The organism is Providencia sp. PROV223, from assembly GCF_028479245.1.
Classification (GTDB): Bacteria; Pseudomonadota; Gammaproteobacteria; order Enterobacterales; family Enterobacteriaceae; genus Providencia; species Providencia rettgeri.
On sequence record NZ_JAMPNG010000010.1, the window covers coordinates 1 to 115,343 of the forward strand.

At 42.1% G+C, this 115,343-nt stretch carries 106 protein-coding genes, 1 tRNA gene and 1 riboswitch; of the genes, 50 read left to right on the forward strand and 57 right to left on the reverse strand.

The window, feature by feature from the left end:
• Positions 1-218 precede the first annotated feature (218 nt).
• Positions 219-1,034, reverse strand: coding sequence for a co-chaperone DjlA (djlA, locus tag PR767_RS12320; protein ID WP_004908636.1), 816 nt, complete (start codon positions 1,032-1,034; stop codon positions 219-221).
• Between the two features lie 178 nt (positions 1,035-1,212).
• On the opposite strand from djlA, the gene lptD reads away from it, so the two are divergent.
• From lptD to apaH, 6 genes are all read left to right on the forward strand, one after another.
• Positions 1,213-3,588, forward strand: coding sequence for an LPS assembly protein LptD (lptD, locus tag PR767_RS12325; protein ID WP_272520394.1), 2,376 nt, complete (start codon positions 1,213-1,215; stop codon positions 3,586-3,588).
• Between the two features lie 319 nt (positions 3,589-3,907).
• Entirely contained in the window at positions 3,908-5,227 is a 1,320-nt protein-coding gene (surA, locus tag PR767_RS12330) for a peptidylprolyl isomerase SurA (protein ID WP_042851532.1), read from the forward strand.
• Positions 5,211-6,203 (forward strand): 4-hydroxythreonine-4-phosphate dehydrogenase PdxA, encoded by a 993-nt coding sequence (gene pdxA, locus PR767_RS12335; protein WP_272520416.1) that lies wholly within the window; start codon positions 5,211-5,213, stop codon positions 6,201-6,203. The genes surA and pdxA overlap by 17 nt, the downstream gene beginning before the upstream one ends.
• Entirely contained in the window at positions 6,200-7,009 is an 810-nt protein-coding gene (gene rsmA, locus PR767_RS12340; RefSeq protein ID WP_109911779.1) for a 16S rRNA (adenine(1518)-N(6)/adenine(1519)-N(6))-dimethyltransferase RsmA, read from the forward strand. The genes pdxA and rsmA overlap by 4 nt, the downstream gene beginning before the upstream one ends.
• An 18-nt stretch (positions 7,010-7,027) precedes the next feature.
• On the forward strand, positions 7,028-7,405 hold the full coding sequence (apaG, locus tag PR767_RS12345) for a Co2+/Mg2+ efflux protein ApaG (RefSeq protein WP_004908625.1): 378 nt from the start codon (positions 7,028-7,030) through the stop codon (positions 7,403-7,405).
• Between the two features lie 2 nt (positions 7,406-7,407).
• Positions 7,408-8,235: a bis(5'-nucleosyl)-tetraphosphatase (symmetrical) ApaH gene (apaH, locus tag PR767_RS12350; protein WP_004908624.1), complete on the forward strand. Its 828-nt coding sequence runs from the start codon at positions 7,408-7,410 to the stop codon at positions 8,233-8,235.
• 72 nt (positions 8,236-8,307) lie between these two features.
• Here apaH and folA read toward each other — a convergent pair whose 3' ends face one another.
• Entirely contained in the window at positions 8,308-8,802 is a 495-nt protein-coding gene (folA, locus tag PR767_RS12355) for a type 3 dihydrofolate reductase (protein WP_004908621.1), read from the reverse strand.
• A gap of 235 nt (positions 8,803-9,037) precedes the next feature.
• Here folA and PR767_RS12360 point away from each other — a divergent pair, with 235 nt between their 5' ends.
• Positions 9,038-9,652 (forward strand): LysE family transporter, encoded by a 615-nt coding sequence (locus PR767_RS12360; RefSeq protein ID WP_004908618.1) that lies wholly within the window; start codon positions 9,038-9,040, stop codon positions 9,650-9,652.
• A gap of 72 nt (positions 9,653-9,724) precedes the next feature.
• On the opposite strand, the gene ftsP is transcribed toward PR767_RS12360, so the two are convergent.
• The 7 genes from ftsP to nudF form a co-directional block, all read right to left on the reverse strand.
• Positions 9,725-11,140 carry a cell division protein FtsP gene (ftsP, locus tag PR767_RS12365; protein ID WP_109911778.1) on the reverse strand — a complete coding sequence of 472 codons (1,416 nt, stop codon included), beginning with the start codon at positions 11,138-11,140 and terminating at the stop codon, positions 9,725-9,727.
• A 352-nt stretch (positions 11,141-11,492) separates the two neighbouring features.
• Positions 11,493-12,227 (reverse strand): 1-acylglycerol-3-phosphate O-acyltransferase, encoded by a 735-nt coding sequence (locus PR767_RS12370; RefSeq protein ID WP_004908611.1) that lies wholly within the window; start codon positions 12,225-12,227, stop codon positions 11,493-11,495.
• Between the two features lie 108 nt (positions 12,228-12,335).
• Entirely contained in the window at positions 12,336-14,591 is a 2,256-nt protein-coding gene (parC, locus tag PR767_RS12375) for a DNA topoisomerase IV subunit A (protein WP_004908608.1), read from the reverse strand.
• A gap of 33 nt (positions 14,592-14,624) precedes the next feature.
• The gene (parE, locus tag PR767_RS12380; protein WP_004908605.1) at positions 14,625-16,520 is read right to left on the reverse strand and encodes a DNA topoisomerase IV subunit B; all 1,896 of its coding nucleotides are present in this window, start codon (positions 16,518-16,520) and stop codon (positions 14,625-14,627) included.
• An 87-nt stretch (positions 16,521-16,607) separates the two neighbouring features.
• The gene (gene yqiA, locus PR767_RS12385) at positions 16,608-17,189 is read right to left on the reverse strand and encodes an esterase YqiA (RefSeq protein ID WP_004908603.1); all 582 of its coding nucleotides are present in this window, start codon (positions 17,187-17,189) and stop codon (positions 16,608-16,610) included.
• Between the two features lie 7 nt (positions 17,190-17,196).
• Positions 17,197-18,036, reverse strand: coding sequence for a 3',5'-cyclic-AMP phosphodiesterase (gene cpdA / locus PR767_RS12390; protein ID WP_109911776.1), 840 nt, complete (start codon positions 18,034-18,036; stop codon positions 17,197-17,199).
• A gap of 143 nt (positions 18,037-18,179) precedes the next feature.
• Complete coding sequence (gene nudF, locus PR767_RS12395; RefSeq protein WP_004908597.1) at positions 18,180-18,818, reverse strand: ADP-ribose diphosphatase; 639 nt, start codon at positions 18,816-18,818, stop codon at positions 18,180-18,182.
• A 305-nt stretch (positions 18,819-19,123) separates the two neighbouring features.
• On the opposite strand from nudF, the gene tolC reads away from it, so the two are divergent.
• The 3 genes from tolC to PR767_RS12410 all read left to right on the forward strand — a co-directional run bounded on the left by tolC (position 19,124) and on the right by PR767_RS12410 (position 22,785).
• Positions 19,124-20,512: an outer membrane channel protein TolC gene (gene tolC, locus PR767_RS12400; protein ID WP_042851530.1), complete on the forward strand. Its 1,389-nt coding sequence runs from the start codon at positions 19,124-19,126 to the stop codon at positions 20,510-20,512.
• Between the two features lie 398 nt (positions 20,513-20,910).
• Positions 20,911-21,615: a DUF1190 family protein gene (locus tag PR767_RS12405; RefSeq protein ID WP_042851529.1), complete on the forward strand. Its 705-nt coding sequence runs from the start codon at positions 20,911-20,913 to the stop codon at positions 21,613-21,615.
• Positions 21,616-21,621: 6 nt separating this feature from the next.
• Positions 21,622-22,785, forward strand: a complete 1,164-nt coding sequence (locus PR767_RS12410) for a glutathionylspermidine synthase family protein (protein ID WP_004908587.1) — start codon at positions 21,622-21,624, stop codon at positions 22,783-22,785.
• A gap of 82 nt (positions 22,786-22,867) precedes the next feature.
• Here PR767_RS12410 and ygiD read toward each other — a convergent pair whose 3' ends face one another.
• Together ygiD and ribB are read right to left on the reverse strand one after the other, a co-directional pair.
• Positions 22,868-23,671, reverse strand: a complete 804-nt coding sequence (gene ygiD, locus PR767_RS12415) for a 4,5-DOPA dioxygenase extradiol (RefSeq protein WP_004908585.1) — start codon at positions 23,669-23,671, stop codon at positions 22,868-22,870.
• A 255-nt stretch (positions 23,672-23,926) separates the two neighbouring features.
• Positions 23,927-24,580 (reverse strand): 3,4-dihydroxy-2-butanone-4-phosphate synthase, encoded by a 654-nt coding sequence (ribB, locus tag PR767_RS12420; RefSeq protein ID WP_004908582.1) that lies wholly within the window; start codon positions 24,578-24,580, stop codon positions 23,927-23,929.
• A gap of 158 nt (positions 24,581-24,738) precedes the next feature.
• A riboswitch (FMN riboswitch) is annotated at positions 24,739-24,890 on the reverse strand.
• A 258-nt stretch (positions 24,891-25,148) separates the two neighbouring features.
• Between ribB and ubiK the strand changes: the two genes are divergently transcribed.
• Positions 25,149-25,415 (forward strand): ubiquinone biosynthesis accessory factor UbiK, encoded by a 267-nt coding sequence (gene ubiK / locus PR767_RS12425; protein ID WP_004257742.1) that lies wholly within the window; start codon positions 25,149-25,151, stop codon positions 25,413-25,415.
• Positions 25,416-25,521: 106 nt separating this feature from the next.
• On the opposite strand, the gene hldE is transcribed toward ubiK, so the two are convergent.
• The 3 genes from hldE to PR767_RS12440 all read right to left on the reverse strand — a co-directional run bounded on the left by hldE (position 25,522) and on the right by PR767_RS12440 (position 30,863).
• Positions 25,522-26,949: a bifunctional D-glycero-beta-D-manno-heptose-7-phosphate kinase/D-glycero-beta-D-manno-heptose 1-phosphate adenylyltransferase HldE gene (hldE, locus tag PR767_RS12430; RefSeq protein WP_272520395.1), complete on the reverse strand. Its 1,428-nt coding sequence runs from the start codon at positions 26,947-26,949 to the stop codon at positions 25,522-25,524.
• A gap of 92 nt (positions 26,950-27,041) precedes the next feature.
• On the reverse strand, positions 27,042-29,888 hold the full coding sequence (glnE, locus tag PR767_RS12435; RefSeq protein WP_117162529.1) for a bifunctional [glutamate--ammonia ligase]-adenylyl-L-tyrosine phosphorylase/[glutamate--ammonia-ligase] adenylyltransferase: 2,847 nt from the start codon (positions 29,886-29,888) through the stop codon (positions 27,042-27,044).
• Between the two features lie 12 nt (positions 29,889-29,900).
• Positions 29,901-30,863: a CYTH domain-containing protein gene (locus tag PR767_RS12440; RefSeq protein WP_117162530.1), complete on the reverse strand. Its 963-nt coding sequence runs from the start codon at positions 30,861-30,863 to the stop codon at positions 29,901-29,903.
• Positions 30,864-31,143: 280 nt separating this feature from the next.
• Here PR767_RS12440 and PR767_RS12445 point away from each other — a divergent pair, with 280 nt between their 5' ends.
• The gene (locus tag PR767_RS12445) at positions 31,144-31,758 is read left to right on the forward strand and encodes a TIGR04211 family SH3 domain-containing protein (RefSeq protein ID WP_036958005.1); all 615 of its coding nucleotides are present in this window, start codon (positions 31,144-31,146) and stop codon (positions 31,756-31,758) included.
• 14 nt (positions 31,759-31,772) lie between these two features.
• Complete coding sequence (locus PR767_RS12450; RefSeq protein ID WP_004908571.1) at positions 31,773-33,017, forward strand: multifunctional CCA addition/repair protein; 1,245 nt, start codon at positions 31,773-31,775, stop codon at positions 33,015-33,017.
• A gap of 39 nt (positions 33,018-33,056) precedes the next feature.
• On the opposite strand, the gene folB is transcribed toward PR767_RS12450, so the two are convergent.
• Positions 33,057-33,416 (reverse strand): bifunctional dihydroneopterin aldolase/7,8-dihydroneopterin epimerase, encoded by a 360-nt coding sequence (gene folB, locus PR767_RS12455; protein ID WP_004908569.1) that lies wholly within the window; start codon positions 33,414-33,416, stop codon positions 33,057-33,059.
• Between the two features lie 108 nt (positions 33,417-33,524).
• On the opposite strand from folB, the gene plsY reads away from it, so the two are divergent.
• Both plsY and PR767_RS12465 read left to right on the forward strand, forming a co-directional pair.
• On the forward strand, positions 33,525-34,181 hold the full coding sequence (plsY, locus tag PR767_RS12460) for a glycerol-3-phosphate 1-O-acyltransferase PlsY (RefSeq protein ID WP_004908566.1): 657 nt from the start codon (positions 33,525-33,527) through the stop codon (positions 34,179-34,181).
• A gap of 276 nt (positions 34,182-34,457) precedes the next feature.
• Positions 34,458-35,990: a methyl-accepting chemotaxis protein gene (locus PR767_RS12465; RefSeq protein ID WP_272520396.1), complete on the forward strand. Its 1,533-nt coding sequence runs from the start codon at positions 34,458-34,460 to the stop codon at positions 35,988-35,990.
• A 68-nt stretch (positions 35,991-36,058) separates the two neighbouring features.
• On the opposite strand, the gene tsaD is transcribed toward PR767_RS12465, so the two are convergent.
• Positions 36,059-37,078 (reverse strand): tRNA (adenosine(37)-N6)-threonylcarbamoyltransferase complex transferase subunit TsaD, encoded by a 1,020-nt coding sequence (gene tsaD / locus PR767_RS12470; RefSeq protein ID WP_004908561.1) that lies wholly within the window; start codon positions 37,076-37,078, stop codon positions 36,059-36,061.
• A gap of 329 nt (positions 37,079-37,407) precedes the next feature.
• On the opposite strand from tsaD, the gene rpsU reads away from it, so the two are divergent.
• The 3 genes from rpsU to rpoD all read left to right on the forward strand — a co-directional run bounded on the left by rpsU (position 37,408) and on the right by rpoD (position 41,583).
• Positions 37,408-37,623, forward strand: coding sequence for a 30S ribosomal protein S21 (gene rpsU / locus PR767_RS12475; protein WP_001144069.1), 216 nt, complete (start codon positions 37,408-37,410; stop codon positions 37,621-37,623).
• 171 nt (positions 37,624-37,794) lie between these two features.
• Entirely contained in the window at positions 37,795-39,540 is a 1,746-nt protein-coding gene (gene dnaG, locus PR767_RS12480) for a DNA primase (protein WP_004908557.1), read from the forward strand.
• Positions 39,541-39,642: 102 nt separating this feature from the next.
• Positions 39,643-41,583: an RNA polymerase sigma factor RpoD gene (gene rpoD, locus PR767_RS12485; protein ID WP_109911769.1), complete on the forward strand. Its 1,941-nt coding sequence runs from the start codon at positions 39,643-39,645 to the stop codon at positions 41,581-41,583.
• 68 nt (positions 41,584-41,651) lie between these two features.
• On the opposite strand, the gene PR767_RS12490 is transcribed toward rpoD, so the two are convergent.
• From PR767_RS12490 to PR767_RS12500, 3 genes are all read right to left on the reverse strand, one after another.
• A complete protein-coding gene (locus tag PR767_RS12490; protein ID WP_272520397.1) occupies positions 41,652-43,112 on the reverse strand; it encodes an MFS transporter in 1,461 nt (486 codons plus the stop codon).
• 140 nt (positions 43,113-43,252) lie between these two features.
• Entirely contained in the window at positions 43,253-43,660 is a 408-nt protein-coding gene (locus PR767_RS12495; RefSeq protein WP_109911767.1) for a hypothetical protein, read from the reverse strand.
• Positions 43,661-44,992 (reverse strand): MFS transporter, encoded by a 1,332-nt coding sequence (locus tag PR767_RS12500; RefSeq protein ID WP_117162532.1) that lies wholly within the window; start codon positions 44,990-44,992, stop codon positions 43,661-43,663.
• Positions 44,993-45,091: 99 nt separating this feature from the next.
• Between PR767_RS12500 and PR767_RS12505 the strand changes: the two genes are divergently transcribed.
• Positions 45,092-45,991, forward strand: a complete 900-nt coding sequence (locus tag PR767_RS12505; protein WP_272520398.1) for a LysR family transcriptional regulator — start codon at positions 45,092-45,094, stop codon at positions 45,989-45,991.
• Positions 45,992-46,103: 112 nt separating this feature from the next.
• Here PR767_RS12505 and PR767_RS12510 read toward each other — a convergent pair whose 3' ends face one another.
• The 13 genes from PR767_RS12510 to PR767_RS12570 all read right to left on the reverse strand — a co-directional run bounded on the left by PR767_RS12510 (position 46,104) and on the right by PR767_RS12570 (position 59,306).
• Positions 46,104-46,403 carry an HdeA/HdeB family chaperone gene (locus tag PR767_RS12510; RefSeq protein ID WP_004908543.1) on the reverse strand — a complete coding sequence of 100 codons (300 nt, stop codon included), beginning with the start codon at positions 46,401-46,403 and terminating at the stop codon, positions 46,104-46,106.
• Positions 46,404-46,636: 233 nt separating this feature from the next.
• The gene (locus tag PR767_RS12515) at positions 46,637-47,932 is read right to left on the reverse strand and encodes an MFS transporter (protein WP_115167817.1); all 1,296 of its coding nucleotides are present in this window, start codon (positions 47,930-47,932) and stop codon (positions 46,637-46,639) included.
• A gap of 93 nt (positions 47,933-48,025) precedes the next feature.
• Positions 48,026-48,487 carry a RidA family protein gene (locus PR767_RS12520; RefSeq protein ID WP_272520399.1) on the reverse strand — a complete coding sequence of 154 codons (462 nt, stop codon included), beginning with the start codon at positions 48,485-48,487 and terminating at the stop codon, positions 48,026-48,028.
• 9 nt (positions 48,488-48,496) lie between these two features.
• Positions 48,497-49,657 carry a M20 family metallopeptidase gene (locus PR767_RS12525; RefSeq protein ID WP_109911764.1) on the reverse strand — a complete coding sequence of 387 codons (1,161 nt, stop codon included), beginning with the start codon at positions 49,655-49,657 and terminating at the stop codon, positions 48,497-48,499.
• Positions 49,658-49,672: 15 nt separating this feature from the next.
• The gene (locus tag PR767_RS12530) at positions 49,673-50,740 is read right to left on the reverse strand and encodes an alanine racemase (protein ID WP_109911763.1); all 1,068 of its coding nucleotides are present in this window, start codon (positions 50,738-50,740) and stop codon (positions 49,673-49,675) included.
• Between the two features lie 11 nt (positions 50,741-50,751).
• A complete protein-coding gene (locus PR767_RS12535) occupies positions 50,752-51,411 on the reverse strand; it encodes a helix-turn-helix transcriptional regulator (RefSeq protein WP_109911762.1) in 660 nt (219 codons plus the stop codon).
• A 284-nt stretch (positions 51,412-51,695) separates the two neighbouring features.
• Positions 51,696-52,796: an ABC transporter substrate-binding protein gene (locus PR767_RS12540; RefSeq protein WP_004908526.1), complete on the reverse strand. Its 1,101-nt coding sequence runs from the start codon at positions 52,794-52,796 to the stop codon at positions 51,696-51,698.
• 78 nt (positions 52,797-52,874) lie between these two features.
• Entirely contained in the window at positions 52,875-55,076 is a 2,202-nt protein-coding gene (locus PR767_RS12545) for a TonB-dependent siderophore receptor (protein ID WP_109911761.1), read from the reverse strand.
• Between the two features lie 222 nt (positions 55,077-55,298).
• Positions 55,299-56,069 (reverse strand): class I SAM-dependent methyltransferase, encoded by a 771-nt coding sequence (locus tag PR767_RS12550; RefSeq protein ID WP_109911760.1) that lies wholly within the window; start codon positions 56,067-56,069, stop codon positions 55,299-55,301.
• Positions 56,070-56,082: 13 nt separating this feature from the next.
• Positions 56,083-56,433 (reverse strand): cupin domain-containing protein, encoded by a 351-nt coding sequence (locus PR767_RS12555; protein WP_004908515.1) that lies wholly within the window; start codon positions 56,431-56,433, stop codon positions 56,083-56,085.
• 35 nt (positions 56,434-56,468) lie between these two features.
• Positions 56,469-57,209 (reverse strand): ABC transporter ATP-binding protein, encoded by a 741-nt coding sequence (locus PR767_RS12560; protein ID WP_272520400.1) that lies wholly within the window; start codon positions 57,207-57,209, stop codon positions 56,469-56,471.
• A complete protein-coding gene (locus PR767_RS12565) occupies positions 57,206-58,225 on the reverse strand; it encodes a FecCD family ABC transporter permease (RefSeq protein ID WP_109911758.1) in 1,020 nt (339 codons plus the stop codon). The genes PR767_RS12560 and PR767_RS12565 overlap by 4 nt, the downstream gene beginning before the upstream one ends.
• Positions 58,218-59,306 (reverse strand): ABC transporter substrate-binding protein, encoded by a 1,089-nt coding sequence (locus PR767_RS12570; protein WP_109911757.1) that lies wholly within the window; start codon positions 59,304-59,306, stop codon positions 58,218-58,220. The genes PR767_RS12565 and PR767_RS12570 overlap by 8 nt, the downstream gene beginning before the upstream one ends.
• A gap of 95 nt (positions 59,307-59,401) precedes the next feature.
• Between PR767_RS12570 and PR767_RS12575 the strand changes: the two genes are divergently transcribed.
• Positions 59,402-60,118 carry a Crp/Fnr family transcriptional regulator gene (locus tag PR767_RS12575; RefSeq protein ID WP_272520401.1) on the forward strand — a complete coding sequence of 239 codons (717 nt, stop codon included), beginning with the start codon at positions 59,402-59,404 and terminating at the stop codon, positions 60,116-60,118.
• Positions 60,119-60,157: 39 nt separating this feature from the next.
• Here the strand turns inward: PR767_RS12575 and PR767_RS12580 are convergent, their stop codons facing one another.
• Positions 60,158-62,215: a TonB-dependent receptor family protein gene (locus PR767_RS12580; protein WP_272520402.1), complete on the reverse strand. Its 2,058-nt coding sequence runs from the start codon at positions 62,213-62,215 to the stop codon at positions 60,158-60,160.
• 258 nt (positions 62,216-62,473) lie between these two features.
• On the opposite strand from PR767_RS12580, the gene PR767_RS12585 reads away from it, so the two are divergent.
• Positions 62,474-64,018: a S8 family serine peptidase gene (locus PR767_RS12585; RefSeq protein ID WP_272520403.1), complete on the forward strand. Its 1,545-nt coding sequence runs from the start codon at positions 62,474-62,476 to the stop codon at positions 64,016-64,018.
• Between the two features lie 46 nt (positions 64,019-64,064).
• On the opposite strand, the gene PR767_RS12590 is transcribed toward PR767_RS12585, so the two are convergent.
• The 6 genes from PR767_RS12590 to PR767_RS12615 all read right to left on the reverse strand — a co-directional run bounded on the left by PR767_RS12590 (position 64,065) and on the right by PR767_RS12615 (position 69,871).
• On the reverse strand, positions 64,065-64,658 hold the full coding sequence (locus PR767_RS12590; RefSeq protein WP_272520417.1) for an ATP-binding cassette domain-containing protein: 594 nt from the start codon (positions 64,656-64,658) through the stop codon (positions 64,065-64,067).
• 14 nt (positions 64,659-64,672) lie between these two features.
• Complete coding sequence (locus tag PR767_RS12595; protein WP_272520404.1) at positions 64,673-65,449, reverse strand: ATP-binding cassette domain-containing protein; 777 nt, start codon at positions 65,447-65,449, stop codon at positions 64,673-64,675.
• Entirely contained in the window at positions 65,443-66,255 is an 813-nt protein-coding gene (locus PR767_RS12600) for an ABC transporter permease (RefSeq protein WP_272520405.1), read from the reverse strand. Before PR767_RS12600 ends, PR767_RS12595 begins: the two co-directional genes overlap by 7 nt.
• Positions 66,252-67,220, reverse strand: a complete 969-nt coding sequence (locus PR767_RS12605; protein WP_272520406.1) for an ABC transporter permease — start codon at positions 67,218-67,220, stop codon at positions 66,252-66,254. The genes PR767_RS12600 and PR767_RS12605 overlap by 4 nt, the downstream gene beginning before the upstream one ends.
• A complete protein-coding gene (locus PR767_RS12610) occupies positions 67,220-68,773 on the reverse strand; it encodes an ABC transporter substrate-binding protein (protein WP_272520418.1) in 1,554 nt (517 codons plus the stop codon). Before PR767_RS12610 ends, PR767_RS12605 begins: the two co-directional genes overlap by 1 nt.
• A gap of 240 nt (positions 68,774-69,013) precedes the next feature.
• Entirely contained in the window at positions 69,014-69,871 is an 858-nt protein-coding gene (locus PR767_RS12615; RefSeq protein ID WP_272520407.1) for an AraC family transcriptional regulator, read from the reverse strand.
• A gap of 447 nt (positions 69,872-70,318) precedes the next feature.
• Here PR767_RS12615 and PR767_RS12620 point away from each other — a divergent pair, with 447 nt between their 5' ends.
• The 7 genes from PR767_RS12620 to ureG are packed head-to-tail and all read left to right on the forward strand — an operon-like array spanning position 70,319 to position 75,331.
• Positions 70,319-71,155 (forward strand): urease accessory protein UreD, encoded by an 837-nt coding sequence (locus PR767_RS12620; RefSeq protein WP_117162538.1) that lies wholly within the window; start codon positions 70,319-70,321, stop codon positions 71,153-71,155.
• A gap of 20 nt (positions 71,156-71,175) precedes the next feature.
• Positions 71,176-71,478, forward strand: coding sequence for an urease subunit gamma (locus PR767_RS12625; RefSeq protein WP_004908484.1), 303 nt, complete (start codon positions 71,176-71,178; stop codon positions 71,476-71,478).
• 8 nt (positions 71,479-71,486) lie between these two features.
• Entirely contained in the window at positions 71,487-71,810 is a 324-nt protein-coding gene (locus tag PR767_RS12630) for an urease subunit beta (protein ID WP_004908481.1), read from the forward strand.
• Positions 71,811-71,812: 2 nt separating this feature from the next.
• A complete protein-coding gene (gene ureC / locus PR767_RS12635; RefSeq protein ID WP_117162539.1) occupies positions 71,813-73,516 on the forward strand; it encodes an urease subunit alpha in 1,704 nt (567 codons plus the stop codon).
• 23 nt (positions 73,517-73,539) lie between these two features.
• A complete protein-coding gene (gene ureE / locus PR767_RS12640) occupies positions 73,540-74,016 on the forward strand; it encodes an urease accessory protein UreE (protein WP_109911748.1) in 477 nt (158 codons plus the stop codon).
• Between the two features lie 21 nt (positions 74,017-74,037).
• A complete protein-coding gene (locus tag PR767_RS12645; protein ID WP_109911747.1) occupies positions 74,038-74,703 on the forward strand; it encodes an urease accessory protein UreF in 666 nt (221 codons plus the stop codon).
• Positions 74,704-74,713: 10 nt separating this feature from the next.
• Complete coding sequence (gene ureG, locus PR767_RS12650; protein ID WP_004908472.1) at positions 74,714-75,331, forward strand: urease accessory protein UreG; 618 nt, start codon at positions 74,714-74,716, stop codon at positions 75,329-75,331.
• 44 nt (positions 75,332-75,375) lie between these two features.
• Here the strand turns inward: ureG and hypE are convergent, their stop codons facing one another.
• The 12 genes from hypE to hypF all read right to left on the reverse strand — a co-directional run bounded on the left by hypE (position 75,376) and on the right by hypF (position 88,075).
• Positions 75,376-76,401 carry a hydrogenase expression/formation protein HypE gene (gene hypE / locus PR767_RS12655; RefSeq protein ID WP_071524532.1) on the reverse strand — a complete coding sequence of 342 codons (1,026 nt, stop codon included), beginning with the start codon at positions 76,399-76,401 and terminating at the stop codon, positions 75,376-75,378.
• Complete coding sequence (gene hypD, locus PR767_RS12660) at positions 76,402-77,514, reverse strand: hydrogenase formation protein HypD (protein ID WP_004908463.1); 1,113 nt, start codon at positions 77,512-77,514, stop codon at positions 76,402-76,404. It lies immediately after the preceding gene.
• Complete coding sequence (gene hybG / locus PR767_RS12665; RefSeq protein WP_109911746.1) at positions 77,498-77,794, reverse strand: hydrogenase maturation factor HybG; 297 nt, start codon at positions 77,792-77,794, stop codon at positions 77,498-77,500. Before hybG ends, hypD begins: the two co-directional genes overlap by 17 nt.
• Complete coding sequence (hypB, locus tag PR767_RS12670) at positions 77,785-78,807, reverse strand: hydrogenase nickel incorporation protein HypB (protein ID WP_267747789.1); 1,023 nt, start codon at positions 78,805-78,807, stop codon at positions 77,785-77,787. The genes hybG and hypB overlap by 10 nt, the downstream gene beginning before the upstream one ends.
• A 90-nt stretch (positions 78,808-78,897) precedes the next feature.
• The gene (gene hypA / locus PR767_RS12675; RefSeq protein WP_004908455.1) at positions 78,898-79,239 is read right to left on the reverse strand and encodes a hydrogenase maturation nickel metallochaperone HypA; all 342 of its coding nucleotides are present in this window, start codon (positions 79,237-79,239) and stop codon (positions 78,898-78,900) included.
• On the reverse strand, positions 79,232-79,723 hold the full coding sequence (gene hybE / locus PR767_RS12680) for a hydrogenase-2 assembly chaperone (protein WP_004908451.1): 492 nt from the start codon (positions 79,721-79,723) through the stop codon (positions 79,232-79,234). Before hybE ends, hypA begins: the two co-directional genes overlap by 8 nt.
• Positions 79,713-80,210 (reverse strand): HyaD/HybD family hydrogenase maturation endopeptidase, encoded by a 498-nt coding sequence (locus PR767_RS12685; RefSeq protein WP_004908450.1) that lies wholly within the window; start codon positions 80,208-80,210, stop codon positions 79,713-79,715. The genes hybE and PR767_RS12685 overlap by 11 nt, the downstream gene beginning before the upstream one ends.
• Positions 80,210-81,913: a hydrogenase 2 large subunit gene (gene hybC, locus PR767_RS12690; protein ID WP_109911743.1), complete on the reverse strand. Its 1,704-nt coding sequence runs from the start codon at positions 81,911-81,913 to the stop codon at positions 80,210-80,212. The genes PR767_RS12685 and hybC overlap by 1 nt, the downstream gene beginning before the upstream one ends.
• Entirely contained in the window at positions 81,910-83,097 is a 1,188-nt protein-coding gene (hybB, locus tag PR767_RS12695; RefSeq protein ID WP_109911742.1) for a Ni/Fe-hydrogenase cytochrome b subunit, read from the reverse strand. Before hybB ends, hybC begins: the two co-directional genes overlap by 4 nt.
• Entirely contained in the window at positions 83,081-84,067 is a 987-nt protein-coding gene (gene hybA, locus PR767_RS12700; protein ID WP_110731714.1) for a hydrogenase 2 operon protein HybA, read from the reverse strand. Before hybA ends, hybB begins: the two co-directional genes overlap by 17 nt.
• A 2-nt stretch (positions 84,068-84,069) precedes the next feature.
• Positions 84,070-85,188 (reverse strand): hydrogenase 2 small subunit, encoded by a 1,119-nt coding sequence (hybO, locus tag PR767_RS12705; protein ID WP_004908437.1) that lies wholly within the window; start codon positions 85,186-85,188, stop codon positions 84,070-84,072.
• 592 nt (positions 85,189-85,780) lie between these two features.
• A complete protein-coding gene (hypF, locus tag PR767_RS12710; RefSeq protein ID WP_109911740.1) occupies positions 85,781-88,075 on the reverse strand; it encodes a carbamoyltransferase HypF in 2,295 nt (764 codons plus the stop codon).
• A gap of 485 nt (positions 88,076-88,560) precedes the next feature.
• Between hypF and PR767_RS12715 the strand changes: the two genes are divergently transcribed.
• From PR767_RS12715 to PR767_RS12785, 15 genes are all read left to right on the forward strand, one after another.
• Positions 88,561-89,490, forward strand: coding sequence for an MBL fold metallo-hydrolase (locus tag PR767_RS12715; protein ID WP_109911739.1), 930 nt, complete (start codon positions 88,561-88,563; stop codon positions 89,488-89,490).
• Positions 89,491-89,844: 354 nt separating this feature from the next.
• The gene (nirD, locus tag PR767_RS12720) at positions 89,845-90,159 is read left to right on the forward strand and encodes a nitrite reductase small subunit NirD (RefSeq protein WP_004908430.1); all 315 of its coding nucleotides are present in this window, start codon (positions 89,845-89,847) and stop codon (positions 90,157-90,159) included.
• Between the two features lie 2 nt (positions 90,160-90,161).
• A complete protein-coding gene (locus PR767_RS12725) occupies positions 90,162-90,470 on the forward strand; it encodes a recombinase-like helix-turn-helix domain-containing protein (RefSeq protein WP_004908428.1) in 309 nt (102 codons plus the stop codon).
• Positions 90,471-90,527: 57 nt separating this feature from the next.
• Complete coding sequence (locus PR767_RS12730) at positions 90,528-91,568, forward strand: aromatic ring-hydroxylating oxygenase subunit alpha (protein WP_004908426.1); 1,041 nt, start codon at positions 90,528-90,530, stop codon at positions 91,566-91,568.
• Complete coding sequence (locus tag PR767_RS12735; RefSeq protein ID WP_117162546.1) at positions 91,561-92,316, forward strand: SDR family oxidoreductase; 756 nt, start codon at positions 91,561-91,563, stop codon at positions 92,314-92,316. The genes PR767_RS12730 and PR767_RS12735 overlap by 8 nt, the downstream gene beginning before the upstream one ends.
• Before the next feature lie 33 nt (positions 92,317-92,349).
• A complete protein-coding gene (locus PR767_RS12740) occupies positions 92,350-93,126 on the forward strand; it encodes an IclR family transcriptional regulator (RefSeq protein WP_004908423.1) in 777 nt (258 codons plus the stop codon).
• Between the two features lie 109 nt (positions 93,127-93,235).
• The gene (locus PR767_RS12745; protein WP_109911737.1) at positions 93,236-94,153 is read left to right on the forward strand and encodes a VOC family protein; all 918 of its coding nucleotides are present in this window, start codon (positions 93,236-93,238) and stop codon (positions 94,151-94,153) included.
• A gap of 4 nt (positions 94,154-94,157) precedes the next feature.
• The gene (locus tag PR767_RS12750; RefSeq protein ID WP_109911736.1) at positions 94,158-95,375 is read left to right on the forward strand and encodes an NAD(P)/FAD-dependent oxidoreductase; all 1,218 of its coding nucleotides are present in this window, start codon (positions 94,158-94,160) and stop codon (positions 95,373-95,375) included.
• A gap of 20 nt (positions 95,376-95,395) precedes the next feature.
• Positions 95,396-96,676, forward strand: a complete 1,281-nt coding sequence (locus PR767_RS12755; RefSeq protein ID WP_004908419.1) for an MFS transporter — start codon at positions 95,396-95,398, stop codon at positions 96,674-96,676.
• 25 nt (positions 96,677-96,701) lie between these two features.
• Entirely contained in the window at positions 96,702-97,214 is a 513-nt protein-coding gene (locus tag PR767_RS12760) for a cupin domain-containing protein (protein WP_442959519.1), read from the forward strand.
• A gap of 15 nt (positions 97,215-97,229) precedes the next feature.
• Positions 97,230-98,069 (forward strand): alpha/beta fold hydrolase, encoded by an 840-nt coding sequence (locus tag PR767_RS12765; protein WP_272520420.1) that lies wholly within the window; start codon positions 97,230-97,232, stop codon positions 98,067-98,069.
• A gap of 10 nt (positions 98,070-98,079) precedes the next feature.
• Entirely contained in the window at positions 98,080-98,874 is a 795-nt protein-coding gene (locus PR767_RS12770; RefSeq protein ID WP_004908414.1) for an SDR family oxidoreductase, read from the forward strand.
• Between the two features lie 11 nt (positions 98,875-98,885).
• Positions 98,886-99,677 carry an aspartate dehydrogenase gene (locus PR767_RS12775; protein WP_004908411.1) on the forward strand — a complete coding sequence of 264 codons (792 nt, stop codon included), beginning with the start codon at positions 98,886-98,888 and terminating at the stop codon, positions 99,675-99,677.
• 13 nt (positions 99,678-99,690) lie between these two features.
• A complete protein-coding gene (locus tag PR767_RS12780) occupies positions 99,691-101,160 on the forward strand; it encodes an aldehyde dehydrogenase (protein WP_272520408.1) in 1,470 nt (489 codons plus the stop codon).
• Positions 101,161-101,201: 41 nt separating this feature from the next.
• On the forward strand, positions 101,202-102,845 hold the full coding sequence (locus PR767_RS12785; protein WP_110731711.1) for a thiamine pyrophosphate-binding protein: 1,644 nt from the start codon (positions 101,202-101,204) through the stop codon (positions 102,843-102,845).
• A gap of 124 nt (positions 102,846-102,969) precedes the next feature.
• Here PR767_RS12785 and PR767_RS12790 read toward each other — a convergent pair whose 3' ends face one another.
• From PR767_RS12790 to PR767_RS12800, 3 genes are all read right to left on the reverse strand, one after another.
• On the reverse strand, positions 102,970-103,464 hold the full coding sequence (locus PR767_RS12790; protein WP_109911730.1) for a nucleoside deaminase: 495 nt from the start codon (positions 103,462-103,464) through the stop codon (positions 102,970-102,972).
• A 408-nt stretch (positions 103,465-103,872) separates the two neighbouring features.
• A tRNA-Ile gene (locus PR767_RS12795) sits at positions 103,873-103,949 on the reverse strand.
• 619 nt (positions 103,950-104,568) lie between these two features.
• Complete coding sequence (locus PR767_RS12800; protein ID WP_109911818.1) at positions 104,569-105,165, reverse strand: GNAT family N-acetyltransferase; 597 nt, start codon at positions 105,163-105,165, stop codon at positions 104,569-104,571.
• A 223-nt stretch (positions 105,166-105,388) separates the two neighbouring features.
• On the opposite strand from PR767_RS12800, the gene PR767_RS12805 reads away from it, so the two are divergent.
• Positions 105,389-107,410: an NADPH-dependent 2,4-dienoyl-CoA reductase gene (locus tag PR767_RS12805; RefSeq protein ID WP_272520409.1), complete on the forward strand. Its 2,022-nt coding sequence runs from the start codon at positions 105,389-105,391 to the stop codon at positions 107,408-107,410.
• Between the two features lie 109 nt (positions 107,411-107,519).
• On the opposite strand, the gene sstT is transcribed toward PR767_RS12805, so the two are convergent.
• Together sstT and PR767_RS12815 are read right to left on the reverse strand one after the other, a co-directional pair.
• Positions 107,520-108,773 (reverse strand): serine/threonine transporter SstT, encoded by a 1,254-nt coding sequence (gene sstT, locus PR767_RS12810; RefSeq protein WP_004908393.1) that lies wholly within the window; start codon positions 108,771-108,773, stop codon positions 107,520-107,522.
• Between the two features lie 263 nt (positions 108,774-109,036).
• A complete protein-coding gene (locus PR767_RS12815) occupies positions 109,037-109,996 on the reverse strand; it encodes a TerC family protein (protein ID WP_109911701.1) in 960 nt (319 codons plus the stop codon).
• A 613-nt stretch (positions 109,997-110,609) separates the two neighbouring features.
• Between PR767_RS12815 and PR767_RS12820 the strand changes: the two genes are divergently transcribed.
• From PR767_RS12820 to PR767_RS12840, 5 genes are all read left to right on the forward strand, one after another.
• Positions 110,610-111,278, forward strand: a complete 669-nt coding sequence (locus tag PR767_RS12820) for a DedA family protein (protein WP_004908389.1) — start codon at positions 110,610-110,612, stop codon at positions 111,276-111,278.
• Positions 111,279-111,515: 237 nt separating this feature from the next.
• Positions 111,516-111,821, forward strand: a complete 306-nt coding sequence (locus PR767_RS12825) for a DUF883 family protein (protein WP_109911700.1) — start codon at positions 111,516-111,518, stop codon at positions 111,819-111,821.
• Positions 111,822-111,827: 6 nt separating this feature from the next.
• Complete coding sequence (locus PR767_RS12830; RefSeq protein WP_004908385.1) at positions 111,828-112,235, forward strand: phage holin family protein; 408 nt, start codon at positions 111,828-111,830, stop codon at positions 112,233-112,235.
• Positions 112,222-112,521 carry a YqjK-like family protein gene (locus PR767_RS12835; protein WP_004908381.1) on the forward strand — a complete coding sequence of 100 codons (300 nt, stop codon included), beginning with the start codon at positions 112,222-112,224 and terminating at the stop codon, positions 112,519-112,521. Before PR767_RS12830 ends, PR767_RS12835 begins: the two co-directional genes overlap by 14 nt.
• Before the next feature lie 237 nt (positions 112,522-112,758).
• Positions 112,759-113,154, forward strand: coding sequence for a DoxX family protein (locus tag PR767_RS12840; RefSeq protein WP_004908378.1), 396 nt, complete (start codon positions 112,759-112,761; stop codon positions 113,152-113,154).
• 392 nt (positions 113,155-113,546) lie between these two features.
• On the opposite strand, the gene PR767_RS12845 is transcribed toward PR767_RS12840, so the two are convergent.
• On the reverse strand, positions 113,547-114,440 hold the full coding sequence (locus PR767_RS12845; RefSeq protein ID WP_117162551.1) for a LysR family transcriptional regulator: 894 nt from the start codon (positions 114,438-114,440) through the stop codon (positions 113,547-113,549).
• 123 nt (positions 114,441-114,563) lie between these two features.
• Between PR767_RS12845 and PR767_RS12850 the strand changes: the two genes are divergently transcribed.
• On the forward strand, positions 114,564-115,271 hold the full coding sequence (locus tag PR767_RS12850; RefSeq protein ID WP_109911697.1) for a pirin family protein: 708 nt from the start codon (positions 114,564-114,566) through the stop codon (positions 115,269-115,271).
• The last annotated feature ends 72 nt before the right edge of the window (positions 115,272-115,343 follow it).

Here is a 115,343-nt window from a genome sequence, read left to right on the forward strand (position 1 = left end):
GAATCCTTAGGAGCGTAGATAACTACGTGACTAGGGTTCATGAATGAAGACAACAAAGCGAGATTTTTTGGTTTTTCTTCGTTAGCCTGATTTCCCCTAAATAGTTCGTGTTGCAGCTAGGCGGCAAGAGAGCAAATCCCTAGGAGCATACAGTAGTATGTGACTAGGGTGCGCGAGCGCAGCCAACAACGCTGCGGCGCGAAATATGACGGGGAAATTTATTTGAAGCCGAGCTCCTTCTTAACTAAGTCATAAGCTGCTTGGATAGACTGCGCCTTTTGCTTCGCAATTTCCATCATCTCTGGCGGCAAACCTTTCGCAACCAGTTTATCGGGGTGATGCTCGCTCATCAGTTTACGATAGGCTCGCTTAATTTTTGTTGGGTCATCACTAGGAGACACACCAAGCACTTTACAAGCATCTTCAAGGGTTGGGCCATTTGATTGCTGATAATACCCTCCTGATTGCTGCTGAGAGTATCCTTGGCCAAATTGGCGACCACTTTGGATCATATCCAAGAACTGTTCAAACTGAACCTTAGAAATACCGAGCTCTTCGGCAATAATAAACAACACTTTTCGTTCGTTCGGGTGTAATTGCCCATCAGCAAAAGCAGCTTGTAATTGAATTTCCAGAAACATCTGAATCAAGTCAAAACGGCCATAACAGGCCATACGTAATTGCTTTAATACATCACGCAATGGAAAGTTAGGGGATTTGCCTTCTCTAAATGCTTGTTGAGCCGCTTTTCGTGTTTCTCCATGTAATTGCATTCTGTCCATTAAATTGGTCGCAAGCTGAATATCTGTCTCGGTTACACGGCCTTTGGACTTCGTTAAATGCCCCAAAATTTGGAAGGTACTCGCAAAGAAAATGATTTGGCGATCTCGCTTATTCATTCTCCCTGCAAATTTACGTTGAATCGATGCTTTATCAAAACCATGCCCAATAATTAACCCAACTAGCGCTCCCCAAAAGCCCAATCCAGAGACGATTGCGAGTATAACGCCAATAATTTTGCCCCAATAGTGCATATATCCCTCAATTCTTCAATGCTCAAAATGCAATTTTGCATTATCATACTATTCATTCAGCTCTATGCATAACTACCCGCGCGTAAAGTTTCTTACATTATACTGGCGCAAAGTGGTTGGCTAAGTTAGTCTTTGAGCGTTTGCTGGCGATGCCAATGATGACGGAACCCCATATTTAATGATGAAAAAAAGCTATCCAACACTACTCGCCACCATGGTATGGGCGGCAATTTATAGTCAGCAAGCGCATGCTGACCTTGCACAGCAGTGTATGCTGGGTGTCCCTGTTTACACCAAACCGATTGTAAAAGGTGACCCTAATAACCTGCCGATTCACATTACCGCTGAAGATGTCCGTGGTGAATACCCTAATTTTGTTGAATATGAAGGTAATGTCGATATTCAACAAGGGAACCAAACATTAACCGCTGATAACGTTAAACTCACCCAAACAGAAACAGCGGGTGAACTCCCTGTGCGTGAAGTAACAGCCACTGGTAATGTGCACTACGATGACCCACAAATTATCTTAAAAGGCCCTTCTGCGTGGTCTAACTTAGATAATAAAAACACTGATGTGAATGACGGTAACTACATGATGGTAGGCCGTCAGGGGCGTGGTGATGCGACGAAAATGAAAATGCGTGGTGAAAACCGTTACTCTATTATGGAAAACGGTACATTCACAACCTGTTTACCCGGTAATAATAGCTGGAGCGTCGCGGGCTCTGAAGTCATTATCGACCGCGAAGAAGAAGTCGCTGAAATTTGGCATGCGCGCTTTAAAGTGGGTGACGTGCCTATTTTCTATAGCCCATATATGCAATTACCGATTGGCAATAAGCGCCGTTCAGGTTTTTTAATTCCGACGGGAAGTTATTCAAGTAACGATGGGCTAGAGTTCTCATTACCCTATTATTGGAATATTGCACCAAACTACGATGCCACAATTACACCGCAATTTATGACCCACCGTGGTGTAAAATTAAATAATGAATTCCGCTACCTTATTGCTCCAGGTACAGGCACCGTGGCCTTTGATTTTCTAAATCATGACCGTGCTTATATCAAAGACAAAGAACGTGGTAAGCGTGAAGATCGTGATAGCGATGACCGTTGGTTATTCTACTGGCGCCATTCTGGGACTTACGCGGGGCATTGGAACTTCAGCTCTGACTATACCAAAGTGAGCGACCCTAGCTATTTTACTGACTTTAGTTCCCAGTACGGTAGCACCACTGATGGCTACGCTACGCAAAAATTCAGTGCAGGTTATTCAGATACAAACTGGAATGCGAAAGTCACTCACAAGCAATTCCAAATTTTTGCGGATAACCCCAACAAGCGCGCTTATAAAGCAGAGCCACAAGTGGACTTCAATTATTATAAAAATAATTTAGGTGCCTTTGACGTGCATACTTACGCACAAGCTGCTCGTTTTACGAGTGTGGGTAAAAATAACCCAGACGCAACTCGCTTACACATTGAGCCAGAAGTAAACCTGCCATTGTCTAATGGTTGGGCAAATATGAATAACAGCATCAAATTGTATGCGACTCATTACGACCAAGATATTCCTCGCTCGAATACGGATACTAGCTTAGAAAAAAATGTTACGCGTGTTCTACCCATGTTTAAAAGCGATGCAAAAGTTGTCTTCGAACGAGACCTTTTCCAAGGCAGCGATTTCGTTCAAACATTAGAACCACGTGTCCAATATTTGTATATTCCGTATAAAGATCAAGATAATATCAATAACTTTGACTCTTCATTGCTGCAGTCAGACTATAGCGGTTTATTCCGTGACCGGATTTACAGTGGCCTTGACCGTATCGCCTCTGCAAACCAGTTCACCACAGGTGTCACAACACGTGTTTATGACGATACTTTAGCTGAGCGCTTTAACTTCTCTGTGGGGCAAATTTATTACTTTGAACGCCCACGTGCTGGTGATTCAAATCGCCCAATAGATGATAAAAGCAACACAGGTTCATTATTGTGGGCCACTGACTCTATGTGGCGAATTGATAATAACTGGGGCTTGCGTGGTGGGTTACAATATGACCGCCGTCTCGGTAATGTCACAATGGGGAATGCGGTTGCAGAATACCGTTTAGATGCCGATCGTTTAGTTCAGTTGAACTACCGTTTCGTTGACCGCGATTATATTCAAGCAACCTTCCGTCGTGAAGATACTGCGAATGGTGGCTATACCTATACACTGCCTGAATACCAACGCGGCATTTCACAAGTGGGTGCTGTCATGAGTTGGCCATTAAGCGAGCGTTGGGGCTTTGTAGGTTCATATTATTATGATACCAAACAACAGCAACCTGCGAGCCAACTGGTTGGTTTGCAATACAATACTTGTTGCTGGGCAGTCAATCTTGGCTATGAACGTAAGATAGTTGGTTGGCAAAAAGAGAAGTTTAGCAGTGAATATGACAATAAATGGTCAATCAATGTGGAACTTAGAGGCCTAAATAACAATCATAGTTTAGGTAGTCAGAAAATGTTAGAAAGTGGCATTATGCCTTATCAACGTGCTTTCTGATAAAAATAACATAAATTTACTCTAAATAATTCGAGTTGCAGTTAGGCGACAAGCAAGTGAGTCGCTAGGAGCATACATGAGTATGTGACTAGTGCGAACGAACGCAGTCAACAATACTGCAACTTAAGGTATAACGAGTATTTACTCTAAATAATTCGAGTTGCAGTTAGGCGACAAGCAAGTGAGTCGCTAGGAGCATACATGAGTATGTGACTAGTGCGAATGAACGCAGTCAACAATACTGCAACTTGAAGTATGACGAGTAAAAAAGAGATTAGCCCGCTTTTGCGGAATCAAAGTCAATATTTATAGGACCATTATGAAGAATTGGAGAACGCTTATTCTGGGACTGATGTTCGCAAGCTCCACTGCTTTGGCTGCGCCTCAGCAAATGGATAAAGTCGCTGCGGTCGTCAATAACGGTGTTGTGCTGGAAAGTGACGTCCAGAATATGATCAACACAGTAAAACTGAACGCTCAGAACGCACGTCAACAAGTGCCTGATGATCAAACTCTGCGTCATCAGATCCTCGAGCGTCTCGTTATGGATAACATCATTTTGCAAATGGCTAGCCAAATGCAAATCAATATTCCAGATGAAGCCGTGGATGCAACTATTACGGATATCGCTCGTCAAAACGGTTTAACACTGCAGCAAATGCAACAACGCTTAACCGCAGATGGCATCAATATGAATCAATATCGTAGCGAAATTCGTAAAGAGATGCTGATCGCTGAAGTGCGTAACAATGAAGTTCGCCGCCGCGTTACCATTTTACCTCAAGAGGTTGATTCTCTTGCAGAGCAAATGAGCTCACAAGCCAATTATGAAATGGGCGTTAATCTAAGCCATATCTTGATCCCGTTGGCAGAAAACCCAACGCAAGAACAACTAAAAAACGCTGAAGCATTAGTGAATAAAATTTTAGCTGAACTGAAAAAAGGCGGAGATTTTGGTAAGTTAGCTATCGCTTATTCAGCAGACCCTCAAGCGCTGAAAGGCGGTAATATGGGTTGGTCACGCCTACAAGAATTGCCTGTTGTCTTTGCTGAGCAGCTGAAAAATGCGAAAAAAGGCGATATTGCTGGCCCAATTCGTTCCGGTGTCGGCTACCATATTTTACGCGTAAATGATGTAAGTGGTGGCAGCCAACCGATTTCTGTCACAGAAGTGAAAGCACGTCACATCTTAATTAAGTCATCACCAATTATGGATGATGCACAGGCAAGACAAAAATTAACCAAAATTGCTCAGGAAATTCGTTCAGGCAAAGTTTCATTTGAAGATGCAGCAAAAGAGAATTCTGAGGATCCAGGTAGCGCATTAAAAGGTGGTGAATTAGGTTGGAATATGCCTGATGTCTACGACCCGGCTTTCCGTGATGCATTAATGAGACTGAATAAAGGCGAATTAAGCCAACCTGTTCAATCAAATTTTGGTTGGCACTTAATCCAATTAGAAGACACTCGTAACGTTGATAAAACAGATGCGGCACAAAAAGACCAAGCGTACCGCCTGCTATTCAACCGTAAATTTAATGAAGAAGCACAGAGCTGGATGCAAGAACAACGTGCTTCCGCTTATGTGAAAATGGTTGATGGCCGTGACAGCCAGTCTACAGATGAAAAATCAAATTAAGCCTATTGTCATCACTCCCGGCGAACCTGCCGGGATTGGTCCTGACCTACTGATTCAGCTTGCTCAACAGCAATGGCCTGTTGAGCTGGTTGCCTGTGTTGATCCTGAATTGTTACGCCAGCGTGCCAAAGCGCTGAATTTGCCACTGACATTAACCGAATATATCCCCAATACCGTCACTAAAGTACAACCTGCGGGTAGTTTATCCGTTCTACCTGTTCATTTAGCAACGGCTGCAAAGGCAGGTGTACTTAACGTTGATAATGGCCAATATGTCGTAGAAAGCTTAGCAAAAGCCTGTGACGGCTGTTTAAAGGGTGAATTCTCAGCCATAGTCACAGGGCCTGTACATAAAGGCATCATTAATGATGCTGGCGTACCATTTAGCGGCCACACTGAATTCTTTGCAGGAAGAAGTGGCTGTGAACGCGTTGTTATGATGCTAGCTACCGAAGAACTGCGTGTTGCATTAGCCACAACGCATTTGCCACTCAAGGACGTGTCAGCTGCCATCACTCAACAAAGCCTGAATGAAGTCATCACGATTTTACACCATGATTTACAAACAAAATTTGGTATTGAAAAACCAGCCATCTATGTTTGTGGTTTAAATCCACATGCAGGAGAAGGCGGGCACATGGGTACCGAAGAAATTGATACGATAGAGCCCGCGCTCGAAAACCTGCGCACAAAAGGGATTAATTTGATTGGGCCATTGCCTGCAGATACCCTATTTCAAGCTAAGTATTTAGACCATGCAGACGCAGTGTTAGCAATGTATCACGATCAGGGCCTTCCTGTGTTAAAATACCAAGGTTTTGGCAGAGCAGTAAATATTACTCTCGGCCTGCCTTTTATCCGTACCTCTGTCGACCATGGCACAGCCCTTGAACTCGCTGGTACGGGTCATGCTGATGTGGGAAGTTTTATCACCGCATTAAAGTTAGCTATCCAAATGACATCTAAGAATACATGAATAATCGAGTCCATCAGGGGCACTTTGCCCGCAAACGCTTCGGGCAGAACTTTTTAACTGACCAATTTATTATCGACAGCATCGTGGATGCCATGAACCCGCTGCCGGGTCAGTCCATTGTAGAAATTGGTCCCGGCTTAGGTGCCTTAACCGAACCTGTCGGTAGCCGAATCGATAAAATGACTGTAGTTGAACTTGACCGTGACCTTGCAGCACGCTTACACGTTCACCCTCAGCTAAAAGATAAATTAACTATCATTCAGCAAGATGCAATGACAGTAGATTTTGGTGAATTAGCCGAACAAGCAGGTCAACCCCTGCGCGTTTTTGGTAACTTGCCTTACAATATCTCTACACCATTAATGTTCCATCTATTCACATTCACCAACTCCATTGCTGACATGAACTTCATGCTGCAAAAAGAAGTGGTGAATCGTCTGGTCGCAGGCCCTGGCAGCAAAGCCTTTGGCCGCTTGAGTGTCATGGCACAATATTACTGTAATGTGGTGCCTGTGTTAGAAGTACCGCCGACTGCATTTACACCCGCACCAAAAGTAGATTCTGCCATTGTTAGGTTGATTCCTCATCGTGAAAACCCATATCCGGTAAAAGACATTAAATTTTTAAGTCGCATTACCACACAAGCTTTCAATCAACGCCGTAAAACTGTTCGTAACAGTCTTGGGGATTTATTCAGCGTTGAAGAGTTAACAGAGCTGGGTATTGATTTAAGCACTCGAGCAGAAAATATTTCTGTTGAACAATATTGTAAAATGGCAAACTATCTCTCTAACCGTTCAGAATAGTCTGTTGAAGGAGGCACTATGCTTAATGAGCCGAATGTTAGCATCCAAGTTCAGAGTGTCTATATAGAAAGCCAATCTCAACCCGATATTGCGAGATATGTGTTTGCTTACACAATCTGCATTCGTAATTTAGGGCGGGAACCTATCCAATTAATGAGCCGTTATTGGCTCATTACTAACAGTGATGGCCATAAAACCGAAGTTCAAGGTGAAGGAGTAGTGGGTGAACAACCCCTTATTCAGCCAGGAAAAGAATATCGTTATACCAGTGGCGCAATCCTTGAAACACCAATGGGTACGATGGAAGGTTATTATGTGATGATAAGTACGCAAGGGGACAGTTTCCACGTTGATATCCCTGCTTTTCGTCTTGCCATCCCAACACTGATTAATTAATTATGTCGACATATTTAGTAGGTGATATTCACGGTTGCTATCGTGAACTCCGTGACTTGATGGAAAGTGTTCATTTTGATCCAACCAAAGACACATTATGGTTAACAGGCGATCTCGTTGCTCGCGGAGCTGAATCACTGCAAGTTTTACGCTATGTAAAAAGCCTTGGCTCAGCCGTACGTCTAGTGCTTGGTAACCATGATCTCCATCTGTTGGGAATTTACTGTAAGATCAGTCGCAATAAACCCAAAGATCACCTCGATGAGTTATTACATGCCCCTGATCTTGACGAACTGATCAATTGGTTACGTCGCCAACCTTTATTACAAATTGATGAAGAAAAAAAGATCTTGATGACCCATGCCGGTATGACTCCGCAATGGGATATCAAAACAGCACGCATGTGTGCAAGAGAAGTTGAAGCAGTGCTTTCCAGTGATGCATATCCACTATTTATCGACTCCATGTATGGTGATATGCCAAATAACTGGTCTGAAAGCCTAATGGGGCTAGCACGCTTGCGTTTTAGTACCAATGCCTTAACACGTCTGCGCTACTGTTTTCCGAACGGGCAATTAGATATGATTTGCAAGGAAAACCCCAAAAAGGCACCTGCCCCACTAAAACCGTGGTTCGATCTACCAAGCCAAATTCCTGATGATTACTCGGTATTTTTTGGTCACTGGGCATCGCTCGAAGGAAAATGTACCCCCGATAACGTCTATGCTTTAGATACTGGGTGCTGCTGGGGAGGAGACTTGACGCTATTCCATTGGGAAACCAAGCAGTATCACCGCCAAAAGTCATATCAAAAACGCCGCAAAGAATAACTTTTTATATGATCAACTGTAAGTTATAGCAAAATGGCGCAATTAAGCGCCATTTTGTGATCAAACCAAAAATTAAGCTCTTTTGGTTAGGATCTCAAAACAATAACCATGGGTATTGTTTTCATCAGCTTCATGGTATTCCGTAAAAATAGAATCCCATTCATCAGGCTCATAAGTTGGAAAATGGGTATCACCAATAACTTCGGCATCAACATGAGTCAAATAGAGTTTATTCGCTAATGGTAAAAATTGTTGATAAACTTTACCACCGCCAATCACCATCACTTCATCAACATTTTCAATTGCTTGTGCCGCGGCTAACGCTTCTTCAATTGACGTTACCCAAATCACATCAGAATCAGTGCCAGGAACACTGCTTAATACAATATTTACACGTTGTGGTAATGGGCGCCCAATAGATTCATAGGTCACACGCCCCATGATAACCGGTTTATTTAACGTATTTCGTTTGAACCACGCTAGATCCCCCGGCAAATTCCAAGGCATCGCTTTTTCCATGCCGATAACCTGATCGATCGCCATTGCTGCGATTAAGCTAATATTCATCTATTCACCTTAGAAACAAGATATAAAAATTGAGCACACTATACGGAAAGAGAATTGTTTCGTCGACTAAATTTAAGCTTCCTTAAACAGGTTTGAATCACTTATACTCAAATTGATAAACTTACGACTAAAAATAACATGAAAAAACAAAATGAACCCTCTGATATCAGCCTAAATACGAGTATTTAGTCGGTCATTTTTATTTACCAACATTGAACGGGAAAAGAGATCAAAAATGTACGAAACGAGTATTATGGTTGCGACCATCGCGGCACTCGGTATGCTTTCTCCAGGGCCTGACTTCTTTTTAATTGTCAAAAACTCAGCTCGCTATCAACGCTCTGCGGCATTAATGTCTGCATGTGGTGTGATAGTCGCTATCGCGTTGCATATGTCCTACTGCGTTGCGGGCCTAGCTGTTTTAATTACCACCACACCTTGGCTGTTTAATATCTTAAAATACGCAGGTGCGGCCTATTTAATTTGGATCGGTGTCAAAAGCTTACTTCCGCAATCCGGCCATAGCGTTGATCTTACGACCAGTAAACACGAAATTGTTTCATTCAAGAAAGCCTTTATGCAAGGTTTCCTCTGCAATGTATTAAACCCAAAAGCCACGCTATTCTTTTTAGCCGTCTTCACTCAAGTATTAGATGTTAATTCTACCGTCGGTGAAAAATTATGGTTTGCCTTTATTATTTGGGGCTTAGCTGTCATTTATTGGCCAATATTAGTCTTTTTGATCCAAAGTGCCCCTGTCAGAAAAGGCCTAGCAAAAGTACAAACCTATGTTGATAAGGTTCTCGGAGTGGTATTAATCGCCTTTGGTGTTCGAGTGGCGCTAAGCTAGCCTTATTAGCTCCCATCAAAAAAGCAGGCTAAATGCCTGCTTTTTAAATATTCAATATTGTTGTAATACGAATTATTGCATTGTGTCTTGCGGTGCAACAACCAACTGCCCCACTGAACCTAAATCCGCTTTTTCCAAGTTTTGACTATAGAATAAAAAAGGAAAGTGGTTATAGGATGGCTGCATCATTTCCACTAATAATTCAACGCGACCATCAACCCATACCGTATCTTTCCAGCCATAGTCTTCTGGTGGAGTTGGTTTACCATTACGGTTTAAAACCTTAAAACGCACACCTTCAATATGAAACGCTTGCGGTTCATTCGTCGTCACAACCCAACGCTCCCAATTACCTTGGAGACTTGAGAAATCGACCCTATTTGTATCAATGGTCGCATTGTTAATACCAAAACCATCATTAAGGTGAATATTGCGTTGTGTAATACTGGATGTGACTTGCGTTTTATCTTCAACTAATTGTGTCGGTAAGCCGTCTGTTACTAATGACATTAACCCTGTCGCTTTGATAGTTAGCACATTAGTTGAAATTAAATTATTCGATGGCTCGAATAACCCCTTTAAGCGGTCCATAAAGGTCGCCGACTCACCTGCCGTGATAGTTAACTCTTGCGTTTTAGCCATATCAATCAAGACTTCGCGTCGTTCACCCGGCGCTAACGGTAGTTCTTGAACACTCACAGGGACAGTTAGTAAACCTTGGTCAGATGCAATCAACGAAAATGGGCGGCCATCACTGATTTTCATTACATAATTACGGGAGTTCGACGCATTTAATAACCGTAAGCGCACCCATCCTCGAGAAACTTCAATGTATGGATTTTGCACGCCGTTAACCAGTAATGTATCGCCTAAAAAACCATTTTCATCCGCTTTGTATTCTGGAACGCCAAAATTATCTAAGCGCTTATCTTGAATAATGACCGGAAAATCATCAACACCATAGTGTTTCGGTAAACGCAGGTTTTTCGTCACATCATCTTCAATGATCCACATCCCTAATAAACCATTGTAGACTTGTTCGCCCATTTTCCCTTGAGTATTCGCATGATACCAGAGCGTAGCTGCATTTTGGCGTATCGGGATCACCGGAGACCAGTCCGCATTAGGTGAAATTAACCGTGCGGCTCCACCTATTTGTGTTCCTGGTATTTGCAAGCCACTGATAGTCATCGAAACGGCTTCAGGTAAGCGATTACTATAAATAAGCTTAATATCATCGCCATTTTTTACTTTGACAGTCGGGCCAGGAGAAGAACCATTAACTCCCCAAATATCGGCTGAATATTTTCCATCAAAAGACCAATGAATTTTTTGTAATGTTAAAAATAATGGCTGTCCAGACCGTGATTCTAATAACGGTGGTACAGGTAAAGCTGTTGCCCCTTCTGCATTTGCATAAATAGGCGCATAGGACAAACATAGAGCCATCCCTGCCGCTATTAGGGTTTGGCATCGATTGAATGACATAAATTCTCCGCTAAACAAAATTCCAGCGCATTTTATTATTTGATATTATAAATATTCAGCCAATGATATGGCTAATTTTAGGTTGGCGCTAGCAATATAACTACTTAGATACAACAATTTAAGACCGCAATAATTTGTGAGCCATGATATCGCGAAAAAAGGCTAAATTCTAAAAATATCTATCCAATACATTAAAATTTAATTAATAAGATTATAAATAGTAAGGGTAAGTAATTAGAAAAGGAAAGTCAGGCAGTCGATAACAATAAAGACAGTTTATGCTATGTTCAATCTAAAATAATAGGCAATATTCACATATTGCCTATTATTAAAATAAATTCAATCGGTTAGGCTATTTACCCTGTTTTGCCATCTCTTCAACCTCAAGATCGAGTTCTTTAATTTTTGCTTCCATTAAAGCATGGCAATGTTCCGATAATTCCCTCACTTGCTCACGGGTATAAAGTGATGTATCAATAGGGTCTAACATTTCAATAATTACGCTACCGTTATTCCAACGGTTTAGCTTAATTTTACCTTGTGTGCTCGAAACGCAAACAGGCACAATAGGTACCCCTGCTGCAATAGCCGCATGAAATGCCCCTGTTTTAAATGGCAATAAACCACGACCGCGACTACGCGTTCCTTCAGGGAACATCCATACGGATATTTTACGTTTTTTGATCTGGTCTGCGACTTGCGTGATCGTATTATGCGCCTTAGAACGATTCGCACGGTCAATCAAAATATTACCGGTGATCCAATACAAAAAACCAAAAAATGGAATGTAAACCAAGCTTTTTTTACCGACTGTAACTGTTCTCGGTAATACCCCATTTGACATAGTCACCATGTCGTAATTGTTTTGGTGATTCCCTATATAAATACTTGGGCCATAACTTTTGGCTTTCTCAGGTACACGATTAATAACCTTAATCCCAAACACGACGGATAACCGCCCAAACATATGGCCAAATGTCATTACGTGTTTTGGGTTGCGTGGGCTAAACAAGCAGTAAATACCGCCGCCTATGCACACAAAAATAGTGTAGATAATGACAATGATCGCTCTAATCAGCGCTAACATACTAACCCCAAATTGTAAGGGGCTTCGCAGCCCCATGATGAATATTGTCTGCTTATAAACCTTTTGAACTTCATACTCAACAAGATTTATAAGGTTTGTTTTTGTTAATTATTCAGTATCTACTGGCTCAATATCAATACGCTCAATATTGTGCATTCCACGCGGTAATGACGTCCCTTTACGGCCACGTTCTGAACGGTATTTTTGCAAATCTTCTGCTTTAAATTTCAGTTTCCGCTTACCAAAATGCAAGGTCATTGATGCCCCCACAGGCAAGATCATCAACCAAGTCAATAAATCATCACCCGTTGCCGCTTGCGCGCCAGCAATATTGATAATTTTATTACCTTTACCTTTTGAAAGTTGAGGTAAATCCGCTACAGGGAATATCAGCATACGCCCTGCCTTGGTAATTGCCAATAGCAAATCTTCCTGTTCATTATGCAGTTCAATTGGTGCTAATACTTTGGCGTTTTCAGGTAAGGAGATTAAGGCCTTACCTGTTTTATTTTTAGTGACTAAATCATTAAAGGTACAAATAAAACCGTAACCTGCATCAGAAGCCATTAAATATTTCTGTTCGTCAGGCGCCATTAATACATGCTCAATGGTCGCACCTGGAGGCAGAGTTAATTTACCCGTTAGAGGCTCACCTTGACTACGCGCTGAAGGTAATTCCAGTGGGTCCACAGAATAGCTGCGCCCTGTCGTATCAAGGAACACCGCCGCTTGGTTTGACTTGCCTCGTGCTGCTCCTTTAAAACCATCTCCTGCTTTATAATTTAGGTTAGTCGGTTCGATATCATGCCCTTTAGCACTACGCACCCATCCCATATCAGAAAGCACAACGGTAATCGGTTCTGACGGTAAAATTTCATGCTCGCTCATTGCTTTCGCTTCTTCCCGCTCATGCAACGGGGAGCGACGGTCATCACCGTAATCTTTGGCGTCAGATTGAATCTCTTTTTTAATCAACGTATTTAAACGTCTTTCAGACCCGAGAATCGCTTGTAAATCATCGCGTTCTTTAGCCAACTCATCTTGCTCGCCACGAATCTTCATTTCTTCAAGCTTGGCTAAATGGCGTAATTTTAGCTCTAAAATAGCTTCAGCTTGGGTATCACTGATATTAAAACGTGACATTAAAACCGCTTTCGGTTCATCTTCTGTACGAATAATTTCAATGACTTCATCAATATTCAGATAGGCAATTAATAAACCATCTAAAATATGTAAACGTCTTAATACTTTTTCTAACCGATGATTTAAGCGATTACGTACGGTTTGACGACGGTAAGCAATCCACTCATTTAAGATCTCAACAAGCCCTTTTACCGCTGGTCGGTTATCTAAACCAATCATATTTAGGTTAACACGGTAACTACGCTCTAAATCTGTTGTCGCAAATAAGTGTGTCATGACTTGTTCAAGATCAACACGATTACTGCGCGGAACAATCACTAAACGAGTTGGGTTTTCGTGGTTTGATTCATCACGTAAATCTTCAACCATCGGCAATTTTTTTGCACGCATTTGGCTGGCAATTTGTTCTAAGACTTTCGCCCCAGAAACTTGATGAGGTAGAGCCGTGATAACCGCATTACCATCTTCTTTTTCCCACACAGCACGCATGCGTACAGAACCGCGCCCATTTTGATAAATTTTACGGATATCATCACGGGAAGAAATAATTTCTGCTTCAGTTGGATAATCAGGCCCCGGTACAAATGCCATGATGTCATCAAGATTTAGTGTCGGTTTATCCAGTAAAGCAACCAACGCTTGAGCCACTTCTCGGGCGTTATGGGGTGGAATATCTGTCGCCATCCCAACCGCAATTCCCGTTGTACCGTTTAGCAGAATATTCGGTAAACGTGCCGGCAACATTTTTGGCTCGTTTAGCGTACCATCAAAGTTTGGTACCCAATCAACTGTGCCATGGCCAAGTTCGCTGAGTAAAATTTCAGCATATTTTGATAAACGTGATTCTGTATAACGCATTGCTGCGAATGATTTAGGGTCATCGGGTGCCCCCCAGTTCCCTTGGCCATCCACCAGCGGGTAGCGGTAAGAAAATGGCTGCGCCATCAACACCATCGCTTCATAACAAGCGCTATCACCATGTGGGTGATATTTACCGAGAACATCGCCCACCGTTCTGGCGGACTTTTTGTATTTCGCAGTGTTGCTTAAGCCAAGTTCTGACATCGCATACACAATACGGCGCTGAACAGGTTTAAGCCCATCGCCAATAAATGGTAATGCCCTATCCATGATGACGTACATCGAATAGTTCAGATAGGCATTTTCAGTGAAGGCATGCAGCGGTAAACGCTCTACACCATCATGAGTAATTTCACTCATTCAATTCGTTCCTTTCTCATCGCAATTCGAATATTAGACATCAATTTCAGCCATATCGCCTTTTTCTTGCAGCCAATTACGGCGATCTTCAGAGCGTTTTTTAGCAAGAAGCATATCCATGACAGCAAGTGTTTCTTGGTAGTTTTCATCATCGATAATTAGCTGTACAAGACGACGAGTATTTGGATCTAATGTCGTTTCACGTAATTGCAGTGGGTTCATTTCACCCAACCCTTTAAAACGTTGAACATTGGGTTTACCGCGCTTGCGGCTAAGACGTTCAAGCACAGCATTTTTTTCGCTTTCATCAAGGGCGTAAAACGTTTCTTTACCTAAATCGATACGATATAACGGTGGCATTGCCATATAGACATGCCCTGCTTTTACTAATGTTGGGAAATGACGGACAAATAATGCACATAGCAGTGTAGCAATGTGCAAGCCATCGGAGTCCGCATCCGCAAGGATACAAATTTTCCCATAGCGCAATTGGCTAAGGTCTTCGCTATCGGGGTCTATCCCAATAGCAACAGAGATGTCATGTACCTCTTGGGAAGCTAAAACTTCATCAGAAGACACTTCCCATGTATTGAGGATTTTACCGCGCAACGGCATGATAGCTTGATATTCGCGGTCACGAGCTTGTTTTGCAGACCCTCCCGCGGAGTCCCCTTCTACAAGGAACAATTCCGTCATACTCAGGTCTTGGGAGCTACAATCGGCTAATTTACCCGGTAATGCAGGGCCACTGGTGAGTTTTTTACGCACCACTTTTTTCGCTGCACGCATTCGACGTTGCGCGCTAGAAATTGCCATTTCTGCGAGTTGTTCAGCCACTTGCACGTTCTGGTTAAGCCATAAACTGAAAGCATCTTTTACCACACCCGAAACAAACGCAGCACATTGACGCGAAGACAGACGTTCTTTCGTTTGCCCTGCAAATTGTGGGTCTTGCATTTTAACGGAAAGCACATAAGTGCAGCGCTCCCAAATGTCATCAGCGGAGAGCTTAACACCACGAGGCAATATATTACGGAATTCACAAAACTCACGCATTGCATCAAGCAACCCTTGGCGTAAACCATTAACATGGGTCCCACCTAGCGCTGTTGGGATAAGGTTGACATAACTTTCTGTTAGTAATTCACCACCTTCAGGCAACCAGAGCAACGCCCATTGCGCCGCTTCAGTTTCCCCAGAAAATTCGCCTGTAAACGGTTTTGGCGGCAACGCTTCAAGGCCGTCAATTGACTCCATTAGGTAATCGGTCAACCCGTCACTGTAGCACCAGCTTTGCTCTGTATTATTGAGCTTATCCTTAAACGTGATTTTCACGCCAGGGCATAAAACGGCTTTAGCTTTTAAGTTATGAGTTAAACGAGTTACTGAAAACTTTGGACTATCAAAATAGCTGCCATCTGGCCAAAAATGCACGCTAGTACCTGTGTTACGTTTGCCACAAGTCCCTATTACATGCAAATCTTCAACCTTGTCGCCGTTCTCAAAAGCAATTTGATACACTTGGCTATCACGACGAACAGTAACTTCAATACGTTTTGATAACGCATTGACGACAGAAATCCCGACACCATGCAAACCACCTGAGAATTGATAGTTTTTATTGGAGAATTTTCCCCCTGCATGTAATTGCCCTAGAATCAGCTCAACAGCTGACACTTTCATTTCAGGGTGGATATCGACAGGCATACCGCGCCCATCGTCGATTACTTCAAGGGATTGATCGGCATGTAAAATAACTTCGATGTGGCTCGCGTGCCCCGCAAGCGCTTCATCGACGCTATTATCAATTACTTCTTGAGCCAGATGGTTCGGTCGACTGGTGTCGGTATACATCCCCGGACGACGGCGAACAGGCTCTAAACCACTGAGGACTTCAATGGCCTCTGCGTTATAACTAGATTGAGTCATGTTGTCATTCTGCGGTAATAGGTGATTAATTGAACTATTCAATCAGTGAGTTACTGTTGATAATAACAGTGTTCATACGTTTTGACACTATTTCTCTGCCAATTGAAGGAAATCAACAATTTGAGAAAAGTAAGCTTCAAAACCAATAAAGGCATGATTACCGTCAGGTTCCACAGTTTGTTTGCACTTTGAAAGATAGGCAACTGCCTCTCGATAATCAAGTACTTCATCGCCCATTTGCTGTAGTAGCCAGATAAGATGAGGAGATGCGAGTCTTTCAATGTATAAGGATTTTAGCTCATGGATATGCTTTTCTTCCAACACATATTGTTCATGAGTATATGGGTTTGTATTGTCGCCTAAGTAGTCTTGCAGTAAATCAAAAGGACGCACTGCAGGGTTTACAACGACAGCTGGGAGCTGATAACGCTCTGAAAACCAAATCGAAAAATAACCGCCTAGTGAAGACCCAACTAGCCCCATTTTTTCATGCTGGTGCTGTTGGATAATATCATCCAACATCGCTTGAGCTTGCTGAGGGTAGTTCGGCAATTGCGGTACAAGCATATTAATATGTGGATAATTCTCGTCAATCCATTGCTTTAAGTTATTAGCTTTAGCGGATTGAGGTGAGCTATTAAAACCATGAATATAAAGTAGAGTAGACATAAGCGAATTAATAACCGTCAGAGTCAAGGTCAGGGCTAAACTCTCTTGTGTCTAAACGGTGAACGTGGGTTGTAATATGCCTTTGACTTTGCTCATTAATGCTTAATTCTAAATATCGCCAACCCGGCGCGACAGTATCAAGGGCAAAATTAGTACAGTGAGGTTTAAATTGTACGCAAGTAGAAGGCGTAGCTAATAACCGAATCCCGTGCCAGTTTTCATCCATTTCTTGGTGAATATGGCCACATAGCATCGCTTTAACATTTGGGTAGTTTTTTAAGTAGTCAGCTAAAATATGTGAATTTCTCAAACTGTGCTGATCAAGCCAAGTACAACCCGAAGCTAGAGGATGGTGATGCAGCATAATCAATGTGGTACGTTCAGGTTCAGCATCTAAGCTGGCTTTCATCCATTCCAATTGTTGTTCAGAAAGCTCACCATGAGGTACATCTTGAAGTTGGCTATCAAGCATCAGAATTTGCCATTCATCGCCAATTAAAATTTGTTTAGCACTTGAAATCCCAGCAACTCGCAGTGTTTCTACCATAGCAGGTGGGTAATCATGATTACCAGGAAGCCATACACAAGGGGCAGGAATACGCGCAATACCATCCGCAAAATGCTGATAAGCTTGTGGTGATTGGTCTTGAACCAGATCCCCTGTCGCAACAATTAAATCAATTGGAAGATTTTGCTCTGTGATAGCATCAAGTACCGCCTGATAGCTACGGTAAGTATTTACCCCTAAAAGCGTATTTTCTGTATTAGCAAAAAGATGCGTATCAGTAACCTGTAAAATTCTCACAATTTTAGAGTTCTTCGCAGTCACTTCAAGCTGGCTGTCCAAAAGTATTCCTTTCCTTAAATATTATTTAGTACCTAATCTATTCATTAAAACTATATAAAAGCTAAACACACTTATAACTATCTTAAAACTTTACTTTCTAACTTTCTGATAATCAGCACACACTTCACCAGATTAATCGTTATTTAAAACTGTTTCATCCACTTTTCATAAAGTTTTTGCTGGTTGAGCTGTAACCACTGAATAGCAATAACGGTTGCTGCATTATCAATTGTGCCATCTTCGACCCATTGATAAGCTTGTTCTCGGCTAACCACATGCACACAAATATCTTCATTTTCTGACGCTAGCCCATGCACCCCTTTCGCTTGGCTGCTATCGACTTCACCGATAAATACATGCATACGTTCAGTCGTACCACCCGGGCTAGAAAGATAACTTACTGCTTTTTCAGTACGACCAATAATAAGCCCAGCTTCCTCAACGGCTTCACGACGAATAACCTCTTCGGGCGATTCGTTTGGCTCAATCATTCCAGCAACCGCTTCAAGCAGCCAAGGTGTTTCGCTAGTTTCGATCGCAGGTAACCGAATTTGTTCAATTAAAACAACACTATTCGTTTTCGGGTCATAGGGTAAAACCACACCTGCGTGACCACGTTCAAAAACTTCACGGCGAATTTCTTTACTCCATCCGCCCGCGAAAAGACGATGTCGAAATTGATATTCAACCATTTGAAAAAAACCGTTAAATAATTTACGCTTGGATATAATTTCAACATCATTCTTGCCATATTTAATTGGCTGCTTTATTTGTTTTGTCATTGCATTCTCCAAACCCAATTATTCCATCTTAAGGAAATAATTGTGGATTAAAACAGTTTTTAAGGTTTTTTAACCTCAGATGAGGTAATGTTTAATAAATTGAGACAAAATGGCACAAAAGGCTACCGTTAATAGAAGTGATACTCTGTTACAATAAGCGCCATTATTCAAATCTAAGAGCAACGTAGTGTCTGTTTTTAATAACTGTCTCTAAAACGGATAATTTAATATCTATCGCCTAGTTAGGCATGGTACGTTTTAGGCAACAGACTCAACTTAATTTGCTGTTTAATCAAGGAATCAAAATGAAGAAACTGCTTCCCCTTTTAATTTCGATGAGTTTTGTGGGTCTCAGTACCAATAGCTACGCAGAAGATTTACTACAGGTTTACCAAAAATCCAAAGAAAGTAACCCTGAGTTAAGAAAATCATTAGCAGAACGTAATCAAGCTTTTGAAAAAATTAATGAATCTCGTAGCCCATTATTGCCACAATTAGGTTTAGGTGCAGGAGCTAGCTACGGAAGCGGTTACCGTGATGCAAGAAACACTGAAAGCACAGGTTTAAATGCTTCACTGAAACTAACCCAAGTTGTGTTTGATATGTCTAAATGGCGTCAATTAACTATCCAAGAAAAAACAGCGGGTATTTCTGATGTCACTTACCAAACAAGTCAGCAGCAATTAATTTTAGATACTGCAATTGCGTATTTTAACGTATTAAAAGCGATTGACGCGTTATCTTATATTGAAGCGAATAAAGAAGCTGTTTATCGCCAATTAGACCAAGTGACACAACGCTTTAACGTTGGTCTTGTTGCTATTACTGACGTGCAAAACGCCCGTGCAAACTATGATAGCGTTATAGCACAAGAAGTTGCAGGCCGTAACGAGTTAGAAAATGCGATTGAAAAATTGCGTCAAGTCAGCGGCGTGTACTATAACCAACTTGCCTCTTTAAATATCGACCGTTTTAAAACCAATGAACTGGGCGATATCAACGCTATCTTAAAAGAAGCGGAAGAGCGTAACCTCAGCCTGTTAAGCGCACGTTTAGCACAAGACGTTTCTCGTGAAAACATCCGTTTAGCGGAAACAGGTCACATGCCAACGGTTAGCCTTGATGCCTCAACATCAGTCACAAATAGTTACCAACACGGCAGTGGTTATAATACTCCATATGGCGGTAGTGCGAGCAATAGCTACAACGGCCAAAATAGCATTGGCTTAAATTTAAGCATTCCACTGTATAGTGGTGGTGCAGTAAGTTCTCAGGTCGAACAAGCACAATATGGTTTCCAAGGTGCTAGTGAGCAACTAGAAAGCGTTTATCGCAATGTGGTTCAGTTAGTTCGCTCATCATTTAATAACGTAGCATCGTCAATCAGTAGTATTAATGCTTACAAACAAGTTGTTGTTTCCGCACAAAGCTCATTAGATGCGATGGAAGCAGGCTACCAAGTAGGAACACGTACCATTGTTGACGTATTGACAGCAACAACAGCGCTATACCAAGCGAAGCAGAATCTGTCTAATGCGCGTTATGACTACATGATTAACCAACTGAATATCGAATTTGCTCGCGGCACATTGAACGAAGACGATATTGCACGCCTGAATGCGAATTTAGGTAAAGAGATTTCAACCTCTGCAAGTAGTATTATCCGTAATACCAATGCGCCAAAAATGAACTAAAATATTTAGCTCATGTGAAAATGACATAATGACCCGCTTACATAGCGGGTTATTTTTTGAGGGTAATCCTGCAAACAACTTAGAATTGCTAATTTGTACTAATTAAACCGTTTATAACGCCTTTTCATTAGCCACGGGCACAAATTCAGTGAATTCTCACTCTTATTACTACGCATTAGAGCAAAAAACAACCTACATCTAATATATTGATATAAAATAAAAATATTATTTTCTCTTCAAGAAACGCCATGCTAATTAGGGAAAAATAGCAGAAAGTTATCAAAATGATAAATTCAGCTCATTTCTCCTATATTTCTGCTTTAATTTTCAGCGTTTATCCCCTATCCTAGAGCTAACATCTAAAAACATCTTACTTAATTTAATTCAGGGTAATTACCATGACCATGAAGCGTACCAAAAATATTAACCAGAGCGCCTTCCGTAAGTCTTGGCGTTCATACCGTTTAGCACCTGTGGCTGTTGCGGTCAGTGCTGTATTTATGCTTTCCGCTTGTGAAGAAAGCGATGAAACCGTATCACTGTACACCAATGCGCAAGATTGTAGCCAAGCGAACCCATCGCAAGCAGAACAGTGCACCATCGCCTACAATAATGCTCTACAAGAAGCGGCTAAAACTGCACCTAAATATGAAACTCAAGCTGACTGCATTGCTGAGTTTGGTGAATCAATGTGTACTCAAGCTCCAGCTCAAGCAGGTCTTGCAGGCACTAGTTCAACCAATGGTGAACAAACGGCCCAAGCACAAAGCAGCGGTGGTAGCATGTGGATGCCATTAATGATGGGTTATATGATGGGCCGTATGATGGGCGGTAGCGCTGCATCACAACCATTATTCAGCTCAAAAAACCCAGCTAGCCCAGCCAACGGTAAGTTTGTGGATGCATCAGGTAAAAGCTATGGCCCTGCAGTTGCAGGTGGTCGTTCAATGAGCGTACCGAAAACAGCCATGGCACCTAAACCACCAACAACTTCAACCGTTACCCGTGGTGGTTTTGGTGACACCGTAAATAAACAAGCGATGGCACAACGTTCATCTTCTTCTGCAAAATCAACCTCTTCTTCCCGTTCGATGGGTGGTTGATAAGTAATGAAACGAGTTCCTATAGTAGAGCGCCCAAACTGGCGCGAAAAAGCCTCTGAATTTGGCTTTGAATTTCATACTATGTATGGTGAGCCTTACTGGTCAGAAGATGCGTATTACCAATTCACTATGGCACAGATTGAAGAAATCGAAGATGCAACCGAGCAGTTGCATCAAATGTGCCTAAAAGTGGTTGAACGTGTTGTTGAAAGCGATGAGCTAATGGCACGTTTTCAGATCCCTAAGCATTGCTGGGAATTTGTTCGCAGTTCATGGAAAAGCGAACAACCTTCTTTATATTCCAGGCTTGACCTCGCTTACGATGGTATTAACCCACCTAAGCTATTGGAAAACAATGCGGATACTCCAACCTCATTATATGAGTCTGCATTTTTCCAATGGATCTGGCTAGAAGATCAAATTGAAGCAGGAAAACTCCCTGAAAACGCCGATCAATTTAATAGCATTCAAGAGCAATTAATCGAGCGCTTTACGCAATTAAAAGATCAGTATGGTTTCCGTTTGTTGCATATGTCTTGTTGCCGTGACACAGAAGAAGATCGCGGTACCGTTCAATATTTACAAGACTGTGCAAATGAAGCTGGTATTGCCACTGAATTCTTATATATCGATGAAATTGGTCTGGGTGAAAAAGGTGAATTTTCGGATACACAAGATCAGGTGATTAGTAACCTGTTCAAGCTATATCCATGGGAATTTATGCTAAGAGAAATTTTCTCGACTAAATTGCAAGACGCTGGTGTACGCTGGTTAGAACCTGCATGGAAGAGCATCATTTCTAATAAAGCTTTATTGCCAATGTTATGGGAAATGTTCCCAGATCACCCAAATTTACTGCCTGCTTATTTTGCGGATGGCAAAACCCAACCAGAACTCGAAAAATACGTTATTAAACCACTATTCTCTCGTGAAGGTGCTAATATCCGTATTATCGAAAACGGTAAAGAAATTGCAGCCGCGGATGGTCCTTACGGCGAAGAAGGCATGATTATTCAACAGTTCCATCCACTTCCACAATTTGAAGGTAACTACACCTTAGTCGGAAGCTGGTTGGTGAATGATCAACCTGCGGGGATCTGTATTCGTGAAGATAAAGAATTGATCACTCAAGATTTATCACGTTTTTACCCACATACGATCATCGACTAATCATACTTAAAGCTAAAAATGAAGCCCAAACATAGCAATATGATTTGGGCTTTTTTATGAAACAAAGCTATAGCAGAAAAATTTATCCTACCTGAATAGACAACATACTTAACGATGCTGACACAATTCCTTCAATCGGTGTACTAATCTCTTCTTGACCATCCCAAGTGCCTAAAATAGGTAAAATAGGCAAGTAATGTTCTGGTGATGGGTTCGACAATTTGCCATCCTCCCGTTCCAATCCGCTAGCTAGTGGATGTGGCGTTTCATGGCTTTTCAGATTGTCATACACAAATTTCTCAAAAGATATTGCCCACGGGTATGGCTCAGCATGGGAATTTTGCCAATTCATCGCTCGTAAATTGTGTACAACATTGCCACTCCCCATAATCAATACACCTTCATCCCTTAGAACGGATAGTTTTTTTCCAAGGTCATAGTGCCAAATAGCAGGCTTGCTACCATCGATACTCAATTGGATTACGGGGATATCGGCTTCTGGATACATACGTACCAAAATTTCCCACGTGCCATGGTCTAATCCCCACTCTTGTTCATCAAGGTAAATTGGCTCAGGGGCTAATAATGAGGCAACTTGCTGAGCTAATTCAGGAGAACCAGGGGCAGGATATTCGATTTGGTACAAGGCTTCAGGGAACCCACCAAAATCATGAATCGTTTTCGGTTTTAACATCGAAGTAACTGCGGTTCCACGCGTATACCAGTGGGCTGAAATCACTAAAATTGCACTTGGCCGAGGTAAAGCTTTACCGAGTTTCTCCCACGTTTGAGTATAAGGATTATCCTCAATCGCGTTCATGGGGCTACCATGACCAATAAAAATGGCAGGGATCTTATTTTTTACCACTGAAGTATTTAGCGACATGATGATTTCAACTCCAACTCAATTAGTTTCTTCCTACAGCATACGCTTTCCTGTCAAAAACACAGTGGGCTAATTATGAGTATGATCATCAAAAAAATTGAAAAGGCCACGAGGTGTGCAACTCAGTGGCCTTAATAACATTCTATATGCTTAACGTACTATCAATAATTTAAATAAATTAGCTTATTTTAGCCTATTAATATTTAAACTTATCAAAATCTCTATCTAGAGCTCTTCCTCAAAATATTATGAGGATCAGCTCGCTTTCTTCTCGACCTGAAGACGGTACTGCACTAAATCTTCAATTGTCACAACCGTCAAACCATGCTGCTTACCAAATGCTGCCACTTCTGGGGTGCGAGCCATAGAACCATCATCATTAGTCAACTCACACAGCACACCAGCAGGTTTGAAACCCGCTAGAGTTGCAAGGTCGATAGATGCTTCAGTGTGTCCACGACGCGCTAATACCCCACCATCACGTCCACGCAATGGGAAAACGTGGCCAGGGTGATTTAGGTCAGCAGGAACTGCATTATCAGCAATAGCAGCACGAATAGTGGTGATACGATCCGCCGCAGAAACCCCCGTAGTCACGCCTTTTGCCGCTTCGATGGTTACCGTAAAGCCAGTTTGGTTTTGGCTGGTGTTATTTTCCACCATCATTGGTAATTCGAGCTGCTTGCGACGTTCTTCAGTGATACAAAGACATACGATCCCACTGCTATAACGAATGGTAAATGCCATTTGTTCCGCAGTCATGGTTTCTGCAGCAAAAATTAAATCGCCTTCGTTCTCACGATCTTCATCATCAAGAACAAGAACACCCTTACCTTGGCGTAAAGCCTCGATAGCATTTTCAACACGCTCGATAGGATTACCGAATACAGAAAGTAGCGAATGATCCATGGTAAAAAACCTCTTAAATAGTTATTAACTAGTTACCAGAATCAAGGCAGTCTTAGGAATACGAGAAATGGTGAATATATAAATAGCCAACAACAGGCATTTACCTATTCAGGTATGCAGAACACTATTGTGCGTAACAGCACAAACATGCAGATACTGTTAATTCTCTCCCATCCGGACTATAACCGTCGGCCCCAGATTCACACTGGGTCTGCTGACCTTTACCACAAAATGGTAAAGCGCTCGCGGGCTTCATGCGTGATGCATGTTTACCGCCGGTGGGGACTTTCACCCCGCCCTGAGATATACGCAATTAATATAACGCCAATAATTCAAGTTCGCAACGATGATAATCAAAATTGGCGAATGACTCACACTTTTAGTCAAAAAACATGAATAAAAACTTAGAGTTATCACGGTTAATTTCACTATCTTAGACGAATAGCAAGCTGCTCTCGTCACAGATAATACAACGAGGCCTTTTTGCTAACTAATTCGAGCTAGCACAAGGCGAAAAGAGGTATTACACTACGCTTAATAATATCTTGATTAACTGAAGGACCCGCGAATGCTCGATCCGAAAAAAATTGAACAAGTTGCCCGCCAAATTCAAGGCGCTTTACCGCAAGGCGTACGTGATTTAGGTGAAGATTTTGATAAAAAACTGCGTTCACTGTTACAATCACAGCTCGGTAAATTAGACTTAGTCAGCCGTGAAGAATTTGATATTCAAACTCAAGTTTTGTTACGCACCCGCGAAAAATTAGCGAAAATGGAACAACGCGTTAGCGCACTTGAAGCCCATTTAAATGTAGAAGAAAAGACGGCTGAGTAATTAAATTGAAAAAGTGACCCCACTTTAATTTTAGATAAATAAAAACCTCACGGCGTTTTTTACATATCCACGTGAGGTTTTTAACTAACTAATTAATAATGATAAATTAACTCGTTTTCATAATATTTTTAATGATATTCGTTGTGGAAATACCATCTTCAAAGTTAAGGACTTTGACCTCGCCTCCCGCGGCCCACACTTCCGCACTGCCCGCTATCTCTTCAGGGTGGTAATCCCCCCCTTTAACTAAGATGTCTGGCAGCACTTCTGCGATTAAGCGTTGCGGAGTGTCTTCTTCAAAAGCCACAACCCAATCCACTGCCCCCAAAGCACCTAAAACGGTCATGCGTTGTTCTAATGGGTTGACTGGGCGTGTTTCACCTTTTAAGCGGCGTGTCGATGCATCGCTATTTACAGCTACAATCAGACGGTCTCCCAATTTACGTGCATTGGCTAAATACGACACATGCCCTGCATGAAGAATATCAAAACAACCATTCGTCATCACCACACGCTCACCGCGCTGTCTTGCATTCGCAACGGCTTGTTTCAATTCACTTTCGCTCATCACACCAAACCCGGTGTCAGCACGGCCACGAATGGCATTTTCCAATTCAATTGGCGAAACCGTGGAGGTTCCTAATTTACCCACGACCACGCCTGCTGCGGCATTAGCCAATGCGCAAGATTCATGTAATGGGCGGCCAGATGCAATAGACGCTGCAAGTACGCCGATTACGGTGTCCCCGGCTCCTGTTACGTCAAACACTTCTTGCGCCTGAGTCGGTAAATGCAATGGTGCTTCATCGCGACGAATTAAGCTCATACCTTGTTCTGAGCGCGTAATTAACAGTGCTTTAAGCTCCAATGACTGAAGCAGCTTCATGCCTTTTTCTTCAACGTCTTGATTGTTTTTACATGGCCCAACAATCGCTTCAAACTCAGACATGTTTGGCGTTAGTAATGTTGCCCCGCGGTAACGTTCGAAATTGTTGCCTTTCGGGTCAATCAAGACGGGAACATTGGCCTTGTTGGCAAGCGCTATCATCTTCTCGACATGAGTTAACGCCCCTTTCGCGTAATCAGATAACACCAGAGCACCAATATGAGGTAACGCCTGTTCAATGCGTTCCAACACAGGTGCGACATCAACATTGTCAAAACCTTCTTCAAAATCAAGACGGATAAGTTGCTGATTACGTGAAAGTACACGTAATTTAGTAATCGTTGGATGGGTTGGAATAGCGACAAAATCACAACGCACCTGCACCGCATTTAAGTTTTCAGTCAGTGCTTTTGCCGCGTCATCAATCCCTGTTAACCCGACAAGACGTGAATTTGCCCCTAACGAGGCAATGTTCATCGCGACGTTAGCCGCACCACCGGGACGCTCTTCTACCATCGTGACTTTAACGACCGGAACAGGGGCCTCTGGCGAAATACGGTTTGCAGGACCATGCCAATAACGGTCTAACATAACATCACCAACCACCAGCACACCGGCTTGTTTATAATCCGGAAGAGTTACTTTCATCCTGCACTCCAGTTTTAAAAAGGAAATCTGATAATAATTAGCAACAATACTAGCATATTGCGCTATTTAGCTAAATAAAATGCGTTTATTCCTTATTCCTCAAGCCATTTTTGCCAACTCGCTAAAACTTGTTCACGTTGTTGAGTAAATTGGGTCATTTCAACACGGCTTGGCAATGATTGTAATGCTAAGTGATGAAGTTCATTACGCATCGTAACATACGCTTGAGTTAAGGCATTTGCTTCATCTTCTGGCATAAAGCCATATTGCGCCATCAGCTCGAAAATACGCACATTATCGGACCAACGCGTTAACACATTATTTTCTGTGGCAAAACGCAAAACTAAGTATTGTGCGATAAATTCAATATCAGTGATCCCACCGGGATCGGCTTTTAAATCGAACTCATTGGCTTGATGGCTTCCTAAGTGCTGATGCATTTTCAAGCGCATATCACGCACTTGCTGCTGCAAGGTGTGAGGGTCTCTTGGCATACACAGAGTTTCGTGGCGAGTCTGTATAAATTGCCGTTGTAAATCCTCATCACCAAATACCATTCGGGCTCGTATGAGCGCTTGATGCTCCCATGTCCAAGCATCATTTTTTTGGTAATCATCAAATGATTGTATCGTACTGACTAACATTCCTGACTCACCGGAAGGCCTGAGCCGCGCATCAACTTCATACAACACGCCTGAAGGTGTTCGAGTACTAAACAAATGGATAATACGCTGAGCAACACGTAAGTAAAATTGGCGTGCATCAATGGAGCGTTCGCCATTGGTAACCACATCTAAAGGGCAATCGAAAAGAAAAACGAGATCTAAGTCAGAGCCATAACCCAATTCCCAGCCGCCTAGCTTTCCATAACCTAATACCGCAAACCCATATTGTTTTTTGTCACTTTGCGCTAGATGTGCTGGCTCACCATAACGTTTTACCATTTTTTGCCATGCTTGGTGTACCACCGCATCAATAATCGCCTCTGCAAGGTAAGTCAGATGATCACTAACTTTCATTACGGGTAAAACACCTGAAATATCTTCAGCAGCGATACGCAATAACTGGGCTTGTTTGAATTGACGTAATGCTTCCAGTTGTTGTTCTTCGTCATCTTCAGGAACGCGCATTAAATATTGGCGCAATTCATCACGGTAAGCGGTTAGTGGTAGAGGTTGGTATAACGATTGAGGGTCGAGCAACTCATCAAGTAACAATGGGTGACGGGCTAACTGCTCTGCTATCATTGGTGAAGCCGCACATAGGCGAATAACGTGCGTCAAAACCTCGTCAAATTCAAGCATTAACTCGAGGTAAGTTGTGCGGCTAACAATGCTCAATAACAGTGGTGTGATACGTTCAATGACTTGCCCTGCATCATCGCGCTCACCGACTTTTGCCAATAATTTAGGCATTAATTCATCAAGTACATCCCGTCCACGAGGGCCAATTGTGCGTTTATTGAGGTCATGACGGAACATCACTATGCCGTGGATAATACGTTGTGCAATCTCTTCATTTTTAGACGGCAAATAGGTGGCTAATTCTTCTTTTGACAATTCACTTTGCCATAATGTGATGTAGATTTCATCAAATGCATCAGTGTTCTCGGTGTCATCTTCCTGGCCTATTTGCTCAGTAAATATTTGATGCACTGCCGACATTTTCTGATTCAAAACCTGATAAAATGCAGGCCAATCAGCAAAACCCATTCCCCACGCTAAACGCGCTTGGTTTAAAGCCTCTTCAGGGAGCGTTTGTGTCTGTTGGTCATCAATACTTTGCAGTAAATTTTCGGCTCTACGCAAGAAAAGGTAGCTATTTTGCAGAATATTAACTTGATCTTCGGTTAATAATGCGAGTTCTCGGATACCTTGTAGCGTTGAAAATAAGGATTGTGACTGTAAAACAGGTTCCCGTCCCCCTCTAATTAACTGGAAAACCTGTGAAACAAATTCAACTTCACGAATACCTCCAGCCCCTAATTTGATGTTATTGACCAAACCACGGCGCCGAACCTCCCGCTCAATCATATTTTTCATATTGCGTAAGGATTGGATCACGCTAAAGTCAATATAGCGGCGATAAACGAAAGGACGCAAAAGTTTTCGTAAACACTCCTCATAATGGAGGCTATCAGCGCCCATAATACGAGCTTTAACCATCGCATAGCGTTCCCAATCACGCCCTTGTTCTTGGTAATAATCCTCAAGCGCGGAAAAGCTAAAAACCAGCGGCCCGCTATCACCAAATGGCCGCAAACGCATATCGACCCGATAGACAAAACCATACTCAGTCACTTGGTCGAGTACGCGAATTAATTTTTGCCCTAAACGGGTAAAAAATTGCGCGTTATCTAACTCTTTTCTGCCACCTTGAGTAACTCCATTTTCTGGGTATGCAAAAATCAGATCAATATCTGAAGAAAAATTGAGCTCTCTGCCTCCTAATTTCCCCATTCCTAAAATCAATAGCGGCTGAGGCTTGCCTTCTGCATTACAAGGCGTTCCCCATGACTGACGATATTCTTGATACAACCAGTCTCGCGCCGCAACAACCAAGGTTTCTGCCAATACACTGAGCTGATAAATCGTTTCTTTTTGCGTGCTTATTTCCAGTACTTGCATCCAGGCGCAGCGCACTAACATATGATGACGAAATGAGCGTAACACTTGCATCAAGTGATCTTCGTTGCTAACAGATAACAAGTCTTGAGCTAACCATGACGCATAACTTTTCCATTCATCGGCTTTGGGTGGTTGAGCGCGAATTTCAAGTAAAAACCGTGAATGTGCCAATACCTGCTTTAACACAAAATCACTAAAGGTAAGCACTTGAATTTCTTGTTCATTTAACGGTAATAATTCATTCGCTTGTTCTGCTAATTGTCTTAAAACGCGTTCACCTTGGCTTTGCAATAATTCAGGAAAAGCATGCATGTTATCAGTACCTTAATGGGCTTCTTGATAGGTTAAAGCACTTAACCATTGGATAAAGGCTAATTTACATTTTAACCACTGGCTGCTATAGCAAAAATCCTCAGCACTAACCGCTTCATTGGCAATATCCGAACGTAATTGCTCTAGCGGAGTGTCATGAATAAAGTGAGGCGCTGAATTTTGGTAATGGACTAAAAATGCCTGAACAAAGCGTAAAAATTCACTAAAGCCTTGGCGTGCATTGCTGCCATTGGCTAACCAATAAGCTTCATGCTGCTGGCAAAGTAATTGCATATGAGTTAATGACTTTTCGAGAGGTTGCTCTTCATAGTCAAACAACGAATCTGGGCGAGTTAATGGTTCTTTTAGCGGCGATAACAATGAATATCCGCGCGCAGCTTTGCTAAGTGATGACAAATGCAGACCATCGATATCTGCAAATTTCTTTGCTAAATTAAGTACATCAGCAATAAAGCCTTTTTTAAGCTCTAATTCAAACTCTTGAATAGGCAAATCCTTTGCGCCTGAGGAAATTTCGCCTTGGTCAAAAACTACTTCTATTTCGCTATCTTCAAAAGTCACTAACCATTTTTCACGGGTAAAATTGGTGCTAAAGAGGATATTTAATTCAGACTGAAGCTGAGAAATATCAGTTCCTTCGGGCCAAATTTCAGCGGGTAATGCCGCTAAATCAAGTTCTGGCGAATCAATGTCAACATTATATTCAGGCCGTTGGTGTAAACCACCAATCGCCTGCCCAGCTGTTTTCATGGTCATTTCATAACGCCCATCACAACCTCGGATGCGTAAGCCCATATCCCACTGACGTAACTGCTTGTTTGCCGTATCAAAGTAGATATTAGTTAACTTTGTCGGCTCACTGTATTGGTGAGACAATGTCGATAAACACTGTCGTACAGCCTCTATTGCGGAACTCTTAGCAGCAAGTTTGAGTTCAACCTCTACGTGGCTCATACATATCCTTATTTAATTATTTCACTTCACTCATATTACCCCAATCGAGCTAAGCTGAGAAAAGAAACTGTATGGTAATCAAAAATTCTACCTGTCATATTTCTTTCAGTGAGTTATATTGAAAATAGAGTAAAAATAAGGGTAATTTAGACAGTTAGGATAGTTCTCATTCTCCTTTAGAGTGTAGAGACATCTGCGTTTAGGGTTTGCACCCATACACTTTACTCATTAATATTCAAATAATATAAAACTCACTCACCATCAAAAGACTGTAAATACCATGCGAAAAATTCCATTATTATTAATTTCAATCATGGGGCTAGGCCTTTCCTTAAATTCACACGCAGCAGAAAAACGTTATGTGTCAGATGATTTATCCACATACGTTCATAGTGGACCTGGCACAAAATATCGTATTGTAGGTACGCTCAATGCAGGGGAAGCGGTTGAATTGCTCTCCACAGATAACAAGTTCGCACAAGTCCGTGATGAAAAAGGCAGAACGGTCTGGTTACCTGTTGACCAACTCAGCAATACGCCAAGTATGAAAACCCGAATTCCAGAACTTGAAGCTGAGAACCAAAAATTACGCCAACAGCTCGACAATATTGACAGCACGTGGAATACACGAACGGCTGATATGCAGCAAAAAGTCGCTGATAATGACAATATCGTCAGCCAACTGAAGGCTGAAAATGAAAAATTAAAAAACGAGTTGATCAAGTCAGGTAAAAAACTCGAAATTGCAGAAGTTAACTTAGACGATCGCCGTCGCGAATTGATCTTACAATGGTTTATGTATGGTGGTGGTGTTGCTGGTGTTGGCTTAATTTTAGGCCTAATTTTACCGCACATTATTCCACGTCGTAAAAAACGTAATGACGGCTGGATGTAATTGAGGCCATTCGAATGAAAGTATATCTCGTGGGTGGAGCAGTACGTGACCAACTGCTTGGGCTGCCTATTTCAGACAGAGACTACGTGGTGGTTGGCGCAACCCCCGAGGCAATGCTATCGCAAGGTTTTCAACAAGTCGGAAAAGATTTTCCTGTTTTCTTGCACCCAAAAACCCATGAAGAATACGCTTTAGCCCGAACAGAACGTAAAATTGGTGCAGGCTATACCGGTTTTAGCTGCTATAGCGCACCGGATGTCACTATCGAAGATGACTTACTGCGTCGTGATTTGACGATTAATGCGATAGCTCAAGATGAGTCAGGTGAAATTATTGACCCATTCCACGGTGTCATTGATCTCGATAAGCGTATTTTACGCCATGTTTCCGATGCATTTTCTGAAGACCCTTTACGGGTTTTACGGGTTGCTCGTTTTGCCGCTCGCTACTTTGAGCATGGTTTTACTATCGCACCAGAAACACTCGCCTTGATGCAAACGATGGCCGCTACAGGGGAATTATCTCATCTCACCGCCGAGCGAGTTTGGACCGAAACAGAAAAAGCGCTGAAATCAAATTCCCCACAGGTGTATTTTGATGTCTTACGCCAATGCGGTGCTTTAGCTGTACTTTTTCCTGAAATTGATGCGCTATTTGGCGTTCCTGCCCCTGAAAAATGGCACCCTGAAATTGATACAGGTATCCACACTCTAATGGTAATGAAAGTGATTTCCCGCTTATCTAAGGATGTGGATATTCGCTTTGCCGCATTGTGCCATGATTTAGGCAAGGCTCTAACACCACCCGATATTTGGCCAAGCCATCCAAACCATGGTGAAGCAGGTATTCCATTAATAGAAACACTCTGTGTAAGATTAAAAGTACCAACCACGGCTCGTGACTTAGCTCGTCTAGCGGCACGATATCATGATAAAATCCATGTTATCAATAAATTACATGCTAATGATCTAATTGCGATTTTTGATGGACTTGATAGTTGGCGTAAACCAGAACGTGTTGAACAACTAAGTTTAATCAGTGAAGCGGATGCCAGAGGTCGGTTAGGTCTTGAACAACAGCCGTACCCACAAGGGGTATATTTCAGGCAAGCTTTTGCTATTGCGCAAGCTGTTGAAGTCAAACCTATTGTTGAGCAAGGGTTTAAAGGCCCTGAAATTCGTCAAGAACTCACTCGACAACGTATAGAAGCGGTCGGCAATTGGCAACAGCGACAAAAAATCATAGTTGTCGTTGCCTAATAGATACAAAACTGGCGGTTAAACACCGCCAGACAACATTTAAGCGGTTTTCGTGCCTCTTTCGATAACAACCCCAACTTGTTTAGCGCGTGCTACTGCCCCCGGTTTAGCCACTTTAATGCGAACCCATGGACTATCAAACTGTGTTAGCAATAATTGTGCAACTTCTTCGGCAACACGTTCAACTAAACCAAATTTATTATTCCCAACATGAGCAAGGATAGCTTGGCTAACTTTGGCATAATCTAAGCAATGTTCAACATTATCGCTCATAGACGCGCGTTTGTTATCCCATCCCATTTCGATATCGAGCACCAATTTCTGTTCAATATCTTGTTCCCAGTCATATACACCAATCGTGGTGATGACTGATAATTGCTCAATAAATACGATATCCATCACGTCATTTTCTCATTTATGTACTGAATTGATACCACTTCAGCAAAAATATGCGTATTATCCAAGACTGAAGTGAATTTATGGCCTTAACCGTTTTTGGAGCTAGCTATGAGTGCAACCGCGCTTGGCATGATAATCTTCGCCTATCTTTGCGGCTCAGTTTCGAGTGCGATACTGATCTGCCGTTTGGCGAGACTACCCGACCCCCGTCAACACGGCTCTGGTAACCCTGGTGCAACTAACGTATTACGTGTAGGCGGTAAAGCAGCCGCTGCCGGAGTACTCATTTGTGACGTATTAAAAGGGATGATCCCAGTTTGGCTTGCTTATTATTTAAATGTGCAACCATTCTATCTTGGCTTTGTTGCAATTGCAGCTTGTCTTGGGCACATATATCCCATTTTCTTTCGTTTCAAAGGCGGAAAAGGGGTAGCAACCGCATTTGGTTCAATTGCCGCTATTGGTTGGGATCTTTCTGGTTTAGTCGCAGGAACATGGTTACTGACGGTGTTACTTAGTGGTTATTCGTCACTAGGAGCGATTGTCAGCGCCTTACTTGCTCCCTTTTATGTTTGGTGGTTTAAACCTGAATTCACCTTTCCGGTCGCTATGCTATCTTGTTTAGTGTTAGTTCGCCATCACGGTAATATACAACGCCTTTGGCGTGGTCAAGAAAGTCGTATTTGGCAAAAGCTGAAAAATAAAAAACGAAAAACCAATAAAGAAATAGCCCAAGAAGCTAAAGAACAAGAACTCGATGACTAATGGTGACATTTGATTTTCTCTAAGAAGAGCTGATTTCAGCTCTTCTTTTATGTTACTTGCCTTGTTTAAAATTTCCCAAAAATCCTCATTGATAACAACAGCGTGATATCCCTCCTTAAAACTGTACTAGTAGTAATTTGTGCTACGTTACATTTTTGCCATAACTAGCGCACACTTTTAAAAAAAAGTTAAATTATTGCAAATTTATTACTAAGGAATATTTAAAAGCTGTCGACTATATAAAAGGAAAATTAAACTATAATAATGGTATTTATAATGAGCAGAACCCCTTATATCACTCAAAATGAATATGTGTTAGATGAAAACATCACATTAATGACAACCAGCGATCTACAAGGAAACATTGTTCACGCTAATGATTTCTTTGTGCAGGTTAGTGGTTATGAATTAGATGAATTATTAACACATCCACACAATATTATCCGCCATCCAGATATGCCCAAAGAAGCTTTTGCCGACATGTGGGCAACACTTAAAAAAGGAGAACCCTGGACTGGCATTGTGAAAAATCGTCGGAAAAATGGTGACCACTACTGGGTTCGAGCTAATATTGTCCCAGTGGAACGCAAAGGCGTTATTACAGGCTATATGTCCATTCGTACTCGAGCAACACGCCAAGAAATTGCAACGGTAGAACCACTCTATGCAGCAATGAATGAAAATAAAAGCCAACAAAAAATTTTCAAGGGGATTGTGCTTTCTAAAAAATTACCATTTCACTTCTCAACATATTCAACACGTTCACGTATCCGACTCATCATGAGTCTGTTATTTATCCTTTGGCTCATTACGGCTAGCTTTATTTTGCAGCCAAGCGTGCCTCTACTGCTGATGAGTGCCTGTACATTTATCATACTATTGGTCGGTGATGTGATACTTGAAAAAATGCTAGCAACTCCACTGGAAAACATGACCAAACAGGCACTTGGTATTGCACGAGGAAATCGACATAGCGTTAACCATATGCAGCGCACAGATGAAATTGGCTTAATATTACGTTCTATCGGGCAACTTGGGCTAATCTGCCGTTGGTTAATAAAAGATGTCTCCGAACAAGTTGATAACGTTCGCAAAGGCAGTGAATCTTTAGTCTCCGATTGTCATGAATTAGACACTCACACTCAACAAACCGTCGGCTATATGCAACAAACCGTTGCAACAATGAACCAAATGGCCGTTTCCGTAAAAATGAATGCTGATAACACGATTCAAGTTGACCAACTTTCGAATACAACGAGCAAAACAGCAGTGAATGGGGGCGCCATGATGGAAGCCGTTGTGGATACCATGGATGAAATTGTCAGTAGCACCAGCAAAATTAACTCCATCACTGACGTGATTAAAGACATCGCATTTCAAACCAATATACTCGCGTTAAATGCCGCGGTAGAAGCCGCACGTGCAGGTGAACAAGGCAAAGGCTTTGCCGTTGTCGCAAATGAGGTTCGTAGCCTAGCAAGCCGTAGTGCAAGTGCAGTAAATGATATTCGTGAATTAATTAATGATTGTGAAAAGAAAGTCAATTCAGGGAAAAATCAAGTCCATACGGCAGGGGATACCATGAAGGAGATTGTTGACCAAATACAAAACGTCACGCAATTGATCACCCATATTAGCCAAGCAACCTCTGAACAAGCGGCAGGGATAGCCGATATTACCCAAGCAGTCAGTGAGCTCGAAACCATCACACAACAAAGCACATTACTGGTAGAACAAAGCACAGAGACATCGAAAATGGTAAAAGAACGGTCAAGCCGGCTGGAAGATGCGGTCGTTATTTTACATTAGTACTTAACTGAATAACAAAAGGGCTGTCATCCCAGCCCTTTTACAAAAATAGAGATACACCAACAACACTATTTTTCTAGCGGGGGCAATTCTGCCAAAGGCCAACGTGGGCGAACCGTCACCCCAAGCCCTGTAGTGGTTCCACCTTTAAGGCGAATAAGCCCCGCCAGCGCGATCATTGCGCCGTTATCCGTACAAAATTCAGGGCGAGCATAAAAAACTTCACCGCCACGCTGCTTGAGAACATCTTCCATTTTAGCTCTAAGTGCGCGATTAGCACTAACCCCCCCCGCCATCACCAAACGTTTAAAACCTGTTTGTTCTAAAGCGCGTTTGCATTTAATTGCCAGAGTATCGACCACGGCATCCTCAAAGGCTCTCGCAATATCCGCACGAGTTTGGTCGTCATCCGCATTTTCACGGATGGTATTGGCTGCAAAGGTTTTTAGCCCAGAGAAGCTGAAATCCAGCCCTGGTCTGTCGGTCATTGGGCGAGGAAACACAAAACGACCCGCAGTACCCTGCTCCGCCATGCGAGATAACACTGGGCCACCTGGGTAGTCTAAACCTAATAGTTTTGCTGTTTTATCAAACGCTTCGCCTGCTGCGTCATCGATGGATTCGCCTAGCAGCTCATACTCACCAATTCCGGTCACACTGATAAGCTGAGTATGCCCACCAGAAACCAGTAACGCGACAAAAGGAAATTCAGGGCTTTTCTCTTCTAACATCGGTGCCAATAAATGGCCTTCCATATGGTGAACGGCCACGGCGGGAACGTTCCAGGCAAAAGCTAATGAACGCCCTACTGTTGCACCAACCATTAAAGCCCCAACCAAACCTGGCCCTGCAGTATAGGCTACAGCGTCGATGTCTTGACTTGTTAAATTGGCTTCTTTCAACGCTGCTTGAATTAACGGCACTGTTTTACGAATATGATCGCGTGAAGCCAATTCAGGCACGACACCACCGTAGTCTGCATGAACTTTAATTTGGCTGTATAATTGATTGGCTAATAAGCCATGCTCATCATCATAGATTGCGATACCAGTTTCATCGCAAGAGGTTTCGATACCTAAAACACGCATTGCACTACCCTTGTTTATTGCATAACCGCAAGTCTATCACTATTTTCGTTCAATCGCGTAATTAATGTTGTCAAAAGGCTGACTTTCCTGACTGTATAGTCTATAATCAGTCCCCTGTAATAAAAATTTCGTGTGGCTAATTCTCATTATTATCTGGTTTTGTTTGCTTTTTCATCAAATGAACTGCAAATCAGGTAATCTTGTGTGATTCAATTTTATACGGCACTTTACAAACCCGTACTCATTGAAGTAAAATTCCGCACCATTTTAAATGAAGGCTGGTGAATCAGTACCAGCAACAAACCGATTTCTATTGAGGTGAGAGGCACATGCCGGTAATTAAAGTACGTGAAAACGAGCCATTCGACGTTGCACTGCGTCGTTTCAAACGTTCCTGTGAGAAAGCAGGTGTTTTAGCTGAAGTTCGTCGTCGTGAATTCTATGAAAAACCAACGACTGAACGTAAACGCGCTAAAGCATCAGCTGTAAAGCGTCACGCTAAGAAACTGGCTCGCGAAAACGCACGCCGTACTCGTCTGTATTAATTGTTTGCGGTGAAAGCCGCATTCATTGTAGACGATAGCTAATACAAAACTTTAGTTTCTCTTGTAGTCACTCCAGTTTTTGTAGTAGTACATAGCTAAGCAGTTAAAGGCCGTGCTTTCCTAAAGGAAGCGCGGCTTATTATCGTTCATCAACAGGCGAAAAAGAGGCTTATGGCTGGACGAATTCCGCGTTCATTTATCAATGACTTGTTAGCAAGAACCGACATCATTGATTTAGTCGATGCAAAAGTCCCGTTAAAAAAACAGGGTAAAAACCATCACGCTTGTTGTCCGTTCCATAATGAAAAAACACCTTCTTTTACCGTAAATGGTGAAAGACAATTTTATTACTGTTTTGGTTGTGGTGCTCATGGCAACGCTATCGATTTTTTAATGAACTATGACAAACTCGATTTTGTTGAAGCCATTGAAGAATTATCTGCACTACATGGCCTTGATGTTCCTTACGAAAAAGGAACGGGTTCAAGCCAAATAGAACTTCATCAACGACAAAATTTATATCAGTTGATGGAAAAAATTAATCAATTTTACTGTGCTGCCTTAAGTCATTCTTCAGCTAATAAAGCGAAAGATTATTTAAGCCAACGTGGTTTAAGTGCCGAAATTATTGAGCATTTTTCAATTGGTTTCGCCCCTGCGGGCTGGGACAATTTGCTCAAAAAATTCGCTGTAAACCCAGAAAGTCGCAAACAGCTTGATGATGCAGGCATGTTAGTGACAAATGATAATGGCCGAGTCTATGACCGCTTTAGAGAGCGTGTCATGTTCCCAATTCGGGATAGGCGCGGTCGTGTGATTGCCTTCGGTGGGCGCGTATTAGGAGATGCTCTCCCTAAATACTTAAACTCCCCCGAAACAGATATTTTCCATAAAGGCCGTCAGTTATTTGGCCTCTATGAAGCAACACAAAACAGTAATGAATTATCAAAATTACTGGTAGTTGAAGGCTATATGGACGTTGTTGCACTTGCTCAGTACGATATCCGCTATGCGGTTGCTTCACTTGGCACATCAACAACCTCAGAACATATTCAGTTACTTTATCGTTCAACAGATACGGTTATTTGCTGTTATGATGGAGACCGCGCTGGCCGAGAAGCGGCATGGCGAGCACTTGAAACAGCACTGCCTTATCTGACTGACGGCCGTCAATTGCGTTTTATGTTTTTACCCGACGGTGAAGACCCAGATTCATTAGTACGAAAAGAAGGCAAAGACGCTTTTGAGCAACGTATGAAAGATGCTCAAACCCTTTCTGCTTTTTTATTTGATTCACTTGTGCCACAGGTGGATTTAAAAACACAAGAAGGGAAAGCAAAATTTAGTAAACTGGCTATCCCTTTGATTAAACAAATACCTGGTGAAACACTGCGCCTTTATATGGCACAAGAGCTAGGAAATTTTATTGGTATACCGGATATTTCTCAAGTTCTTGCTATGATTGATAGAGAGAGCACAGAACAAGTTAACTATCAGGCGCCCAAATTAAAACCAACCACAATGCGAATACTTATCGCGCTGTTGGTACAGAATCCGAACTTTTCGGAACTTGTTCCCTCATTAGAGGGAATTGCCCATATTCAAATGCCGGGGCTTTCTCTATTTCAGGAATTGGTCGATGTCTGCCGTTCCACCCCCGGAATGTCAACTGGGCAGTTGCTAGAGCGTTATCGTGATAATAAATTTGCGAAACAGCTTGAAAAACTCGCAACGTGGAACGATATAGAAATAGAGGAGATAGCGGAAAATACTTTTATAGATGCCTTAAACCATCTATTTAACAGCGCACTCGACGAACGTTTTGACTACTTAATAGCAAAAGAACGAACTGAAGGGCTGACCCCAGAAGAGCGCGAAGAAGTCCGCTTAATCACTCTTTCTAGAGTGAAAACATAGTATCAACCCAAAACAGAATTAGTATTTTAAACGGCTTAAGTGCCGATAAACACAAGGCAGATGCCTGTAAAATGCTACGAAAAATAAAGGGCGTAGCAAATAATAAATGTTCCCTTTGTATGTTCTTGTTGGCCGAATGTTTCGCCGACCGACACCAATCTAAATACTCAGAAGTGTGGATACCGTCTTATGGAGCAAAACCCGCAGTCGCAGCTTAAGCTACTCGTAACCAAGGGTAAAGAGCAAGGTTACTTAACCTATGCTGAGGTCAACGACCATCTGCCGGAAGATATCGTCGATTCAGATCAAATCGAAGATATCATTCAGATGATTAATGACATGGGCATCCAGGTCATGGAAGAAGCACCTGATGCCGATGATTTAATTTTGGCTGAAAATACTTCCGATACTGATGAAGATGCAGCTGAAGCCGCTGCACAAGTGCTGTCCAGTGTTGAAAGTGAAATCGGCCGTACAACCGACCCTGTCCGCATGTATATGCGCGAAATGGGAACCGTCGAGCTTCTCACTCGAGAAGGCGAAATCGACATTGCAAAACGTATCGAGGATGGGATAAATCAGGTTCAGTGCTCTGTAGCTGAATACCCTGAGGCTATCACCTATCTTCTTGAGCAGTATGACCGTGTTGAAGCAGGAGAAAGCCGTTTATCTGATTTAATCACCGGCTTTGTTGACCCTAACGCGGAAGAAGATCTCGCACCAACAGCGACTCACGTTGGCTCTGAATTACCACAAGAAGAGCTTGATAAAGACGATGACGAAGACGAAGAAGATGAAGACGGCGATGACAGCGATAGCGATGACGATAACAGCATCGATCCTGAATTAGCGCGTCAAAAATTCTCTGATCTTCGTGAGCAATATGAAAAAACGCGTCAACATATTAAACAATATGGTCGTAGTGACGCGAAAACGGCTGCCGCTATCGAGCAGCTTTCCGAAGTATTTAAAGAGTTCCGTTTAGTTCCTAAGCAATTTGACTATTTGGTCAATAACATGCGTGAAATGATGGACCGAGTTCGCTTACAAGAGCGTACCATCATGAAACTGTGTGTTGAACAATGTAAAATGCCGAAGAAAAACTTCATTACTTTATTTAGTGGTAATGAGACCAGTGAAACTTGGTTAACTGCTGCAAAAGCAATGAACAAGCCTTGGTCAGAAAAATTACTTGAAGTTGAAGAAGAAATTCTGCGTTGCCTACAAAGACTGCGCCAAATTGAAGAAGAAACGGGTCTGACAATCGAACAAGTTAAAGATATCAACCGTCGTATGTCTATCGGTGAAGCGAAAGCACGCCGTGCGAAAAAAGAGATGGTTGAAGCAAACTTACGTCTGGTAATTTCTATTGCTAAGAAATATACCAACCGTGGCTTGCAGTTCCTTGACCTGATTCAAGAAGGTAACATCGGTCTGATGAAAGCCGTTGATAAGTTTGAATATCGCCGTGGCTATAAGTTCTCAACTTATGCGACTTGGTGGATCCGTCAGGCTATCACGCGTTCAATCGCTGACCAAGCACGTACTATTCGTATCCCGGTTCACATGATTGAAACTATCAACAAGCTGAACCGTATCTCTCGTCAAATGCTGCAAGAAATGGGCCGTGAGCCATCGCCAGAAGAACTGGCAGAACGCATGCTAATGCCGGAAGATAAAATTCGTAAAGTACTGAAGATTGCTAAAGAACCGATTTCAATGGAAACCCCTATTGGTGATGATGAAGATTCACATTTAGGTGATTTTATTGAAGATACCACTTTAGAACTGCCTTTAGACTCTGCAACATCAGAAAGCTTACGCTCTGCAACTCACGAAGTGTTAGCAGGCTTAACCGCTCGTGAAGCAAAAGTACTGCGTATGCGTTTTGGTATCGACATGAATACTGACCACACCCTTGAGGAAGTTGGTAAACAGTTTGATGTTACCCGTGAACGTATCCGTCAGATTGAAGCGAAAGCGTTACGTAAATTACGTCACCCAAGCCGCTCAGAAGTGCTACGCAGCTTCCTTGACGAATAATTGATTCATTTATATCTAAAAACACCTGCTCCGGCAGGTGTTTTTTTATGCTTACTACCCAATATTCGCTAATTCTCTGATTTATTCCTTGCCATCAGACATAACGTTATCAATATCGCTATCGCGCCACCTAACATGGCAAGATTGAAACCGGAAACAAAAGCAGAACGAGTCACCTGCTCAATAAATGTTGATGGCAACGCTGAAGAAGTTTGAATCAAACGTTCGATTTCTTGTGTCGATAGCATCGTGGCTAGCTTGTCGTCCTGTAATAGCCGCTCTACAGCGCGATGTGTCATCAATGTCCCTAAAAGAGCAATACCAAGAGTCATACCTGTTTGCCTTAATGCGTTCATGACCGCAGAAGCAATACCAGAATAGGCCTTATCAACACTCGCCATAACCAGTGCCCCAATTGCTGGGGTAGACATCCCCATTCCAGCCCCCAAAATAAATAAGGTTATCGCAATAGGAATATAAGGTGTTTCAGTATTCACACGAGTTAATAATAATGAAGCCAATGCAATTAAAATAAAACCCAAAATCATGAGGTTTCGCACGCTTAAACGGCGAGACAGTTTACCAAAAGAAAATGAAAAAATAGCCATGGCAATAAACTCAGGAGCCATGCGGATCCCGGCTTCAAATGCCCCCCACCCTTGGCCTTTTTGCAAAAATAGTGCGATGAAGAATACATTACTGTAAGTTGCAAAACCCAAAGCAAAAGACGCCATATTATATTGAAAGAAAAAAGGATTTTTTTTGAATAAAAAAAGCGGTAATAATGGCCGAGTTACGTGAAGTTCAACCCAAATAAACCCTAAGCATGCAAAAATCGCAATGATTAACCCACTCAATGTGAGGTAACTGCCCCAACCGTGTTCTCCAGCTTCGATTAAAGCAAAAGTTAACCCACCTAACGCAATGATACTTAAAACTTGTCCCATTGGATCTAATGCGGCTTTATCTGGATCTGCACTTTCTTGTATACCTAACCAGCCTAACAGTAATGTCAGTAGTCCAATCGGGATATTAATTAAAAATATCGTTGTCCAATCGAAGCTATCGACTAAAAAGCCCCCTAAAATAGGACCGATAATTAACGAAAGTGCACTCACTGCTGACCAAATACCAATAATTCTGATGCGCTCGATATCATTCGAGAAAGCTTGCGTAATAATAGAAAGTGCCCCTGGAATTAAAGCAGCAGCAGCGACTCCTTGGATAACCCGCCCCGCTATCAACATGTGTGGCGACGCAGAAAATGCACAAATTGCAGATCCTAGAGTAAAGATAACAATCCCTGTTAACCAAATTTTTTTACGCCCATAACGGTCGCTTATCGGGCCAACAGATAGGATCAACGCTGACAGACATAACGCATAGGCGTCAATAATCCATTGTAGCATTGACATATGAGCCTTGAGGTCACGCCCAATAGCAGGTAGTGCAACATTTACAATACTGATATCTAACGTTGCCATAAAGGTACCCAAGCAAACTGCTAGGATCAAAAAAAGCCGTCTCATTTTTTATACCTCATCATCGATCATAGCAATATGATAATATTCGACCGACCGACGGTCAATAAAAATGAGAATAGATATCATTTATCACTTATATTTTTTTACTCTTTGAAAAAACGGCCTTTAGCCGTTTTATTCTTATTTTAATCCGTTTGAGTTGAAAGTACCGGAGTTTCATGTAGATAAACCCAATAACATTTCTCCGCTTCCACTCTAATGCAAACAACGGAAGTTCGTAATGTTTCTATATCACTAATTTGCTGTTTCTCTTGATATTGAATCCAGCAATAGCCATTATCCTCTCTTAATGGAACCAGATTAGTACATCTTGTCGTAAATGATGCTCGAGTCCCAATATTTTGGCTAAATAACGTGGTGACGTCATTTAAACCAATGCAATAGCCTTGTATTGTGACCATTTTGAAGTTGTCATCAAAACTGCTTAATAAAAGAGATAAGCTTTTATCGCTATTTCGTCCCTTAAATACATCTTCAATTAAAACATGTAAATCCACTACGCTTTGCAGCGCTCTTTTCATTGTTTCACTCATTTATTTTTCCTTGATCACTGAAATTAATGAAAGTAACCCGAGTATTGATGCGATAAAAAACGTATATTGATAACGTATTAAATCATTCGAGAAAGTCGTTAAGCTAAATATAGAAATAAATACGACTGCACCAACACTAAATGCGACTTGTCGATTAATATTCCACAATACGCTACCTTGAAGTAAATCTTTGTCTTTAAAATCCATTAACGAGCTAATTTGTGCAGTATTGGCGCTCAATCCCCCCCCCATCCCCATCAATAAATAAGCGATTATTAATAAACTGAGCTGGTTTGAAGATGAAACCCAATAAAGCAGAAAAATACCAAAGCTATGCAGTGTAATACCAATAATAAATAATCGCTTTTTTCCTATCTGCAAATAAAGGCGTCCACCGGTTAGCATTGATATTACTGCCCCCAATGCATATAGCACCATAAATAGCCCGGTTTGTGCCGCACTGAACCCCATATTTTCTTGTAGATTAAAAATATTGAGTAAATTAACTCCCGTAAAAATACCGGGAACAGCATAGTAAACAATAAAAGCGTTGCGTAGGTTGGAATTCTTTAATAACTGAAAATTTAAAATAGGTTCTCGGCATTTTTTAGCGTATTTAAGGTAAACAATAAATACGAGGGCTGAAGTAAAAAAACTCACCAAAGCCAATAATAAATTGTGATAATCATTATAAAAAGAGAATGATAATAATAGGCTTAACAAACTTAAACTCACCATTATTAATCCCAAAATATCTGGTTTTTCTCTTATTTTTACTCCTTCATTTTTTATCCAACTCCAGGCTAGTACTGCAGTTAGTAATGAGAAAGGCAAATTAGAATAAAACACCCAATGCCAAGACAGAGAATCAATAATTAGGCCGCCAATTGCAGGCGAAAATGCGGGAGCAATTAACGCTACAGTCATAATCAATGTTGATATACGCTGGCGATCATTATTGGGAAATAATGCGAAAACTAACGCCTGACCTACCGGAATTAATAACCCTCCTGCTGCACCTTGGATAAAGCGCCAAAAAATTAAGCTATAAATTGAACCACTGCTTCCACTAAACCAAGCAGCAACAGAAAAAAGTAACATGGAATAACACAGTAATTTTTGATTGCCTAACCTACCTGCTAGCCATAAGCTGATTGGCATCACTAAAACTAGACCTAAAATATAGGCATTGGCAACCCATGCAACTTGAGATTGGCTTACTGAAAAGGACGATGCAATATCAGGTAATGCTATCGCTGACATAAAAATGTTAATACAATCAATAAAGAAACCAAGTAAAAATACTGTGGCAATTTTGTATCGATAAGTCATGGACTTCCTCCGGTGGCAAAGAATAAGTTTTAGTCCTTTCTTTGTCGATACAAGGGAGGTAACATGATTGTTTAATAAATAAGAACAATCATTGTTATTATGCAAAAAAATCTCAAAAAGATTATCAGTTTTCTACAAGTTGTTGATTCGGGCTCATTCACTAAAGCCGCAGATATTTTAGGGCTAAGCCGTTCTATGGTGAGTGTCGATATCAAACAATTAGAAGCTCAGCTTAATGTAAGCTTGCTAACACGAAATACGCGAAATATTGCATTAACAGAGGTGGGAAAACATTTTTATGACGACTTTAAACGTATTCAAAGTCAAATAGATGAAGCTTTCGAAAAAAGCCAAAATTTAGGAACTAATATTGTAGGTTTGCTGCGCTTTTCATCAACAAGTGAATTTGGCCAACGTTTTATTTTGCCACTACTACCTGAATTTTGCCGCCTTTATCCTAAGCTAAGGTTACAGTATTCATTTAACTCATCCTTAGATGACCTTATCACAGAGAAACTCGATTTATCTATTCGGTTAGGTAATTTAAAAAATTCATCCCATAAAATGAAAAAACTGGGTGAATATGAAATTTACTTAGTTGCCACCCCTGAATTTCTAAAAAAACACCCAATCAAACAACTCACTGATTTAGCAAATGTTCCATGGATTAACCATGCGCTATTAAACTGGCAAGATCCTCAATATTTTTTACAGAATTCAAAAAATGAAAAATATTACTTACCTTTAATTAAAAACCAATATGAGTCTAATTCTGCCGCCGTTATTCACCATATGGTGTTAGCCTCATTAGGTATTGCAATATGCCCAGCTTGGATGGTTGATGATGACTTGCGGTATGAACGCTTAGTTCATGTATTACCTGAATACCGTTTGCCGAAACAAAATATTCAATTACTTTACCCAAATACTTTTGTTTTACCGGCTAAGACACGTACATTTATCGATTTCTTAACCGATAAATTAGCGGCAAAGAAATAAAGATAGGTCGGTTCAATGTTTCTAAAATAGAGATTTCTAATCTACCACAGTAGAATAGCCATTTTCCTAATCGGAAATGGCTATTATGCCCTCCATGGCATAATAGTTTGCTTTATTTCTTAGATGCTAAATAATCTTGTAGAGTGCCTTCCGGCTTTTTCTTACAAAACTCAACAATCTGAGGGACTTCGGCAACACTTTGCTCTGTTAGCGCAACATAATCTCCACCTTTAAATTGCGTTTCTTGATTTGTTACCCATAACGCAATAGGTGCCCAGCTCTGAGGGTCTAAATTAATAAATTGCTGGCAAGTCATATTTTCAGGTGTAACCGTATTTTTGTCTGCCGCCATTGAGTTAAATGAAATTGTAGATACAGCAAGTAATACGCTAGATATAATAACCTTTCTCATTTTGAACTCCTTTGAAAATTAAAAACACAGAATCATGTGCCGGAATATTATTAGCATATTATTTATGGAACTTACATATTCTAATTTTGATGATTAAATTTATACCGAGTCAAAAATTCGAATAATAAATAATAAAAACAAATAACTATGAACAATTACTTAATTAGACCATCAATATACGATATATTTTTTTATAAAAAAGCCACTTATACAAAGTGGCTATGATTATTTAATTAGACTGTTTTTACTTCCATCTCAGCAGGATCTTTAATTGGTTCATTAACAAAGAAGAAATAAACCAATGATGCTAGGAATGCGACAGTTGCACAAACCACAAGGGCTAAGGTAAATGAATGTGTTTGGTCAATAATAATACCGGTAATAATCGGAGCAAACGACCCTCCAATAAAACCACCGAAATTTTGAATGCCACTCACAGAAGTGATTAAGCGAGAAGGCACTGATACTAAAATCAATCCCCAAGCAGAAGTCCCCGCAAAGTGAATAGAAAATAGTGCCATACTAATACACGCAACGGCTGAAAAGGTACTGTCAGTATAAGCGGCCGGCAATGTAAACATCGCAGCGAATAACAAGCCTAAGCAAATCATCCACTTACGGCTTTTCATTTTGTCAGCACCGCGTTTCGCCACATAGTCTGCAACAACACCATTTACCAGCATTCCCAGCGCACCAAATAAAAAAGGTATTGCTGCAACCCAGCCGGTTTTTTCTAGACTTAAACCTCTGGAGTTTTCAAGATAAGCAGGCAACCATGTGAGGTATAACCAAACCATATAGCCCACACCATTAAACCCAATGATCATTCCCCATAAAGAACGTTGTTTAAATAATGACGCCCATTCCTTGAAAGAAACTTTATTCGTTGAAGATGGTGGAGCACCGTCATTTAAATAGTTTAATTCATCATCTGTTAATTCTAATTGTTCGCGATTACGATAGAAAATAAACCAAAGTATAGACAGAATAATCCCACTAATACCGATAATAATAAACATTGTACGCCAGCCAAAAGCTAACATTAATGCGATGAGCAAAGGTGGCGCTAATGCTTGAGCTAGCGTAGAGGACATATTTACAATCCCCATTGGCAGACCACGCTCACGGATATTATACCAATCATTAACGACTTTAACGCCTGTCGGTAAATGCGGTGCTTCACCAATACCTAAAATAACCCGTGCAATAATTAAATGGGTAAATGAAGATAATAGCCCTGTCACGGTTTGTGCTAATGACCATAAGAATAAACCGAAGCCATAGATCTTTTTAACCCCAAAGCGTTCCATTACCATACCTATAGGTAGTTGGCATAACGCATAGCCAAATGAAAATACCGATAACAATAATCCCATTTGGGTTGCACTAAATCCTAATTCTTTACTTATTGTAGAGTTAGCAATAGAGAGTGATGCTCTATCTAAAAAATTAATGATACCTGCTATCAACAAAAATGTAAGCGCAATAAGCTGCCAGCGCTTTAGCCTTTTACTCGCATGTAGTGACATAATTAAGTACCTTTAAGACGTAACAGGACCCTGCGGAATAATATTTACTCCGCAGATTTATTTTATTAATAATCTTTATTTTTTATCTATTATTTACGACTTTAACTTTAATATTAATTCTATTTCCACTGGCGTATCAAAAGGTAATGTATTCGTACCGATTGCTGAACGTGCATGCTTACCTTTATCACCGAGTATTTCAATTAAAAAATCTGAAGCTCCATTCATGACTTGTGGTTGGTTTTTAAAATCATTAGCACTTTGTACAAAACCTAATAATTTTATACATTCATCAATTCTATCTAAATCTCCTAAATATGCTTTCAACGAGGAAAATATATTAACAATGCACTGTTTTGCTGCTTCTTGGCCTTGCTCAACTGTTAATTCTTTACCTAATGTACCGCTATAAATTAAGACGCCATCTTTTTGGCAATCGTGGCCTGATGTATATAATAAATCCCCATACTGCTTAATGGATACATATGAAAATTTTGGCGTCCCTGGTGTGGCAATTTTAATCCCTTTATCTTCTAATTTTTTTTCAATATTCATTCAATTTTCCTATTTATTGAGCAAGATATTAGCCATGTCATAATAAATTTCCGCAGCAAGGTATAATTCTTTTATTTCAACAAACTCATCTTTAACATGAGCTTGAGCTAATCCCCCTGGTCCCATAATAAGTGTAGGGATCTCACTGGTAACCGAGAAAAAAGGCGCCTCACATGTCGCTTCAAATATTTCTGGTTGCGCTGTTTTTTCTGTAAAACGGCTCACTGTATCTAATGCAACTTTAGTTAATTCGTGATCTGCTGGGATATCTGAAGCGGGAATAAATAAGTAATTATCTAAGTGATAATCTATCTCTTCACCTTTATTATATTGCGCAATAGCTTGATGCAATCTCGCCTCTATTTCTTGCTTTTCTTCCCCTGGAACGAGTCTTCTATCTATTTCAATATCACAATGCTGCGGAACGATATTCGGAGCTGTACCACCATTTATGGTGGTAATAATCATTGAAGCATTTCCTAATAGTGGGTGACTAATTTCCTCAACAGAAGTGCGATGTTGCTCTATCGCAGGTAGTATTTTGGCCATCTTAGAAATGGCACTATCAGGATAACGAGTTTTTGCTGCATGACCCGCGGTGCCTTTAGTACTTAAGTTATAACGGCTAACGCCTTTATGTGCGATACAAACACCAAGAGACGTTGGTTCACCAATAATGGCATAATCTGCAGAAATTCCATCTTTAATGTAATGCAGCATGCCAAGATTAATTCTCTCCTCATCCACATTAAATACTAATGTTAAATTACCTGAAAATGCATCTTGATTACGCTTTAATAATGTTGCCGCATACATCATTGCAGCAACACCAGACTTCATATCTGCGGCTCCTCGCCCAAAAACTTTGCCATCTTTAATCACTGGGTCGAATGGCTCGGTGCTCCAACCACAACCACAAGGCACAACATCTATATGACCGTTGAATAATAAATGTTTACCTTTTCCTGAACCTTTTAAATGTGCAATAACATTTGGACGTCCAGGAGCAACCTCTTGCATTTCAACATCAATATTTTCTTGTTTAAAGTAGTGATATATAAATTCAGCAACTTGTTGTTCTTCCCCTGGTGGGTTTTCAGATTTATGCCGAATTAAGGCACAAAGAAGCTCTAGCAACTCATGTTGTTGCTGTTCATTTAATTTATACATTTTATTCTCCGATATTTAATATCGTGCGTCTGGTATAATAATATGGTCTATTTCATTATTATTTAATGCATATATTTTGTTTGTTAAGTTAGGAATAACACAACTGTGATTCGGTATAATATTTAATACATCACCAATATTTAATTTAATTTGTTTTGGGTCATAGCGAAGATAGCCATGCTCTTCATTTAATTTAACTAGTTTTATATTTGGGTCTTCCACTATATAACCAAACCCTGGTTCTGCGGATTGATCAGAAGTTAATGTTTTTGTCCCTGCATCTACTGTTGCATACCCCTCAATAGGAATACTCACAACCGTTGTTCTTATTGTTAAAGCGCAATCTTCAGGCGTATAAATACCACCATAGATAGCATTCATATCGCCAAAAATAAAGTTCCCAGCCCGTGACTCTGTAATCCCTTTTAATTCATCAGCATAGAATGAAGATAATGTTGAGCCGCCAGATGTCCGAGGCGCTTCGATACCCAATTTCTCTAACCGTTTTTGGCAAGATAATAAAAGCTCTGCTTCTGCTTTTGCCGCTTTACGTATTTCAGGCTCTGTACGGTATTGGTATATTGTTCCTGCATAAGTAAATACACCAATAATTTTCAAATTAGGTAATTTTTGTATTGCCAGTGCAAATGGCTCTAAGTCATCTAATTGAATTCCTTCTCGGTGAGCACCATAATCAACAGCAATATAGACCTCAATAATTTGGTTTTCTTGCTTTGCTGCTGCTGATAATTGTTCAGCACCTTGTAGGCTATCAATAATTGTTCTTAATCTGATTTTTTTAGCTAACTCAATAAATTGCTTGCACTTTTGTTCACCGATCATTGGGTAAGCAAGTAGAATATGATCAATTCCGCCTTCCGCCATAACTGTCGCTTCTTGCAATGTGGCACACGTAATTCCTTTTGCACCACAGGCAATCTCAAATTTTGCTAATTCTACTGATTTATGCGTTTTTATATGTGGCCAGTGTTCAATATCTTGCTGTGTTAGCTTGCCTATCATGCCTCTGACATTTTTTTCAAGTTGCTGTAAATCTAAAGCAACATAAGGCGTTATTGGCATAAAAACCTCTCTTATTCTTCATTATTGTCTTCCCCTTTTAATTCCGCTAAATAGGTATAAAGGGTATATTTGGAAATATTTAAAAATTCACAGATTTTCTCACCTGCTTTTTTGATTAAGAACGCACCTCTATCATCAAAGAATTTAATTGCATCCATTTTTTCTTTTTTTCCCATATTGATGACGGGGACTTTAATAACCTGCATACATTCTTGAATAAGGTGATCTAATATTTCATTAACGTCCGTGACAAAAACTTCCTTAACCGTATCCTGCTCAATGCTATTGCGCTGTGTAATGCCTTGAATAGCTTTTTCTGCAGCAATAAATTCTGAAATATCTTGATTAATACAAAGTGCCCCAGAAACTTTGCCAGTTTCATCACGTAAATAGATTGAAGTTGAACGCAACATTTTCCCATCTTTGGTTTGGGTAAAATAATTGTATTTGTCGCCATCAACATCAGTGCCGCGCAATACCTCAAGCCCTAAATTACTACTTGGGTCTCCCACCTTTCGCTTCGTTACATGACCATTAATAATTGCAACAATACTGCTTTCTAGCCCTTTACTATGGTCATGTAATACCACTTCACAAGTGTCGCCAAATTGGCCCGCAATCCCTTTCATAACTGCCAATAACATTTCAAAGTTGTCTTGGATAATTTTCATTTTCTACCAAACTTATTTTAAGCCTAACTAAATATTAGTTAGATCATAATGGAGACTCAATCAAGATTTGAGCAATTTGTGATCTATATCTTGATTCTAGCTAACAAATTTTTAGTTGCCATGACTAACATAGCAATAATCCCAGTTTATAAAAAAACTGGGAGATAAGATAGAACAAGGGATTTCAGAGAGTTTGTTAATGAATGGAAAGCTATATAGAGATAAACTAGCCGCCTAACTTTTTGTTAGTTTCTATTCCCGACAAAAAGTTAGCGATCCTATTTTTATAGATTCACCCAGAACACCCCCGTTTCTCGGATCTCTGTAAACTGCTTTTGAAAGTCAATTAAGTTTTGTTCTGGATTTAATGCGCTAAATCGCTCTGGATGCATAAATTTAGCCATAGCTTCAATGGCAAATATGTTCATCGGATTGTTGTAAAAATTATGGTAAATCGCCATAACGCGCTTTTCTTTAACTGCCGTTAATGATGAAATCCCTTGCCTATCCATTAATACCGATAACTGCTTCTGCACGTTAGCTTTATCTGCATTATATCCTAAGCTTACTGCGAGCGAGCGACGATTAAAATTGTGCCAATCAGCGCCAGTCAATAAATAGAATTCTGGGTTTAATGTAATAATATTCTCAATGGAGCTTTCAGCCCCTTTTGCAGGAAAGCTATCTGCAACAAGATTATTTCCACCTGCCAAGGATGCTAAAACACCATAACCTGAACGCCCATAAAGCTGACAGCAACTATCCGCAAATAGCCCGGCATTTGCTTCAATCAAAACAGTTGGAAATGGCTGAGATAGTTGGCTTTCAATGGCCTCTAATTTCTCTTGATACAGCGTTGCAAACTGCCCCGCTCTTTCTTGTGTTCCTAATAATTCTCCTAATAATAAAATGCTTTTCGGCGTATTTTTCGCAATATCCATTCGAAAATCAATAAAAATGACTTGGATACCTGCAGCTTCGAGTTGCGGTAAAATTTGACTATCACGCATCGCACCATAATTAGCCTTATGCATAACTACCACATCAGGCATTAACTCGATCAATTTTTCAACTTGGAGACCGGCTTCACGTGTTTTCTTTAACGTGGGTATTTTGCCTAATTCAGGCAACACACTGAAATAAGCTTGTTTTAAATCTGGTGCGTATTGCGTAAGCGAATCACTCCAACCCGCAATGCGTGATATCCCTTCTTTACCAGCAGCAATATCCACTGGCAAAATATCACGGCTATCCACCAAAAATAATTTTTCGACGGGAAGATTAACAGTAACTTCACGACCTTGTAAGTCAGTGATCACCGTTGATGTTTTTGCCTGCGACCAAAAACTGAGCAAGCAAAATAACCCTATAAGAAATGATTTCATGGAATATCTCATTACTTTTTATTGCTAATAATCTGCTAGAAATAAGTCACTAATACATAGTGACTTATTTTCAATTAATTAAAATGTCACACTGTAATTAAGGGCAAAGGTTCGACCACGGCCTTTATAATCGTACAGGTTTGCAGCTCCGTATTTCGGGCTATATAAACTTTGTGCCCGCTGCCCCCAAATTGTGGAGTAATTTTTATCTAGTAGGTTTTCCACTGCAAAGCTGACTTTACCCACTGGCAGCATATAACTTCCTAATAAATCAACGGTATTATAACCATCAAGTTTCTTACCTGCCGCATCCGTTAAATTGAATGTTTGTTGGCTTTGTAAGCGTAGTGCCCAATCATTCGGTTCCCAACCAATATAAGCATTCACTTTTGACGGGCTCGCGAAGTCAACGCTCCATTTTTCCCAGCTACCATCCACTTTAGTTTCTGATTTTTGTAGATTGAAATTACTTCCTACGCTCCAATCTGAATCAGCAAAGAAGTAATCCACCGCGCCTTCAACCCCATAAATACGGCGTTTATCGGTTTTCATATAGATGGTCATATCATCTTTATTAATGCCATAACTTCTATCAGACAACGAATAATAGGTGGCAACTTGTGTGCGCAGGTTTTCCCCTGTGTAACGCCATCCTAACTCAAACGAGTTAACCTTAATTCCTTTTACCTTGGTATCATTAATGTTAACACTTTTATTGAGATGGTAGTGACCATTGGCATCTGGGGTCTTCGCATAGTCACCTGTTCCGTAATACTTAGCAATATCAGGAATTTCAAAGCCTTGAGAGAAATTAAACCATGTTTGTTGCTCTTCAGTTAGGTTAACCAGCAGCCCTGCATTAAACAGTAAGTTGTTGTAATCCGTTTTCCCACCCGGTACTGCATCCGCTGATTTACCTTTACCATTAGCAATCGCTTCTTGCTGCGCATAACCAATAAAATCATCCACTTTATTTTCAGTATATTGGTAACGCACACCACCGCTTAACGTGAACATCGGCGTAATGTCATAACTGCTTTGTAAAAATGTCGCCATATTGGTGGTGGTATAACTTGGATAGCGGCCGATTTGGAAAGCTTTAGTTAAATCCATTCCTCCTGATTCTTTCGCTTTATCTAAATCAAAAAACATTTGATTCGCACGAAATTGCTCATGCTCTGCATCCACACCATAAGTTAACGTTAATTCATCGATAGGTTGGCTATTGAATGTCAGCTTGGTTCCATAAAAATTGGTTTTTTGATCCGATGAGCTGATACTTGTAACATCCTTGCCAGTCAAGGTTGGGAAGGGATAAAACTTTTGTGATTCATCACGATAATAAACTTGAGCAACAAAATCTTGCCCAAACACATCTGCATTTGAATACTGTAAATTGAGCAAATTGCGCTCAGTTCCTGGCAAACGATCAGAGCTTAATTTACTGCTGTTATAAGCTTCACCTTGTCCTTTAACCGCGGAAAAGTCTTTTCCTAAATAGAGGCCGTGTTTACCATCAGACTCACTTTTATAATGCTGATAAACGGCTTGAAGCTGTTGTTTTTCATCGATTTTGATAGTACCTGATGCCATCACGTCAAGACGATCAGAAAATTGCAGCCCTGTTTGGGTATTATCAATATTAATCGCATTACCTTTGCCATCATACCAACCGCCATAGCGTTGATAAGCAACAGAAATTCGTCCGTGAGCGTTCTCATTACCACCACTTACTGCTGCGGCAACATTTTCATCGTGATCTTTACCATTGTTAAAGCCTGTTTTTCCACCTAATTGCAGAGAAACCTGTTTTTCTTCTTGGCCTTTTTTCGTCACGATATTAATCAAGCCACCACTACTGCCACCGCCGTACATCGCCGTTGCACCTGAAATAACCTCGATATGATTGATATTAAAAGGATCGATGGAATCTAATTGGCGACTATCACTACGAGAAGAGTTAAGGCGTACCCCGTCCACCATCACAATCATTGAACGGCCACGCATATTCATGCCATAGTTTGTCCGCCCTTGGCCACTGACACTCATTCCTGGAATAAGCTGCGCTAAAATATCTTTTAACTCTTTTCCACCTTCAGCTTGCTGTTCAATTTCAGCATTATCAATCACCCATGTGGTTTGCGCCATTTCTGAAACGGTTTTATAACCACGTGTAGCGGATACGGTTATGGATTCTTCTTTTTTATCAGCGGCAAATACGGAGGGGGAAATAAAAGGGAAAAAGCAAGGAGAGATAATAAAAAAATGCTTTATTTTCATTAAATTAAACCTTTACATTATTAGAATTGCTGTTATTGAATCTAAAAAATAAATCACAATGCATGATTAAATTACTATTTATTATTTTATCAAATAATTATTATCAACAGTAACTAAGAATCAAGATAAATATAAGAATTATTATTATTAGCAATATAAAATATAAGGTTATTCAACATAAAAATACAAATCACGCATCCCTGCGTAAGATCTTCCTATAGGTTACTTCACGCTAACGACTGCAATATAATTCAATTTTCCACGATTTTGCCGAAAATGACGGAACATACGCAAAAATTGAGGACGGTTTTCTTTCTTCAATGCATTGCGGATAATCTTTAGCGCACCGAATACACCTTCATCGTAAATTAACCCTTTTGGCGATAATAGCGTCATTGGGCCAGTATGGGATACCACTTGCTGAAAGCCCACTTGTTGGAATAATTCCACCCACTGTGTTTCCGGTAATGGTTGCGCTTTGACATTAATCGCTTGTTGCATTTGAGAAACGACATTTTGGACAGCTTGGGCATCCTTAAATGCAATATCATGGGTTAATAAACATCCGCCTGGCTTTAGTACTCGATAGTACTCCTGCAATAGCTTTGCTTTCGCTTTATCAGCGTACATGGTTAGCATGGCTTCATTAATGACCACATCAAAACTGTTATCCTCAAACGGTAATTTCGATGCATCTGCCATTTGAATTGTCACTAATTCTGTTAACCCTTTATTCGCAACGTTTTTTTGTGCTTGTGCAAGCGCCTGTTTGTCCATATCAATACCTGTAATATGGCAATGAAATTGAGAGGCAATTTCAATAGCTGTGGTTCCCATATTACACGCAACTTCAAGAACTTGGCTGTTCTTATGTAATCCTGATTGGCTAAGTAACCACTCGGTTGCTTCTTTCCCTCCTGGGCGTAGGCGTTTTTTCCCCAAACGAGCTAGAAATTTGTGCCCTGCTTCATGGGCAGTAAATGATTGGTCCATTTGCACCTCCAAGTTAGTGTGTACAAGCCATTTCAGGCTCACGTAACATAACTAACAGCATTTTTGCGGGTTCAAGTGCATCTACCGCATGAGGGATATTAGCCGGCATTCTGACAATTTCCCCAGGTTTAGCCGTCACTGGCTTACCTTCGATGGTGAGTTGTAAACTCCCTTCAACAACCATCACAATGGCGTCAAAAGGGGCGCTGTGTTCAGAGAGCGCTTGGCCTTTATCAAAAGCAAATAAGGTGATATTCCCCCCACCATTTTTCGCTAATACACGGCTTGCAATACCTTGTTCGGTATAATTAATTAACTGATTGATAATCAGCGCTTCTGCGGGTGTTATTGTGTTATTGCTCATCGTTTATATTCCTTAATTTAATCATTTTCATTCAGTTATCTAAATAGCGGAATGACCCCTTGGGTCTGCCGGCCTTGATAGTCTATTGGCGTAATTGCAACAGGTAATTGGTACAGTTGTGTCAGGTTTTCTTCCGTTAAAATTTGTTCAGTTTCACCAAATAAACAGCCGCTACTGTTAAACAGCAATAATGAATAGTCAGCGATATGCAGCGCATGCTGTGGATAATGACTCGTAAATAAGATGGTCATTCCGCGATGTATGGCTAAATCACGTAAAACGCTGAGCACACTGTCTTGGTTGGCAAGATCCAACGCGGATGTCGGTTCATCCAGAATCAAAATTTTTGGTTCACAGGCTAATGCTCTCGCAATCATAACCATTTGTTTTTCCCCTCCACTGAGACAGTTAAAGGGTTGGTCCGCAAAATTACTTATGCCTAAGTACGCTAAACACCGCTCTACAATTTGGTTATCTTTTTCATTGGGTGAGGCATACCACGGCAAGTGACGAATACGCCCGAGACTCACCATGGTGCGAACAGAATAATGAAATAGTGAACCACTAAGCTGTGGAACATAAGCGACGGGGGCATTTAGTGAAATATTGCCTGTTGATCCTTTTTGTAAACCGAGCAAGAGTTTTAATAAGGTGGTTTTTCCACGGCCATTCGGCCCTAAAATCGCGCCAATGCTGCCTTTGGGCTGCTGAAAAGTTAAATTCGTAAATAACTGGCGCTGTGCAATTTTGAAATTAAGGTGTTCAACTTGGATCATAAATCGGCCACCTTTTTATTTAATGTATGGATCAGTAGTGCAAAAATGGGGGCACCGATTAGTGCGGTGATCACACTTAATGGAATTTCCGCATTCGTCATACTGCGGGCAAAGGTGTCGACAGCTACCATATAAATCCCACCAATAACTGCACTAGCGGGCAGTAATATCCGGTGATCATGTCCTACCACTAGCCGTGCAATATGCGGAACAATCAGTCCTACCCAGCCGATGGTGCCGGATACCGCCACTGTCGCACTAGTGATCAAGGTCACGCTGAGTAACACGGCCCAACGGGTTCTATTAATTTTCATCCCTAAGGCTTGTGCATTTTCTTCCCCTAAGGAGAGCACATTGATACGAAAACGCAGTGCAAAAATGACTAAAACACAGACCATAACAACAGGAAAAACAATATTAAGTTTAAGATAAGACGCACTGGCAAAGCTGCCCATAAGCCAAAAAACAATGGTTTGCAAAGTATTATTAGGGTCTGCAAAATAGGTAATTAACGAAATTAATGCAGCAAAAAAAGCATTAATAATCACCCCCGCAAGGATTAACATTAATAGCTGGCTGCCTTGGCGATTCAAGCCGAGTAAAAAAACTAGCACGATAGCTAACAACCCACCGACAAAAGCCAATGAAATGGTGATCAACAAAGAAGAAAATAACAAAATAGCTAGCGCGCCACCCAATGCGGCTCCAGATGAGACGCCAATAATTTGCGGCCCAACTAATGGGTTACGGAAAATGCCTTGCAAAGCCGCCCCCGCAACCGCCAACCCAGCCCCTGCTGTACCTGCTATCAGAACTCGTGGTAAGCGCACATTTAACACGACATTTTGTTCCGTACGACTATAGTTCCCCATCATCTCGTTACCCAAAATGGTGTCATAGAGAATATGCCAAACCGCAGAAAACGAAACCGGGTAGCGGCCACAACTTAGTGCCAAAACAAACGTCAACAATAGGCAAATGGCGAAAACGAGCCAAAGATATTGGGGCTTACGCATGCGGTTTCCCCATTAAAGAGATGTAGTGCTGGCTATTTTTGTTCATCTCCATTTGCAAAATGCCGTCAATTTGCTCATCAGACACGTCATAGCCATAAAGTTGCTGATATCTCAGGCGAATTTCCTCACGCAATGGCATTTTCATCGTTTCTGGATGAAAAATCATTGATAACCATTGCCAATACAGCGGTGTTTCTTGGTTTGGTGCATCCCAGATAAAACCACCAATAGGAAGTTTATATACGCGCTGGTTTTTCACTGCAGTGACTTCGCTTAACATGGGATTGCGATAAACGTCAGCTGGCGATAACCCCTCTTCGAAATTACCCAATAGAATAATGTCAGGGTCCCAAACAAGAATTTGCTCAATATTGAGCGTTCTTGGCCCAGTGAGGTCGCGGTTTAAACTCACTCCACCCGCCAATGCAAAATCCGCGTTGTTGTGTGATGTTGAGCCAAATGTTTGAATACTCTGGTTAAAATGGGAGAGATACAGAACACGAGGCTGCTGCGCTTCTGGTATTTCAGCGGTAGTTGCTGAGAGTGTATCGACAACTTCTTGGCGCCACTGGATCATCTTCTGTGCTTTATCATTGTGGCCAAGTGTTTGTCCCATTAGGCGAACCCACTCTTGCGTATAGCGTTCTTGCCCATAATCTAACGTAGCAACAGTCAGCCCTGCATCACGCATAGGGGAAATAATATCATCCCCTCGATGACCCCATTGCCATACCAGATCGGGCTCCACATTAAGCAATGCTTCAATATTTGGTGTAAAGTTGTTACCTACGACATTTGAATTCACCTGTAAAACAGAAGAAAACATTTGGCTTAACATGCCATCTCGCGCAGCAACCTTTGCAAAAGGATGCATTCCAACTAATTTTTCACTGCTTTCATCCATACCAACTAACATCGAAGCGGCAGGGATTGGGATCACGACAATACGTTTTGCAGGGGCTGACAAATGAATTTTATCCCCTGACATATCTGTGAAATCAACGGCTTGTGATGCATATACGTTGCCCATCCCCCACAAGGTCAGAAAAACGGCGATGAGTCTAAAAGCATTATTTATCATAGGGTTATTCAGCTCTCTGCTAAGATCTCAATTGATAATGTGTATGATTATCATTTATACTTATGCCATTCTAAGACGGCGTAAGAGGATGACCTATGACATTTGTCAAAAACGTTTTCCCCCATACACAATCACTCAATGCCATAAAATCGTGCTTACTGTTTAATGGGATAGAAGATGAAAAACTGGCATTACTGCTGGAAAATTGTGGCCATATTCGCTTTAAAAGTGGTGAAATCCTGAACCATGAAGGAGAACCATTTAAGCATTGCCCTTTGATGATAAGCGGGCAAATCGAGGTGTATCGCCACACTTATTTGGGCGAGGAAAAAATTTTTGGTTTATTTTGCACAGGGGAAATTGTTGCCATCGCAGCCGTTTTTATGCCACATAACCGCTATCCTATGAGTTTACGGGCAAAAACCGACGGTGAAGCCTTGCTACTCGATAAACGTGATATTTTACGGCTTTGCCATGCCTGCCCACAAATTATGGAAAAGCTACTCATGCGTTTTAGTAGCAAACTGTATGAAAACATTAACCATATTGATTGGCTAACTTCAAGTTCTGCTGAACAACGCTTGGCTGCTTATATTCTTGAATTAAAACATAAACAACTAACTTCAGATATTGTTTTACCTTTATCACGGGGCCAGCTCGCGGCTAAATTAGGCATACGCTACGAAACACTCAGTCGGTTGGTTTCTGGATGGCGGCAAAAAGGGTTTATTGATATAGAGAAAGACACTGTGCATATCCATAATGAAAACTACTTAACGCAATTATCTATTTCTGCACAGCGCCCATTTTAACAACCACGCATTAACCAATATTAATGCGTTTATTTATTATTAGAAATTATAGGTTACGCCACCATTCACATTAAACCCCATACCGGGGAATAAAGTGCTGTCTTTTGCTGTGACGGTTTGGTTGGCAACCGATGTTGTTGCATAGCGCTCATCGGTTAAATTATCCATCGATAAATACACAGACCACTGCTCTGTAGGCTTATAACTACCTTTCAGCCCCAGTACGGCATAATGTTTACGTTTTTGAATATCAAGGTTGTTTTGGTGGTCAACTGCCATATCCGTAGGTGCCCAATGAATATTAGGCCCAACACTCCAATCCCCAATTTCATATAACACCTCGGCAGCAACAATATTACGTGGAATACCCGCGATATAGTTGCCATTATATTCACCGCCCATGAAACGGAAATCATTATAAGTCCAAGAAACTCGGTAATTGATATCCCCCGGACCTGCGCCAACACGTCCTGTAAGCCCAGCTTCTAAGCCTTGATGGCGAGTTTTCGCGGCATAATTAAACACACCAACGACAGTTCCTGCACTGTCATAAGTGGTAATATACTCATCTTTAATTTGGCTACGGTACAGCGCAAGGCTCCATTTCAACCCATCGGTGACATCGCCTTCTCCCCCAATTTCATAAGTAATGGCTTTTTGTGGTGAGAGTTTCGTCAATTTTCCATTGCTGGAGTTAATAATTTCCCAAAATGTTGCAGGTTCTTCACTCGCACTGATATTGGCAAAGTAGCGCTGGCTTTCTGTTGGCCGCCAAATCACTCCCGCTTTTGGTGTCCAAAATGTCCAACTTTGGTCTAACGACAAATGACTCTGTCGTTTTTCTACATCACGGCGCGCATGTGTGCCTTTCACATCTAAATTAACGGTCACTGTTGGCGTAATATGTAAGTCTACCCCAACACTGCCGTAGAGGTTTTCAGCTCGGCCATCATATTTACCTATTTTTGTTTTGTCTGCAGGTGTCCCTTTACGATTTTGCATTAATTCAGTCTGCAAGGTCATTTGGTCCCATGCAAGAGCTGTACGATATGTCACGGGCTCAGTTTCAATATTATAGGTAAATTGCAGCCCTTCACTGTGGCTGCGGCTAAACCGGTAGTAAGCGGGAGTAGTAAAATTATCATGAGTACGAATGTGCCAAACTCCTGCACCAATTGCTTGGTTATCCACTTGCCAGTCAGAGCGGTTAGCCACTCGGAATTGCTCAACATTACGGTGAGGATCACGCAACCAAACCATTGGGTACACCTCTGTTGGGTTATTATTTAATACCTCTTCAGAAACTGGCCCCGCAACGTCAAAGCGCAAATCTGTCCAACTCAGCCAAGTTCGGTTTTCAAAGTTATCAGTCACATAACCAAAGTTGCTACGTAACGTTTTACGTTGAGAAGCAGAGTGTTTGCGATAACCATCAAAATGGTCATAAGTGAAATTAATACGCCCATCAAATAACCCATCATCAGAAACACCACCGAAGGCGGTTTGTAGCCCTTCGCGCCCATGGGAACCGTACTCATAACGTAGGCGCCCTTGCTCACTTCGGCCAGTGTAAGAGAGCACATCCAATTCACCGCCCAAGCTGTTACTTTGTGGGTTAAGGCTATTTGCGCCACGGCGTACGCTCACCATCCGCGCATCACGCATTTCTAAGGTACTGATGTGAAAACTGCCGTCTGCATCTGTTGCGGGTAAGCCATCTTGCAGCAGCAATACGCCACGAGCAAGCGGTGCACTTTGCACGCCAGAGCCGCGAATATTTAAACGCGGCTGGTCAATCCCCCCAAAGAAATTTTGGATAACCAACCCAGGCTGGTAATCCAAGGCGTCTTGTAAGGTAGCAAGGCGAGTTTCTTTTTCGATAACAACTAAATTTGTTCCGCCAGCCACTTTTTCAAGTTTATCTTTTTCTTGCTGTTCACTCGGTGACAAACGGCTTTGGCCTGTTGAAGACGTGACGACCAGTTTGTCTGGTGTGCCTGCTGGTGCAGCGAACCCAATTGGTGTCGCCAAAGTACCTATGCCTAAAGTGAGTGCAATACAATGCGCCAATTGGTGCCGTTTTAAACGATAAGACATATATTCACCCCAATAATAGTAATGGTTATCATTTTCATTTGAGGGATTTAAAATAGAGGATGGGTATAGATATCCCTATGACATTTGTCAAAACCAAAATAAATTAATTTATTATTTATATTAAAATTATAGTTTCCATTAAATTCTATTAAATTATCAATCTTGTCGTAAATACAATTTCCCTTTTAAATAACATACCCAACTTAATGCTTAAATAATTAAAAGCATATCAATATATGTTATATAAAAAGAGAATATATGAATATAAAAACCTTTAAATTTATCGATAAATATTCAAATGGCATTGTCGTTAACTTTGATAATAGAAACAAAAAAACAGTCACCATTAGCTTATTTTTAGATAATGAAAATATAGAAACCATATCAACTAATAATGACCATTATCTTTTCAAGGTAGATAAATCGGGGAACTACCACGTAACCATTTCATTTATAGATAGCAATAAAAACATTCACCACCTAATTGATAGCCCTGCTAGCTATTACTTCACCCAACAGAAAACCAAGCAAAATATTAAAAAAGAATCCAAATCAAAAACAATAAATCATAAAATAGATGGAATTAATAAATATTTTTTAGAAATTAAATCTGAAATAAAAAGTTCGCATTTGATTATGGATATATTACCAAATGAACTAATGAATTCAAAATTAATATTAATCAAATCAAATATTGAATCCTCTGTTAAACAATATGAATACCTAAACCTTTATGGAGAAGATAATTTTGATCGTTTACTTGAACTATCACAAAAGATTGAACAATTAGATTATGTCAGCTATTGCTGTATTTGTCCTGACACGACCGGCTATCTTCCGCCAAAACTCCCTTTAAATAGTCAAGTTCTAGAAGAAGACACCAGTAGCAATGAGATAACCCCTAATTTCACTTATTTACAAAAATATTTAGATGCACCAATGGGTATGAATGTGAGAAACGCATGGGAAAAAAACATTGATGGTTCGCAAGCCGTAGTACGCCATTTAGACTTTGGTGTTTACAAAAACCATGAAGATCTCAAAAATTCAAATCTGATCGTCGTTAGTAGCCGCCCTGAAACCCAAGATTGTAATCATGGTACCGCATCAACAGGCTGTATTATTGCCACTAAAAATGCATTTGGTGTAACTGGCATTGCACACAATTGTCAATTTTATTTCTATGATACTGGCGATCTCGATCAACTTACTAATGATGCCCAGCCTGGTGATATTGTAAGCTTAGACATTCAATTTTCTTTTGGCGAAAAATTACTTCCTGCCACAGCTGTGCGTAATTGGTGGGAAAGAATCAAAATTATGGTCGACAAAGGTGCAACGGTTATATTGGCAGCCGGTAATGGTGGGTTAGATTTAAGTGAACCCGGAGTTATGACTGATTTCGGTGATAATGGCAGTATGTTAGTTGGCGCGTGTAATAATCAGACTGGAAGTCGTGCTTATTTTTCTAATTACAATCAAAAAAGTTCATTAATTAATTCATGGGGAGATTGGAGTGTTACAACCACAGGGTATGGCTCACTACAAAAATACCCCGGTAATGAACGCAATTACACAAAAGATTACTCAGGTACATCTAGTGCGACTCCTTTGTGTGCAGGCGCATTAGCATTACTTCAAGGCTATGCTAAACAACATCAAATTATTTTATCTGCTTGGGGAATGCGCGAACTGATAAGAAAATCGACCTATACGGAAGGTGTTAACGATGGGATTGGCTATCGCCCGAATGTCAATGATTTATTAAAAGAAATTGATAAACTGGCCCAAATTACTGAATAATTGAATTATAGTTATGCCGTCATAACCGATGGCATAACATAACCTTTTATTTATCTGGGCTAAAAACACGACTACACACTTTCTCTAATAACGCTTTATTATGGCTAAAAATAATCATCGCCAATGGGCGCTCTTCCGATAATCTCACTAACAACTGCCAAATCTCTTTTTGCAAATTGGCGTCTAACTGTGCGGTGATTTCATCAGCAATCAAAATTTTCGTTCGCGGGTCAAGGGCTCGCAATAAGGCGATACGAGCAAGCTCACCACCGGATAACTCACTGGGAAGCCTTTCTAGCCATGCAGGTTTAATCGAAAAATACGCTAACCAGTGAGAGTCTGGCTGCCAAGCATCAAATACACTCGCACCGACCTTACGGTATGGGTTAAAACTTTTCTCTGGATGCTGAGGGACTAATTGAACCGGACAATAACCATGTCGAGGCAATGGTTGGCCGTCAAATAGAATGGTTCCTTGGGATGCTTTTTGCCACTGAGCTAATACTCGGCCTAACGTAGTTTTACCAAAACCACTGGGCGCAGATATTCCAAGGCGTTCACCTCTAGCCAGTGACAAACTAAAGTCATCCCACAGCCGTTGCCCACCTTGATCAATACATAAATTATTTACTTGTAAAATAGGTTCAGTAATACTCATTTACTTGCCATAAATTGATGTTCAGGTAACGCATTCCACAACGATTGTAGCCATTTTCCACCACCGCCTTGTTGCAGTTGTTGGCTGCTTAGCACTTCTTCCAACTCTCCGTTACGTAATAAGGCGATGCGGTCAGCAAAACGCACAGCCATGGATAAATCATGGGTGATCCATAAAACACCTCGGCCAACGTGACACAGTGATTTTATATTTTCGAGCAGTTGCATCGCATGGTCGTCATCCAACCATGATGAGATTTCATCCGCTAAAATATATTGTGCGTGGGAAAGTGTCGCACTGCTGGCGAGTACCCGTTTTGCCATTCCACCGGATAACTGGTTTGGGTAGCTATCCACTAGTGAGCTTTGCAAATTATATTGCTGTAAGTGCCGTGCAACATCGTGCATTTTAATATGCTGCCCACTTAACACTGCGGCACGTTCTAATTGTGGGCCGATACGAATTAGCGGATTAAGCGCGCTAACCCCTTGAGGAATATAGCATAATGCATTACCACGGTGCTGAGCTTTGTTTTGTTCCGTCAGCCTTTTACCATTAAGGTGAATACCACCACGACAGCGCATATTATGGGGAAGTAACCCCAAAACACTCTGTAATAACAAGCTCTTACCTTCCCCGCTCCCACCCACCAGTGCAACCATCTCACCGGGCTGAATATCTAAGGAAATTCCTTGTAGTAACGGAGCCCAACGTTTACGTCCTAACCAACGAAACTGCGCGACATCCACGGTGAGATTATCAAGACTCAACATACGGCCCCCTTCAACCATAGCTGCTGCAAGGCTTTGGCAAATTGGTCAAATAATAACACTAGTCCGACTAATGCAACGCCTGGGAAAACCACCAGCCACCAAGCTCCTGTGCTGAGGTAGCGCAATGCATCAGATAATAAAATACCTAGTGAGGGTTCATGAGGCGACAAACCAAAACCTAAGAAACTTAATGCCGCACTGTGTAAAACCGCATGGGGAAACATTAACAATGTTCCTACCATCCATTGCGGCAAAATCATGGGTAAATAATGATAACGCCAACGATAAAACGCACTGTTACCAATACGTTGAGATAACATAATGTAATCTGACTGGCTAACTCGTTGTAACTCCGAACGTAAAATTAAGGCTAATTTTGGCCAATGTGTCAGTGCAACGGCCCAAATCACCCCCATTTTTCCACCACCCAGCGTAAAACAAATCAATACCAGTAATAAAAGATGCGGCAATGCCAACATAGCATCAATAATGCCACGCACCACATAGTCCATAACTTTGCTTATTGAAGATAACCCCGCCATGACAAGTGCAATGAAACCACTGGTAATGGCAGCCATAAGGCCAATTTGCAAACTTGTTGCCACACCATGAAAGGTTCTGGCAAATAAATCACGCCCTAAATTATCTGTACCAAATAGATGCGCCCACGAAGGTGGCAAACGCCTATCGAGTAAATTCATTTCAATATCATTAAGGGAGAGGCCAAACGCATAAATACTAACGATGACCAATAAAAGTAATGAGAAAGCTAACTTAAATAAGGCGCGATTAGGGTTATAGGTCATGATCCTCTCATCACTCCCTTATTCACTTTTTTTAGCAGGCTGTCTGCTACCGTATTGCTTAAAAATATTAGCGTAGCGCATAACATGACGATCCCCATCAACAAGGGAATATCTCCACGTAGCCCCGCATCTATCGTTGCCTGACCTAAGCCTGGATAGGCAAATACTTTTTCAGCTAGCAATGCCCCACTCAATAATTCACCTACAGAAGCAAACTGCAAACAAATTGCGGGGGTGATGGCATGTTTCAACACGTGGAACCCCATCATTGACCAGCCATTATCCCCTTGAGCCCGTGCGTAATGAATAAATTCACTGCTCATCACCTCAACAACTTTGGCTCGTGTATGCAATGCGATATTACCCACGCCTAGCATACCCAACGCAATTACAGGCAAAATTAGGTGATGAAGTTTCTGTGAAAAAGTTGCCGTTTGCTCATCCAAGCCTATCGGCCAAGCGCAGCATATTGGAGCCCATTGTAATGTCACCGCGAACAAAGACAGCAACAGCAAACCGACCCAAAAAACAGGAATTGAAGCAAGTAAATAGCATAATGTTGAGATAAGTTTGTCTGGCCAGCGGTTTAAATAACGCCCAGCGACTAACCCTAGCGCAAAACCCACAATACCAGAAAACAACCAAGCACAAATAAGCAATGCTAAAGAAGGCACAAGGCGGTCAGCAATCACTTGAATTACAGGGGTATTATAGAGCATGGAATAGCCCAAATCCCCCTGTAATACTTGTGAAAACCAACGCCAGAACTGTACCCATAAAGGCTGATCAAGCCCCCATCGCGCAGCAATTAGCGCATATTGCTCAGGAGGCACATGCAGTAAGTCATTGCCAATATAGGCTTTTATTGGGTCGATAGGCGAGTAACTCAGCAGGATAAAAATCCCCGCTGCCGTTACGGTTAATAAACAAATAAATCGCAATAAAAGCCCAAGTGCAGTTCGCATTACTGACAGGTCCACGCCCATTCATCGACATTATTTAACACCGACCAAGATCCGTGAATTTCAGGAGCACTGGTACCTAAATCAACACAATTATTCAGTAAATAAATATGTTGTAGGTTCATCAACCAAGCCCATGGAGCATCACCTTTAATACCAACACCCGTGCTACCGTTCCTATCTACTTGCTGCCATAACGGAATCGCCGCGTCTTGGTCAGCTTGTGCTAACGCTTTTTCGATTAGCTCATCAACGGCTGCATTTTTATAATAACCAGGGTTATAAAAGCCAACACCTGCTGCTTTGCTACTGTAATTATGGACAATTTCCATCGGGTCTAAGCCTCCCCAACCAAAAAGTGTTGGGTTAGCATGCATGTGTAGCTCAACGGTTTCCCAGCTCCCCGATTTTAAATCCATCTCGATACCAATCGGTTTTAAGCTTGAACGGATTGCCTGCGCAAGGTCACGACGTGTGGTATCACCACTGGCATACCATAATGTCAGTTTTGCCACTTTGCCATTTTTCTCACGTAAGCCCTCTTTATTCAGCTTCCATCCCGCATCTTCTAAAATGGATTTCGCTTTTTCAAGATCACCATCTTTAAAAGCGGAGTCTGGGCTATTCCATGGCAGCCCTGCAACGCCGGTATAAGCCGGTACGGCAAAGCCTTCCAACACGGATTCCGCTAATAGTTTACGGTCAAGAGCATAGTTAATGGCTTTACGGACAGCAACATCTGAAGTGATGTCGTTACCGATAGGGTTACCTTGAGCATCTTTCTCACCGGCAGGTGGAATTGGGAAAGAAATGCCGCGGTTTTCCACGCTATAGCGCTCAACCAATTTCATGTTTTTCACATCATTAGCATTCGCCGCTACCGCAGCAGGGATACGAACAATTTCCAGTTGATTGCTTTGTGCCGCCGCAAAGGCCGCATCTTCATCAAGGAAAACAAAGACCATTTTACCAAAGTCATTTTTTGGCCCTGCATAATACGGATTTTGCTCGACAATCAGTTGCTGCCCCGGCTGGAATGCAACTAAACGATAAGGACCTGCGCCAATTGGGTTATGTGCATAGGTTTTCGCATCATATTTATCGGCACAAACAATCCCTAACGAACCAAGTACATTAATAAAGGTACTTTGTGGGGAAGATAAGGTGATTTTTACGGTGAGTGGGTCAATTTCCTCTGCTTTGGCAAAATTCCCCATGTCCACCTTACCGCCACTTGCCGCAGCATTGTTATAGGTAAATACAACATCTTTTGCCGTTAACGGTGAGCCATCGGAAAATTTTAAGCCTTTTTTCAGCTTGAGTGTCCACTGTTTACCATCTGCATTATGTTGATAACTTTCAAGCATATAGCTATGCCATGAAAGGTCAGCTTTTTGTTTAAGTAATGGGCTATGCAACAGTAGGTAGCTGCCGTGGCTCCACCCGAGCATGGGGTCAAAACCCTCAGTTGGCTCTGAACCAATCGCTAAACGTAAAGTTTGTGATTGAGCCGGTTCAACTGCTTGTGCTTGCAGTGTGAGCCCCATCAGGCACATTGCTGCAATGATATTTTTAATCATACATCCCTCTATAGACAAATTTTATTTTTTATTTCATATAATTAATGATGTTATTTTCATTAATGTCGCTATTGGTGAGATATTCACTATGTGTAGAGTAACCAATATGAGTTATATTAAATTTAACGCCCTGATTGCTAGGCGCTACATCAATAGAACAGCGAATTTATTCGAGAAACCGTCAAAATTAAGCCGTTATTTGACTTACCTTAACAACTACTCATCAATTTCTTTGTCAAATTCAATTGGGTTAGAGTGCAAGGACAAATTGGTAATAAAATTCGGGTCGTTCGACTGCCTTGATTGCAACCGAAATTGAGAAGGCGTCATATTGTATTTTCGCTTAAAGACATCGCAAAAATAGGCATTACTGCCAAAACCGCAACGATGACTAATTTGAAAAACAGAATAATTCGAAAATGTTAAATAATTCAACGCCATTCCCATTCGAACATCTAGCAGTAATTGACGAAATGACACCCCTTCACGGTTCAAATGGCGACGCAAAGTTGAAGGTGTCGTAAATAACGCTTTCGCGACATCGTCTAAATGCCATTTTTTTTGCGGTTCTTGGGTTATCAAATGGGTAATTGCTTGGTTTTTCGGTTCATCATAATTAAAACGAAACAGGTTAAGAATATCGATACCCTCTTGATATACCGCCATTAAAATAAAATATAGGCTCTGTTTCATTAACAATGCTTCTTGGGATTTACTCTGTTTTTTTAATGGTAAGCATTGTTTTAATAAACTAAAGTTATCTCTCACCGTTTCAGGGGGAGAAACATGGTAAATGGGTTGGTGGCTAGTCAGTGGCGCACCCGACTTCATCAATGTTTTTAGTAATAAAAATACCGATTGTAATTCTTCTTCTGACATCGACAAGGTGTGTAATTCAAGCGGCTGATTCACGGTGTTACACACAATATTGCAAGAAACTTGGCTATATTTAGGAATAATTAAGGTGACATCGGTTTCAATTTCAATGGATTGACCGTTGATCACGACATTTCCTTTCGCGCCAGTTAACATGGCTATCATCGCGTTTTCAATATAAAACGCTTTTAACACCATTTGGCTTTCCGAAAGAAAGAATTTATATTCCATAATCTCTATAAACTGCAGTTAATGTCAGAATGACTTCCCAAGAAAAGGGATTGTTGAATAGATATAAAGCCACGTAGCAAAAGCATATCAACCCCATATCAGTGCGGATGAGAATATAGTCCCGTTACGCTGAAATCGCAATATAGATATACGCTCATTTTTTACTGTTATTTTGATGGTTGTTATATTTTCTAAATAAAATGCTGTTTAATTGAAAGGCAATTTTCGATATAAGGTGTAGAATCGCGCGGCAGACACATGCAGCCAACAACACTGCATAATAATAATGATTTTGGTATTCACTCACACCCTACCCTACTTGCATTAGCTTTTACATCATAAATACCCAATTTTTGCTGGGGTATAGCTAAACATGTTCGCGTATTTTTAGTTGACTGAGTTGCAGGAGAAAGTATGTCTGATTTTTCAGGATCAGGCTGGTTAGCTGAAATTTTTTTACGATATGAACTAAAACGTGGCGTCACCCGCTTAACGGACAAACAACATATCGGCCCTTTAATGGTTCAGCGGCCATTCTACCCCGAGCAAGGAATTGCACACACGTATTTACTTCATCCACCCGGTGGCGTTGTCGGGGGGGATAAACTCCTTATCAATATTGATGTTCAACCACATGCCCATGCGTTATTAACCACGCCTGGTGCAACAAAATTTTATCGTAGTGCGGGCGGCGTTGCACGACAACTACAAAGCTTAACCGTCGCGCCCAATGGGTTCTTAGAATGGTTACCTCAAGAAAATATTTTTTTCCCTGAGGCTCAAGTTCGCTTAGAGACTCATGTTCGAATCGCAAGTTCATCAAAATTTATCGGCTGGGAAATCCAATGTTTAGGCCGACCCGTATTAAACGAGCAATTCGACAACGGTGATATTCGGGGCCGCTTGCAGTTTTATATTGATGACAAACTCACCTTGGCAGAATCCATATTTATCGAGGGTTCACAAAAACAGTCAGCCGTCATGCGTGAATTTCCTATGGTAGGTTCCTTGTATATCTACCCCGCCAGCGATGAATTAAAAGCTGAACTTCACGAGAGTTTGGCCGTGTTTTTCTCTACGGAAGTGAGGCCGCTTGAGTATGGACTGACTGATGTAGACGGTATTTTAGTATTGCGGTTATTAGGTTCTCAAACCGAGCCCATGATGGCTTGCTTCGCCCATATTTGGCAGGCAACAAGACAATACTGGTTAGGTTATTACCCTGATCCGCCGCGTATTTGGGCAACTTAAACGTTTTTTAGGAGCAAAAAATGGAATTAACCCCCAGAGAAAAAGATAAATTATTGCTTTTTACGGCAGGCCTCGTTGCTGAAAGGCGTTTAGCCCGTGGATTAAAGCTCAATTACCCTGAGGCGGTCGCATTGATCAGTTGTGCGATTATGGAAGGCGCCCGTGATGGCAAGACGGTTGCCCAATTAATGAGCGAAGGCCGAACCGTGTTAACCGCAGAGCAGGTAATGGAAGGCGTGCCAGAAATGATCAAAGACATTCAAGTGGAATGTACATTTCCTGATGGCACAAAACTGGTTTCTATTCACGACCCGATTGTATAGGTAACAACATGATCCCCGGTGAAATTAAAGTCAACCACGCTTTAGGCGATATCGAACTCAATGCAGGTCGAGAAACCCAAACAATACAAGTTGCCAACCATGGTGACCGCCCGATTCAAATTGGCTCTCACTATCATTTTTATGAAGTCAACGACGCCCTAAAATTTGAGCGCGTAGGCACACTGGGTTTTCGTTTGAATATCCCAGCGGGTATGGCGGTGCGTTTTGAACCTGGACAAAGTCGTACTGTTGAGCTCGTCGCTTTTAGTGGCAAACGAGAAATTTATGGTTTCCATGGCAAAGTCATGGGCAAGTTAGAGAGTGAGAATTAATAATGAAAACAATCTCTCGTCAAGCGTATGCGGATATGTTTGGTCCCACAACCGGTGACCGCTTGCGCTTAGCTGATACAGAATTATTTCTAGAGATCGAAAAAGATTTCACCACCTATGGTGAAGAGGTCAAATTTGGTGGCGGTAAAGTTATTCGTGACGGCATGGGGCAAAGCCAAGTCACCAGTGACCAGTGTGTCGATGTGTTAATCACTAATGCCATTATTTTAGACCACTGGGGCATTGTTAAAGCGGATATCGGAATTAAAAACGGCCGTATTGCGGGGATTGGTAAAGCAGGCAACCCCGATGTTCAACCCAATGTTGATATCGTTATCGGCCCCGGCACAGAAGTGGTTGCTGGTGAAGGTAAAATTATCACCGCGGGTGGCGTTGATACTCACATTCATTTTATTTGCCCACAACAGGCAGAAGAAGGTCTGGTTTCCGGTGTTACCACCTTTATAGGCGGTGGAACTGGCCCTGTGGCGGGTACTAATGCCACGACCGTCACCCCCGGTATTTGGAATATGTACCGCATGTTAGAAGCCGTTGATGAACTGCCGATCAACGTCGGGCTATTTGGTAAAGGCTGTGTCAGTCAGCCCGAAGCGATTCGCGAACAGATCGAAGCGGGCGCAATAGGCTTAAAAATTCACGAAGACTGGGGCGCTACCCCAATGGCTATTCACAACTGCTTGAATGTGGCCGATGAAATGGATGTGCAAGTGGCTATCCATTCAGATACGCTAAATGAAGGTGGTTTTTATGAAGAAACCGTGAAAGCTATTGCAGGGCGAGTGATCCACGTATTCCATACTGAAGGTGCTGGCGGTGGCCATGCCCCTGACGTCATCAAATCTGTTGGGGAACCGAATATCCTGCCTGCATCGACCAACCCAACGATGCCATACACCATCAATACCGTTGATGAGCATTTGGATATGTTAATGGTATGCCACCACTTAGACCCATCGATTCCAGAAGATGTGGCTTTTGCTGAGTCTCGAATTCGCCGTGAAACCATTGCTGCGGAGGATATTTTACACGATATGGGTGCAATTTCTGTGATGTCTTCAGACTCACAAGCCATGGGACGCGTTGGCGAAGTGATTACTCGTACTTGGCAATGCGCTCATAAAATGAAATTACAGCGTGGGACGTTAGAAGGCGACACTCTCGATAGCGACAATAACCGTATCAAACGCTATGTGGCGAAATATACCATTAACCCCGCTATCGCCCACGGTATCGCCCATGAAGTCGGTTCGGTAGAAATCGGCAAATTAGCTGATATCGTGTTATGGGACCCTGCATTTTTTGGTATCAAACCTGCCCTTATCATGAAAGGGGGAATGGTCGCCTATGCGCCAATGGGCGATATTAACGCGGCAATCCCGACGCCACAGCCAGTACATTACCGCCCGATGTTTGGGGCGTTAGGTAAAGCAAAATACCATACCTCGATGATTTTTATGTCAAAAGCCGGTATTGAAGCAGGTGTTCCTGAAAAATTAGGCCTACAGAGCAAAATTGGCCGGGTTGAAGGCTGTCGAAACATTAGCAAAACCTCAATGGTTCACAACAGTTATGTGCCGCACATCGAACTTGACCCACAAACTTATATTGTCAAAGCCGATGGCATCCCACTAGTGTGTGAACCAGCGACTGAGTTACCGATGGCACAACGTTACTTTTTATTCTGACCCCTAATTAAAAGAGCCTGAGAATGAAAAAATTTATTAAAGTGGTTGCTCCACAACCGCATTCACCAACCGCGTTAACCCTGTGCTTAACCATGGATGAGCGCACCAAAAGCCGTTTAAAAGTCACTTTAAGCGATGGGCAAGAAGCGGGGCTATTTTTGCCGCGCGGAACCATCCTGAAGGAAGGCGATGTTTTATCCACTGAAGACGGCGAGTTAGTCACCATCGAAGCCGCGAAAGAGCAAGTTTCTACGGTTTACAGTGATGACGCTCTGTTGCTTGCTCGCGTTTGCTATCACTTAGGTAACCGCCATGTTCCATTGCAAATTGAAGCGGGCTGGTGCCGTTATTTTCATGACCATGTGCTAGATGATATGGCCCGTGGATTAGGCGCTACCGTCAGTGTTGGTTTAGAAAAATACCAACCAGAACCAGGGGCCTATGGCGGCTCATCAGGTGGTCATCACCACCATCACGGCCACGATGATCACCACCACTAATCGGGTTCAGGGAGTTTGCCTATGTTAGCAGATCTACGCTTATACCAGTTAGTTAGCCCTTCTTTACCTGTTGGGTCATTTACCTATTCACAAGGCCTAGAATGGGCGATTGAAAAAGGCTGGGTAACGACACCTGATACCCTTGCTGGCTGGCTAACCGCACAAATGACCCATGCGATTGCGACATTGGAACTCCCTGTTTTACGGCAAATTCATACTTCCCTTTCCCTTGGTGATATTGAAGCGGTGAAATATTGGTGTGAATTTATGATAGCCAGCCGTGAAACCAAAGAATTGCGTCAAGAAGAACGGCAACGAGGAATTGCTTTTGCCCGACTACTTCCTCAGCTAGGTATTGAACTGGATGCTAACCTGCAAACCTGCGTGAAACAAACCCAGCTAATGGCTTTCGCTCTCGCCGCAGTAAATTGGCAGATTGACGTTGAAAAATTGTGCACCGCGTATGCATGGGGTTGGCTAGAAAACACGGTGATGTCCGGTGTTAAGCTTATCCCTTTAGGGCAAAGCGCAGGGCAAAATATTTTATTTACCCTTGCTGAGCGCATACCCGAAGTGGTTACGCAATCGGCAATCTGGCCAATAGACGATATTGGCAGTTTTACACCTGCACAAATTATTGCCAGTAGTCGGCATGAAACCCAATACACACGACTTTTTCGTTCATGAGAAAAATGCTATGCAAGAATATAATCAACCCTTAAGAATTGGTGTCGGTGGGCCAGTCGGCTCAGGAAAAACCGCATTATTAGAAGTGTTATGTAAAGCCATGCGCGACACTTACCAAATTGCCGTTGTCACTAATGATATTTACACCCAAGAAGATGCCAAAATTTTAACCCGTGCCGAAGCATTAGATGCAGATCGCATTATTGGTGTTGAAACTGGTGGCTGCCCTCATACCGCTATTCGTGAAGATGCATCAATGAATTTAGCGGCAGTTGAAGAGTTAGCCATGCGCCATAAAAACCTTGATATCGTGTTTGTGGAAAGCGGCGGCGATAACCTCAGCGCGACGTTTAGTCCAGAGCTGGCAGACTTAACTATTTATGTTATCGATGTTGCTGAAGGCGAAAAAATCCCACGTAAAGGCGGCCCGGGGATCACTCATTCCGATTTATTGGTGATTAACAAAATTGACCTTGCACCCTATGTCGGCGCCTCATTAGAAGTGATGGAAGCCGATACCGCAAGAATGCGCCCAGTAAAGCCCTATGTGTTTACTAACTTAAAGAAAAAAGTCGGCTTAGAAACCATTATCGAGTTTATTATCGATAAAGGTATGTTAAGACGTTAATAGATTTGAACGCCCTATAGGTTTTATCTATAGGGCATTTTCAATTAACAAATACGGGGTAAAGGCTCACTGTGGGGTAAATCTAATAACCTTGATGTACCGAAGATCCCAACCAATTTGACTTGTTTTTGCTCAGTCACACAACCAATCGTGGCTGCATCTTTCCCTAATGGGTGTTGGTGTAGTGCAGCAATCACCGCACTTTCCGCTTCAGGTTTCACCACAATCACTAATTTGCCTTCATTCGCAAAGTTTAACGGCTCTAAGCCCAATAGCTCACACACCCCCCTAACCACAGAAGAGACAGGTAAATCGCCTTCATTAACAGCAATTCCACAGCCGCTAGCTTGGGCAAATTCATGTAGGATTGCCGTTACACCACCACGAGTTGCGTCTCGTAATGCCCGAACGCCGTCAATTTCACGTAGCGGTGCTATCAATGGCGTTAATACTGCACAATCACTGCAAAGCTCCGCTTCTAACCCAAGTTGTTCGCGTAGGTTTAAGATAGTGGCACCATGGTCACCCAACGTACCACTAACAATCACTTTATCCCCCGCTTGAATATGCTGAGCTCCCCACTGGATATTGCTCGGGATCACACCAATACCGGCCGTATTGATAAAAATTTTGTCTGCCGCCCCGCGCTGCACGACTTTGGTATCGCCGGTCACAATATCCACACCCGCAGCCGCTGCCGTTGCCGCCATGGATTCCACAATTGAGGTAAGTTCAGAAAGTGGAAAGCCTTCTTCCAAAATAAAACCGCAAGAAAGGTATTTGGGGATCGCACCACTGACTGCAACGTCATTCACTGTGCCGCAAACGGCTAATTTACCAATATTGCCCCCGGGAAAGAAAATCGGGTCGACGACATAGCTATCAGTACTGAATGCCAAACGATCGCCTAATACGGTCATTTCCGCCAGTGCTAGCCGAGCTTGGTCTTCCCGCTCATTCAACGCTTGGTTAGCAAATGCCTGCAAGAACAGTTGTTCAATTAATTGCTGCATCGCCTGCCCACCACTTCCGTGAGCCATCGTCACTACATTGTTAGCATTACGACTCATTTATGCCTCCCGACGATATTGATAATAAGCTGCACAGGCACCTTCAGAAGAAACCATTAATGCACCAAAAGCAGTTTGTGGCGTACAACGACGCCCAAATAACGTACATTCGCTGGGCTTACAGCGCCCTGTTAAAACCTCACCACAGCGCGCTTGCGGGTCATCCGCCACTTTATGGGGCTGTACCTGAAAACGCCTCTCGGCATCAAAAAATTGATAAGCTTGGGTTAATTGAACCCCTGAACCTGCAATTTCCCCCAATCCGCGCCACTCACTGGTTTGTTTGAGTTCAAAAACTTCCTCTAGCGCCTTAAGTGCTAACAGGTTGCCTTCATTAGCCACAATGCGTTTATATTGGTTTTCTACCTCACAACGGCCATCGGCGATTTGGTCAATTAACATGGCTAATGACTGCAAAATATCTAGGGGTTCAAACCCTGTGACAACCAAAGGCTTATGGAAGTCTTCGGTAATAAACTGGTAGGGATGCGCGCCAATCACCATGCTCACGTGCCCTGGCGCTAAAAAACCGTCAATACGCACATCCGGTTGTTCAAGTAAGCTACGCAAGGTGGGAATAATCGTAATATGCTGGCAGAACACACTAAAATTGGCTAGTTGGCGGCGTTTTGCTTGCTGCAAGGTGATTGCGGTGCTCGGCATGGTGGTTTCAAAGCCTAAGCCAAAGAAAACCACTTGGCGATGGGGATGCTGCTCTGCTAATGCCAAAGCATCTAGCGGTGAATAAACGATGCGGACATCCGCCCCATTACGCTTGGCGTCAAGTAAAGAGCCCTTTTCGCCCGGCACTCGCATTGCATCACCATAAGTACAAAAGATAACCTCTGGGTGCTGTGCAATTTCAATACAGCCATCAATTCGTCCCATTGGTAAAACGCACACAGGGCAACCTGGCCCATGAACAAATTCAATTTCAGCGGGTAATAACTGGTCAATACCAAACTTAAAAATCGCGTGGGTATGGCCTCCACAGACTTCCATGAGCTGCAATGGACGTCGTTTCGCTTGAGGTATTTCATTCACCCGTTGATGAATATGCGCCAATAGCGCTTTTGCAAGAACAGGGTCGCGAAATTCATCGACGTACTGCATCTGTTGCTCCTGCATTTAAACCGCTAAAATCACCAACTTCATGGTCTAATTGACTCATCGCGGTTAAGGCATCCAAGGTAGATTGTGCTTCTTCTTCATTGATGATACTCATGGCAAACCCGACGTGCACCAATACCCATTGGCCTAATAAATCAGTGGGGTCGCCTTCACAAATTAGGCCAATATTAACATCGCGTTTTACACCACAAACATCCACTTGAGCGAGTTGGTGAATATCTTCACCAACTGCAACTATCTTGCCAGGAATACCTAAGCACATAGCTGTGTCTCCAACCATGCCAGCCATGCATCCATCCCTTCGCCACATGTCGCAGACACTTGAATAACTTGGATATTGGGGTTCACCTGTTTGGCATTGGCAATACACGCATCGACATCAAAATTCAGGTATGGCAATAAATCAATTTTATTCAATAACATAATATCTGCTGCCGCAAACATATGTGGATATTTGAGAGGTTTATCTTCCCCTTCCGTGACCGACAGCACCGCCACTTTATGGCGCTCCCCTAAGTCAAAACTGGCAGGGCACACGAGGTTCCCAACATTTTCGATAAATAACAGGCTGTTATCTGATAAATCTAAACGTGCCGTTGCATCGTGTACCATTTGTGCATCTAAGTGACAGCCTTTTCCTGTATTCACTTGAATCGCAGGCACACCCGTTTCGCGGATCCGTTGTGCATCATTAGTGGTTTGTTGGTCACCTTCAATCACTGCACAATTGATTTTGTCACGTAGTCTTAATAAGGTTTCTGTGAGTAAGGTCGTTTTACCAGAACCCGGGCTAGAAACGAGGTTCAATGCCAAAATATTTTTCTGGTTAAAATCCTCGCGGTTATGTTCTGCCAGATGGTTATTTTTATCTAATACATCCATCTCAATTTGTAGCATGCGCTTTTGGCTGATCCCCGGAGCATGGGTACCCGCTTCACCGTAACCATAATCAAGGTCATGGTGTTCCCCAGCTGGTTTAAAACTCGCCTCTGCCGTTTGATAAATATGTTTATGCTTATGTTTGTGTTTATGCTTTTTAGATTTATTTTCAGCAGGTGCGGGTTCATATTGGTGATAATGGTTATGCACATCACCTTGATGATAGTAATGGTGATGAATAATCACTGTTTGCCCGTGAGATTCATGATCATGGTGGTGGTCATGATGGTCGTGATCGTGGTGGTGGTCGTGACCATGATGATGATCGTGACCGTGATGATGGTCATCCCCCTCAATTTTTCGCTCTCCCGATGCACATCCACAAGTACTACACATAAGTTTCACTCCCAACCGCTAAATTGTTAAATTAGATTAATACATAATCTATTGAGCCTGGTTGATACACCTCAAAGTCAGTTCCAAAAGCTATTCCACTTCCAACTCTTTGATGCGCAAACTCTCTCCACTCTCAACTTTCAGGTTCAGCCCCTGACAGCGTGGACAAACCGATTGGTGGCTGTCTACCTCCACCGTTTCACTGCAATCCCAACACCATGCTTGTGCGGGCGAGTAAATGATGTGGAGCTGGCAGCCTTCTGCAACCGTACCACGGCAAACGACATCAAAGCTGAAGCGAAATGCACTCTCTTCAACACAAGAGAGCGCACCAATTTCAAGCCAAACACCAGTGACTCGGCTAACTGCATTTTTTTTCGCCTGCTGTTCAATAATTTCTATCGTACTTTGGCATAACGAAATCTCATGCATCCTGCCCCCTTAAGTGACGGGTAAACAATGCCCTGCGTTCAGGTGCTTGAGGAATATTTGGGTCACTCACTGGGAGCGATAGCAATATTCGCTGGCAATCATCCACTAGGTGAATACCTTGTTCCGGTGTCATTTTCTTTTCTAATGGTGACATTAATGAGCAAGCAACATATTGAGTTAAACCGTCTAATTCACCCACGGTATACGTCATTTCACCATAGGGAAGAATTAACCCAACCTTGTCACCGACCACGCGGTGAGGCCAATATTGTTCAGGCCCCGGTAGAATAATCGCACTGAGCATCCATGGCGTGATCACCACGCCCACCCATTGCCCGTCAAACAGTGAGAATTCACTGGCATGCACTGGCATCGTTGGATGCAAAAATGACAAATCATGCATTGATTGTTCAGCAACGCGCGTAAATGCGGCCTCCACCAGAGGCCGAGGGTTAGTGTCATAACCTAAGATTTCATCCGGCATGCAAACTCTCTTCTTTTGCTATGATTTCCAAGCCTTCGCTTCGCAAAACCTCAATGACCTTTTGTAAAGCAGGCTCTAAAGCGGCCTGCCCAGTTGCTGTCAAACCAATATGCGGTTCGAGGGATTCAGGCACAACACCCACTAATGTTAGCTTCTGTGGGAATTCATCGGTTAAATGCAAAGCCGATAGCACATCTGATAAACCGAGTTGATGCGGGGAGATTTTACGCGTAAATAACGCAGGAACTTCGTCATCGCGCAAGACTAAAATCGAGCCAGCCTGCTGGCTCGATAACACGACGTCAGCAATAATTAAATGGTCTCTATCCGCCATTGGGCCAATTAGCTCCATTCCTGCCGTTCCGCCATCAAGTACTTCTACGCATTCAGGTAGATGATAGCGCTGTTCTAAAGCCTCAACGATGCGTACCCCAATACCTTCATCGCTGAGCAGTATATTGCCAACACCTAAGACTAAAATACGCATTACAGCACCTTAACCTTAGTGACTTCGCCACCTTCAGGGTCAACAATGTGCACCGCACAAGACATACAAGGGTCAAATGAGTGAATGGTTCGCACCACCTCAAGGGGTTTAGATGGGTCAGCAACGGGAGTTCCTACCAATGCTTGCTCATAAGGGCCCGGCTCATCATTGAAATTACGAGGGCCGGAGTTCCAAGTAGAAGGTACTACCGCTTGGTAATTTTCAATTTTACCGTCTTTGATAACCACCCAGTGGGATAACAAACCTCGAGGTACTTCACCAAAACCAACACCTTTAATAGTGACATTTTCTGGGAAAATTGGTTTTACAAAGGTGGTGTGATCCCCTTTTGCGATGTTGTCCACCAGCGCTTGCCATTGAATTGACAAGGTTTCATTCAATACACAGCAACGAACACTACGTCCGATAATCCGCCCCAATGTTGAATGCAGTTGATCCACACTAATACTGTTACCTGTCAATGTTTGATACAGGTTTACCACATCATTAAAGTGTTTTTCTGTCGGTTCATGTTTTGCCGCTAGTTTGCACAGTAAGTCTGCTAATGGCCCCACTTCGACGGTTTTATCATAGAAAGTCGGTGCTTTTACCCATGAATATTTACCGTCATCATCCCAACCGGTGTAATCTGGGTTCGTGGTACCTTCCCACGGTGCTTGAGGTTCATTTTCTTTGTACCATGCATGTTTGCTACTTTCTTTGATACCGTTGATCAAATACTCGTCTGTATGGCTAGTAATGGGGCGATAAGTACTAAAATCGCTGTTTTCAAGATAACCGCCCGGTAATAGGAAGCTCCCGTTTTTACCATCCATTGGCATTTCAGGCATGCACATGTAATGTTTCGCGCCTTGACCGACTTCGAGCCATTCAGGGTAGCCCGCGGCAATCACTGCTGCGTCAATCTTATACACTTGCTCAATAAAATCCCCTAAACGGTCAATAAAGGATTTCACATACATCAAACGTTCAAGGTTCAGAACCCCGACACCATCAAGGTTAATAGGGTTTGCCACACCACCAACTGCAAGGTTTTGAATATGCGGTGTTTTCCCGCCTAATAATGCCACAATACGGTTAGCATCTCGCTGACATTCAAGGGCTTGTAAATAGTGGGCCACGGCAATTAAGTTTACCTCAGGCGACAGCTTCATCGCTGGGTGCCCCCAATACCCATTAGCAAAAATACCCAATTGCCCACTGGCAACCAGTTTTTTAATTTTGTCTTGAACTCGTGTGAACTCTTCTGGGCTATTCAGTGGCCACGTCGAAACGCCTCTTAGGATTTCGGCCGCTTTATTGGGGTCTGCATTCAGCGCAGAGGTGATATCCACCCAATCTAACGCAGATAATTGATAGAAATGAACAATATGGTCTTGAATGGTATGCGCGGCTAGAATCATATTACGGATATACTGCGCATTAACAGGGACATCAATATTTAAGGCACTTTCAATGGTGCGTACCGATACAATACCGTGCACTGTAGTACAAACCCCACAGATACGCTGCATAATCATCCAAGCATCACGGGGGTCTTTCCCTTTGACTATCTCTTCCATACCGCGCCACATCGTGCCTGAAGCCCAAGCCTTGGTGACTTTTCCATCTTCAATTTCACAATCAATGCGTAAGTGACCTTCGATACGAGTGACTGGGTCTATTGTTATACGTTGGCTCATGCTTTACCTCGGGCCTCTGAATGGCTCATCGTTGTTTTTTTCAATGCTGGAATAACAGGTAATAAGCGGATCAATAAGATATAAGCGCATACCTCTATTGCCACGAAACCTATTGAAATTAAAAGTTCTTCTGTTGTTGGGAAGTAGTCGTATCCGCCTCCGGGGTTGAATGCAACGAGGGAATAGCTCATCCGCCACATGGCAGCGCCAATCAACATGCTTAAACCGCTTGCATATAACCACCGTGAATCATTTCTTAGTGATGGCATGCGGAAAATAATCAATGGGAAAACCATTAATGCGGTTTCTATCCAGAACATCATGGCGTAGAAATCGGTATTGAAGATATGGTGCAATTTATCTCGATAAATCAGCTCCCCAAAACGACAGACCAAAAACAGTACTAACAGTACCTGCAAGATACGAGTGATACGAACAAACAGTGGTCGTTCATCTGCGCCCTGCCCACGTAATGCGGCTTGGAGTAATGACCCTTCAAAAATGACAATCGAAAAGCCCATAATGAATGCGGTTAGTAATGAGAGTAATGGCAGCATTTCATAACTTTGCCAAATAGGATGAACTTTATATCCTGCCGAAATCATCAATGAACCCATTGATGATTGGTGCATCATCGGCAATAACGCTCCTAGCGCAATAATGAAAAACATCACTTTATTTAAGCGTTTTAACGAAACTTTCCAACCAAAACGTTCACACAGTGCGGGGGCAAATTCCAATGCCATCACACCAATATAAATCGTCATACAAACCGCAGTTTCAAACAGCACCGAATTGGTGTTAAAGAAACCAGGAATGTAAAAGTAAGGCAAGTTCCAGTAGCGACCTACGTCAATGGTGATGGACAACCCACCGAGAGAGTAACCGAACAAACTGGCTAATAGTGCGGGACGCACTAACGGATGATATTCACCGCGGTTAAATACATATACTGCCCAAGCCAGCGCCCAACCACCACAAGCAAAACCGGTTCCAATCAGTAAGTCAAAAGCAATCCAAATTCCCCAAGGATAGCCACCATTTAGGTCAGAAACTGAACCTAGGCCGAAGACTAAACGTTTAACTATCAAGATGACACAAATCAGCACTAAGGGCCCAAATACCATGATTGGCCAACTGACTAAACGCCCGCCTAGCGGCTGTTCTTTATGATGCGTCGTCATTTGAGTCATCTCCTTCGTGTTTGTCATTCTTGGTATTGCGATACACCAAGAAACTCAACCCAGCCAACGCGGCCAATGGCAGTACCATGCCTTTATAAAGCGTGTGCTGCACATACTCAGAACGGGCTCCTGTGGACAACTGTTCTAACTCAGGCAGCCCAAGGTTTTGATAGGGTACACCTGAAAGAACAATAACTTGCGTGCCACCGCCTTCGAGCTCGCCATAAACATGAGCCTCATATTTCGGTACTTTAATGACATTCGGGTCATTGCTATGTAAGGTTTGTCGTGGGTAACCGTACTCATCACCCACTTTGAGTGTTAAGCGTTTTTTGGCTTCCGCGAGCAATTCTTCTCGCGTTCCGAAAATCACCGCGCCCGTTGGACAAACTTCAACACAACCGGGTAAGCCGCCTTTATCTAAACGTTCGACACCTTTTTGGTTACATAACTCGCATTTATGAATTGCGCCAAATTTGTCATCGTAGGCATATTTCGGAATATTAAAAGGACACGCCACCATGCAATAACGGCAGCCGGTACATACGCTGGCATCGTAATGAACAATGCCAGTTTTTGGGTCTTTCTTCAGGGCTTGAACAGGGCAAACCGACACACAGTTAGGGTCAACACAATGCATACATTGTTTTTTAATGTAGGCGTAACCGTCTTTTTCTTGGTCTTTATTAACGCCTGTTCCGCTACTCCAAACCTGAATAATATTGTTGGTATAAGGGGTTAGTTTGTCATTATTTGACCAAGTTTGTTCCCCGACCGGGTTACGTTCCGGATGGTTAATATCTTGGCATTTTGTCACGCATGCCTGACACCCAATACACAGGGTCGAGTCATATAGCATTCCCAAAGAATTGGGAATCGGCGGACGGTTTTCAGGCCCCGCCAAACTGGGTGAACTTCCCGCAAGTAATGCTCCCCCCGCGGAGAGTTTCAGAAAATTTCGTCTATTCACGGTTATTCTCCCCGTGAGTCAGTATCTTGTTGGCGTTTTTGACGGCCTAATTCACGTACCGCCATCACGCTGACGCCAGCCACTAACCCGACAACACCACCGATTAATCCCACAGCAGTAGATGAAATTTGGCCACCTTCACGATTATTGACATCCGGTTTATCCACCCGTGGTGTTGGGTTTTCCACGCTCGCCAACTGATGGATCGCTTTGTGAAAGCCTACATTTTCCTCATTACAGCCATAACAAGGGTGACCAATTGCCACAGGCCAGACACCGCCAACATCACAGAATTGTAATGTGGAACAGTTCCCGTAAGTTTCAGGCCCCTTACAGCCTAAATGGTATAAACACCAACCTTCACGATGACCATCATCACCGAACTCTTTTGCGAAGCGGCCCGCATCAAAATGAGGGCGACGCTCACAGTGTTCATGAATTAAACGACCGTACGCGAACATTGGACGATTTTTACTATCCAATTTTGGTGGGCGATTAAACGTAATTAAGTGCGCGACTGTCGCAAGGAAATTATGTGGATTAGGCGGGCAACCTGGAATATTGATAACTGTTTTATCTTTAATCACTTGGTTTAAACCCACAGCTCCTGTTGGGTTATCGCCTGCTGCAGCAACACCGCCCCACGAAGCGCAAGAACCAATCGCAATCACAGCTGCGGCGTGTTCAGCCACTTCACGAATATGCTCAACAATCGGCTTACCCGCTACCATGCAATAAATACCGTTATCTTTTAGTGGGATAGAACCATCGACAACTAAAACATATTTTCCTTTGTACTTTTCAATTGCGTTATGTTTGTTTTGCTCAACTTGCTCACCAAAGGCAGCAGACAACACCTCGTGGTATTCCAATGAAATGGTATCGAGAATTAAATTTTCTAACGTAGGATGAGTGGAACACAACAAAGATTCTGTACATCCCGTACACTCTTGGGCACCAATCCAAATGACCGGTGGCCGTGCTGGGTCACTAATAGATTCCGCTATTTGGGCTGCAGCCTTCCCGCTTAATCCCATTGTCGCGGCCAGTGCTGTACATAACTTCATAAAATCACGGCGGTTAATGCCATGCGAAGAAATAATAGAGTTATCTCCTATCATTCTTTTTTCCTATTATTATGGGTGGCTTAGAACCTATTCATTAGGCAATTTTTTTTTATTATCTTAAGGTTATAGATACCACAAAGCCCTGTGTACAAATGAGGCACACACCTTTGGCTTGTATTTTTCTATTTAAAAAGTTAACAAAACTAAGTCTAATGAAATAAATTCTTATTTAAGTAACCTGATGCATAAATATAAAATAAGATCCTATTCCTACCGCGTCCAAATCATTTGATCTTCATCAAGAGGCAATAAGAAATTTTAATTTTTTTATATATTTGCTAGAAAAATCGATTCAGTAAACCGTATTGAAAAAAGAAAAGAAATATAAATAAATGGATTTAATTTTCAATAATGCGTTATATATCACATCATTTAAAATATAAAATTCTTTTATTTTCATTGCGATATTGAAATTCATTATTGCAACTTAATTAATTAAGCGGAATGTGTGTATTAATAATAAACAATCCATTAATATAAACATGAACATGCTAAATAAGAATCAATATCAAAAAAAACAATATAATCCATTAAATATAATAAACTGCAAAGTTATAAGTGGATATACAATCTTATAAATATAATACTATTCATCAATAATAGATTCATGTTTCAATATTGCAGAAGCGATAGCTACCTGCCCAAGTGATAGCCCCCCATCGCCCATGGGAAATTGTTTTGCATATAACACATCGAACTCAGATAGATTATTCACTAATAGCTCTCGCAATAGTTGGTTATGAATCACACCACCTGACAAAACAATTTGCTTAGTACCATATTGGTTCGCTGATTTCCTTGCAAGCTCGGCAAAACCTTGCGCTAATGCCACATGAAATGCATGCGCCCGTTGTGGTTTAGGCGCACAGTACGTCATCCATTGTTGCCAAAATGTGTGTAAATCCAATTGTTGACCAACTAACGGCATAGTGACCGGATGCGTAGTCACAGGTGACTTCATTGCAATCGCCTCAAGTTGGCAAGCGGCTTCCCCTTCCCAACTGGTTTGCGCCGTACAAATACCTAACGCTGCAGCAACCGCATCAAAAAGCCGCCCAGTGGATGAAGCCATTGGGCTATTAATTCCTTTTTCAATTGCTTTTTGTAAGCCTTGCCAAGGAAATGACATTAAATAAGCGGCACTTTCTTGCTTTTGCCACTGGGGAACAAACTGTAAACAATGAGCAAGGAAATTACGCCATGGCTGGCGAGAAGCTAATTCCCCTCCCGGTAGTGCAACTGGAGGTAACCCCCCTAGATATTGACTGGACTTATAATCCACCAGTAAGCATTCACCTCCCCATAAGCGGTCGTCATCGCCATACCCCAACCCATCGAGAGCTAACCCAATAACTTTATTACTATTTAACGGTAAGCCATGCTCGGCCATTACCGCAGCAATATGCGCATGATGATGCTGCACTTTTAGTAATGGAATTTGTAATTGCTGTGATAACGCCTCCCCATAGCGCGTACTCACATAACTAGGATGCCTATCACTGACTATCGCTGCTGGCGTGAAACGATAAATAGATTCAAATAATGCAATCGCAGACTGATATTGTTCGAAAATATCCATGTCATCAAGATCGCCAAAATGTTGGCTCATTACCGCACTTTTGTCTCGCAATAAACAAAAGGTATTTTTAAGATCCGCCCCTAAGGCCAGTATTGATGGCGAATTTTCAAACCCTTCAGGTAAGTCAATGGCATCAGGAACATAGCCCCGCGCACGGCGGAGCATTTCCGCTTTCCCATCATGATAACGCACCAATGAGTCATCTGCGCGTTGGACGATATCGCGATTATGAGTGAGGTAAACGTCAGCGATATTGGCTAAATCTGCCAGCGCAGCTTGCTCACTCAACACAGGAGGCTTTCCAGATACATTTCCTGACGTCATCACTAATGGGCGATTAACTTGTGCCATCAATAGGTGTTGCAACGGATTAGACGGCAACATGACACCGACTTCCGCTAGGTTTGGCGCAATATATTGGCTTAATACATGATTTTTCCAATTTTTGATCAATACAATCGGGGCTGCTGGGCTTTTTAATAATGCACATAGCCCATCACTAGGCGGCATATTGTGCAACTCTAACCAATTCAGTGATGGGATCATTACCGCCAGTGGCTTAGTTGGGCGACATTTACGAACGCGCAAAGCCTCTACCGTCTCATCATGACTCGCATCACAAGCAAGGTGAAAGCCCCCGATCCCTTTAATAGCAACAATTTTCCCTGCCAATAGCTGTTGAGCAGCCAAGAGTAATGCGTTCTCTTTATTTGCAATCGTTTTTCCTGATGAGTCGCATAATTTAATTTCAGGGCCACACACCGCGCACGCATTGGGTTGTGCATGAAATCGTCTATCTGCTGGGGATTGATATTCCTCTAAACAATTAGGGCACAAGGGAAAATCAGCCATTGCGGTATTGGGCCTGTCATAAGGCATATGGCGAATTATCGTGAAACGCGGGCCGCAATGCGTGCAATTTATGAATGGGTAATGAAAGCGCCTATTTGATGGAGTGAAAAGCTCTTGTTGGCATGCATCGCAAGTGGCGGCATCAGGGATCACTTGGGTATCCATTTTGCCTTCACCACTACGGCGAATAGTAAATGCGTTGGGTAATTTATCCCATTGAAAAGATTGCGGTTCAATACTTTCTATATGGGCTAACGGTGGGCAGTTTTGGTACAATAACTGGGTAAATTCAGTGATATCCGAATCAATACATAAGCGCACTAGCACCCCTTCGCCATCATTACAGACATCACCTAATAGTTTGCATTGGTGGGCTAATTGCCAAACATAAGGGCGAAACCCGACCCCCTGAACTTTCCCTTTAATGCGTAACTGTATACCACTTTTCACTGAGATATCCTCTTACCACTGTAAGGATATTTTCGCGCTAAAACATAAAAAAAGCTTCACTTGAGATCAAGAAAAGTCGTGGAAGTACAATTGACCGATTCATTTTTCAAAAACCGATTCATTAATTAGCAATACAATAATGATTGCATTAAAAAATAGAGCCTATCATTTATTCATTAAGAATTCTAAACAGTCTTAAATATAAACTTAAAATCCAATTTAACTTGAATGCGTAAACAATATAACTTTCTCTATTAAATAATATTAGAATTATAGCTAATTTGATTAATTATTTTCAGAATTATTCTCTATAAATCAACATAAATAACCTTTCTAAATCATTCACCTAGTCCATAAGAACGATAGTATCCCGTCATACATAAACGTAGACTCATTCACATATTAACAATATAGCAACATCTTGGGATAAATGAATATTATTCATAAAAAAACTCAATCTATTAATAATATAAAGAGGTGATACTTTGAAATTAAAACAACTTTTCGTTTCTCTTTCTATCGGTGCTGCGCTATTTGGTGCTAGCCATCTAGCTAGTGCAGATGAAATTATTACGCTTGGAACAAAAGGCGGTCCTTCCTTATTAAATGAAAAACGCTTGCCGCAATCTACAGCATTTATCAAGAACGATAAAATATACCTATTTGATGCGGGATACGGAGCAAGTTTGCGATTAGTTCAATCAAAAGCCCCATTAAAAAACCTTGATTCTATCTTTATTACCCACCTTCACAGTGACCATGTTGCCGATTACCCAGCCCTACTGTTAAATGCCTGGAACAGTGGTTTAAACCATAATATCGCTGTTTATGGCCCTGTTGGAACGGAAAGTATGACAAAAGGTGTTTGGGATACATTTAGTCGCGATATTGATTTACGCGTTAAAGATGAAGGTAAACCTGATTTGCGCCAAATGGTTACAGCAAAAGATATTCAAGAAGGGCCTGTACTCAAGAATGATGATGTCGAAATTAGTGCCTTATTTGTTCCACACCCACCTTTTAACTCAGACGAAGCCCTCGCTTATAAAATACAATCTGGCGGAAAAACTATCGTTATAACTGGTGATATGATTGATAATAGCCAAATCATTGAATTTGCTAAAGATGCTGACTATTTAATCAGTGAAGTCGTCTTAGTTTCTGGGGTGGAAAATTTAGCAAATCGTATCGGCAACGGTTCAACGCTGGCAAAAGCGATTATTTCCCACCATACGACCGCAGAAGATGTCGGCAAAATAGCCCAACAAGCCAATGTAAAACACCTTGTACTTACCCACTTAGTTCCTGCAGATGACCCATCCATTACCGACGATGTGTGGATTAATGAAGTGAGAAAACAATACTCAGGTCCAGTAACGGTCAGTAAGGACTTACAACGTTTTGAGGTGAAATAGTTTATTTGAATATATCATCAATAGGATATTGCATGTAATCTCTTAATATCCTATTGATATTAACTTATATACTGAGCCTATTATCCTATAGCTTATTTTTCACTTTTCTCCATAACTCATCCCCCCAAACACCGTAAATGAGTAGTCCTATTTGAATAAATCTTTCACAAGTTTCTCATATGAAACCAAACTCCATCATAACCTCGACACGCCCCACATTTTGAAACGAATATTTTACATATAGCCAACATTTGATTGACTAATAATCATCCATACAATTAATCTGGTTTTAAATAAAAAACAATGTTTCACCTATGAAACAAAATGTTACAGCACATTCAAAAGGAGAAAACCATGAGCTGGGTTGCAGTCTGCGATATCTCACAAGTTCAAGAAGAATTTCCTTTTTCCGCCAAAGTTGATAATGCCGAAATTGGGATCTTCTTAGTTGAAGACCAATATTATGCCTTAGAAGATGTTTGCCCACATGCCTACGCTCTGTTAAGCCAAGGTTTTGTTGAAGATGGCAAAGTGGAATGCCCATTACATGAAGCCGTTTTTGATATTAAAACAGGTAAATGTTTACGCGAACCCGGTGGGCGAGATCTCAAAACCTACCAAACACGCGTTCACGACAACCAAATCGAAATCAGTTTGATTGAGGAGTAGAAATGGAACCCATTCAAAATTTTAACCCGTATTTGCCGGCGAATAACCAAATCATCCCAGCGCGAGAAGGCGGTAAAGGCAGTATTCAGGCACCAGGAAGTGCACCGAATATCGTTTGGCAAACACGTTCACGTCTCCCAGATGAATATGAAAATAAACTTATTTTTGCACTGGAAACGCTATTCGCCGCAGGCACTGAATCACTTGAAGAATTAGTTAGCGCATTAAATCAACAACAATTATATGACCGACAAGGGCACCCTTGGTCTACCAGCAGTTTCCGCGAATTTCTTCTTGTCAATGGTTACTAATACATTGTCATAAAAAGAAAATAGAACAAAAACACTTTTGATAAACGGAAGCAAATGATGACAACGAATACACAACTTCAAAACTATCAAGATTACCTCGATGTCGGATTACGAGGGCAATGGTACCCCGTATTATCCAGTTGGGAAGTGAGCAGCGACCCCATCGGTATTACCCGTTTAGAAGAACAAATTGTCCTTTGGCGTGATGATAAAGGCCAAATTCACGCACTAGAAGACAGATGCCCACACCGCGGAGCCCGTTTATCAATGGGTTGGAACCTAGGTGAACGTATTGCCTGTTGGTACCACGGCGTCGAAGTCGGTGGTGATGGCGTCGTTAAAGATGTTCCAGCGGTCAGTCAATGCCCTCTTGAAGGTCAAAAATGTTTAAAAACCTATCCCGTTCAAGAAATTCATGGCGCTATCTTCCTCTATTTTGCGGTAGTTGACGGTGAAACACCTCCAGCCCTTGAGTTTCCTGAAGAGTTAGCTGATGACGAAAACCATAGCAATTTCCTCTGCACTGCATCGTGGAAATGCAATTACCAATATGCATTAGAAAACGTGATGGACCCAATGCATGGCACCTATCTCCATTCATCATCACACTCAATGGCAGAAGGTGATAAACAATCAGAAATGATCCTAGAAGCAACAAAAAATGGGTTTATTTTCCGTAAAAATGACCAAATTGGTGTCAACTTCGACTGGGTGGAATTTGCGAGTACAGGAGCAAATTGGCTACGTTTATCTATCCCATATCAAAAACGCTTCGGCCCTGGCGGGCACTTTTGGATTATCGGCATGGTCGTACCTGAAGACCGTCATCACACTCGAGTTTTCTTTTGGCGTATTCGCAAAGTGAAAGACTGGCAACGTGATTTATGGCGCTTTATGTACCGCAACCGCCTAGAAGGGCTACATTGGGATGTCCTAGAACAAGATCGCATTATTTTGGAAAACCTCACACCAAATGCACGGGATAAAGAGTTTCTTTATCAACACGATGTGGGGTTATCTCGCCTACGCCGCATTATGCAACGTGAAGCGAAGAAACAGTTTGACTTAATAAACAATAAGGAAACTGAAAATGCATGATGTCTTGTCAGGAAAACGCATCGTAATCACAGGCGCTGCAAGAGGGCTTGGCTTTAGCTTTGCACAAGCCGCTGCAGAGCAAGGCGCTCAAGTTATCTTGTGTGACATCCTCGAACAGCGATTACAAGAAAGTGTCGAGTCCTTACAACAACAAGGTTTTGAAGCCCAAGGTGTTTCTCTCGACTTAGCGGATCCTGACTCAATCACTCATGCATTCGACAGTATTGGCCAACAAGGTGCAATTGATGGGCTGATTAATAATGCGGCTCTGGCAACAGGAGTGGGTGGAAAACTGCTCGATGAATATGACTTGGCGCTATGGGATAAGGTTATGACCGTCAATGTCAGAGGAACGTGGCTAGTCACCAAAGCTGCTCTTCCTTTTTTAAAGCAGAGCTCCCGCGGGAAAATTATCAATATTGCTTCTGACACCGCACTTTGGGGAGCTCCCAAGCTGATGGCCTATGTCGCCAGTAAAGGGGCTATCATCAGTATGACACGCTCAATGGCACGTGAACTCGGAGTTCACCGTATTTGCGTCAACGCGATTGCTCCGGGACTCACAAAAGTCGAAGCGACCCAATACGTCCCAGCCGAGCGCCACCAGCTATATGAAAATGGCAGAGCATTACAAGGGGAGCAGATGCCCGAAGACGTTACAGGAACCGCTTTGTACTTGCTTTCGCCTATGGCTGATTTTGTTACAGGACAGCTAATCCCAGTTAATGGTGGCTTTATTTTTAACTAATTTCGCCATTTTGTCGGTAAAGAGGTGAGGACCATGAATTCAACATGTAAATATCTGGTACCCGGTTTGGAAAAAGGGCTACAGCTTCTTTTGCTACTTGCAGAACAGCACCGTGAGCTCACATTTGCCGAGATCCTTCGCTTAGTCGATATGCCCAAAGCAACGGCTTACCGTGCGATCCAAACCTTAGTGCACTTGGATTTCCTCGTCCAACACCCGCGTACTGGGGCATTTTCATTAGGCCGCAAAGTACTCAGCCTTGGTCTTGGCTATATTGCATCGCTCGATTTAACCCAGTTAGGCCAGCCGATTATCGAGCAACTCAGAGACCGAAGCCAATGTAACAGCCATTTAGTCATTCGAGATGGCCGAGACATTATTTACATCGCCAGAGTCAGTGGCGCAGAATCAAAAATTAACCATGTTAGCGTAGGCACGCGTTTATTAGCCCATCGAACCTCACTCGGTCGTATGCTACTCAGTGGGTTAACTCGCGCTGAATTCGATGCACTTTACCCAGACGATGAGCTACCCGACAACGCAGGCAGCAAGCAGGAATTTTGGCAAATGATCCAAGCTGACAAACTGCGAGGCTATGTGATTGGTGAATCATTTTATCGTCGAGGAATTTCATCCATTGTTTACCCTGTTTATAACCAAGCGAATGGCGTAGAAGCGGTGATTAGCATCATGGTGCCAATGAATAGCATCCCTGCACAAGAGTGCCGGCGATTACAAAATGAAGTGAGCTATGCAGCCCAAAAACTCACTGAATTTATAGGTGGCATGAGCCAAGCAAAAGCCGTTTAGCGTTAACCGAATATCATCCACACATTTTTAGGTTTATTGCCATAAGCCTCAGGTTCTTTTTGCCCAAAAAAACCTTTGGTAATAACACCAATCGATAGAGGACTTTACAATGTCAGTGATTGGAATAGAAAAATTAGAATTTGGTGTTGAAGATATCCCTAGCTGCCAGAAATTTTTACATGATTTTGGCCTTCAAGCAGCCTCTGATAACGCCTCGTTATTTACCACGTTATCGGGTGCTGAAATACAGTTATTTTCCTACCAAGATCCAAATTTACCCGTACCTTTTGAAGCAGGTTCAACACTGCGTCGCATTACGTGGGGAGTTGAAAGCCCAGATAAACTCAAGGAGATCATTGAGAAAATTAGGCCTTGTGATGGTTTTCAACTGACGTCAAATGGCGCACAGTGCCGTGACCCAAATGGCATGACGGTCGCTTTCACTATTAGTAAACAAAAAACGGTTGAATTAGAGGTCACCGCTATCAACCAATGGGGGGATATTCGCCGCATTGATAAACCCAGCCCAGTTTACGAAAAAGCCACGCCAATTAACGTCGGTCACGTAGTATTTTTTGTTGATGACTTACCTTCTACAGAAGCGTTCTATTGCCAAAAACTGGGTTTTCAAGTTTCAGACCGTTATATCGACCGTGCCGTCTTTTTACGGACACAAATAAACGGTTGCCACCATAACCTGTTTTTGCTGAAGCTTCCTCATCGTGGCAGCGGCCTCAACCATGTCGCTTTTACGGTTCGTGATATCCATGAAGTGATTGGCGGCGGTCTGGCAATGAACCGCCATCAATGGAGCACCTTTATTGGTCCAGGCCGGCACCCTATCTCATCCGCTTACTTTTGGTATGTCAACAGCCCAACAGGTGGGGCTTTCGAATATTACACCAATGACGATTACCTAACCGATAAATGGCAACCGCGCGAACTAGAACATTCCTTAGTTTCATTTACGGAATGGGCTGTGGAAGGTGGTCTTGATTATGAAACTCGCCGCCAAGTTAAGGAGTAACGCCATGAGCTCATTAATCCAAGGCGGTATTGTCATTATCGGTGGGGGTCAGGCAGGTGGTTGGGCAGCAAAAACCCTACGCGATGAAGGTTATCAAGGTATTATTTCGGTGATCAGCGATGAAAACCATGATTTTTATGAGCGCCCACCGCTGTCTAAAGCCGCATTGACACAGGAGAGTTTTTCATTATCGCGCTTATTCAGCGAACAAGAAACTAATGCCTTAAATTTACAGTGGTTTCGCCCACTACGTGCCACCAAAATTGATAGCCAAACCCAATGTATTTATTTAAGTGATGGTCGTGCCATTACGTTTGACAAATTACTGCTCGCGACAGGCGGTCGGCCTCGCTACCTGTCGAATCGTTGGCAGCAACATCCACAAGTATTTGCCTTACGTTCATGGGATGACGCGCAGAAATTACGTAGTGCGCTGCTCTCTGCACAAAAAATTGCCATTATTGGTGGTGGTTGGATTGGCTTAGAAGTTGCCGCTTCCGCTCGAAAAATGGGGATTGATGTCACGATTTTTGAGCGGCAAAGCCGCTTATGCGAACGAAGTGTACCGCAGAATGTTTCAGAGGCTCTTGCATTACGCCACACACAAGCAGGTGTTCATGTCATAACCGATTGTGGAGATATCGAACTTGGCGAGCCGACAACAAGTGGATTACAAATTAGTTGCCAAAAACAGCCTTCGCAAAATTTCGATCTCGCTGTTATGGGGATTGGTGTTGAATTAAATCTCGAACTTGCCAAAGAAGCGGGTCTTGATGTTACCCACGGTATTGTGATTAATCACCATGGGCAGACTTCTCACCCAAATATTTACGCTGCGGGCGACGTCGCTTGCCATCCAACACTGTCCTTATGTTTACAGTCATGGGCTTATGCGCAAAACCAAGCCATCACCACAGCAAAAGCCATGCTAAACCCGCAGTCTGAAGGGTTCAATGAACTCGCTTGGTTATGGTCAGATCAATACCAGGACAACATCCAAATTTTAGGTGTCCCAACCTCACAAAAATTAAAACATATTCAACGGTATACCCCTAATTCAGAGGTTCATTTTGCTTTAAATGAAAGCAATGAATTGGTGCAAATGATTGCATTTAATGATGCACGTGCCATCAAACTAGGTAAACGTTGGATACAAGGCCACCGCAAATTGGACCCTTCACAACTTGCTGATCCCACATTTTCATTAATGTCACTGAAATAGTGTCCAGCAGGAGAAATCTCATGGCTAATCAGACTATAACCTTACAAAATTCAGAGCATGATCAAGTCGAGCAAGATGTTCCTGAAAAGATCAATTGGTTGATCCCTATCGGGCTGTTTTCCTGTGTACTACTGGCTTTCTTCGATAAAATCAGTATTGCAGCTCTATTTTCCGACGAAAAATTTCAGCAAGCACTGGGGATTGATTTTGACCCAACCCGTTTGGGGTTACTAATGAGCGCATTTTTATTCGCTTATGGTGTTTCTTCCATGCTGCTAAGCGGTATCGGCGATAAATTTCACCCCACCAAAATGCTGCTATTTATGATCAGTAGCTGGTGTTTTCTCATGATTTTTATGGGATTCACACACCACTATGGCACGATGGTTTTTCTGCGTGTATTGCTAGGAATTGCCGAAGGGCCTTTGCTGGCAATCGCTTACGCCATTGTACGCCGTACCTTTCCGCCAAAAATGCAAGCTCGTGCCACCATGATGTGGTTATTAGGTACACCGTTAGGCGCAGCATTAGGCTTTCCTATCTCATTGTATTTACTAAATAACTATGGTTGGCAAAGTACATTTTTTGTCATGGCCGCCTTTACTGTTCCTGTTTGGTGGCTTGTGGTGATTGGTATTCGCCATCCCAACTTAGTCAATCGTCAAGCTCAGACTAAAAACACAGCAGGTGAAACACTTCCAGCGGAACAATTGGCCGCGATGCGAGCCCATAAAAAACGCTTATTCCAAAATAGCCATTTTTGGATTATCTGCATGTTTAATATCGCTTTTCTTATCTACCTTTGGGGAATGAATGGTTGGTTACCCAGCTATTTAATTAAAGGTAAATCCATTCACTTAGAACATGCGGGAATTCTGTCATCCCTTCCCTTTATCGCCATGTTATTTGGTGAAGCCATCGGAGCGTGGTTATCAGATCGCTACGATCGCCGCGCACTCGTTTGTTTTATTTCACTACTTGGTGCCGTGTTAGGCCTTGCTGGTGTGTTATTTCTCACTGGCACCTACAGCATCATTCTTATGATGGCATTTAGCATGTTCATGTGGGGGGCGGGCGCACCAAATATCTTTGCTCTACTCGCAAAAGCCACACAAAAGCAAGTCAGTGCATTAGCAGGCGGTATTTTCAATGGGTTAGGAAACCTTGCTGGCGCCGCTGCACCGCTGGCAATGGGAGTTCTTATTACCGTCACTCACACTATGGATAGCGGGCTGTTATTTATCGTCGTCATAGGTTTATTCGGCAGCTTGTTACTAGTGCCTTTACTGAAAAAATATTAATTCATTTTTTATTGGAGATAACACCATGTCACAACCGCAAATCAAACCACAAGATATTCCAATGGCACAATGGATTGAGTCACGCATTGCTCGCCTTGAAGGGCGTAAATATGACTGGAATGCCCTGAAATTCCAAGCGGATTACGACCCTAAATATCGCCGCGCACAAATGCGCTATATCGGCACGGGTGCGACTGGCGTTGCTAATGATGTCAACACCGTTCCCGCAGAGAACTTTACCTTCTCCACCATGGTTCTCCCTGCCAAGTGTGAAGGGCCATTACACCTCCACCCCGATGTTGAAGAAGTGTTCTTTATGTTGAAAGGCACCATCACGTTGTTTGTAAAAGATGGCGATGAAGAGTATGAAACCGTACTGAAAGAGCGTGACCTAATTTCAGTCCCTGCGGGCATTTATCGTGGTTTATTTAACCACGGGGAAGAAGAAGCCTTAATGTGCGTCATGATCGGGACACCAACACCTGCGATCCCAACATATCCCGAAGAGCACCCTTTATCAAAAGTTAAACGTAACTAACAGGAGTCGTCAGTGATGAATTTGCTCAATAAAAAACTCCCGGAACCACTGATAGCAGACTTTGGCCAATATCGTCTCAATTGGCGAGAAGCAGGCCAAGGGCACCCAGTGGTATTGTTGCATGGTATCAGCTCTGGATCTGCTTCATGGGTAAGCCAACTGACCAGTCCATCACTGACAAAACACTATCATCTCTATAGCTGGGATGCGCCCGGCTATTTAGAAAGCCGTGAGCTAGAGACGACAACGCCTACCGCTATTGATTACGCAAATGCATTGAATGCTTTTTTTGACAAATTAGCCTTATCAAACATCGTGTTAGTGGGACACTCTCTTGGCGCCATAATGGCAAGTGCTTTTGCCTCGCAATATCCCAATAAAGTTAAAGGCTTAATCTTAGCGAACCCCGCGCAAGGTTATGCAACAAAAAGCCCTGACCAACAAAAACAAGTTTACCAACAGCGGCAAGATATTGTTTTGAGTTCTGGTATTGAGGTATATGCGCAAAATCGTGCTGCTGCTTTGTTATCCGCCAACGCAACCACTGAGAAAGTCAATTGGGTTCAACAGAACATGAAGAAGCTCAACCCTAAAGGCTTCTTAGCCGCGGCGTGGATGCTAGCCCATGACGATATCAGCCAATATTTAAATCGCTATGATGGCCCATTGGAAATACTGGTTGGTACAGAAGATACCATTACGCCACCAGCACAAGTAGAGCAACTCGCACGCCAAAAAAACTGCCCCTATTTCCTGATAAACCAAGCGGGGCACGCCAGTTATTTAGATGCGCCAGATGCCTTTAACAACCATTTACAACAATTTTTAGAGACGCTCTATTGCCAAGCAGAATAAAGGAAGACTCATGAATTTACAGTTAAATAACCGTGTTGCTGTCGTGACAGGAGGAAGCTCCGGCATCGGCTTTGCAACCGTCAAACTCTTACTGGATGAAGGCTGTAAAGTGGCATTCTGCGGTCGTGATCAAGACAAACTCCAGCAAGCGCTTACAACATTACGAGAACATTACCCTCAAGGGCATTTTATCGCACAACCTTGTGATGTTCTTGATAAAACACAAACCGAAGCTTTCGCAAAACAGGTTCATCAACAATATGGGCACGTCGATATATTGATAAACAACGCAGGGCAAGGCTATGTCGCAAGCTATAGCGATACCCCTGAAGAAGCATGGTTACACGAAGCCCAGTTAAAACTATTTGGTGTAATTAACCCGGTGAATGCTTTCTTGCCACTCTTAGAGCAATCAAATATTGCTTCTATCACCTGTGTCAATTCACTGCTGGCCTTACAGCCTGAACCACATATGGTCGCCACCTCGGCGGCTCGGGCAGCATTATTAAACATGACGCTAAACTTGTCGAAAACACTGTTACCCAAAGGGATCCGTGTGAACTCTATTTTACTTGGCATGGTGGAGTCCGACCAATGGCGACGTCGCTTCGACAATCGCAGTGATAAAAATCTCGATTGGGAACAATGGATTGGTGATATCGCTAAAAAACGCGGCATTCCAATGCAACGTTTAGGAAAACCCGAAGAGCCCGCACGTGCCTTAGTCTTTTTAGCCTCCCCCATGGCGTCGTTTACCTCGGGTGCCGCTTTAGATGTTTCTGGTGGCTTTAGCCACCATATTTAAAGGATTTAACGATGAAAACACTCATGTTGATTGGTTATGGTGCAATGGCTCAAGAAGTGATTACTCGCTTACCTAATGAGATAGCCCTGCGTTACATTGTTGCCCGGCCCCATCACCATCAAGCCATTTTGGAACGCTTTAAAGGGGCAGTCACCCCCATCGATAACCTTGACAATAATATCATTCCACCGGATTTAGTGTTGGAATGTGCGGGTCACCAAGCCGTTAAACAATATGCACCAACGGTACTAGAAAGAGGCTGGACACTGGCCATTATCTCAACGGGAGCCCTTGCTGACACGGACTTTGAACAACACTTGGTCGCCTTAACCCAACGCCACCACAGCCAGTTAATTCCACTAACTGGCGCTGTTGCTGGTCTTGATGGCCTACGTGCCGCAAAAGAGGCGAATATCACCCATGTGACCTACCTGTCACGTAAAAGCCCTGCAAGCTGGCGCAATGGCGCGGCTGAGCGTTATGTCGATTTATCACAAGTGACACAGCCCACGGTGTTCTTTAGTGGCAGTGCCCGTGAAGCGGCACTGAATTTTCCAGCGAATGCCAATGTGGCTGCCACTGTTGCACTGTATGGCATAGGGATGGATGCCACCCAAGTACAATTGGTTGTTGACCCGACTACCACACAAAACTCACACCGCATTGATGTTACGGGCGATTTTGGCCATTTCTGCATTGAACTCAATGGAAATCCACTACCTTCAAATCCGAAAACATCGATGTTAGCTGCTTTAAGTGCTGTTGAAATTTGTCGTCGAGTCGCTGAACACCGAGCTATTTAATAGGAGCCCTATTATGAACAAAATGGATATTTTTGTTGGCGGTAAATGGCAGCAAGGTCGCGGGCCTGAAATGCAATCGCGTTTTCCGGGGGATAACCAGGTGATTGCGATCCTTAACAGTGCAAGTTTGGAAGATGTCGAAGATGCCGTAATTACGGCAGATAAGGCATGGAGATCGCCTTCTTGGCATAATCTTCCCGCTCACCAGCGGGCAACTATCTTGTACAACGTGAGTCGCTTAATTGATGAAAACTGCGAAGCATTAACTCAATTACAAACTTTGGATAACGGCAAGCCTTGGGCAGAAGCACGTGGCTTAGTGATGAGCGCAGCAGCAACCGCTCGCTACTTTGCGGCGGTTTGTGAAGTTTCAGGTGGTGAACTTCCTCCTCGTCGCCAGCCAGAGCTGATGGCCATAAGTACCTACCAACCTATTGGCGTGATCGCTGCAATCACGCCATGGAACTCCCCGATTGCCAGTGATATGCAAAAAATTGCCCCAGCGATTGCGGCCGGTAACGCGGTCATCTTAAAACCCGCGGAAGCCACACCTCTAATTTCATTAAAATTGGCTGAGTTATTTGAGCAAGCAGGTTTACCCAGCGGCCTGTTGAGTGTGCTACCGGGTAAAGGTTCGATTGTCGGTGATGCACTGGTTCGCCACCCTCTGGTGAAAAAAATCTCCTTTACAGGTGGCACCAATACCGGACGACAACTGGCTCATATTGCAGCGGATAAACTTATCACCACGTCACTTGAACTTGGGGGAAAATCCCCAACTATCGTGTTGTCAGACGCTGACCTTGATATCGCCGCACATGGTGTTTGTTACGGTATCTTTAGTTCGATGGGGCAAGCATGCATCGCCGGTTCGCGCCTATTTGTGGCTAAAGATATCTACTCATCCTTTATGGAAAAGCTAACACAATTGACCCGCAACCTGATTATTGGTGACCCAAGGCAAGAGCGTGTTCATCTAGGGCCATTAATTTCCCCTTCGCACCGAGATAGCGTCAGAAACTATGTCGAACAAGCCGTTCAGCAAGGGGGGAAGATCCGTATTGGTGGAACTGCACCCGCTGACCCGGCACTCAAAGATGGCAACTACTTTTTACCGACGATTATCGAAGGCTTAAATAACCAATCTACGGTTTGCCAAGAGGAAATTTTCGGCCCCGTGCTCGTCGTAATGCCATTTGATGATGAAGAAGACCTCATTCAGCAAGCTAATGATTCTGTTTATGGGCTTGCCGCAGGTATTTGGACAAAAGATTACACTCGAGCATTTAAGCTCGCCGATGCGCTTGATGTCGGCACTGTTTGGGTCAATACCTACAAAGTTTTTTCTATTTCAACGCCATTTGGCGGCTTTAAAGAAAGTGGCATTGGCCGTGAAAAAGGCCTTGAAAGCCTCAAAGCCTATATGCAACAAAAAAGCCTATTTCTGGCACTTAACCCACAACCAAACCGTTGGTGTGAATAGCAAATCCGTCACCGGATTATGGCAGCATTGAGGAGAATAAAATGTCTGAAATGATTACAGTTGGCGAAGCTATCGCCAGAACACTTGAACAATACCAAGTCACAACGGTTTATGGGGTTATTTCAATTCATAACTTACCCATAGCAGATGCTATCGGGCGCCGGGACGTGATTGATTTTACGCCAAGTCGTGGGGAGGCAGGGGCCGTCACCATGGCGGATGCCCATAGCCGTTTTAGTGGCTTAGGGGTAGCGCTAACCAGTACAGGTGCAGGTGCTGGAAATGCTGTAGGATCAATGATTGAAGCTATGAATGCATGCTCCCCCATGATCCACATTACAGGCCAAGTTGAAAAAGCTTATCTGGATATGGACGCAGGGTTTATTCATGAAACACATGACCAACTCGGCTTTTTACGTTCGAGTTCAAAGCACGCTTTTCGTGTTCATACCCCCGAACAAGCCGTCGCCACGCTGCATAAAGCCATTCAAGTTGCTCAAACTATACCTTGTGGCCCTGTCTCTATCGAGATCCCAATTGATATTCAAAGTGCGCAAGTGCCATTATCTGTACTGAGTGCACCACTTCCCCCTTATAGGTTGCCTGACAGTTGTACATCGTTAGTCAATGCAATTTGGGACAAACTTCAACACGCTGCACAGCCGTTATTGTGGGTTGGCGCAGGAGCCCTACAAGCAAAAGATGCTGTCAAACGCCTTGCTGATGCAGGTATTGCCGTCATCAGCAGTACCCATGGACGAGGTATTTTATCGGATGACCATCCATTCAGCTTACGCGCTTTTCATAATGCAGATTCCGTTGATGCATTAATGCGTTCATGCGATTTAACTATCGTCGCAGGCTCACGTTTACGCAGTAATGAAACCAAAACATGGTCATTACCTTTGCCACACCCCATCATTCAAATCGATATAAACCCACTCGCCGCCAATCGCAACTATTTAGCCGACTTAACCGTAACTGGGGATTGTAAAAGTTTACTTGAAGCACTTGCCGATAAAATCGAACAAGCCAAGCGCCCTATCTCTACTCAGTGGAAAAAACAAGTGCAAGAGGCCGTACAGCAGGCTGAAGAACAACTCAGGCAACAATGTGGCCCTTATAGCCAACTCAGTGATGCCGTAGAGCAAGTCTTACCAAGCGATGGTATTTTTGTCCGCGACATTACGGTATCAGGGAGTTTATGGGGAAGCCGTTTACTCAAAGCGACCCAGCCAATGCACAACATTCACTCCTTAGCAGGCGCAATCGGGCTAGGACTCGCCATGGCAATTGGCAGTGCCAAAGCAAACCCTAATGTACCTGTTATTGGCTTAGTTGGTGATGGCGGGTTAATGTTAGGCGTAGGCGAATTGGCCACTATGGCACAAGAGCAGCTCCCAATTGTATTGATTATTATGAATGACCAAGGTTATGGCGTAATGCGAGGTATTCAGGAAAAATATTTCTCAGACCGCCAATACTATAATGAGTTACTCACCCCTTCATTTAGTCAATTAGCTCAATCGATGGGGATTCAAGCATTTACGATAGATAAAGCCACCGATTTTCAATCAACGCTCCGCCAAGCTGTCGACTTGAAGCAACCTGTTGTCGTTGAAGTGTTAATGAATCATATTGGTACAATGAATTTTTCAGGCCCCCCACAGAAAAAGTTATTTTAACTTTCACCATGGTTAGGGTGGCAATAAGCTACCCTATTTTTTCATTGATAGATAATGATGCAAACGATTAAAGCCATCTGCTTTTTAAATTATTATAGTGGGGAACTATAGCACCCGACTAAGATTATAAATTTGGCTTAAAATATTGCGTATAAATAGAAACCGCTTGCTCTTTTAAGATGCCTTTAACCACTTCAGGTTTAAAGGGGCTTTTGTCAAAGATTTCATCACTCCCCAACATAATATTAAAACCGGCAATCTCGGCTAGTTCATCATGAGAAAGACTATAAACCATCCGACCTAATTGGCTCCATACCATTGCACCGGAACACATACAACACGGCTCACAACTGGTGTACAGCGTATAATCGGATAAATCCATGACTTTATGTTCAGAACAATACTGGCGTATGAGACCCAACTCCGCATGATAGGTTGGGTCACTTTCAGTATGAATATGATTTTCACCTGTCATAACGACTTGGTTATTTTTAACTAATACTGCACCAAAGGGTTCATTGCCATTTTTCGCAGCATCCGTTGCCAAAGCCAAAGCTTGCGTCATAAACTGAATATCTAGCGCATTTTGCTGCTCATTGTTGTTAAGCTTATTTTCCATATACACACCTTTTATGCATAAATTAATTTAATTTTAAAATAACCTAAATAGGTTATATCAAGTCTAGTTATGAATTAATACAAAATAACCTGCGTGTGCACAATTTCCTTGCACATTTGGGAGATGCAAAACATTTGCCCATGTTTTGTTAGTACAAGGGTGCTACTGAAACTATCAAGCTTAAATATATGAAAAGGATTTCAATAGATTCAATCTTTAGGTCACCAAAAGAATTGCAATATCAATCACATAATTTCAAAAAACCAGTAAATATACGAATTAACAAGAAATGAAAAACTGAAATGAATTACAAAAGTATTTAGGGGTAATTAGCGTGATATGCTTTAGAAAAACAAAAAAACCACTTACGATGAAGTGGCTTAATGCGCTGATTTAACAGCTAAAATTTGGTGGCCCCTACTGGACTTGAACCAGTGACCAATCGATTATGAGTCGACTGCTCTAACCAACTGAGCTAAGGGGCCAAAGTGGAGAGGATTATACGTGTAGTTTTAGCTTAGGTCTAGTGTTTCGAAACCGTATGCTGAAATTGTGTTCAACTCAATCCCTCCACTTATAATTCAATGCGATAGCATAAGCAATTGCTATCATTTGAAAGTCGTTTTCTGCAATTTTAATGAGCTCTACTCTTTTTTATTTAAATCAGTTTCTCACACCTTATCTATATTTAACTTTTACCAATATCAAATTAATAATAAAAACAACATCATAATGGCAACTAAACTTATTAAAAGTTCTTCATTCAAATAATTGATATAAAACAATATTTTTTACATTCAGACCTCACAATATAGTTTATAGATAATTCTCATATAGAACAAAAATGATGAAAAAAGTACATGCAGTTCAATATGGTTGCGGAAAAATGGGTAAATGTTTGATCCGTTACTTGTAAGAACATGGTGCTGACGTTGTGGCGACTTTTGAAATCAATAAAGCGGTTATTGGCAAAAATATAGGCGAAATCACAGGAGCGAGGCCAACAGAGGTTAAAGTACAAGCGCTACATAAAGCAGCGAAATGTTAAAGCTTGATGTTGGCATCATCGCCCACCTTTCGGTGGGCGATTACTGGCACCTAATCTTAGCGCGGTTTCACCATCTGCCATTCTAAGTGATGTTTTATCGACGGCCATTCTGATTCGATAATGCTATATACACAGCTATCACGTAGCTCACCTGTTTTAGTTTTCATATGGTTGCGCAAAATACCATCGAGCTTGGCCCCTAAACGTTCAATAGCTCGACGACTTTGGCTATTTAAAAAGTGCGTACGAAACTCCACTGCAACGCAATTTAATTCCTCAAAAGCATGCTTTAACAGCAAATATTTAGCCTCTGTATTTAATGCAGTGCGTTGTACTTCGACCCCATACCAAGTGGCTCCGATTTCAACCCGTCTTACCGCATGGTCCACACGGTTATAAGAAGTAATACCAACAGGCTTACCAGTGCGTTTATCAATCACCACAAAAGGTAAACATTCCTTTTTCTGGAAATTTTCCAGACGCTTTTCCACATCTTGAGAAAAATGCTCAGGCTCAGGAACTAAGGCATACCACAAATTATTTAACCCATCTCGTCGAATGATATCTGCCAGTTCGACATCATATTGGTGAGATAGAGGTTCAAGGCGAACGTATTCACCTTCTAAAGTAATAGCTTGGCAAATCTCTTTCATCATTGTTTCCCCTATATCGTTCTTTATGCTGTGTGTCTCTTTTTTTAATCTCTGTTTATGACATAAAAATAAAAAAACACCTATTTTTTATGACACTCAGCTATTTAACCGAAAACATATGATAAAAATCACAAAATTTTAACATCTTTACCAAATTGCAGCTTCATTACGCTACAGTTAACTCATCTGACCTGTTAATGAAATCCCGAATGGGAGTATAATAATGAGCAATTTTCCACACCTTTTTACCCCGCTTGATTTAGGCCATACCGTCCTAAAAAACCGTATTTTGATGGGCTCGATGCATACTGGGCTTGAAGAGCACCCGCAAGGCAGCGAGCGGCTAGCGCATTTTTACCGCCTACGCGCTGAAAATGGTGTCAGTCTGATCATTACCGGTGGTATCGCCCCCAATCCAGAAGGGGCGCTTACCGCTCATGGCGCAGTATTAAACGACAAAAACCAACTTTCATTTCATCAACAAATCACGGATGCCGTCCACCAAGCTGACGGTAAAATCGCCTTACAAATCTTACATGCAGGGCGTTATGGCCTGCATACTAAATTAGTTGCACCAAGTCCTATTCAAGCAGAGATTATTCCATTCGCCCCCCGAGAACTCTCAACTGATGACGTTGAAAAAACGATTGATGACTTCGTGACAACAGCCAAACTCGCTCAACAAGCAGGCTATGATGGTGTCGAAATTATGGGCTCCGAAGGCTATTTAATTAACCAATTCATCACCAAACGTACCAACCATAGAACCGATAAATGGGGTGGAAGTTACACAAACCGAATTCGTTTTCCTATTGAAATCGTACGGCGAATACGGGAAGCTGTTGGCGCTAACTTTATTATTATTTATCGACTTTCCATGTTGGATTTAGTTGAAGAAGGTTCAATATGGGAAGAAATCGAATTACTCGCCAAACAAATTGAAAATGCAGGCGCCAGTATGATTAACACGGGTATTGGTTGGCACGAAGCTCGAATACCGACGATAGCAACGCAAGTTCCCCGTAGTGCATTTAGTTGGGTTACCCAGAAATTAATGGGAAAAGTGAATATTCCGCTGATAACCACTAACCGCATCAATGACCCTTTTGTTGCAGAACATATTATTGCCAATCATCAAGCCGATATGGTTTCAATGGCTCGGCCGTTTCTGGCTGATGAAGCGTTTGTTCGTAAAGCGGCAGAAAATAGAGCAGACGAAATCAACACCTGCATTGGCTGCAACCAAGCCTGTCTCGACCTCATTTTTAGTGGCAAACTGGCCAGTTGTTTAGTTAACCCACAAGCCGTTAGAGAAATGGATTACCCCAACGAAAAAGCCCCACAGAGTAAATCTGTTGCAGTTGTTGGCGCAGGGCCTGCTGGGTTGTCTTGTGCAATTTACGCGGCAAAACGGGGGCATCGCGTCACTTTGTTTGAAAAATCTAACCACATAGGTGGGCAATTTAACCTCGCAAAGCAAATACCCGGTAAAGAAGAGTTTCATGAAACTATCCGTTACTTCTGCCGACAACTAGAACTATTACATATTGATGTACGCCTTGAACACCAAGCCGATGTTGACTGTTTATCGGGATTTGATGAGGTCATTATTGCAACGGGCGTCACCCCACGGAAAATCCAGCTCGAAGGCATTGAACACCATAAAGTCATTTCTTATATCGATGTCATCACCAAACAGCGTTCTGTTGGTAAAAGCGCCGCTATTATTGGTGCTGGAGGGATTGGCTTTGATGTTGCTGAATTGCTAACCCAGGAAGGGAAAAGTAGCAGTTTAGATACTTCACTATTTAATAAAGAGTGGAATATTGATACCTCAATTCATTCTAAAGGTGGCGTATTCCCCCCACAAAAAGTCCCTATGGCATCAGCCCGTCAATTGTACTTATTACAGCGTAAAAATAGTAAAGTTGGGGCAGGCCTTGGTAAAACGACGGGTTGGGTTCACCGTTTATCACTGATGAAACGTGGTGTTCATATGCTAAATGGTGTTGAATACATGCGAGTTGATGACGAAGGGCTCCATATTCGCTATCAAGATAAAACGCAGTGCCTTCCCGTTGACAATGTGATTTTATGTGCAGGACAAGAGCCTTACCGTCCATTAAAAATACAATTAGCAGAACGTGGCATTAATGCCCATGTTATTGGCGGTGCTGATGTAGCAGCCGAGCTTGACGCTCGCCGCGCAATTGAACAAGGAATGAAAATCGCGTATCAGCTTTGATTGCTCGTTCTGTTGGTGAGGTTTGTCACTGACAATTAACCGTATTTTCAAAAATAAAGGCAGAGATTGTTTTCACGATCCCTGCCTTTTTATTTAGTTCACTTGCTCATTAATCACGGTGAGATAACCGCGCTTCCGCGTTCGCCAGTTTCTCATCTTCCGCTAAACACACCGCCGCAGTAAATAACACGTCAGTTGAAGAATTAAGCGCCGTTTCTGCTGAATCCTGTAACACGCCAATCATCACACCAACTGCGACCACTTGCATCGCAATCTCATTTGAAATACCAAACATGTTACAAGCTAATGGGATCAGCAATAGTGAGCCCCCCGCAACCCCAGAGGCGCCACATGCACAAACTGCTGCCACAACACTTAATAATAATGCCGTTGGGATATCAACAGGGATCCCTAACGTATGTACCGCAGCTAACGTCAGAACAGTAATCGTTACCGCTGCACCTGCCATATTGATTGTTGCACCTAATGGGATAGAAACAGAGTAGGTATCTTCATGCAGATTCATACGACGACACATCCCCATATTCACAGGAATATTCGCTGCAGAACTACGTGTAAAGAATGCCGTTACCCCACTTTCACGTAAACAAGCGAAAACTAATGGATATGGGTTGCGTTTCATTTTCCAATACACAATTAGTGGATTAACAATGAAAGCAACAATTAACATACAGCCAATTAATACTGCGAGAACATGTATATAGCCTTTTAAGGTTGCAAAGCCTGTCGTTGCGATAGTTGAAGCAACTAAGCCAAAAATCCCTAAAGGCGCTAAGCGGATCACAACACGTACCAGTTGTGTTACTGCATTAGAAAAGTCATGAACTAAATTTTTTGTGGTTTCATTTGCATGGCGCAGCGCAATACCCAGCCCGATCGCCCACGCTAATATACCAATATAATTACCCTTAATCAGTGCGTCGACAGGATTCGCAAATATATTGATTAGCAAACCTTTTAACACTTCGGCAATATTACCCGGTGGATTTAACTGTGTATCCCCCACGGCTAAAACTAAACTTGACGGGAACAGGAAAGAACCAATAACGGCAACAACCGCGGCAAAAAATGTTCCCAAAATATACAACACCAGGATCGGTTTGATATTGGTTTTTTGCCCTTGACGATGGTTAGCAATGGATGACATCACTAACACCCATACCAATACCGGAGCAACCGCCTTTAACGCACTAACGAATAAATCCCCTAACAACCCGACATTTTTTGCAGCAGATGGCCATAACCATGCAAGCAAAATACCCGCGACCAAGCCAACCAGTATCTGTTTGACTAGACTACCTTGGCTAATAACTCGCCATAACCCTGTTTTATTTGTATCCATAATAGACCTATATTATTTATCTTTATTAGGAATTAAATGTGTTTGCACAGCAAGTATAAGGAATAATAGTCGCCTGAAAAGGCAATTATTCAAAATATACACAATGATTGACTTTGTTTAACAAACATTTTACATAACTGTGATCTCAATAGAGTTTTGTTTCTTATAGTAGAATGAGAGGAGTAAAATGGTTGAGTATTTTCATAGGGTTAAAAAAAATCCCCTACTTTTACAGTAGAGGATTTAAAAATAAAAAAGCTAAATTAACTTTTTGCTTCGTTACGTTTATTAACAATGGCATTAATGATTAACGTTACGACTAAGATTGAGGCAATTACCCCCAACGAAATCGGCGTTGGAATATGGAAAATATCAATCAATAGCATTTTTATACCGATAAAGCTTAAAATTACTGCTAAGCCGTATTTTAGCATTGAGAACTTTTCAGCAACTCCAGACAACAAGAAATACATCGCACGTAGGCCTAAAATGGCAAATAAGTTCGATGTTAAAACAATGAATGGGTCAGTCGTTACCGCAAAAATAGCAGGTATGCTGTCCACCGCAAATATCACGTCACTAATTTCAACTAAAATCAGCACTAAAATAAGTGGGGTCGCAAATAGGACACCATTGCGTTTAATAAAGAATTTTTCACCATGCAATTCATCCGTCATACGTAAATGAGAACGAACCCATTTTACTAACGGTTTATCCGTGATTGGCGAGTCATCTTCTTTAGCAAAAGCCATTTTCAAACCAGTAAATAGCAAAAACAAGCCAAATACATATAAAATCCAGCTAAATTGTGTGACTAACCAACTACCTGCAAAAATCATAATCGTACGAAGTACGATAGCGCCTAATACTCCATAAACCAGCACACGACGCTGTAAATTTGCAGGGATTGCAAAATAACTAAAGAGCATTAACCAAACGAATACGTTATCAACAGCTAATGCTTTTTCTAATAAATAACCCGTTAAGAACGCCATTGTTTGGCTATCGGCAAACTCACGTCCCACGTTTTCATTAAGATACCACCAAAAGCCCGCCGCAAAGAGAAGCGAAAGCGTTACCCACACGATACTCCAAGCCGCAGCTTGTTTCATCGACATTGCTTGGCCTTTGTGTTTCCCTTGCCAGAACAAATCAATGAGTAACATAAGTAAAATAATAACGGCAAAACTACCCCATAAAATTGGGTTACCAACTGAGTGCATTTTCCTTTCCCTTAAAAACAAAAAACGGCTGATATCCAGAAGACATCAGCCGCTTAAAATTCATTAACCACAAGTTATGTCTTTTGGTTGTAAATTATGAGCAAACCTCGCCTTCTGGCAAGGTCTCACTTACAACACAAATAACCCGAAAACAGGGAACTGTGGTGCTCGGCTACCGGGTGTAATGAGTACACCGTAATGACGATAAACCGACAAGAAGAAGTTACTCCCCTTTGCTATGGCGATAAGATACGGTAAATAGTCTTAAAATGCAATAATTAGCCATTATTGTTTTATCGTTATTTTTTTACATTAAAAGATAAATTAACCAGTATATTTCGCATACTCTAAGCAAAAAACAGGCTAAAAGCCGTTTTTAAGCACTTTACATCATTACATGGCACACAGTAATTTGTAAAAATCGGCCGAAACTTAAATGAATTCTAAAAATAAGCTTAAAATTTGCTGTTTAGTTATTTTCTGTTTTGTTAAAGTGAGCGTGCTTTACACTAACAGCCTGAGGAAACACTACTTTCACTTTGGCATTCACTTAATCCATTTCTCCCTGCCCAACAACAAGTTTGTTGCTGTTATTGCCGTTTAGGAAACATTAATGGAATTAGTTAAAGAACTTTTTTTCGCCCTTTGGCACCAAGATTATGTCACCCTATCTAACCCTGCGTTAGTGTGGTCGATTTATTTCATGCTGTTCGCTATCTTGTTTCTTGAAAACGGGGTATTACCTGCAGCGTTTTTACCTGGCGATAGCTTGTTGATTTTAGTTGGTGTACTCATCGCTAAAGGCACATTAAGTTATCCACTCACCATCGTAATTTTAACCGCTGGCGCCAGTTTAGGTTGCTGGGTAGGTTATATACAAGGGCGATGGCTAGGGAACACACGTATTGTTAAAGGCTGGCTAGCACACTTACCCGAACACTACCACCAACGCGCTCATGGCTTATTCCATCGTCATGGCCTCGCTGCCTTATTAATTGGCCGTTTTTTAGCTTTTGTTAGAACACTGCTTCCAACAATTGCAGGCCTCGCAGGTTTGCAGAATGGCCGTTTCCAAGTATTTAATTGGTTAAGTGGTCTGTTGTGGGTGTTAATTTTAACGGCTATCGGTTATGGCTTTGGTAAAAGCCCAATCTTCCTACAATATGAGCATCACATTATGAATGTATTGATGCTAATTCCTGTAGGCTTATTAATCCTTGGGTTAATCGGTAGTATTGCTGTTGTCGTAAAGAAAAAACTGTCTAGCAAAAAAGCAAATTAATCCGCCTATGCGAGAACTTCGAGTTCTCGCATTTTTATTTTTACCTAATTTTACGTCTTAATATTTCTATCCCTTACAACTAAGTTAACCTACTAATATTAAAAATATTTTCCTAAATACTATTTTTTACATTTTTTCTGATCCCATAATTTATTATCGAATAACTCATTGCACTTAATGCAAAAACAGTTATTGTTAATACAGTGAAGTTTCTTTTCTATTGATAGGAGGTTCTATATGTCATTAAATCATTCATCAGAAGACCTACGTGCGGAACTAAAAGCGTTAGCAGATTCTCTTGAAGCCGTATTGAATGATACAGGCGAGAAGTCGAAAGAAGAGATTGAAAGCTTAAAATCCAAAGCGAAAGATGTACTTTACTCATCTCGTGCTAAGCTCGGCCAAACCACCGAAAGGATCACTGAACAAACTAAAGAAATTGCGGGTCGCGCAGACAACTATGTCAAAGAAAATCCATGGACTGGTATCGGTATTGGTGCTGCCGTTGGTGTAGTTCTTGGCGTACTTCTCGCGAAACGTTAATTGCTTATGGAACAAAATCAACAACGTCAGGGCCCCGGTAAAGGGGTCCTTGAAATACTGCAACGCATCGCCAGTATTACCGTTAATATTGTTGAAACTCGCCTTCAGCTCATTGCCGTTGAGCTCGAAGAAGAGAAAGTTAATTTTATCCAGTTGCTATTATTAGTTGGGCTAGCGCTTCTTTTTACTGCTTTTGGCCTGATGTGTCTAATTGGGCTCATTTTTTGGTCTGTAGACCCTGTTTACCGTTATCAAGCACTGGCTATCACTACAGGGAGTTTGGTTCTACTCGCCATTATCTTTGCTAGTTGGGCGCTCAAAAAAGCAAAACAGTCCACTTTATTGAGCTCCACACGGGAGCAACTAAGCCAAGATGCAAATGCATTAGCAGGTAAGGATAATGACCAGAAATAAACGCCAATTACTTGCCGAAAAAAAACAACGGTTACTCAACAGAATTGAGCAGCAACGGAATGACCTTGCTGCCAGTTCTGAGGATTGGCTACATGTGACAGCCCCTTATGACCGTACATGGAAAGCCTTCGTTACCTTCCGTCCTTTGTTTATTGCAGCAACAGGCCTGCTTTCGATTTATTCACTAAAAAAACCACAACGTATACTTCAATTAGGGAAAAAAGCCTTCACAATGTGGGGCATAGTAAGAACAATTCAAAGTACAATTAATGCAGGAAAAAAATAATTCAACTTAAAATCAATAGGTTAGTCTAACCACTACACTTCAACTCATTTCCCCCTCACCACAGTTCAAATTTTTTGACCATCTTTGTGAATAAGCTTTGCTTTTTATTGAATAAGCAAATGACTATTATAAGCCCATCGAATGTTTTCTTACCTATTTGTGCTGAAAACAACACTACAAAGCGACATATATCGCAACTAATTTATATTTAATGACTTATTAGTCTGGAGAATCTCAATGAAAAATTTAGAAAGTGGTGCGGTATTATTAGCTCGCATTATGATGCCAATTCTGTTCATTGTCGCTGGGTATGGAAAACTGGGAGATGCATACGCAGGAACACAACAATACATGCAAGCAATGGGCGTTCCAGGCTTTTTATTACCTTTAACCATTTTATTAGAACTTGGCGGTGGCTTAGCGGTTTTATTCGGTTTCTTAACTCGGACTGTCGCTTTATTTACCGCAGGCTTTACGGTATTAACCGCACTCCTGTTCCATATCGACTTTAGCGTTGCGCCAAATAGCTTAATGTTTATGAAAAACTTTACTATTGCCGGCGGTTTCTTACTGTTAGCTGTGACCGGCCCAGGAAAATTTAGTATTGACCATTTATTAAATAAAAAATGGTAATTCCGATTTCATTATCACCCTTATTAATTTAGCTTCATTTTTTGTCCAACTTATACCTCCTTCGGGAGGTATTTTTTTATTCAAAATAATTGTTTTGAAGTTAATAGAAACTAAATCATCGTTATCAGTAAATGAAAATTAAGCTGGGCAGCTTTATTTATTCTTGTTGAATCACCACTAATTATCACGCGACTCGTAAACTCTAAATAGTTTGAGTTGTAGGTAGGTGGCAAATTGATGTTGATGGGTTTATTTTTCAACCTCAAGTTAACTTCTAAATAATTCGTACTGTAGCAAGGCTGCAAGCTCACTAATCCCTAGGAGCATACATAAGTATGTGACTAGGGTTAGTGAGTGAAGCTAACACCGCTACAGTGCGAAGTATGACGAAGTTATAATCGGAAAAGTTTGGGGATTTCTCGGAGACACCACGACTTAGCCTCCCCCATACTATCTCGCCGCCACGCCATAATAATATTCGTCTCATGGCTATACTCTGCGCCAACTACTTTTAAACGCCCTTCACGAATATCTTGTTCAACCATTGGATACGGCATTGTTGCAACACCAAGACCAGCCAATAAAGCATTGCGTTTATCTTCAATTGTCGACACGGTTAATCGTTGTTGTTTATCCAACAACTGCACCGTTATCACAGGTCGCTCACGTGCGGTATCAGCTACTGCAATTCCACGGTACTTCACTCGAGTCGCATCAGATAATGGTTCAGGTTCTTGATGAATGGGGTGATCCGGGCTCGCAACATAAATATGATTAATGGTGTATAACGATTTAGAGTTAATTTCTGAAGATGATCGAAAATGCATATCAGGGGCAATGACAATATCCGCTTTACCGCTTTCAAGGCGTTCCCATGCTCCCGCCAATACTTCAGTAATCAAAGATAACTGTGTTTCTGATTTTTCCGCCAGTCGTTCCACCAGTGGAAAAAGTGAATTAGCAGGAACTAAAGCTTCACACACGATGGTTAAATGCGTTTCCCATCCTTTTGCAAGGGCTTCCGCGTCAGATGTTAGCTTATCAGCGGCTTCAAGTAGGATCCTTCCTCTATCAAGTAACATCCTACCGACATTCGTAAATTTAGTTCTATGCCCTGAACGGTCAAATAAAATGACATCGAGCTCTTCTTCTAATTTTTGCATGGTATAGCTTAGTGCAGACGGGACTCGCCCCAACTCTTCAGCAGCTGCAGCAAAACTACCACGGCGGTCGATTGCATCCATAACCCTTAATGATTCAAGCGTTAATGCTCTCTCTTTACTCATGAAGTTTCTCTTTCAGGAAATTTGAACAAGGGAAACAGATTAACTGGCTAACAATTCAACGTCCAGCTATTTATTATAACAATAGATTATTAACTTATTTATTTTCGATGGGGGTTAACCATTATGATGACACTGAGACCCGCTAACCATTGCGGAAAAGCTGATTATGGTTGGCTGCAAGCGCGTTATTCCTTTTCATTTGGCCATTATTTTGACCCAGATTTTATGGGTTTTAAAACACTCAGAGTGCTGAATCAAGAGGTTATTGCGCCACAAAATGCGCTACAGCCAAGAACCTACCCTCATGTTGATATTTTAAATATCATCCTAAAAGGGCACGCAGAATATCGAGACAGTTTAGGTAATACCATCCAAGCGGATGAAGGTGAATGTGTGCGTTTCTCACCACGCCCAGATCTTAGCTACAGTGAACAAAATGTGTGCCCCAAAACACCACTAACGCGTTTACAGCTCTGGTTAAATGCTTGCCCACAGCAAGAATCTTTGCCCTTGCAAAAAATAGCCATTAGTGAAAATGAGAGTAAGCTTATCGCCTCTCCTGATGGGGAAGATCAAAGCATTCAATTACGTCAACAAATTTGGATCACTCAAATTCACTTGGCAGCCGATGAATCAACAGCGATCACGCTAAAAGGAAAAAATTCATTCCTTCAGTCTATACATGGTGGAGCAACATTACGAACACCAAAAGGCGAACAACTCGGGATGAATTGCAATGATGGGGCATTTATCCAAGATGATAATCAAATCATCATTAGTGCAGATAAACCGTTTAGAGGCCTGTTAATCGACCTTGGGGAACAAAACTAGCCACTTTCCTGCTATAACAGCATGAATTTTGCGAACGGATTCGCAAATTTCATCATTTACATATCCTACATA

Excerpts from the sequence above, each read along its gene's own strand:
- djlA (WP_004908636.1), bottom strand. The coding sequence starts at position 1,034 with ATGCACTATTGGGGCAAAATTATTGGCGTTATACTCGCAATCGTCTCT.
- lptD (WP_272520394.1), top strand. The coding sequence starts at position 1,213 with ATGATGAAAAAAAGCTATCCAACACTACTCGCCACCATGGTATGGGCG.
- surA (WP_042851532.1), top strand. The coding sequence starts at position 3,908 with ATGAAGAATTGGAGAACGCTTATTCTGGGACTGATGTTCGCAAGCTCC.
- pdxA (WP_272520416.1), top strand. The coding sequence starts at position 5,211 with ATGAAAAATCAAATTAAGCCTATTGTCATCACTCCCGGCGAACCTGCC.
- rsmA (WP_109911779.1), top strand. The coding sequence starts at position 6,200 with ATGAATAATCGAGTCCATCAGGGGCACTTTGCCCGCAAACGCTTCGGG.
- apaG (WP_004908625.1), top strand. The coding sequence starts at position 7,028 with ATGCTTAATGAGCCGAATGTTAGCATCCAAGTTCAGAGTGTCTATATA.
- apaH (WP_004908624.1), top strand. The coding sequence starts at position 7,408 with ATGTCGACATATTTAGTAGGTGATATTCACGGTTGCTATCGTGAACTC.
- folA (WP_004908621.1), bottom strand. The coding sequence starts at position 8,802 with ATGAATATTAGCTTAATCGCAGCAATGGCGATCGATCAGGTTATCGGC.
- PR767_RS12360 (WP_004908618.1), top strand. The coding sequence starts at position 9,038 with ATGTACGAAACGAGTATTATGGTTGCGACCATCGCGGCACTCGGTATG.
- ftsP (WP_109911778.1), bottom strand. The coding sequence starts at position 11,140 with ATGTCATTCAATCGATGCCAAACCCTAATAGCGGCAGGGATGGCTCTA.
- PR767_RS12370 (WP_004908611.1), bottom strand. The coding sequence starts at position 12,227 with ATGTTAGCGCTGATTAGAGCGATCATTGTCATTATCTACACTATTTTT.
- parC (WP_004908608.1), bottom strand. The coding sequence starts at position 14,591 with ATGAGTGAAATTACTCATGATGGTGTAGAGCGTTTACCGCTGCATGCC.
- parE (WP_004908605.1), bottom strand. The coding sequence starts at position 16,520 with ATGACTCAATCTAGTTATAACGCAGAGGCCATTGAAGTCCTCAGTGGT.
- yqiA (WP_004908603.1), bottom strand. The coding sequence starts at position 17,189 with ATGTCTACTCTACTTTATATTCATGGTTTTAATAGCTCACCTCAATCC.
- nudF (WP_004908597.1), bottom strand. The coding sequence starts at position 18,818 with ATGACAAAACAAATAAAGCAGCCAATTAAATATGGCAAGAATGATGTT.
- tolC (WP_042851530.1), top strand. The coding sequence starts at position 19,124 with ATGAAGAAACTGCTTCCCCTTTTAATTTCGATGAGTTTTGTGGGTCTC.
- PR767_RS12405 (WP_042851529.1), top strand. The coding sequence starts at position 20,911 with ATGACCATGAAGCGTACCAAAAATATTAACCAGAGCGCCTTCCGTAAG.
- PR767_RS12410 (WP_004908587.1), top strand. The coding sequence starts at position 21,622 with ATGAAACGAGTTCCTATAGTAGAGCGCCCAAACTGGCGCGAAAAAGCC.
- ygiD (WP_004908585.1), bottom strand. The coding sequence starts at position 23,671 with ATGTCGCTAAATACTTCAGTGGTAAAAAATAAGATCCCTGCCATTTTT.
- ribB (WP_004908582.1), bottom strand. The coding sequence starts at position 24,580 with ATGGATCATTCGCTACTTTCTGTATTCGGTAATCCTATCGAGCGTGTT.
- ubiK (WP_004257742.1), top strand. The coding sequence starts at position 25,149 with ATGCTCGATCCGAAAAAAATTGAACAAGTTGCCCGCCAAATTCAAGGC.
- hldE (WP_272520395.1), bottom strand. The coding sequence starts at position 26,949 with ATGAAAGTAACTCTTCCGGATTATAAACAAGCCGGTGTGCTGGTGGTT.
- glnE (WP_117162529.1), bottom strand. The coding sequence starts at position 29,888 with ATGCATGCTTTTCCTGAATTATTGCAAAGCCAAGGTGAACGCGTTTTA.
- PR767_RS12440 (WP_117162530.1), bottom strand. The coding sequence starts at position 30,863 with ATGAGCCACGTAGAGGTTGAACTCAAACTTGCTGCTAAGAGTTCCGCA.
- PR767_RS12445 (WP_036958005.1), top strand. The coding sequence starts at position 31,144 with ATGCGAAAAATTCCATTATTATTAATTTCAATCATGGGGCTAGGCCTT.
- PR767_RS12450 (WP_004908571.1), top strand. The coding sequence starts at position 31,773 with ATGAAAGTATATCTCGTGGGTGGAGCAGTACGTGACCAACTGCTTGGG.
- folB (WP_004908569.1), bottom strand. The coding sequence starts at position 33,416 with ATGGATATCGTATTTATTGAGCAATTATCAGTCATCACCACGATTGGT.
- plsY (WP_004908566.1), top strand. The coding sequence starts at position 33,525 with ATGAGTGCAACCGCGCTTGGCATGATAATCTTCGCCTATCTTTGCGGC.
- PR767_RS12465 (WP_272520396.1), top strand. The coding sequence starts at position 34,458 with ATGAGCAGAACCCCTTATATCACTCAAAATGAATATGTGTTAGATGAA.
- tsaD (WP_004908561.1), bottom strand. The coding sequence starts at position 37,078 with ATGCGTGTTTTAGGTATCGAAACCTCTTGCGATGAAACTGGTATCGCA.
- rpsU (WP_001144069.1), top strand. The coding sequence starts at position 37,408 with ATGCCGGTAATTAAAGTACGTGAAAACGAGCCATTCGACGTTGCACTG.
- dnaG (WP_004908557.1), top strand. The coding sequence starts at position 37,795 with ATGGCTGGACGAATTCCGCGTTCATTTATCAATGACTTGTTAGCAAGA.
- PR767_RS12490 (WP_272520397.1), bottom strand. The coding sequence starts at position 43,112 with ATGAGACGGCTTTTTTTGATCCTAGCAGTTTGCTTGGGTACCTTTATG.
- PR767_RS12495 (WP_109911767.1), bottom strand. The coding sequence starts at position 43,660 with ATGAGTGAAACAATGAAAAGAGCGCTGCAAAGCGTAGTGGATTTACAT.
- PR767_RS12500 (WP_117162532.1), bottom strand. The coding sequence starts at position 44,992 with ATGACTTATCGATACAAAATTGCCACAGTATTTTTACTTGGTTTCTTT.
- PR767_RS12505 (WP_272520398.1), top strand. The coding sequence starts at position 45,092 with ATGCAAAAAAATCTCAAAAAGATTATCAGTTTTCTACAAGTTGTTGAT.
- PR767_RS12510 (WP_004908543.1), bottom strand. The coding sequence starts at position 46,403 with ATGAGAAAGGTTATTATATCTAGCGTATTACTTGCTGTATCTACAATT.
- PR767_RS12515 (WP_115167817.1), bottom strand. The coding sequence starts at position 47,932 with ATGTCACTACATGCGAGTAAAAGGCTAAAGCGCTGGCAGCTTATTGCG.
- PR767_RS12520 (WP_272520399.1), bottom strand. The coding sequence starts at position 48,487 with ATGAATATTGAAAAAAAATTAGAAGATAAAGGGATTAAAATTGCCACA.
- PR767_RS12525 (WP_109911764.1), bottom strand. The coding sequence starts at position 49,657 with ATGTATAAATTAAATGAACAGCAACAACATGAGTTGCTAGAGCTTCTT.
- PR767_RS12530 (WP_109911763.1), bottom strand. The coding sequence starts at position 50,740 with ATGCCAATAACGCCTTATGTTGCTTTAGATTTACAGCAACTTGAAAAA.
- PR767_RS12535 (WP_109911762.1), bottom strand. The coding sequence starts at position 51,411 with ATGAAAATTATCCAAGACAACTTTGAAATGTTATTGGCAGTTATGAAA.
- PR767_RS12540 (WP_004908526.1), bottom strand. The coding sequence starts at position 52,796 with ATGAAATCATTTCTTATAGGGTTATTTTGCTTGCTCAGTTTTTGGTCG.
- PR767_RS12545 (WP_109911761.1), bottom strand. The coding sequence starts at position 55,076 with ATGAAAATAAAGCATTTTTTTATTATCTCTCCTTGCTTTTTCCCTTTT.
- PR767_RS12550 (WP_109911760.1), bottom strand. The coding sequence starts at position 56,069 with ATGGACCAATCATTTACTGCCCATGAAGCAGGGCACAAATTTCTAGCT.
- PR767_RS12555 (WP_004908515.1), bottom strand. The coding sequence starts at position 56,433 with ATGAGCAATAACACAATAACACCCGCAGAAGCGCTGATTATCAATCAG.
- PR767_RS12560 (WP_272520400.1), bottom strand. The coding sequence starts at position 57,209 with ATGATCCAAGTTGAACACCTTAATTTCAAAATTGCACAGCGCCAGTTA.
- PR767_RS12565 (WP_109911758.1), bottom strand. The coding sequence starts at position 58,225 with ATGCGTAAGCCCCAATATCTTTGGCTCGTTTTCGCCATTTGCCTATTG.
- PR767_RS12570 (WP_109911757.1), bottom strand. The coding sequence starts at position 59,306 with ATGATAAATAATGCTTTTAGACTCATCGCCGTTTTTCTGACCTTGTGG.
- PR767_RS12575 (WP_272520401.1), top strand. The coding sequence starts at position 59,402 with ATGACATTTGTCAAAAACGTTTTCCCCCATACACAATCACTCAATGCC.
- PR767_RS12580 (WP_272520402.1), bottom strand. The coding sequence starts at position 62,215 with ATGTCTTATCGTTTAAAACGGCACCAATTGGCGCATTGTATTGCACTC.
- PR767_RS12585 (WP_272520403.1), top strand. The coding sequence starts at position 62,474 with ATGAATATAAAAACCTTTAAATTTATCGATAAATATTCAAATGGCATT.
- PR767_RS12595 (WP_272520404.1), bottom strand. The coding sequence starts at position 65,449 with ATGTTGAGTCTTGATAATCTCACCGTGGATGTCGCGCAGTTTCGTTGG.
- PR767_RS12600 (WP_272520405.1), bottom strand. The coding sequence starts at position 66,255 with ATGACCTATAACCCTAATCGCGCCTTATTTAAGTTAGCTTTCTCATTA.
- PR767_RS12605 (WP_272520406.1), bottom strand. The coding sequence starts at position 67,220 with ATGCGAACTGCACTTGGGCTTTTATTGCGATTTATTTGTTTATTAACC.
- PR767_RS12610 (WP_272520418.1), bottom strand. The coding sequence starts at position 68,773 with ATGTGCCTGATGGGGCTCACACTGCAAGCACAAGCAGTTGAACCGGCT.
- PR767_RS12615 (WP_272520407.1), bottom strand. The coding sequence starts at position 69,871 with ATGGTGTTAAAAGCGTTTTATATTGAAAACGCGATGATAGCCATGTTA.
- PR767_RS12620 (WP_117162538.1), top strand. The coding sequence starts at position 70,319 with ATGTCTGATTTTTCAGGATCAGGCTGGTTAGCTGAAATTTTTTTACGA.
- PR767_RS12625 (WP_004908484.1), top strand. The coding sequence starts at position 71,176 with ATGGAATTAACCCCCAGAGAAAAAGATAAATTATTGCTTTTTACGGCA.
- PR767_RS12630 (WP_004908481.1), top strand. The coding sequence starts at position 71,487 with ATGATCCCCGGTGAAATTAAAGTCAACCACGCTTTAGGCGATATCGAA.
- ureC (WP_117162539.1), top strand. The coding sequence starts at position 71,813 with ATGAAAACAATCTCTCGTCAAGCGTATGCGGATATGTTTGGTCCCACA.
- ureE (WP_109911748.1), top strand. The coding sequence starts at position 73,540 with ATGAAAAAATTTATTAAAGTGGTTGCTCCACAACCGCATTCACCAACC.
- PR767_RS12645 (WP_109911747.1), top strand. The coding sequence starts at position 74,038 with ATGTTAGCAGATCTACGCTTATACCAGTTAGTTAGCCCTTCTTTACCT.
- ureG (WP_004908472.1), top strand. The coding sequence starts at position 74,714 with ATGCAAGAATATAATCAACCCTTAAGAATTGGTGTCGGTGGGCCAGTC.
- hypE (WP_071524532.1), bottom strand. The coding sequence starts at position 76,401 with ATGAGTCGTAATGCTAACAATGTAGTGACGATGGCTCACGGAAGTGGT.
- hypD (WP_004908463.1), bottom strand. The coding sequence starts at position 77,514 with ATGCAGTACGTCGATGAATTTCGCGACCCTGTTCTTGCAAAAGCGCTA.
- hybG (WP_109911746.1), bottom strand. The coding sequence starts at position 77,794 with ATGTGCTTAGGTATTCCTGGCAAGATAGTTGCAGTTGGTGAAGATATT.
- hypB (WP_267747789.1), bottom strand. The coding sequence starts at position 78,807 with ATGTGTAGTACTTGTGGATGTGCATCGGGAGAGCGAAAAATTGAGGGG.
- hypA (WP_004908455.1), bottom strand. The coding sequence starts at position 79,239 with ATGCATGAGATTTCGTTATGCCAAAGTACGATAGAAATTATTGAACAG.
- hybE (WP_004908451.1), bottom strand. The coding sequence starts at position 79,723 with ATGCCGGATGAAATCTTAGGTTATGACACTAACCCTCGGCCTCTGGTG.
- PR767_RS12685 (WP_004908450.1), bottom strand. The coding sequence starts at position 80,210 with ATGCGTATTTTAGTCTTAGGTGTTGGCAATATACTGCTCAGCGATGAA.
- hybC (WP_109911743.1), bottom strand. The coding sequence starts at position 81,913 with ATGAGCCAACGTATAACAATAGACCCAGTCACTCGTATCGAAGGTCAC.
- hybB (WP_109911742.1), bottom strand. The coding sequence starts at position 83,097 with ATGACGACGCATCATAAAGAACAGCCGCTAGGCGGGCGTTTAGTCAGT.
- hybO (WP_004908437.1), bottom strand. The coding sequence starts at position 85,188 with ATGATAGGAGATAACTCTATTATTTCTTCGCATGGCATTAACCGCCGT.
- nirD (WP_004908430.1), top strand. The coding sequence starts at position 89,845 with ATGAGCTGGGTTGCAGTCTGCGATATCTCACAAGTTCAAGAAGAATTT.
- PR767_RS12725 (WP_004908428.1), top strand. The coding sequence starts at position 90,162 with ATGGAACCCATTCAAAATTTTAACCCGTATTTGCCGGCGAATAACCAA.
- PR767_RS12730 (WP_004908426.1), top strand. The coding sequence starts at position 90,528 with ATGACAACGAATACACAACTTCAAAACTATCAAGATTACCTCGATGTC.
- PR767_RS12735 (WP_117162546.1), top strand. The coding sequence starts at position 91,561 with ATGCATGATGTCTTGTCAGGAAAACGCATCGTAATCACAGGCGCTGCA.
- PR767_RS12740 (WP_004908423.1), top strand. The coding sequence starts at position 92,350 with ATGAATTCAACATGTAAATATCTGGTACCCGGTTTGGAAAAAGGGCTA.
- PR767_RS12745 (WP_109911737.1), top strand. The coding sequence starts at position 93,236 with ATGTCAGTGATTGGAATAGAAAAATTAGAATTTGGTGTTGAAGATATC.
- PR767_RS12750 (WP_109911736.1), top strand. The coding sequence starts at position 94,158 with ATGAGCTCATTAATCCAAGGCGGTATTGTCATTATCGGTGGGGGTCAG.
- PR767_RS12755 (WP_004908419.1), top strand. The coding sequence starts at position 95,396 with ATGGCTAATCAGACTATAACCTTACAAAATTCAGAGCATGATCAAGTC.
- PR767_RS12760 (WP_442959519.1), top strand. The coding sequence starts at position 96,702 with ATGTCACAACCGCAAATCAAACCACAAGATATTCCAATGGCACAATGG.
- PR767_RS12765 (WP_272520420.1), top strand. The coding sequence starts at position 97,230 with ATGAATTTGCTCAATAAAAAACTCCCGGAACCACTGATAGCAGACTTT.
- PR767_RS12770 (WP_004908414.1), top strand. The coding sequence starts at position 98,080 with ATGAATTTACAGTTAAATAACCGTGTTGCTGTCGTGACAGGAGGAAGC.
- PR767_RS12775 (WP_004908411.1), top strand. The coding sequence starts at position 98,886 with ATGAAAACACTCATGTTGATTGGTTATGGTGCAATGGCTCAAGAAGTG.
- PR767_RS12780 (WP_272520408.1), top strand. The coding sequence starts at position 99,691 with ATGAACAAAATGGATATTTTTGTTGGCGGTAAATGGCAGCAAGGTCGC.
- PR767_RS12785 (WP_110731711.1), top strand. The coding sequence starts at position 101,202 with ATGTCTGAAATGATTACAGTTGGCGAAGCTATCGCCAGAACACTTGAA.
- PR767_RS12790 (WP_109911730.1), bottom strand. The coding sequence starts at position 103,464 with ATGGAAAATAAGCTTAACAACAATGAGCAGCAAAATGCGCTAGATATT.
- PR767_RS12800 (WP_109911818.1), bottom strand. The coding sequence starts at position 105,165 with ATGAAAGAGATTTGCCAAGCTATTACTTTAGAAGGTGAATACGTTCGC.
- PR767_RS12805 (WP_272520409.1), top strand. The coding sequence starts at position 105,389 with ATGAGCAATTTTCCACACCTTTTTACCCCGCTTGATTTAGGCCATACC.
- sstT (WP_004908393.1), bottom strand. The coding sequence starts at position 108,773 with ATGGATACAAATAAAACAGGGTTATGGCGAGTTATTAGCCAAGGTAGT.
- PR767_RS12815 (WP_109911701.1), bottom strand. The coding sequence starts at position 109,996 with ATGCACTCAGTTGGTAACCCAATTTTATGGGGTAGTTTTGCCGTTATT.
- PR767_RS12820 (WP_004908389.1), top strand. The coding sequence starts at position 110,610 with ATGGAATTAGTTAAAGAACTTTTTTTCGCCCTTTGGCACCAAGATTAT.
- PR767_RS12825 (WP_109911700.1), top strand. The coding sequence starts at position 111,516 with ATGTCATTAAATCATTCATCAGAAGACCTACGTGCGGAACTAAAAGCG.
- PR767_RS12830 (WP_004908385.1), top strand. The coding sequence starts at position 111,828 with ATGGAACAAAATCAACAACGTCAGGGCCCCGGTAAAGGGGTCCTTGAA.
- PR767_RS12835 (WP_004908381.1), top strand. The coding sequence starts at position 112,222 with ATGACCAGAAATAAACGCCAATTACTTGCCGAAAAAAAACAACGGTTA.
- PR767_RS12840 (WP_004908378.1), top strand. The coding sequence starts at position 112,759 with ATGAAAAATTTAGAAAGTGGTGCGGTATTATTAGCTCGCATTATGATG.
- PR767_RS12845 (WP_117162551.1), bottom strand. The coding sequence starts at position 114,440 with ATGAGTAAAGAGAGAGCATTAACGCTTGAATCATTAAGGGTTATGGAT.
- PR767_RS12850 (WP_109911697.1), top strand. The coding sequence starts at position 114,564 with ATGATGACACTGAGACCCGCTAACCATTGCGGAAAAGCTGATTATGGT.